The organism is Pandoraea soli (genome assembly GCF_902459595.1).
Lineage (GTDB): Bacteria > Pseudomonadota > Gammaproteobacteria > Burkholderiales > Burkholderiaceae > Pandoraea > Pandoraea cepalis.
Genome location: NZ_CABPSG010000012.1, coordinates 1 through 115,343 on the forward strand (window position 1 = coordinate 1; position 115,343 = coordinate 115,343).

A 115,343-nucleotide genomic window follows, 5' to 3' on the forward strand; every position below is an offset into this window, starting at 1 on the left:
GCCGCTCACCGCGGCGGCGATGGCCGCGCCGGTGCCGGACTTGGCGTCGGCCGGGGTGGCCGGGGCAGGGGTTTGGGGCGGCAGCGGCGCGTTGTTCATGGCGGCAAGGGCGACGGCAAGGGCGGCCGCCGGATCGCCGGGCGCCGCCGTGGCCGCCGCTTCGTCGGCGGTAGTGTCGTGCTTGTCGCTGTCGGCCGTCGTCGATTTCGAGGAATTTGTCGAAGCGTTCGTTTGACCCGTTTGGCCCGCCTGCCCGGTCTGGTTCGCCTGATCGGCTCGCGAGCCGTTGTCGGCGGTGTTCTGCGTCGGCGTTGCGCTGCCGCCCGAGGCGTTCCCGGACGACGCATTCGTCTGACTCGCTTGCGCGGCCGTATTGTTCGCGCTGCTCGCGGCGGGCTGAACCGTCTGGCGGGTCTGCTGCGAGAGCACGGCGGAGAAGGGCAGCGCGTTGCTGTCGTCGGTGTTCGACGACCCGGCGCGGTGGCCCGTCACGGCTTGCAGGGCGGCGCCTGCGGAATCGGTCAGGAAGCTAAGAATCGACATAGTGGGCGCCTTGGGTCCTTCAAATCGGGGAGTCGGCACGACGGCGCAGGCTGCGCGCGGCGTACTCGTCGTTTTCCTTCTGCTCGCGCCGCGCGACACGCAGCGCTGTGCGGGTTTGCTCACGCGAGGCGAGCGTGCCGAAGGAGTTCAGGCGGCGCTGCTGCGCTTGCCATTCGCGGCGCGCGGCCGCGAGGCGCTCGTCGGCTTGCTCGAGCAGCATGGCTTGCTGTCCGATGGCCGTGTCGAGCGTATCGATGAATTGCTGGAAGTTGCGCCAGTCGCATCCGGCCATGCCCTGGATCGTCGCCGTCTGCATGCGCGTGCGGTATTCGTGACGATACTGGCGCAGCGCTTCGAGCTGGCGCTCGACCTCGGCGCGCTGCGTCTGGCGTTCGCCAAGCAGGCGCGCGGCTTCGTCCACGTCCTTCTGGGCGAGTTCGATGAGCAGCTTGAGGGGCAGGGTGGAGTTCATGGCCGCCGCCGGTTAGTGGAACAGACCGTGCATCTGGTGCACGGCGTCCGGATAACTGGCCCGCTCGCGCATTCCCTGTTGCAGGAAGTTTTCGAGTCGGGGATACAGCTCGATCGCCTGATCGAGCATCGGGTCGCTGCCCGGCGCGTACGCGCCCACATTGATGAGGTCGCGGTTGCGCTGATAGCGCGAGAGCATCTGCTTGAAGCGCCGGACCTTGTCGAACTGCCCATCGTCGATGAGCGAAGCCATGGCACGGCTGATCGACTGTTCGATGTCGATCGCCGGGTAGTGCCCCGACTCCGCCAATTGACGCGAGAGCACGATGTGGCCGTCGAGAATGGCGCGGGCCGAATCGGCGATCGGATCCTGCTGATCGTCGCCCTCGGTGAGCACGGTGTAGAACGCAGTGATCGAGCCGCCACCGTCCGGACCGTTGCCGGCACGCTCGACCAGCGCCGGGAGCTTGGCGAACACGGAAGGCGGATAGCCCTTCGTGGCCGGCGGCTCGCCGATCGCCAGTGCGATTTCGCGCTGGGCCATGGCGTAACGGGTGAGCGAGTCCATGATCAGCAACACGTCCTTGCCCTGGTCGCGGAAGTACTCGGCCAGCGTGGTGGCGTACGCCGCACCTTGCAGGCGCAGCAACGGCGAGACGTCGGCGGGCGCCGCCACGACGACGGAGCGCGCCAGGCCGTCCGGCCCGAGAATGTTTTCGATGAAGTCCTTCACTTCGCGGCCGCGCTCGCCGATCAGGCCCACGACGATGACTTCGGCCTGCGTGAAGCGGGCCATCATCCCCAGCAGCACGCTCTTGCCGACGCCCGAGCCGGCGAACAGGCCCATGCGTTGGCCGCGCCCGACGGTGAGCAACGCATTGATGGCGCGCACCCCCACGTCGAGCACCGACTCGATGGGCGCGCGACCCAGCGGATTGACCGGCACCGACGCCAGCGAGGCGCTGTCGGTCATGCCCAGCGGGCCGAAATCGTCGAGCGGACGGCCGGCGGCGTCGACCACCCGGCCGAGCAGCGCTTCGCCCACGGGCAGACGCTTGCCGTTGTGACGTTGATTCGGCAGCGGACCGTCGGCGGCGGGCTCCATCGGGTACACGCGAGCACCCGGCAGCAGGCCGGCGACCTCCGTCTGCGGCATGAGGAACAGACGGTCGCCACCGAAGCCGACGACTTCCGCCTCGGCCGTGGCCGGTTCGCGCGAGGCGTCGTGCACCGGCAACTCGATCAGGCAGCCCGCGCCGACCGGCAGGCGCAGACCGACGGCTTCGAGCACGAGACCGGCGGCGCGGGTGAGGCGGCCGCAGCGGCGCGTCGGTTCGACGGCGTGAACGTGCGCGATGCGCTCGCGCAACGTGTTCTGCCAGCGGCGAAGATGCGAGTCGCGGGCGATCTCGCGGGCGTCCAGGACGTGCGTGGCGGCTTTCGGCGCGGCGGATTCGGTGGCAACGGTCGGCGCGGGACTGCCCGGTTCGGTGTCCGCGTTGGGCCATTGAGCCGGACGGTCGCTGTGATCGACGTGGTCGGCGTGATCGTTTGGGTCGTCGGGTTGCAGCGCGTCGGTCTGCGCGGTCGGTGTGGCCGTATCGAAGCCCGTGCCGACGCCAGTATCGATTTCATCCCACAGGCGCACCGAGGGCTTCGTGCCGTCATTCGCCGGGGCGGGCGTGGAGGGCGTGGCGGCATCGTGCGTGTTCTCGGTGCTGGGCAGCACCGGCGCATGCGCGGTAAGTGGGGTGAGGTCGGCGTTCACCACGGCAGATCCTTGCCCAGTGCGGCCATCACGCGCTGCCAGCGCGTGGCGACGGTGGCATCGACTTCGCCGCTCGCGGCTTCGGCCTTGCAGCCGCCGCGTTCGACGGTGGGATCGGCGCGCACGGTCCAGCCCGCCGCGCGCAGTTCCGCGCCCACATGCGCGTCGACGAGCGCGACGTCTTCCGGATGCAGACGCAGACGCGGCGAGCCGGTCAGCGGATCGTTGGAGAGCAGGTCACGCACCAGCGGCAGCAGCGTTTCCGGATGAATCGCGAGGGTCTGGCCCAGTGCCTGGCGTGCGATGTCGAGCGCGAGTCCGAGCAGCGGCTCGGCCACTTCGCGATCGATGGCGTTCACGGCGTTGCCGAACCCGTGCGCGATATCCGCGAGTTGTGCGGCGCGCGTGTCGACTTCCTGTTGTCCAGCGGCCTGCCCGGCGGCGTAACCCTCGGCGTGACCGGTGGCGTAGCCTTGCGCATGGCCTTCGGCGCGCGCGGCCTCACGCCACGCGGCGATCTGTTCCGCGAGCGCGGGATCGTCGAGCGGGTTGGGCGGCAACGGTTGCGGCGGGGACGGGGGCGGCGGCGGGTCGAACGACGCCATCTCCCAGCGCTGCCAGGCGGAGAGGCGTTCTTTCGGAATGATGGTCGACATGCGCGCGCGGTCCCTGGTCGGTTACACGTAAGCGTCTTCGCCGCGGCCGCCCACCATGATGGCGCCCTGATCGGCGAGGCGCCGCACCACTTGCAGCACCTTCTTCTGTTCGGCTTCGACTTCCGAGACGCGCACCGGACCGCGAGATTCGAGATCTTCGCGCAGCAGCTCGGCCGCGCGCGCCGACATGTTCTTGAAGAACTTCTCGCGCAGCTCGACCGGCGCGCCCTTGAGCGCGATGATGAGCGACTCCGACTCGATCTCCTTGAGCAGCACCTGGATGCTGCGGTCTTCCACGTCGAGCAGGTTCTCGAACACGAACATCTCTTCGACGATCTTCGCCGCGAGGTCCGAGTCGTAGTTGCGCACGGCTTCGATGACCGACTCTTCGTGCACGCCGCCCAGGTAGTTGAGAATTTCCGCTGCGGTGCGCACACCGCCCATCGGGCTGCGCTTGATGTTCTCGCTGCCCGAAAGCAGCTTCGTCAGCACGTCGTTAAGCTCGCGTAGCGCGGCAGGCTGAATGCCGTCGAGCGTGGCAATGCGCAGAACGACGTCGTTGCGCAGACGCTCCGTGAACAGCGCGAGCACTTCCGAGGCTTGATCGCGGTCGAGGTGTACGAGGATCGTGGCGATGATCTGCGGATGCTCGTGGCGAATCAGCTCGGCGACCGCCGTGGAGTCCATCCACTTCAGGCCTTCGATGCCGCTGGTGTCGCCGCCTTGCAGAATGCGCTCGATCAGGCCCGCGGCCTTGTCGTTGCCCAGCGCCTTGTTGAGCACCGAGCGGATGTATTCGGACGAATCGAGCGAGAGCGCCGAGTGCTGTTCGGCTTCGAGCACGAAGTCCTGCAACACGTCGGCGATCTGGTCGCGCGTGACCTGCCGCAGCGAGGCCATGGCCGCACCGAGCTTTTGCACTTCGCGCGGCGCGAGGTACTTGAAGACCTCCGCCGCTTCGTCTTCACCCAGCGACATCAGGAGGATGGCGCTGCGTTCGAGTCCCTCAGCCGCGCTCATCGCCACCACCCACCCATGATTTGACTACCGTTGCCACGATCTTCGGATCCTGTCGCGCGACTTGGCGCGCGTACTGCAAATTGCGCTCGTAGGCGCTGACTTCGGCCCGCTTGCCGGCGTCGCCGTCGGCATTCTCGCCCTCGGCGCCGTCTCCCCCCGCGGCGCCGGTCGCACCGGCCAGCGTGGGCTCGGCCGGCGGCGGCGGGGTCAGATGCTTGCGAATGGCCGGGCGAATGACGCCGAACCACAGATAGAGGCCGACCAGTCCGATCAACACCCACTTGCCGACCTGCTTGGCCAGTTCGATGTTCTGGCGCTGACGCCACCACGGCAGGTTGGCTTCCGGATCGGTCTCGACCGTGAACGGGCTGTTGACGATGTTGAGCGTGTCGCCGCGCTGCGTCGAGTAGCCGATGGCTTCCTTCGCCAGGTTTTGTATCTGGTCGAGCTGCGCTTGCGTGAGCGCCACCATCGCGGTCTTGCCCTTCGCGTCGGTGCCCGGGTGATAGTTCACCACCACGGCGGCCGACAGACGTTTCAAGCCGCCCGTCGCTTGCTGAACATGGCGAATCGTACGGTCGACTTCGTAATTGACCGTGGCGTCCTTGCGGTCGCTGCGCGGGCCCTGCGGCGCGCTGGCGGCGCTCGCCGCGTTTGCGGCGTTTTGCTGGGCGAACTGCTGCTGCGTTTGCGTGATCGGGGCAGTGGCTTGACCCGGCGGCTGGTTCGACAACGCGCCGGGCACCCCGCCCGCGGGCGTGTTACCGATTTGCGAGGCTTCGCTGTTCTGCTGACTGCGCACCGCCTGCTCGCCCGAATTCGGCTTGTAGTTCTCGGACGTCTGCTCGACCTGGTTGAAGTCGACGTCCGCCGTCACCTGAGCGTGCACGTTGCCCGGCCCGACGATCGGGTTCAGGATGGCTTCGATGCGACGCGCATACGATTGTTCGAGTTCGCGCACGTACTTGAGCTGGCTGGCGTCCAGACCCAGCGCATTGGCGCTCTGCGCGGAGAGCAGATTGCCGTTCTGATCGAGTACCGTCACGTTCTTGACCGGCAGCTCCGGCACACCCGACGCGATCATGTGCACGATGGCGCTGACCTGGCCGTCGTCGAGCACGCGGCCCGGATACAGCGTGACGAGCACCGACGCGCTGGGCTTTTGCTGCTCACGCACGAAGACCGACGGTTTGGGGATCGCGAGATGCACGCGCGCCGCCTGCACGGCCGACAGCGATTCGATCGAGCGAGCGAGTTCGCCTTCGAGGGCGCGCTGGTAATTGACCTGTTCGGCAAACTGGCTGATACCGAACTTCTGGTTATCCATCAATTCGAAGCCGACCAGTCCGCCCTTGGGCAGACCTTGCGACGCCAGACGCAGTCGCACCTCGTGCACCTGTTCGGACGGCACCAGAATGGCACCGCCGCCTTCGGCAAACTTGTACGGCACGTTCATCTGCTGCAGCGAGGTGATGATGGCCCCGCCGTCGCGATCGCCCAGGTTGCTGTACAGCACCTTGTAGTCGGGGGCACGGCTCCACAGGAAAACGGCGATCAGCAAGGCGATGAGGGCCGCGCCACCGATGAGCAGCGGCAGGCGCTCGCGCGAGCGCAACTGCGCCAGCAGGGGCGGCTTGGCGGCGACGTCCGCCGGCTGGGTGGCGGCGTTCATGCGCGGCTCCACGCCAGTGGCGTTAATACGACGTTCTTCGCGGTGGAAGTACTCACTAACATGCGACAGAATTCTCCGGGGGTACGCTTGGCATCATGCTCATATGCGACGTGCGTTAAGGATTGGAAAGATCCGTTACCCGGTGCGCACGATGCCGATGGTCCTGATTATTCGTTGCCGAATATGGAATCGTTTGAAGGATTAGGCGGGTGTTTTGCCGCCAATTAGGGTCTTGGGGGCTTGCCAGGCGGTGGTAAGCTCCGACGTAACTGATAAAAGGCGGACAGGTGAGCGCGGCGCGGTGACGCGGCGGCGCCGGTGCCCATCGAAGACAAGCGAGGACGAGCATCATGGCCATTCCGGGGATCGAGTCGGTATTGCAGAAGCTGGGCAGCGTGGCGTCGCAGGCGGCGGGCTCGATCCTGGGCACGTCGACCGCTGGCACCGGGGCGGCCTCGGCGACGGGCGGTTTCGCGTCCGAGCTGGAAAACTCGCTCAAGCGCGTCTCGTCCGCGCAGAACGGCGCGGAGGCACAGGCCCGCGCTTTCGAAACGGGCGAACCGGGGGTGGCGCTCAACGACGTCATGGTCGATCTGCAGAAAGCCAACATCGGCTTCCAGATGAGCCTGCAAGTGCGCAACAAACTCGTGTCGGCCTATACGACCGTGATGAACATGCAGGTGTAATGCCGATGTAGGGCATGGGAGGGCGCGCCGGGGCGCGTCGTCCGCACCGAAAAGGCCTCGTCGACCATGGACGAGGCTTTTTTATTGTCGGCGAGCGCACGCAACCCTCGAACGACGGTGTCCTTCGCCGACTGTGTTCGACTCATGCGCAATAACGCGACACGCAACGCCGGGGCGATCGAGGCCGGCAGCGGTGTGCCGCTCGTCAGCGGTTGAGGGGCAGGGCAGGAATTCGGACACTTCATCGCATTCTCGCCCGATGTGCGAACGGCGTGACTTAGCGCGTGCGGTGGTCGGCGGACGGATTGTCGAATGCGTTGGACGGTGACGTGGGCGCGGCGGCCGGCACGTCGACCGCGGACTCGGGGGCAACGACGCCCGGCGGCAGCGGCGGTGGGGTGCCGCCGCGTCCTGCTTCGAGCTTGTAGAGCCACGCCAGCAACTCCGCGACCGCCTGATAGAGCTGCGCCGGAATCCGCTGATCGAGGTCGACCTGCATGAGCAGGCTCACCAGCTCAGGCGACTCATGCACATACAGGCCATGCTCGTGCGCGGTGCGCACGATCGTTTCGGCGAGCAGGCCGTAGCCCTTCGCCACCACGCGAGGTGCCGTGTCGTTCGCCCCGTAGGCGAGCGCGATCGCCGTGCGACGTTCCGGTGGCAGCGTCATGCCTCACCCCCGGCCACTGCGTCTGGCGGCACATCGCCCGCCGATGGCCCCGGCCGCCCCGTGGCGTTGGTTGGCGCGGCAGCGTGGACTGGGTGCGCGGGGTTGGCCGGGTTCGCAACTGCCGATGACCCGCCGACGCTTGCCCCCGCGTCCGTCAGCGCGCCGAACGACAATTGGCTCGCGATGAGTCCGACGGCCGAGAGCCGCTGGCGCAAGGCCTCGCCCTCTTGAGACAGCACGTCGGCCGACACGGACGAATCGGTCAGCAGGCGCGCCTGTAACTGCTGCCCGGACAACCCGAGCGTGACGTCGACCGTGCCCAGCAACGGCAGCGTGAGACGCAGATGGGTATGCCATGTCGAGGGCGTGGCCGCGTCGCCGGGCATCGGTTGCCCGGCGCGTTCTTCGACCTGCCATGCCATCGGCGCTCCCGGCCAGGCCATGCCGTTCCACTGGAATTGCGGATTCACCAGCATGTCGAGCTGCTGACGCACCAGCGTGACACTTTCCGCGGGCGCATTCGCCACGGCGGCCATCGCCCCGGCCGGGCCGTGCGGCGCGCCATTGGGCGGTGAGCCGTTGCCCAGCGCAGCGAGGGTGGCGTCGCCCCCCTGCGCGCCAGGCAATACGCTGCTCGTTGTGTGCGCCACACTTGCGGCATGCGCCAGCGCATTGGCCGTGTTGGGGAGGTTGGCGCTCGCATGCAGACCGCTATCGGCCGCCTCGCCCATTGTCGGCGGCGCAACGACGCCGGGCGACGTGGCACCGTACGCGGCCGCCACGGGCAGGGTCGACGGACTGAGCGTCGGCCAACCGGTCGCCAGCGCGGCGTCGGCGCCCGCCGGGCCGAGCAGCCGGGTGAGGGGGCCGGGACCGGGCAGCGTGGCGTCGGCACCGGCCGCGCGCAACTGTGCGGCCAGATTCGCCGACGCCGGCCAGCGCAACTGCGGCTCGGCCTGTAGCTGCTCGAACGAGCGGCTGCCCGACGCCCACTGCGACAGATGCGATTCGTAAAAGAGTCCGCTCGCGGACAACGCCTCCTTCAACGCCGCCGCGAGCAGCGGCGCGAGCGCGGGCGCGCCGGTGCCGGGGGCGGCAGGCCACACGGGCGTGCTCGCTTGCACGGGGCCGGGCGAGTCGGGCGCCAGCCGCAGAATCGTGTCGATGGTGCGCGCGGCGGCCGAAAGCGTCGCCTGTTGAACCGGGGAGGGAGGCCGGGCACCGGTTTGCGGCGGCGCGTTACCGAGTCCGACGGCCGTCGTCGACGTGCGGGTGGCGAGGTCGCCGAGGGCGGACGTGGCGTCGCCGGTGGGCTGCAGGCCCGATACGGCACCTGGTGCAGTCGTCGAGGCCGCTCCTTGTCCGACGCCGAGCAATGTGTCGAGCCGTCGTGCGAGCGTTGTGGCCAGCACCGAATCGAGACCGGCCATACCTGACTGACTCCGAAGAATGGGCGACGCGACGCGCTGGCGCGTCAGGCGCCCAGGTTCAGGCCGTAGACTTCGTGCAGGGCACGTTGACGGCGTGTGCTGTTGATCATGGCATCCAGATGCGCCAGACGCGGTACCACGAGATCGCGAATTGCAGCGTCGTCGGCCAGAATGCGACGGATGACGGCGTGTTTTCGCGCCCGCTCGTCCTCGCTGAGCGGCAGTGACGCGTCGAGCTGCTTGATCGAATCGACCTGTGCACGATACTGCATCTCGAGGTCGATGAGGGCATCCCAATCGCCATCGCGCGCCACGCCGAGCATGCGCTCCGTGAGGCCGGCAATGCTCTCGTAACAGTTCAGCAACGTCTTCGCTTCATTCATAGCGCACTCCGGTGCCCGCCTGTGCGGCGGGGGCCCCCGTGCCGGCCGCCGGCGTGATGGCTCGCCAGGCCGATGCAATCGTATCGAGCAGGGTGTCGACTTCCTGTACCTTGACCACGTCGTTCTCGAGATTCGCTTCGAGCAGGCGTTGGCCCATGTAGTCGTAAAGATCGCGCAGGTTGCGAGACAGTTCTCCGCCGGCGTCCATGTCCAGGCCGTCGCGCAGACCGCCAATGATGCCGATGGCTTTCGAGAGCGCGAGTCCGCGATCGGCGATGCGGCCGTCTTCGAAATGGACGCGGGCCTTCATGAGGGCTGCCTTGGCACCGTCGAACAGCATCATGATGAGCTGGTGCGGACTCGCGGCGATGACGCCCGTCTCGAGTCCGACTTTGCGATAAGCGTTGGCGGCGTTTTGACCGTACATGACTTTCTCCGAAGCGCGCGGCGTGAGTGCGTCGCGGGCTTACTTCGAGGACGACGACGAAGACGACGAACCGCCAAGCACCTGCTTGAGGTAGTCGCTCGTGTTCTGCAACTTGGCCATCGTCGCGTCCAGCGCCGTGAACTGGGCGAGGTAGCGGTTCTGCATCTGCGTCATCTGGTCCTGCCAGTCGCTTTCCTGCTGCTGCACCTGCTTGATCGTTGCGTTCAGACTATCCGTGGCGGAATTGATGGCGCCCTTCGTACTCAGGAAGTCCGTGACCTGGTTGGACAGCAATGAGGCATAGCCCTGCGAAAAGTTGATGGATCCGCGGTCGCCGAGGTTAGTGCCGGTGATCAGGATCTTCAGGCCTTCGACAGGCGTGCCGGTGGCACCGATCAACGCTTGCCCACTGCCAGTAGCGCTGTAGCCGTCAATTGTACCAGCGACATCCACGCCATCCACACTGGTTGCCGTGCCCATGAGCGCGAACAACGCGCTGCCGCCAGTTACCAGGACGTTCGAGGCCGAACCGTAGCGGTTCGACGTAATTGTCAGGATACCGCCTTTCTGCGATGCGCTAACCGATGAACCATTGGCCACAAATACGCCGTTGCCATTGATCGCCGCCTGTACGGCGATGGCGAGCTTGTCCGGGGTATACGTCCCCTTCGGAATCGTGATGCTGGTGCTTTTGCCGTCAACCTGGATTGTCAAGGAGTTGTTGGTGTCATCGATGACGGTGCTGGCGCCCATCGTGCTGCTGCCTACCGCGCTCCCTTGCGTGGAGGCACGAGTAATGTTGATATCGTACTGGCCCGGCTGGGTGATTGAGGTCGAACTGACGTACTTGACGAGACTGTCTGTCGTCGTGCCATTGGTCGCGAGCAGCGAGGCCAACTGGGCGAAGCCGCCCGAACTTATCGCCTTGTTGAGCTTGGTAGAGTCGACGGCCAACGTGCCGTCGATCTGGGATGACACGCCGATGTCGGCCAGCGACGACAGTGCGGTGGTCGAAACGCCAGGCAAGCGGGCATTGAGTATGGACTGGATACGCGTTTGTACAAGCTGCACCGTCGAATCGCCGATCAGCGGCCCGTTGTTCGCGCCGCCCCCGGCTTTGTCGAAGGCGGTCAACTGGGTGAATGTGCTTTGGAGGGTGTTATAGGCCGAGGTGAAGTTTGTGACAGCGGAAGTCACCGCAGAGCTGTTGTTGCTCGCCGAGACGCTTGTTGCGCCCGTCTTCATCAGTGTGAACGAGAGCCCTTGCACCGCGTTCGAAATACTATTGGATGCGCTGGTCACGGCAAGACCGTTCACGGTCAGGTTTGCATTCTGCGCCGCTACCGTCTGCGTGAGATTCTGCGTTCCGGTGGGATCGTTGGCCAGCAGGCTCTGCACGGCAGCATCGCCGGTGGCGGCGACGTCGATCTTCATGCTCATCGCCTGGCCTGTTGTGCTGGAAGTCAGCACGAGGCGGTTTGGCGAACTGCTGCCGTCGTTTACGATCGAGGCGCTAACCCCACCGTTGGCGGCGTTGATGGCGTCTCGAATCCCTTGCAGGGAGTTGTTCTTGTTGTCGATCGTGATCGAGAACGACGACTGGCCGGCGTTGGGGTCGAAGCTGGCGCCTGAATATTTTCCGCTTGTCAGCGTGCCGCCGGAGACCGTACCGAAGCTGAACGTCACCTGCGTCGACGCGCCGCTGCCGATCGCGGCTGTTTGGTCAGCAACGCCCCCTGTCGTCAGGCTTTGTGCCTGCGCCAGTTGAGAAACGTTGATCGCATAGCTGCCGGCCCTGGCATCGCTCGCGGCACTTGCCGACAGGATCGTGGGGTCGACGACGGCGGCAGACATCTGCAAATAAGACGACGCCGACGATAAATCGGTCAGTGCCGACTGGAAGCTGCTCAGCGCGGACTTGAGATTGCCGATCGCCGACAATTTGGTTTGATAGCTGGATTCTTGCGACTTGAGCAGATTAAGCTTGGTCGTGGCCGGCTGCATCAGACTGGTGACCAGAGCGTTGACGTCCAGCCCTGAACCGATACCGGGGGACGAAATGCTGCCTGTGGAACTGGTACTGGTAGCCATAAATCGCTCGCACTCTCAAAAAATTTGCTCAACTCGCAAGACGGCGGCATGCAAAACCTTTTGCCGCTGTAATGCTGACGGCGGCACCCCCTCGCGTGGAGGTGGCGCCGCCGGTGGCCCGGCGGTACGGCTGCCGGGCAAACTCACTGCCAATACGGCGCTTACTGGAGCAGCTTCAGCACTTGTTGCGGCAGTTGGTTGGCCTGGGCCAGCATCGAGATGCCGGCTTGTTGCAGAATCTGCGACTTGGTCAGGTTGGCCGTTTCAGCTGCGTAGTCGGTATCTTGCACGCCCGAACGCGCCGTGGTCAGATTTTGCGACGTCGTCGACAGGCTTGAAATCGTCGATTGGAAGCGGTTTTGCACGGCGCCCAAGGTCGATTGCAGCGAGTCGACGGTGTTGATCGCCGAGTCGATTTGCTGAATCATCTTGGTTGCCGAATCGACCGTCAGCACGTCGGCGTTTTGTAGGCTGCCGCCCACGGCCGACACGCCGGCGTTGGCGGCGTTGGCGCCGAGCTTGGTGGCGGTGCCGGTGATCGAGAACTGCTTCTGCGAATTCAGGGCAACGTTTCCGCCCTTGTCGACCACTGCCGTCAGGCCAGAGATGTTCTTGGCGTTGATGGCGTCAGCCAGATCCTGCGTGGTCGAGAAATAGCCGGTGATGTCGGTCGAGGTCGAACCGCTGTTGATGGTGAGGTCGCCAGCAGAGAGGTTCAGGCCGACGTTGCTGCCCACGCCAGTGGAGTCGGCTGCGGGACCGGTCGCGGAGACATTGGCCAGCGCGAGTGCTGCACCGTCAGTGGCACCGCCGAAGGTGACGTTGGCGTATGCGGCGGTGGTCAGTTCACCCGTGGTCTTGTTGACGCTGACCACGTTCGAGCCTGCTGCGGCGTTGATTGCCGTGGCCAGATTGCTGGCGGTATTGTACGTGCCCGGCGCCACAGCGATTGCCGCGCCAGCACCCACCTTTACGGTCAAGTCGGTAACGTTGTAGCTCTTGAAGCCACCGGCGGCGGCAGTGGTCGTCAGCGTCTTCGAGGCGATGGCGCCCAGCGAAGACGTTTGAACGCCTTGCGTCAGGCCGACCGAAATCGTTTGGCCTGAGTTTGCGCCCACCTGGAACGTGGCGGTGCCGAACGAACCGTCTAGAATGTTCTGGCCGTTGTACTGAGTTTGGGCCGACAGGCGGTTGATTTCAGCCAGACGTTGCTGAACTTCTTGATCGAGCGCTGCACGATCCGACGTCGAGTTCGTCGAGTTCGTCGATTGCACGGCCAACGTGCGAATGCGGTTCAGATTGTCAGTCACCGCCGACAGGGCACCTGCGGCGGTTTGCACCAGCGAGATGCCGTCGTTGGCGTTGCGCTGCGCTTGCTGCGTGCCGTTGATCTGGGCCGTCATGCGGTCCGTGATCGCCAGGCCAGCGGCGTCGTCGGCGGCGCTGTTGATGCGCAGACCCGAGGACAGGCGCGTGATCGAGGTTTGCAGGCCCGACTGCGACGTGCTCAGGTTACGTTGTGCAACCAGCGAGAAGATATTGGTATTGATGACAGATGACATTTAGCCACTCCTTTCCCAAAATTTTTGGCTCCGGCTTAAGCGCCGTAACTTCGGCTCTACAGCCATTCGCCGAAAGCCGCCGTTGTAGGGGATATCGGACAGCCATTGGGAAAATTTAGGGTGATTTCACAAAATGATGTGTCACCCCCCATCGACGGGCCCTGTCGATGTAGGAAAAACGCTAGAGGATCAGTCTACAAAATTCCTCCCCAATTGATCCCGCAAGGAAAGGGGCAATCTGCCGCCTATTCAATCCCTGTAAGGCTTGGAGAGGTGGCCACGAGGGGCTGGGTCACCGTGGTGTGGCGACCGATTCCCACCCCGCGGCAACGCTTGGGTGACATCCAAGAAAATTTCTTGGTTTGGGGGGGAAGGCGATGCGTGGCGCAACGCTGCCGACGGCAAAGACCGGATCGGCGGTCCGAAATGCACGTGGCCCGCGCAAGCGGGCCACGTAGTGATTACTTACTTCTTGATGCGTGATTCCGGAACACTCAGGCGCAGAGCGGCCCCATCTCGGCGCTGACCAGGCCGTGCTGCATCACGTAATAGGTGAGTTCGGCGTTGTTGTTCAGGCGCATCTTTTCCAGGAGGCGCGTGCGATACACGCTCACCGTCTTGACCGAGAGCGAAAGCGCGTTGGCGATGTCCGTCAGCCGCTTGCCCGAACCGATCATGCAAAGCGTCTGATATTCCCGGTCGGACAGGCGCTCGTGCGGCGGCTGGTCGGCGTCGGGGCCGAGGAAGTCGGCAAGCGTCTCGGCAACCATCGGGCTAACGTACTTGCGCCCCGCGGCGACCTGTCGCACGGCCGAGACCAGTTGCTGCGCGTTCGAGCGTTTGCTCAGATACCCGGCCGCGCCGGCCTTGAGGGCCCGAAGCGCGAACTGGCCTTCACCGTACATGCTGAAGATCATGATCGGCAGACGCGGATGTTTGCGTCGCAGGGTCTTGAGAATCTCGAGTCCGTTCGTGTCGGGTAGCGAAATATCGAGCAGGACGATGTCCCACTGGGCGGCGTCGGTCATCTCCAGCGCTTCCGCGCCGCAGTCGGCTTCGCCGATGACCGAGATGCTCCCGCTGTCGGAGAGCAACTGTCGCACGCCCTGACGCACGATGGCGTGGTCGTCGACGATGAGCACTCTGAGCGTCATGATGCGTATCCGTGAAGAGCAAGCGATTCCGGGGCATGATGGCCGGTCGCGAGTGCCGCGGCCGGGGACGACAGAATCTGGTGCCAGGGAAGACGCGCGCTCACGAGCGTCCCCGATCCTTGCGCACTGCCAATACGTATCGTGCCGCCAAGCGCCGTGCAGCGCTCGCGCATCCCTACCAATCCGAAATGTCCCTGCTTGCGACGCGCGCCGCGGACCAAGCCGCGACCGTCGTCGGAAATCGTGAGTTTGAGTGAACGTTGACCGCCGTCGAGCGCCACCACTACGCGAGAGGCGTGTGCGTGTCGGGCGACGTTGGTCAAGGCTTCCTGCGCAATTCGATATAAGGCCAGCACCGCGTCGGGCGTGAGCTTGGCGACGCGCTCGCGCGTCACGTCGTCGCAGCGCCAAATGCAGGTGAGACCGCTTTGTTCGCCAAAGCGACGCAGCCAGGCGCGCAACGACGCGACGAGGCCGGCGTCGAGCGCGGGGGGGCGTTGGCGGTAGACGAGGTCGTCCGCCGCGTCTTGAGCCGCGTTTGCTGCCTGCTGAATCTGGGTGCAAAGGGACTGCCACTCGGCGGCGTCGGCCGGGGCGCGCGTGGCAAGACGCGCCACCACCAACTGCAATGCGGTGAGGTGCGCCCCAAGTCCGTCGTGTATCTCCCTGGCCAGGCGCGTGCGCTCGGCTTCGCGAGCGGCGTCTATTCCGTGAGCCTCGGACTGTGCCTGCGGGCGCGCGGCGGGCTCGGCCGGCAACGCCGTGTCGCACGCGGCCGCCGGGTCCGAGGTCGGCGTCACGGCGCGCGCGTGCAACGCGTCGTCATGTGACACGCGACGTCTCGCAACCTGTGCGGCACGATCGACGAGATACGGCATGGAGGCAAATCCCTGAGAGAAAAAGTCCCGTGCCGCAACTTGCGCCCGAGACCCCACCGAATTTAACAAACTTTACATTTCGTCACAATTACACGTGGCAAACAAGCACGTGACGGACGTCGAAGCATAACTCTTTGATTTGGATCAAAAAGTATCGGCTTACTTAAGGGAAATTCTGCGAAGACCCCAAAATATATCAGGGTTTGTCCTAGCCCATGGAGTCGAGCTAGTGTTTCAAACGGTTTTTTCAATCTAACCAACGGTAATGGCTGAGTTTTTCTTGCGACTTCATACGGCTGCGATTTTCTATCACGCGGTGGTGCAGGCCTGCGGTGTGCGGTATCGGAGACGTGACGCCGGCAACGTCTTCTAAAGAGCGTTGCGTTCAGCCTCTACCGCTAGCGGTAGCGTCACGGTCACAATCAGGCCGCGACCGTCGTCGCCTGACGCCAGCGTCACGCTGCCGTGACTGGCCGCCACGATTTCCTTGACGATGGCCAGCCCCAGCCCGGTGCCGGGCTGACCCGGCGGCGCATTGCGATAGAAGCGCTCGAACACACGCTGCCGCGCCTCGGCCTGGATGCCTGGCCCGTCGTCGATCACGCGCAGGCGGGCCATGTCCTGAGGACTGTCGATCGCGACGGTCACGCGCCCCCCCTCGTGGATATAGCGGATCGCATTGTCGACAAGATTCATGACCATTGCGTGAAACAGCTCGCCATTGCCCTCGACCCACACGTGCGCGTCGGCCGTCTCCAATCCCAGATCGATACGGCGTCTTTGCGCAAGGGCGACGAGTTCCTCGAGCACGGCGGCGGCCACGGCCACCAAATCGACGCGCGAGCGCGAGAACGCCGGCGTGTCGGCCGCCTCCGCCTGCGAGAGCAGCAACAGCTTGTTGGTGAGATCGGCCAGCCCCCGACTGCTCGTCTGCATGGCGGCGAGCACGTCGGCGAGCGCCGCGCGGTCGTCGAGCTGCGCGGCGAACTGCAACTGGGTATCGAGCAGCGTGAGCGGGGTGCGCAACTGGTGCGCTGCGTCGGCCACGAAGCGCCGCTGTTGCTGCGCCTGTGCCGAGAGCCGCTGGATGCACAGGTTGATGGCGTCAACGATCGGTCGCAGCTCGGTTTGCAGTTGTCCGGCGCGAATGGGCACCAGTTCCTGTGGCGCGCGCCCGGCGACCTCGTCCTTGAGGCGAATGAGCGGATGCAGCTCGACCGTCAGCCCGATGAGCACCAGCAAGGCGGCCAGCGCGGCCATGGCGATCTGGCGGTGCAGCGACGGTTCCCACAACTGCGAGAGCATCGCGTCGTGCGCGTGCATCGTTTCTGCCACTACGACCGCGACCCGATGCGGCGTGCCGGCGTTGTACATCGTGCGCACATAGTTGACGGCCCGAAGCGGCTCGCCGTTGACGGTGACGCTGAAGTACGCCGGCGTTGTGGCGGAAAAGATTGGCGGGTGCGGGAAATCCGGCGGCCCGGCGAGCAGTTGCCCGTCTTGGGTGACGACCTGATAGAACACCCGGTCCCGCGCCGGCGAGGCAAATAGTTCGAGCGCGGAGGGTGGCACGCTCGCGCGCAGGGCGCCATCGACCCAGTCGAGTTCGCCGGCGATCACCTGCGCCGACGTGAGCAAGGCCCGGTCCTGCACGAGCGCGGCGGTGTCGCGGGCACTGCGATAAGCCTGCCATCCACTCGCGCCGATGTAGAGCGAGAGCGGCAGCATCAACCACAGCAACAGCCGTACGCGCAGGCTAAGCATCTTTTTCGCGCAGCAGATAACCCAGGCCACGCAGTGTCATGATGGCCGCATGACTCGCCTCGAGTTTCTTGCGCAGGCGATGGATATAGATTTCGATGGCATCGGCGCTCGGTTCGTCGTCGAGACCGAAGACGCCGTCGACGAGGGCACTCTTGGCGACGGTCTTGCCCTGCTTGCGCATGAGGATTTCGAGCACGGCGTGTTCGCGCGACGGCAGCGAGAGCGGCGCGCCCGCGATCGTGAACTGCCGCGTGCCCGCGTGGTAGGCCAGATCGGCGCACACCAGGTCGGCGCTCTGCTCGGGCGCATGGCGGCGGGCGAGCGCCTTGACACGGGCGATCAGCTCGCGCACTTCGAACGGCTTGACCAGGTAGTCGTCGGCCCCCGCGCCGAGACAGTCGACCTTCTCGTCGACCGATCCGCTGGCGGTGAGAATGATCACCGGCACATTATTGCGACGCTCACGCAGCCGTCGCAGCACATGCTTTCCGCCGAGCTTGGGCAGCATGAGATCGAGCAGCACCACGTCGTACGTCTCGGTTTGCAGCAGACGGTCGGCGGCGTCGCCGTCGCGCGCGGCGTCGACCGTGAAGTTATCGTCGCGCAGCATGCGGGCGAGCCAGTGGGCGAGGGTGTCGTTGTCTTCGATCAGCAGCAGTTTCATGACGGCAAAGGCGTAGGGCGACGCGGGCAGCGACGCAGACAGCGACGGCGAGTGTGCCCGCCGAACCGGCGCAAGCCAACAGCGGGTAAACACCCATCGGTTGCGCAAGAAAACCTGCATGGGACGAAAGCTCGATGAAAGCTTCGGTTTTCTACAATTCGCATCAAGGCAAAGGAAACGATTCAGAGGACCGCTGCCTGGGCCCTGTGGCAAACCACAGCGGTCGGCCGGCGCCGCAACGCGACGCTTGAGCCATTATCCCTAAAAACGATGGAGACACCATAATGCGAGCAAGCCATGGCGTGCGTACGCCGAAAGCCTTCGTGAAACCCGTTCTGGCCGCCGTGTTCGGCGCATCGCTGGCGCTGGCCGCCGTGCCGAGTTTCGCCGCCGACAGCGGCAAGATCACGATCATGGTGGGCGGCATCACCAAGATGATCTACCTGCCGGCCAAACTCGCCGAGCAACTCGGATACTTCAAGGACGAAGGGCTGAACGTCGAGCTGCTCTCGCAGCCGGCCGGTGTCGACGCCGAAAACGAATTGCTCGCCGGTGCCGTGCAGGCCGTGGTTGGCTTCTACGATCACTCCATCGACCTGCAAAGCAAGGGCAAGGAAATCGAGGCCATCACGGTCTTCGGTCAGGTGCCCGGCGAAGTCGAACTGGTCAATGCCAAGAGCCGCGACACCATCAAGAGCATGGCCGACGTCAAGGGCAAGACCCTGGGTGTGACCGGCCTGGGTGCGTCGACCAACTTCCTCACGCAGTACCTCGCGGCCAAGCACGGCATCACGTCGTCGCAATTCTCGGTGCTGCCCGTCGGCGCGGACAACACGTTCATCGCCGCCATCAAGCAGAACCGGATCGACGCCGGCATGACGACCGAGCCGACCGCCTCGCGTCTGATCAACACGGGCGACGCGGCAGTGCTCGTCGACATGCGCACGATGAAGGGCACGGTCGACGCGTTGGGCGGCGCTTACCCGGCGTCGAGCCTGTACGTGCAGCGCGCGTGGGCCGACACGCACAAGGAAGAGGCGACCAAGCTGGCCCGCGCGTTCGTGAAGACGCTCAAGTACATCAACACCCACTCGGCCGCAGAGATCACCGAGAAGATGCCGAAGGACTACTACGCCAACAACAAGGCGCTGTACCTGCAGGCGCTGCAGAACTCGCTGCCGATGTACTCGCCGGACGGCCGCATGCCGAAGGATGGTCCGGAGACCGTGCTCAAGGTGCTCGCCGCGTTCAACCCGAACGTCAAGGGCAAGCACATCGACCTCTCGAAGACCTACACCAACGCGTTTGTCGACGCCGCGAACGTGCCGAAGTAAGCGTTCGATCTCGCGTCACCCTTTGATCCTGTAGTTCCGGCGCGCGCGTCGTTCGACGCGCCGCCACCCGAGCCGCCCGCACCCGACGACCGTCCGGTGTGTGGGCAGACTCACCCCTGAAAAACCGCAACGACACCGTTTGACCTTCGACGTCACTGAGGAACCGGGCATGACCCAGACCATCACCCCCACTGCGCCGGCGCGCGCTGCGAGCCCTGTCTCGCGCGATACCCCGGCCATCGAATTCGACAACGTGTCGTGCCGCTTCATCTCGGCGGACGGCCACGCCACCATCGCGCTGCGCAACTTCAGCATGTCGGTCGCCCGCGGCGAATTCGTCGCCATTGTCGGGCCGACCGGTTGCGGCAAGTCGACCACGCTGTCGATGATCACTGGCCTGCTGCGCCCGACCGCCGGCAGCGTGCGCGTGATGGGGCAGCCGGTCAACGGCATCGACCCGCGCATCGGCTTCGTGTTCCAGAACGACGCGGTGTTCCCGTGGCGCAGCGTGCGCGAGAACGTGGCCGCCGGCCCGCTCTTTCGCGGTCAATCCAAAGACGCCGCTTACGCACTGGCCGACCAATGGATCAAGCGCGTGGGGCTGGACAAGTTCGGCGACCACTACCCGCACCAGCTCTCGGGCGGCATGCGCAAACGCGTGGCGCTGGCACAGACGTTCATCAACAACCCCGAAATCCTGTTGATGGACGAGCCGTTCTCCGCACTGGACATGCAAACGCGCACGCTCATGCAGGACGAGCTGCTGCAACTGTGGTCGTCAACGTCCGGCTCGGTGGTGTTCGTCACCCACGATCTGGAAGAGGCGATTGCACTGGCGGATCGCGTGTTCGTGCTCACGGCGCGTCCGGCCACGTTGAAGAATGTGTACACGATCGATCTGCCGCGTCCGCGCGTGATGTCGGAAGTTCGCTACGAGCAGCGCTTCATCGACATTTCGCGCGAGATCTGGGCGGATCTGCGTGAAGAAGTGAAGATCGGTTGAAGGCGACGCCCCCGCGGGGCATCGACAATGATTTAGCGGGCCGCGCATCGACGCGCGTGCCCACGCCGTCTGGAGGAGGGCATGAACATGAGTGAACAGGCCATGGTGGCAGGATTCAGTGACGCCGATCTCGCGCGCGAGGAAGCCAGCGCGCAGCGTCGCATCAAACAACGTCGCGCGCTGGTGATTTTCCTGCGCGTGGCCATTCTGGTGATCGGGTTGGGCGGCTGGGAAGTGGGCGCGCGCGTGGGGTGGATCGACCCGTTCTTCTTCTCGCAACCGACTCAAATCGTTGCGCAGATCTATGAATGGTGTGTGGAAGGCACCTCGCAGGGCCCGCTCTGGACGCAGGTGTTCGTCACGCTCGAAGAGACCGTGCTGGGCTTTCTGATCGGCGGCGTGGCGGGTGTGATCTGCGGCATTGTGCTCGGCCGCAACAAGCTGCTCTCGGATGTCTTCAGTCTCTACATTCAGATCGCCAACTCGATTCCGCGCGTGGTGCTCGGGTCGATCTTCGTGATCTCGCTGGGTCTGGGCATGGCCTCGAAGGTGGCGCTTGCCGTGGTGATGGTGTTCTTCGTCGTGTTCGCCAACGCCTTCCAGGGCGTGCGCGAGGCGGATCGCTACATGATCGCGAATGCGCAGATCCTGGGGGCGTCGCGCCGTCAGGTGACGATGTCGGTGGTGATTCCGTCGGCACTGTCGTGGATTCTCGCCAGCTTGCACGTCAGCTTCGGCTTTGCCCTGGTGGGTGCGGTGGTCGGTGAGTTCCTCGGCTCGAAGCAAGGCATTGGCCTGCTGATCTCGACCGCACAGGGTGCGTTCAATGCCAGTGGCGTGTTTGCCGCGATGATCGTGCTTGCCGTGGTGGCGCTGGCGGCGGATTACCTGCTGACGTCGCTCGAGAAGCGTTTGCTGAAGTGGCGTCCGGCGGCGTTCAGCAACGAGTGATACCGACGGTCATCGTCTGCGCACAAAACAACGGCGCCATCCATTGCGGATGGCGCCGTTGTCGTTTGGCGCTGGACGTGGGACGCGAGGCGGCCACATTCTCGATTGCCTCGCGGTGTTCGGGCGTCGTCAGATGTTGAGCTTGCTGACCTTCGTGCCTTCGACGTTCAGGTTGGCCATGAGACCGGCGTTGGTCATCACGATCACTTCGACCGGCGAGGTCGCAGTGTTCAGATCCACCGCGCCGTTCGCGCCGATCTTGACCAGGGCAACGGAGGCGTCGGCCCCCGCCGTCCAGCCGTCGGTGCGCTGGAATTTGTCGAGGGCGTCCTGCGTCATGAACAGGAAGATAATGGCCTTCGACTGCGCACCGATCTGCAGACCGAACGACGCCGTCACGGTGTTGTAGTAACCCTTCGTGGCACCGCCCACGCGCAGCGCGCCTTCGCCGTATTGGCCACCCACGACGAAACCGGCTTGCAGCACCGACGGGAACACGAGCATGCCGCGCGACTTGTTCACCAGTTCGCGCGAGCCCGGTACGGACGCATACATCTTGTCGAGCGCGCCATTCACGGAAGCATCGATCTCACGACGCTTGTTCGCGTTGGCGCCGGGTGAGCTGTCGCTCTTGCTGGCCTGCGACGGGGTGGTCGTGGTGCAGCCCGACAGCGCGAATGCAGCGGCGGCAACAGCGACGGAAGTCTTCATCAGGAATTCGCGTTTTTGCATTTTCTCCCTCCAGGTAGCGTGTGCCGCGTGCTGAGCACGGCGGCATGGATCCGGATAAAACGTCGGGCCGATGACGCATTCCACGGGGCACGCGTCGTGTCGGCCATGAAGCGGATGATGAGAACGATAATTCGGCATCCGACGGATGTGTCTGTATGAAATCGTGGCGGACAACCCGTCGGCGTGACGACGATTATGCGGTCTCTGACGTTATTGTCAAGAAAATAGGGCAACAAGTTCCGCCAACTTACCGACATCTTTCGTCAAATTGTAGGTGTCGGCCTACGTGCACTTGCGCATGTATTCTTCCTTGAGTGCTTTGCGCGGGCGGGTGCGTGTAGGAATGTCGACGCGATCGCCGGCGGGCGACTCGACCCGACGTCCGCGCTGGTAGACCGGCTTGTCCGGCGTGTTGGCGATCTTGTCGGCGAGCGCGCGACACTCGTCGCGCAGTGAGGGCGATCTCGCGCCGGAAGCGGTGGCCTGCGACGCGGCCTGATCGCGTGCGGCTTGCGAGCATTGCTCTGGCGGCAGGGCGTGGCCGACGCTATCGAAACACACGGGCGTTTGTGCCAACACGCCGCCGCTCACACCGAGCATTGCGACGACCGTGGCGGCTTGCAGCAAACGTTTGATCGGCGAGTAAGACCGCGCAAGCTCGGCAATGCCAAGCATCGACGTTGCAGCGCCGTTGGGCGTGAAGGCGGTGGATGGGGCGGATGAGGGGAAGGCTGCGAGGGCAGTGGACATTGGGGACAGCGTAGCGGCGCGGCGTGGCATCGTCGATCTCCTCAAGGGAACCGCGCTGCGGCGCGGGTACGCCTATTCTGGCATCGCCCTGGCGGGATTGTCGATAGCCGCGACGCCATGCCGCGCGGCGCCCATGCCGGGGCGGTCCGTGCGCAATTCCAGCCGATAGCCGACGCCATAGATCGAGCGCACGATTTCCTCGTCGGGCCGGATCGCCTGCAACTTGCGCCGCAGGTTCTTGATATGGCTATCGACCGTGCGGTCGGCGACCACGCGGTGATCGTCGTACATGCGATCGAGCAGGTGGGCACGAGGGAAGGTCTTGTCGGGATGGCTGGCCAGCGTCGCCAGCAACCGCAATTCCACAGGCGTGAGCGGCAGTTCGTGTCCGTCGAGGCGTGCGTGATGACGCATGGCGTCGATGACGAGCGCGCGCGGCGGCGTCGCGCTGGCAAGGCTGGCAGATCCCGCGGGGGGGGAGGCGCTACCGGGGCCTCGTACCCGGCGCAGGATCGCTTTGACGCGTGCCACGACCTCGCGCGGACTGAAGGGCTTGCAGATGTAGTCGTCGGCGCCGAGTTCGAGGCCCAGCAACCGGTCCGTCTCCGCCGCGCGCGCCGTCAGCATGACGACCGGCACCTCGGAGAATTCGCGCACGGCGCGGCAGACTTCGAGGCCGTCCATGCCCGGGAGCATGAGATCGAGCAGCACCAGGCGCGGTTGGGTCGCGCGCACGGCCGGGACTACGTCGCGACCGTCCGAGAGAATCCGACAAGGCATGCCCGCCACCCGCAGGTATTCCGCGAGCAACGCGGCGAGCTTGGGCTCGTCTTCGACGATCAGAATCGGGGCAGTGTCGGAGAGGGTCATCGCGTCGGTCAGTGAACTTGGGGCGGAAAGCGGCGTCGGGGTCGATGCGTGCGAAGTGCCCGGCGACGGGTTCGGCGAGGTCGAAGGCATGGGCGAAGGGTTCATCACGAGCTCGCAAGGGCTGGGTCATCGAGCCGCGCGGGCCCGAGTCGGCGCGTCCCGCCGGGTGACCTGTCGCATCCGCCGCCGCACGCCCCCCCCGCGGCCGCAGGCGCAGGGCGGTGACGCGGCAGAGTGATCGTGAGTGCGAGACCGCCCAGCGGGGAGTGTCGCGCGGTGATCTGTCCGCCATGCGCTTCGACGATATGTTTGCACAGCGTCAGCCCCAGACCGGCGCCACCGCTTCGCCGGCTGCGCGACGCTTCCACGCGGAACAGGCGCTCGAACAGGCGCGGCAGCGCGCCGTCCGGCACGCCTGGCGCCGAATCTTCGATCTCCAGACGCAATTGTGTGGCCGTGGCCGACAGGTACACGCGCACGGCGCCGCCGCCGTCGGTGTATCGCAGCGAGTTCTCGAGCAGATTGCCCAGCAGTTGCGTTACGCGGTGGAGATCGCCGTTGATCACGAGCGTGTCGTCGGGCAGGTGCAGGCTCAGCGCAATGCCCTTGGCGTCGAACCAGTCGCCGAACGCGGCCACGGACGTGGCGACGCGCTCGGTCATATCGACGGGGGCGAACGCATAGGTCAGCGCCCCGACGTCCGAGAGCGACAGTTCGTACAGATCGTCGATCAGTTTGGAGAGCTGCGAGATTTCAACGCGCAGCGAGGCGATGGCGTCTTGCGTGAGCGGGCGTACGCCGTCTTCCATCGCTTCGATTTCCCCGCGCAGGATCGACAGCGGCGTGCGCAGCTCGTGGGAAATGTCCGCGAGCAGGTCGCGGCGCGAGCGGTCGTTGCGGGCGAGCGTGTCGGCCAGGCGGTTCAGATCGACGGCGAGACGGGCGAGTTCGTCGGCACCGGCCGTCGGCGCGCGCGCGCTGTAGTCGCCCATCGCCATGCGGTGGGTGGCCTCGAGCAGCGGGGTGACGGGCACGAGCAAACGCCGGGCGAGGTGCAGCGCCACGGCACCGAGCAGGGCTACGCCGAGGACTGTCAGATACATCAGGTTGTTGCCGCACAGCCAGCGATGCCCGCCGAGGGCGGCGCGCACGGCGAGCGCCGTGGCCGTCATGGTGGTCAGGCCCGTCGTGAAGAGCGCGAGGAAAAGCTTGCGGGTGATGCCGGAGTTCATGCGCTGTGGGGCTGGCTGACGATGATGGCGGGAAATGGCGCCTGACGGGGTGAACCGAGGTGGCTGTGCCTGCGTTGGCGCGCCATTTTCTCAGCATCGGTGTGCCACGCGGCGGGCCTCCACAAATTTTCCTCTATTTTTGCTTAGTGGCTGCACCGGCGCTCCTTACTATCCCTCTCGACGCTGGCCGCCGTGTCGACGGCGTCATCGATCAAACGTTCACACATTTCCAAGACGACCGGATGGGGCATCCGGGACCGGCGCGGGGGCGCCTCACCATGTCGAATCTGTCGATGCTACCGGGCGTTGCGGCGCGCGGTGTTCCCCGGACGCTCGCGCTGCTGGCGGCCACGGGGGCCATGTTGGGGGCGTGTTCCAGCTCGGCGCCGGCGCCCACGCCGATGAGCATGATGCCCATGCCGCGCGTGGCGAACGTGCAGACGGGCGGATCCATCTACCAGTCGACCACCGCCACAAACTGGTTCGAGACACCGGTCGCCCATCGCATCGGTGATCTGCTTACGATTGCGGTGTCCGAAAACTCGTCGAGCGGAAACAAGTCGCAGAGCGACATCTCGCGCAACGCGAGCGTGACGGCCAAGAGCGCCAAGGCCAATGGGGCCGATTCTGTGCTGGAGCGCTGGTTCAACATCGGTCAATCGGCGAGTGCCTTCAAGGGAAACGGCAACAACAGTTCGAGCACGGCGCTGGCCGGCACGATCGCGGTGGCGATCGTGGACGTGTTGCCCAACGGTGCTTATGTCGTGGGCGGCGAAAAGCAGGTCCTGCAAGGGCGCAATATGGAGACGTTCCGCTTTACCGGCGTGGTCAACAAGTTCGACATCTCGCCGGGCAACGTGGTGGCGTCGAGCAAGGTGGGGCAGGCCAAGGTGGCACGTGTGGAAGAGGGGCAGGTTGCCGATGGGAGCAGCGGTGGCTGGCTGCAGGGCATTCTGCTCGGCGTGTCGCCGTTCTGATGAAACGACTGGCGATCGTGCTGATGCTGGCGGCGGCCGCCAGCGCCACCCTGGGCGGGTGCCTCTTTACGACACCGGTACCGGTGCTCGCCGCGCAAGTGGCCTCCAGCATGGTGTCGACAGGGGTGATGTTGTCGGATCAAATGCCGTCCATCGTGCCGCCGACGACGCCCGCCGCGCCGGAGCTGCTCTCGCACAATGTGTGTATCGAGCTGGCGCCCGACGGCATTTCCGATCTGCTGCCGGCGATACAGGGACGCCTGCGCGCCTATGGCATCGTGAGCACGATTTACAGCCCGGGCACCTGGCCGACGGGCTGCGTGGTGCTCAATTACTCGGTGCGCCGCGCCTGGCGCGATGCTTTGTGGGGCAACACGCCGAGGGAATATCTCGCCTATGCAACGCTGACGCTAAGCCGCAACGGGTCAGTGATCAATACGGTGTATTTCGACGGCCGATCGCGCACGGTCGAATCGTGGTCGGCGTCAAACTCGCGCATCGCGCAACTGGTCGACCGGCTGGTGGTGTTTTGAGCGAAGAAGGGGCGGCGGCAAGCGTAGCGCAAGCGCCGCCCGCGAAAGGCCGTTCAGAACCGGTAACTCACCTTCACACGCCCCGCCTGAGACGATGCGCGTGCCGTATTGACGAGCGCATCGTAAGCGAGCGAGATATCCAGGTGCTTGGCCAGTGTCACGCCGACGCTGGCGCCGAGCGTCAGGAAGCCACGCGGCAAATCTGCACCCGATGCGACGAAGGCCGTACCGTCCTGCGAGGCCACGGTGATCACTCGGCCGACATCGAGCAGTTCGTGCGCGTACACCACGCGGAACTGGACGTTCACGGGGCGCATCGCATCGCCGAACGCCTTGTCGAGCGTCACACCGACAAACGGTTGCAGGCTCCGTGCGTTGTCCGTGCCAATGCGCAGATTCTGCCCGCCCGCACCGCTTTCTTCGAAGCCGTTCGCGTGAAAGTAGGCGTAGCGCAGACCGGCTCGAGGCGTCACGACCATTCCCGCGATCGCCATCGGCGCACTCGCCTGCGCCGCCGCCGTCAATTCCTGCCCGATATGATCGCCCTCGGCCGTGCCGATGCCCGCGAATGGGCGCTTCTGCGACAGGAAGTGAAGGCCGTAACCGACAGTGGCGGCAACATCGACCGCGCCCATCTCACGGCTTGCATACGCGGCAACACGCAGCGTGTCCCGTGTGCCCGAGCTCGCTGTGCCCTGTTCCGAAAGATCGGCATGGGAATAGCCGCCCGCCAGCCCAAACATGACGCGTTCTTCTTGCCTTTGCGCGCCGGCAAGGAAGCCGTATTGATTTTCCTGGAAGCCTGACTGAGCGCCCGAGCCAGTCACACGTGCGTGCAATCCGGTGGCCATCGCCCAGACGGGCGAGGTGCGCGGCGCCGCGTCGCCGGTGGCAAGCCCTGTATCGACGGCGCGGCGCGTGGCTTGATCGAGAAGCGCCGCGGCCGTCGACTGGGCATTCGCCAGCGCCGCCGTGCCCAGTGCCGTGTAGACGCTCGTGCTCTTCGGGGCAATCACGACTGGCCCCCAGTTCCCCGGATCGCTGACGGACGGATCGACCAGCGACAGGATTACATCGTTTGCGCCATAAGCGACGGACGATTGCAGGCTGCCAAGATTGGCGCCCGCCGCCTGCGCGCCGGTGACCGAAGAGAAGCGACCGTTGACGCCATTCGCGGCGGTAAGCACCGTATAGCGTGTTGCCTGGTACGTGCCGGGATCGTACGTAATCGCCAGCACCCCGTTCAGTGTCGCGCTTCCCGATACCTTGAGCTGCGACGCCGCCGTCGGACTCACCTCGATCGCCAACGTTGCATTGGACGCCTGTGTGTAGTTTCCGCTGATGCGCAACGTGCCGATAGAGCCTCCCGGCGCCACGATGCCGCCGTTGGTCACGCTGCCGATAATCGTGCCGTGCCCGCGCAACGTCCCTTGTGTACCGACGGCCACGTCGCCACCCAGTGATGCGGTGTCGTGGTTGGCGTCGCCGACTTCGAGCGTGCCCGCCGCAACGCTCGTCGTCCCCGTGAAGGCCGTGCTCGCGCCATTGAGAACGAGCATGCCGCTGCCGAGCTTGGTAAAGGTCCCGCTGCCAGCAAGGTCGCCGGCATAAGTACTGTTGCCTGAGGCGTCGACGCTCAGCGAACTTGCCCCCATGAGCAGATGTGTGCCCGCCGCGCCGCTTAATCCGGAGACCGCTTGCGCGCCCGCAGCGGACATGTCGAACGTTGCACCACTGCCCAGCATGGCAAGGCTCGTCGCCGACGACAATTGACCGGCTCCCGTCAATGCCAGCGTGCCTCCATTGATCGTGGTCGCGCCGGTGTAGACGTTTGCGGCCGAGAGCGTCTGTGTGCCGCCATTCAATGTCAGGCCCCCGGAGCCGCCGATGACGCCGGAGAAGAGGCCCGAGGCGTTCGTGAGCGTCAGGGTGCGTGCCCCAAGGGCGACGGACCCACTGCCGGCGATACTCGTCAGGGACGCGCCATTTGTCGTTGCCGAAATGTCGAGCGCGCCGTTATTGGTCACGCCACTCGATGCTGCGACACTGCCGCCGCCGCTGAGCTTGAGCGTCGCACCGCTGTCGACTACGGTCGCGCCCGTGTAGGTGCTGGTGCCTGTCAGCGTTTGGGTGCCGGCGGCCAGGCGGACGCCGCCCGTGCCGTCGATGACGCCGTCGAACGTGCCGGCCGCGTTGGTGAGCGAAAGTGACTGTGCGCCAAGCCGCACCGTACCCGCGCCAGAAAGCGCCTTGATCGACGTCCCCGATGTGACGGCGGATATATCGAGCACGGAATTCAGCACGACGCCGGACGACACGGCGATGCTGCCGCTTCCCGTCAGGGCGAGCGTGCCATTGCTGATCGTCGTCGCCCCCGCATACGTGTTGGCGCCTGAAATCGTTAACGTGTTGCCACCCACGAGACTGAGCGAGCCAGCCCCGGAAATCACGCCCGACATCGTCAAGCCGGTCGACGCCGTGGAGACGGTCACGCGCGACGCCGCATCGCTCAGAATGACATCGTTGTTCAGCGTCAGTCCTGTGTTGCTTGCGGCAATAGTGGCCGTCGCCCCCGCGTCGAAGAGCAGCGTTCCGAGGATCGAGGAGCCCGTCAGCAGACGCAGCGAATTGTCCGTGCCGCCAAACTCGATGGCGGCCGCTCGGGTCCCACCTGCGCCGGTCGGCGCACCCATGATGAGACCTGCGTTCGTGATCGAATCCATGCCACGCGTCACCACGCCGACACCGCCCCCGATGCCCATACCGCCCGAGATCGTTCCGAAATTGGCGAGGGAATTGCGGGTTTGGGCAAGATCGACACCAGTGCCCCCGGCGCCGCCTGCGGCGGACCCCGAGGCCCCCACGCCCGCGGCCCCGCCTGCACCGCCCGTGATCGTGCCGGTATTTACGATGAACGCGCTGCCGCCGAGCGAGAGCAGGCCGTCGCCGCCAGCGCCGCCGCCGCCGCTGAACCCACCGGAACCCCCGATGCCGCCGACGCCGCCGGTAATCGTCCCGTTGTTGGTGATCGTCGCTGCGACCCCGGCCGAGGTGAGTCCGCTACCACCGCCGCCACCGCCGCCGCCGTTGCCGCTCACGCTGTTGGTGGTATTTCCCCCGTTGCCCCCGGCCCCGCCCGTGACCGCTGCCGCGCCTACGACGGTGATGTCGCTGCCAAGGTAATAAAGGCCGGTGTTGCCGCCGTTCCCACCGCTTCCGAAGTTGGTTCCGTCCGGTCCCGTGTTGCCGGCGTCGCCCGTCACGGGGGCGTTGATAACGATGTTGCTGGAGGCGATCACTTGCGCGGGACCGTTGGCTGTCGCGGCAGCGGCGTCTCCGGTTGCGCCAGCGCCGCCGGTACCGAGGGCCCCCCAGCTTCCCGGGTCCTGTACGGTCACGGTGCTGGCGTCGAGGTGGCTGGAGCCGCCGCCCTGGCCATTTCCGGCACCGCCCGCGCCGCTTCGACCCGGGAAACCGTCGCCGCCCGGTGCACCGCAGCCGCTGGTGTCGCTGGGGGTGCAGGCCGCGGCCCAGGCCGGGGCCGCGGCCCCCGCGAGGGCCAGCGCAATGGCTGTGCTCCCGACCGTTCGAATGAACCCCTTACCCGTCGGTCCTCGGGCTGGACCTCGCGCCGGCACAAAGCCGAAATCGGGAGCGGAGGATGTCACCGACGTCGTAGTGGCGAGCCGCGCCTGACGCGCTGCGAGCCCGAGTTTGCCTTGGACCACGAATATTCTCTCGTATCGCGCCGTGCATGGCGACCGGTGACCGAGAAGAGTCGGCCTTTCCCCCGCACTACGGCAGTCATGGGACGCCAATGCTCGGGGAGACCGCGCATATTTCGATTGATGAGCGTTGGCGCGTGCGCTATTTGAATGCGCATAGGACACCGAATGTAATACAAAGTAAGGGAACTCGCCATAAGGGTGACGTTTCCCTGCGACGGTGTCCCGTGGTGAAGTGGGCGGTGAGGCTTCAGGCGGCCAGGTGGCGATTAGCGCCTTTTGGGCCATCATTGTTTGGACACGAAGCCCCCAATGCGTCTCATTCTGGTGCCGGACGGCATTTCTGATCTGTTGCCGGCGATACAGGGACGCTTGAGCGCCTATGGCATCGCGAGCCTGGTCTACCGCCCAGGCACTTGGCCGAGGGGCTGCATGGTGCTCAATCACTCGGTGCCACGCGCCTGGCGCAACGGGTAGACCGGCTGATGGTGATTTGAACGGGTGGGGAGTCGGCTGACAGTGCCTAGCAGAAACCCTGATCAGCAAGTGACTTGACAGCGAAAATTTGTTCATTGATGGTATACAGAATACTGAAACGGCTTTTCCATCATGACGAATCCAACAGTCGAGTGCCCGGACGACCAGACCGCATCACGACACTCGCCCGGCGCTCCCCAATGGCATTTGGTAACGGCGACAGCGGTGCAGGAGGCATTGCGGCGTCACGAGGTTACGTCGGAGGCGCTCGTTGCCGCATGTGAAGCGGCCGTGCGCCGTTCGAATCCGACGCTCAACGCGGTGGTGGTCAGCGACTTCGAGCGAGCGTATGCGGTCGCAAGTCAGCGGGATGAGGAGTTGAGCGCTGGTCTGGTCCGGGGGCCTTTGCACGGCGTCCCGTTCACGATCAAGGAGTCGTTTGACGTCAAGGGGTGGCCGACCACTGTCGGCGATCCGGCATTCACGAATAATATTGCGGCGCAACACGCGAGCGTCGTGCAAAGGCTGACGGATGCCGGTGCGATCTTGCTAGGCAAGACCAATGTGCCGATCTTCCTGCGCGACTGGCAGAGCTACAACGACGTCTACGGTACCACGCGCAATCCCCACGATTTACGACGCACGCCGGGCGGTTCGTCGGGCGGCAGCGCCGCCGCGGTTTCCACAGGCATGTCATTTTTCGATGTCGGCTCCGACATCGGCTCGTCGATTCGTAACCCTGCACATTACTGCGGAATCTTCTCGCACAAAAGCACGCACGGTCTCGTGCCCCTCGACGGTCATGGCTTGCCGGGTGGTGTGGCGTTCCCAGACATTAACGTGGCAGGCCCGCTGGCACGTAGCGCGGACGATCTTGAAGTGGTGTTGTCAGCCATTGCCGGGCCGCCGGCGGAGGCGGCCTGCGCCGTACGCTTCGAACTGCCGCGCTGTCACGCGACCGACCTGCGTCAGATTCGCTTTGGTGTTCTGTCGAATCACCCGATTGCCGACGTCGACGCGGAGGTCGAGCAGAGCATTGTGCGCCTCGGAAAAGATCTTGAGCGCCGTGGCGCGCAGGTGCTGTGGAATGCCCGCCCATCGCTGGACGCCGACGAACTGATGCGCGTCTACACGCTGATGCTGCGCGCGTCGACGTGCGGCTATCTTGACGGCGACGCGTTCGACGCTGCTGTGACGGCGGCCGGCCAGGCATCTGCCGACGACACGTGTTATGCGTCGCTTCAGTACGTGGGGTCGGCCATGCGTCATCGCGACTGGCTCAGATTGCAGCCGTTACGAGAGCGTTTCGCAGCCGCGTGGCGCGCGTTGTTCGAGCGCGTGGACGTGCTGCTGTGCCCCGTAGCGGCCACGCCGGCGTTTGTGCTGAATGAGGAGGGCGCACCTTGGCAACGCACTCTGGAGGTCAACGGGCGGGCGCAGCCGTTAACGACGCAACTTTTCTGGGCCGGGCATTCCGGCTTGTGCGGCTTGCCCTCGACCGTTGTCCCCGCGGGACGCACGGTACAAGGGTTGCCTGTGGGCGTGCAGATCGTGGCGCCGTTGTATCACGACCTGCGCTCGATCCATGTAGCCAGATTGCTTGAGGCCGCCGGCTACGCCTTTGCACCACCTGCCTGACCTTCCCTACAAAACCCACGACCCTCCAAGGAGGACACCTTCATGTCCTGGCTGAGTTCACTATCAAAAAACGAGAAGCGCGCCTTTGCGGGCACGTTCATCGGCCATACGGTCGATGTCTACGACTTCATGATCTATTCGTTCCTCATCCCGGTGCTGCTCACGACGTGGAGCATGAGCAAAGCCACGGCAGGTAGCATCGTCACCTTTACGCTAATCGCCTCGCTCGTGGGCGCCATCGGTGCGGGCCTGCTGGCGGATCGCTATGGCCGGGTGCGCATCCTGCGCTGGACCATCGCGATCTTCGCGCTGGCGTGTTTTGGCTGCGGCCTGACCAATTCGCCAACGCAGCTCGCCATTATGCGCATTGTCCAGGGCTTGGGCTTTGGAGGCGAATCGTCGCTGTGCATGGTGTTGGTCATGGAGACGATCCGCAATCCGGCCCACCGCGGTAAGTTCTCGGGCTTCACCGCAAGTAGCTATTCGTTCGGTTGGGCATTGGCGGCACTTGCCTACAGCGCGATATTCAACTGGCTCCCGCCAGAAATGGCCTGGCGCGTGTGCCTGTTCATCGGCGTGGCGCCGGCCCTGATGGTGTTTTGGCTGCGCCGGAATCTGGAGGAGCCGGAGGCCTTTACCCGCACCATGTCGGAGCGCCGTCAGACCAGCCCACTCAAGACGTTCCGCGGCGTGTTCAGCGGTAGCCTTGCTGCACGCACACTCTGGTGCAGTCTGCTCTCGGGTGGCATGCTCGGCTCGTACTATGCGATTGCCACCTGGATGCCGACGTGGCTCAAGTCCGAACGCGGACTGTCGGTGACAGGCACGGGCTTGTGGCTGGCCATCACCATCAGCGGCTCCATCGTGGGCTATGTCGTGGGCGCCTGGTCGACCGACAGGCTTGGCCGTCGCCCGACATACATCCTGTTCGCCATCGGCGCGTTCGTGATGAGCATCGCTTACATGCTGATTCCGGCACCCGTGCCCGTGATGATGGTGCTGGGCTTCCTGATGGGTGTGTTGATGCAGGGAACGTTTGCGGGCGTAGCGGCAACGATCTCGGAGACGTATCCCCACGAGATTCGTGCGACCGGCTATGGCGTGGCCTACAACGCAGGGCGCGTTATCGGCTCAGTATTCCCGTTCATCGCCGGTTGGCTCGCCAGCGGTCACACAACACTCACGCTTGCCATCCCCATCGTGGCTGCTGTCGGCTACGGACTCGTCATCATCGCGGCCGTCATGCTGCCCGAGACCAACGGCATCAAGCTCGACGCCATCGAACCAGTGAACACAAGCAACGAAGATTCCCGCACCCTTCACGCCACTGTATCGGGGGCCACCGGCCGCGCGGCCGACTGACCTTTTTCCCTTTTTGCGGGACATCCCGCGCATGCGATTTGTTGTATTGGCATTTTTGCTAAAACTGTATACAGTGTACAAAAATGACGAATAACCCTCTCTTCGTCCAATCACGAAACGGCGGGGCTGGGGAACCACCCGAAACCAAGGAGCAAGACATGGCTGAACTGATGGACCGCGAAACCTTCCGTGCGGCACTCGAGGAAGCAATCAAGGGCAAGAGCGCGAACAAGGCGCCGTTTAGCGTCGCGTGGGCAAGCGGCAAACTATCGCGAGCGCACCTCGCTCGCTGGGCGGAGAACCACTATCACTACGTTGGGCCGTTCGCCGATTACCTCGGCTATCTTTACGCCCGTACGCCGGACCACATGACCGAGGCCAAAGATTTCCTGCTGGCGAACATGTACGAAGAGGAGATTGGCGGCGATCGTCATACAGACCTGCTGATTCGATTCGCAGAAGCGTGCGGAACGACGCGCGAGCGCGTCGTCGACCCGGACAACATGTCGCCGACAACGCGTGGACTGCAAAGCTGGTGTTACGCGGTTGCAATGCGTGAAGACCCGGTGGTGGCGGTGGCCGGGTTGGTCGTCGGACTGGAATCGCAAGTCCCGTCGATTTATCGCAAGCAGACGCCCACGTTGCGCGAAACGTACCAGTTCACCGACGAGGAAGTCGAGTTCTTTGATTTGCACATTGTCTCGGACGAAATTCACGGCGAGCGCGGATATCAGATCGTGTTGGAGAACGCGAACACACCGGAATTGCAGCAGCGTTGCCTGAAGATCTGCGAGATCGGCGCGCAGATGCGACTGTTGTATACGACCGCGTTGTACTACGACTACGTCAAGAACGAAGTTCCGCTGCCCGAGCTGGGATTGGCCGCCTGAACGATGTTCTGCCGCGCCGCCGCCCTCGATGGCAAGTCGCCAAATGTATCTCGCGGCGGCGCGGATATTGAAGACTCCTTGCAGGACACCGCTTTCATGACGACCGTTCCTACATTTCTGAACTATATCGAGGGCGAATGGTGCGCTAGCCGCTCGGGCGCCACCTTCGAGAACCTGAACCCAGCCGACACGCGCGACGTCGTCGGCCATTTTCAGGCGTCGGGCGAAGTCGATGCGCGCGCCGCCGTGCGTGCGGCCGCTTCGGCATTTGCCGCCTGGAAGCGCCTGTCGGTGGGCACGCGCGCGAAGGTATTGATCGACGCGGCCGCCTATCTCGAGCGCCACGCCGAGCGCTTTGGTGAAGAACTCACGCGCGAGGAAGGCAAGCAGAAGGCGCTTGCCAAGGACGAGTTCCTGCGCGCAGCGCAGACGCTGCGCTACTACGCCATTGAAGCCCAATCGTACGGCGGCGAAACATTTCCGAACGACGACAATGACATGACGGTATACACCTTGCGCGAACCGCTGGGTGTCGTTACCGTGATCTCGCCCTGGAATTTCCCTGTCTCGATCCCCGCACGAAAGATCGCCCCGGCGCTGGTTTGCGGTAACACGGTGGTGTTCAAGCCGGCATCTGATGCGCCGCTAAGTGGATTGCGCCTGGTCGAAGCGTTTGTGGAAGCCGGTATCCCTAGGGGCGTGTTGAACTTCGTGACGGGCAGCGCTTCGGCCGTCGGCCCAACGCTGGTCGGCGCGCGCGAAGTACGGGCCATCTCCTTCACTGGCTCGACGTCGGCCGGTGAGCAGATTCACCGAGCGGCGTCGTTGTCTACCCGCACACAGATGGAGCTTGGCGGCAAGAACCCGCTGATCGTGCTCGACATGATCGACATCGATCGCGCCGTCGATCTGACCATCAAGGGAGGCTTCTCCCTCACGGGGCAGGCGTGTACTGGCACCAGTCGTGTGCTCGTCGCCCGCGAGATTCGCGCAACGTTCGTCGAGCGACTCGCCGCCCGGACGGCGACACTCAAGATCGGCAACGGCATGCGGCCGGGCATCGATATCGGACCGCTTGCGACAATGGGGCAATTGCGCTCGGTGCTCGACTACATCGCGATCGGAAAACAGGAGGCCACGCTGGTGTGCGGCGGCGAGCCACTCACGCATGACGTCTATGCCCACGGATATTTCGTCGCTCCCGCGATCTTTGCAGACGTGCCACGCACCGCACGTATTGCGCGAGAGGAGATTTTCGGTCCGGTCATCGCGGTGATCGATGTCGATGGCTACGAAGACGCCATCGCTGTGGCCAACGATAGCGAGTACGGATTAGCTGCATCGCTTGTCACGCAGGACGCCCGATTGATGCATCGGTTCGCAAGCGATATCGAAGCCGGCACCGTCAAGATCAACCGCACTACCACGGGCAATCTCGTCAACGCACCTTTCGGCGGCCTCAAGCATTCGAGCACCGCGACGTTCCGGGAGTCCGGGCGCGATGGCCTCGAGTTCTATCTCCAGATCAAGACGGTGTATCGCGGTATTTAACACAAGCCGCGCACATCTCTCCGTCAATCTATTTCCTCTGCCATGAAACCTTTCTTCAAACTTGAACTTGCCGAAGCCCGCCACATGATCGCTGCGGCCATCGGGCGCTCGCAGGAAATCGGTGTCCTCGAATCTATCTGCGTGGTCGACGAGGGCGGCTTCCCGCTCGCGCTTGAGCGCATGGACGGTGGGCGCATCACCGGACCGCAGATTGCCTGGAACAAGGCATTTACGGCCGCTGGACACAAGCGCTCGACGCACCTTTTCACCACACCGCCGAACGGACCGGCACTGCCCGGCAATGAAGCTTTCGGTATTCAGTGGAGCTTCGAGGGGCGCTTTGCCGCGTTTGTTGGGGGCTTCCCCATCGTGGTCGACAAGCAAGTGGTTGGCGGCATCGGCTTGTCAGGCGGCAACGGTGAACAGGATACACAGGCTGGGCTGGCCGGGCTTGCGGCACTGCAAATGCTGCTGCGCAAGAGCGGCCGCGAAGTGCTCGTGCAACCCGACATCAAGCTTTGACGGGGACTTGCGCCGTGAGCTATCGAATCACATGGATCGAGGCCCACCGCAGCTTCGAGGCGACCTCTGACGAAACCATCCTCGAGGCGGCCCGACGCGCGGGTGTCGTGCTGCCATCCGAGTGTGAGTTCGGTGGTTGCGGGACGTGTCGCGTCAAGCTTGCGCAGGGGCAGGTGCGCTACGAGGACACGCCGGACGCGCTTTCGCAAGACGAGGCAGAGGCGGGCTACGCACTGCTGTGCCAGGCCCATGCGTGTGCCGATCTGACGATCAGCACCGAGCGATTGCTTGATGCGCCTGCACCGACGCAGCGGCGTCGGGTGAGCATCGTGCGCAAGGAGCCGCTCGGGCCGGACGTCACACGATTGGTGCTTGCATCCAGCGAGAGGGAGCCTTGGGTGTTCCGTCCCGGTCAGTATCTGAACGTGTTGCTCGGCGAGACAGGATCGCGCAGCTTCTCCATGGCATGTTCGCCCGAAGCGAGTGACGGGACAGGCGAAGTGGAGCTCCACATCCGCCACATCGAGGGCGGATATTTCACCCAGACGCGTTTGAGCAAACTACGTTCCGGCGACACACTCGACGTGGAGGCACCGCTGGGCGGGTTTGGCTATCACGAAGATGACTATCGGCCCATCGTGATGGTCGCCACCGGAACGGGCATCGCGCCGCTGCGCAGCATGCTGACACAGATGCTGGCAAGTGGTGCGCCCCCCATCGCCCTATATTGGGGCGGGCGCACGCAAGCGTCGCTCTACCTCCATGATGAGCTGACCGCGCTCGCGAATCAGCGCGAAGACTTCCGCTACGTCCCGGTGTTGTCGCGTCCGGATGAGTGCTGGGCGGGGGCAAGAGGTTATGTGCAGGATGCCGTGCTCGCCGATCATCCCGATCTTTCCGAGCATGCGGTGTATCTGTGCGGCTCCCCCGTGATGATTGCCGAAGCGAGAGGGGCGTTCGTCGCTAACGGCGCCAGCATGCGTTACCTCTATGCAGACAGCTTCACGTTCCAGCTTCCCGCGCCCGAAGGGGTGGCCACCTGAGTCCATTGAAGGGTACGGAAGGGGCGCGACGGGGCGGCGGATCCGGCCGCCCCTTTGTCGTCGGACCCGTCATACGCCGCGCTCGACGAAAACACCTTCGCCTTTCATCCCGTTGGAACGCCCCCATTTCCCATCGAATCACAACGTCGAAAGCGATCTTATTTTGATAACGGTATACAGTATTCAACGTTGCGGTACACTCAGATAAATGCCGCCGTCGCGAGGGACGCGGCAGGTGATTCTCGTGAAAGGAGGGCGCATGCCAGTTGTCGTATTCCGCAGGAACGGGCAGACGTATCGTGAAGAGGTAAAAGCCAATACCAATCTGGTTGTCCGCGCGGGCATCAAGCAGTTCCCATTCCCCCATTTGCGCTATGAGTGTGGCATGGGCAAGTGCGCGCGCTGCGCATGCCGGGTGCTGTCGGGCGGCGAACATTTGTCGGCACCGAACTGGAAAGAGAAGAAGCAACTGGGCGATCGGCTCGACGCGGGATTCCGTCTTGCCTGCCAGTTGTGGATCGAGCAGGACATTGAGCTGGCGCAGGACGACGAGCTTCCGGCGGCGTTCTGATCGCCGAGCATTGCCAAGCAACGTGCAACGAGGAAAGCGAATGTACATTGTACTTACCAGCCGTCTGGGCCAATACCGCAGCGAGCCGACGCCCGGCATCACGCCGGTCGAGACTCACGATTATTTCTATGGTGCGCGACACGTCGCAGCATTTGTCATCGCGAGACTGGACGGGCAATCGCGCGTGAAGATCGTTGATGAAACGGACCCGAGCGGCGCAAATCTGGTACCTACGAAGTTCTTCCAGCAATACGCGAGCGTGCCTGAGGCTGTGACTTCGCTCGAATCGCTCATCGGGCACGATCACGGACAAGCGCGGCTCAGCCGCCGCAATCCGGAGACACCTACAAGCCATATGGTTCAGATCACGTTCATCTCGAATGGCGGGAAGACAGTCGAGGCGCTTCCCAACAGCAATTTGCTGCGCGTGTCACTTCGGGAAAAGGGCGGGATTCCGTTCAAATGCGGCGGTGGCCTGTGCGGCACGTGCCGTTGTCGTGTGGAGGCGGGGCGTGAGCATACTGACGACGTCAAGCAAAAGGAGCGGCGGCATCTGAGCGCCGAGGACCTTGCCAACGGTTACCGCATGGCGTGTCAGACGTTCATCAACGGCAACGTGAGCGTCTCATGGTAATCGCGACGGACCACTCCGATGCCATGGCCGAGCCGTTCTCCGCCTTGCCGCCGAAGCAGCGGCAGTTAATGCTTGATCTCGGCCCACGCTGGAACGACGACATCATTGCGCATCGACAGGCGGTGATCGATTGCTACACGCCGATTCTGGCCACGGCGCCCAAGAGTCCGCACGTCGAGCGGAATGTGGCATACGGCGGGCATTCGCGTCAGGTGATGGACATTTTTGAGCCGGTGGCGGCGTCCGGCGCGAGCAGAACGGCACTGCGTGAGGCGGTCCTGTTTATTCATGGTGGCGCCTTCGTGCGGGGCAACAAAAGCGTGAATGGCGAGGTGTACGACAACGTGTGCCATTGGTTCGCCGGGCAGGGAAAGGTTGCGATCAACGTCGAGTACCGGCTGGCCGACGAGGCGCCGTGGCCGGGCGGCGCGCAGGATGTCGCGCAAGCCGTCGCCTGGGCGCATGCCAACGCGGCGCAGTTGCGAATCGACCCGTCGCGCCTCTTCCTGATCGGCCACTCGGCGGGCGGCACGCATGCCGCCGGCTGCCTTTTCGATCCGGCATTGACCGGATCGTCCCCTGGGCTGAGCGCAAAAGTGGCGGGGCTGGTGTTGGTCAGCGCGCGTCTGTTCGCCGATGTCAACCCGTGCAATCCGAATGCGAGTCCTGTGCGGGTGTACTTCGGCGCCGATGAAAGCCGATATGCGGAACGGTCGCCGCTGACTCACGGCGCGCGCAATTCCGTACCGACGATGATTGCCATCGCCGAATACGAAAACCGGTTTCTTGACGACTACGGCGCCGCATTTTTCCAGACACTGCTGCGCGCGCGAGGCGTGGCGCCGCGATTCGTTCAGGCGCGCTGCCACAATCACACATCGATCGTCGCGCATTTCAACTCGGGCGAGGAATGGCTCGGGCGAGAGATGCTCGCTTTCATGGCATCTGTGCCTAATGCGCCGCGCAGCCCTTGAATGAGGCAGGCCGTTGAACTTGCGCAACGATAACGTCTTCCAGATCGTGTACAGTCTACAAAAAGCCGTCGCTGCTATAAAATGTGGCGGTCATTGAGGTGTCGTGGATCTGCGGGATGCAGTCCACTGGCGCAGAACGGTCGGTTTGTGGAGATTGGAATCATGGTGCGGGGAGCCACAGGGGCAAACGGTCGCGAGCCGATCATGCACCAGCAGTTGTCAGATCTCGTGATTGCGCGCTTGCGGGAGTCGATCACTTCAGGCGCTTACATGCCCGGCGACCGCCTCGTCGAGGGCCGGATCGCAAAGGAGCTCGATGTGTCGCGGGTGCCGGTGCGCGAAGCGCTGCGGGCGCTGGCGGTTGAAGGGCTGGTGGAAGTTCGCCCCCGGCACGGTGCTGTCGTTGCATCGTTCGATCCAGCTTCGGCGCGCGAGCTGGTACAAATTCGAGCCACGCTCGAAGGGCTGAATGCGCGTCTTGCAGCAGAGCACTGCACGCCCGAGCTAGTCAAGCGCATCGAGAAAGTGCTTCAGGCGGGCAACGCTAAGGTTGTCGCAGGTGAGACCTCTGGGCTACTCGAGCTGAACGCGCAATTCCATGACTTGCTTTACTCCGCGGGCGCCAACGCCATGCTCGCCGAGTTGATGCGCTCGATGCGCGACCGCTCGCGCATGCTGTTCGTGAATGCCGCCGACGAAGAGGTGCGCATCACGTGGGAAGAGCACGCCGCCATCCTGCGCGCTGTGCAGTCCGGCGATGCTGCATTTGCCGCGTTGCTCGCCGAGCGTCACGTCACGCGCGCGGCCCAGTATTACCTCGATAACATCGCTCGCTGATCAGCGAGCGCGCGCCTGCAAGGGCGAAGCTAAGGTGTCTAGAGCCGCCCCATCTCGATGGCGAGACGTCAACACGCGAGCCCAGGTGAGGCTGGATGGGGTCGATTGAATACCGTACACCTTGAGACCGCGCGGCTATGCAATAGATGGCGTGTACTGCGGCACGTGGAAACGAAGCATGGTCACGGAGTTCAGTGCCGTGTGTTCGCGAAATTCACGTAAGTGCGTGTGTTTATTGGTGCGCCCGACTGGAATCGAACCAGTGACCCTCGGCTTCGGAGGCCGATACTCTATCCCCTGAGCTACGGGCGCTATGCTGACCACCGGAGAAGAAGGCGCGAACGCGCGGCCGGTAGGCAAAGAGGTAGAAGCATAGCGGTTTTGCCGCGCGCCGTCCATGCCCCGTGCATCGTCTCGCCACACAATGCGGCAATTCGTTGCCAAGCGCCGCGTGCGCGCGGATTTACTGTGCATGCAATGCCTCCGCACTTCGCGCACGAAGCACGCGGAACACCGCTTTGGCTTTCGCGTAAGTTAGGGAAAACACGGGACTTTTGCGGCGTCTGCGCACCGCCTTGGCATGTCATCGGCCAAGGGTTTGTTGCTACAATGGCTCGATATTTTGACCGGATGGCGCCAGCCGCCCGGGGTGATGCACTCGGTTTCCACAAAAATACTATTGAGAGATCCCGCATGAGTGAAGCACATAACGAGCATGAGTCTCTGATCAAAACACCCAAGCAGCTCATCGCCGCCGTCGTTGCGGGTTTCCTGGTTCCGATCGTCATCATCGTCCTGCTGGTCAATTACGTAGGCAACAACACCCTGACCGGCGCCGGCAGTTCCGCCATGACCGAACAGGCCATCGCCGAGCGCATCGCACCCGTCGCCAAGGTCGATATCAAGGACGCCAACGCACCACGCGTCTATCAGACGGGCGAACAACTCTACAAGGCCGTCTGTGCCGCCTGCCACGCCTCGGGCGCCGCCGGCGCGCCGAAAGTCGGCACGGCCGACTGGGCGCCGCGCATTGCGCAGGGCTACGACGGCATGCTCAAGATCGCCCTCGCCGGCAAAGGCGCCATGCCCGCGCGCGGCGGCACCAGCCCCGACGACGTGACGGACTACGAAATCGGACGGGCCATCGTCTATATGGCGAACGCCTCGGGCGGCAAGCTGCAAGAGCCGGCCGCCCCGGCACAGCCCGCCTCGGGCGCCGCTGCGGCCACCCCGGCATCGGCGGCACCCGACGCAGCCTCCGGCGCCGACGCCAGCACGGCCGCCGCCGCCGCCGCCGCGATGGCCTCGCTCAAGACCGCTGCCCCCGCCGCCGCCGGCGCAGGCAGCAATCTCGAAGCGGGCAAGAAGCTCTACAACACCGTTTGTATGGCGTGCCACGCGAGCGGCGTGATGAACGCGCCGAAGTTCGGCGACAAGGCCGCATGGGCGCCGCGCATCGCCACCGGCATCGACACGCTGCACAACGCCGCCCTCCATGGTCTGAACGCCATGCCGCCGAAGGGCGGGGCCGCCAGCGCGTCCGACGACGACGTCAAGGCCGCCGTCGACTACATGGTGAGCGCGGCCAAGTAAGCCGCCAAGCGCTTAAGCGCCGCGTCTGGCGCGAATCGCTCGTCGCCAAAAAGAATCCCCGCTTCGGCGGGGATTCTTGTTTCCAGCGTCCAGCATCCACCGGCGCGCGAGGTCGTATTACACCCGCACCGTCAACGTCGGATCGAACGCCGCGTTCTCGACGCGTCCCTCGAAGCAATAGCCACGCGGATTGCACAGCACCCGCGTCGGGCCGACGCGGTAATCAAACGAATCGTGCGTATGGCCGTGAATCCACAAGGCGGCCTCCGACGCGTCGACGAATGAGGTCAAATCCGAAATGAAGGCCGGGTTGACGAGCGACTCTGCGAAACGGGGATGGATGCTCTGCGGCGTTGGCGCATGATGCGTGACCACGACGGTCGGGCCGTCGTGCGGCGCGGCGAGCACGCGCCCAAGCCAGGCGACGTTTTCGCGGCACAGTGCCGCGCAGTCGTCCGGAGAGAAGAACGGCAGTTCCGCCCACGGCACCGCCGGATCGCCCACGCGAATCCGTGTGAAGTCGCGTACGAATTTGCGTGACTCCTCCACGGCCTCGTCGTGCTTGCCGTCGGCATCGTACAACGCGAAGTCCGTCCATAACGTCGTGCCGACGAAGCGCACGCCGCCAATCACCACCGACCCGCGCTCGAGCAGATGCACGTTCGTGCCCACGCAGAGGCGTCGCAATTCTGCCAGCGTGCCCGCGAGCGTGGCGCCGTAGAACTCGTGATTTCCGGGAACGTAGATGACGGGGCGCCCCAGCGCCTTCGCCCAGTCGATGGCTTGCGCCGGCCGACCGATGTCGCCGGCGAGAATCGTGACGTCGGCGCCCACCTCGGGAATGGCCAACGGCGCCACGGACAAATGCAGGTCGGACAGGATATGCAGTCTCACGCACCAGCTCCACAAAGGCTTGGGATCGGTGCCGCACACGCGCCGCCGCCGTGCGCGCCGAGCGCATCACGTGAGCGCAGGCGGTGTGGGCATTGGGTTGAAATCGACGCAATTCACGTCTTGCTTCGCCCGTTTTTTACCGACTATCGCCCGCGTCGCGCCGATGGTCAAGATGTCTTTGTCATCCGAGGAATGGGCTTCTATAGTGAAACCTCACCTGACGAGTGGAGGCGAGCCTATGCGGAAACTGTTGGTTGCTGTTCTGCTTTGTTTGACCAGTCTGGTTGGGATGGTCGTGGCGTCGAGCCCGGCAGCCGCTTGCGATCAGACGTCTTCGGGTAGTAGCAAATAGCAGCAAGCATTGACTTGACGGTACGCCGTGCCGCCGCCGACAGCCCCGGTACGATGTCGCCGTTCCTCAAGCCAGCCCCCGCTCGCGGGGGCTATTCGTTTGCGGCGCACTGCGCAAGCGTGTCGACTCAGGCGCCCGGCGACGGTGTCTTGTTCGCACCGCCCGCGAGCATGGCCTTGAGGCTGGCGAGCCGGTCCTTCGGCGACATGGGCGCATCTTCCGGCGGTGGGGGCGGCGCTTCGTCGAGCTGCATCTCGGGCACGAAGCGCGACACCTCGCATGAGTAGGTCTCGCGCGCCCGCTTGCGCTTCTTGCACCAAGACAGTTGCAGCGAGCGCTGCGCCCGCGTAATGCCGACATACATCAGCCGGCGCTCTTCCTCGATCTTCTCGGCGGTGACTTCCTCGTCTTCGCGAAGGTGCGGCAAGATGCCTTCCTCCACGCCGACCAGAAACACGTGCGGGTATTCAAGCCCCTTCGAGGCGTGCAGTGTCGACAGGCGCACGGCGTCCGGATCGTCACCATCGCGACCTTCGAGCATCGACATCAGCGCAATGGTCTGCGTAAGTTCCATCAGGCTCTTGCCGTCGTCGTCGAGGCCGTCGGCCGTGTCGAGGCCGGTGGGCTGCGCCGCGTCGCCGCGCGTGCCCTTGCGCTTCATCCATTCGAGGAATTCGAGCACCGTCGTCCAGCGCGATTGCGCCTGACGCTCGTCGAACGTGTCGTACAGATACGCCTCGTAGTGAATCCCTTCCATCAGATCGTCGATGACTTCATTGGCCGGGTCGCGCGCCGCGCGCGCTGCAATGCGCTGGATGAAGTCGCAAAACGCGCGCAGCGGTTCGAGCTGGCGCGGTGGCAGCCGCGCTTCGACTGCGCCCATGTAGACGGCCTCGAACAGCGACACCTTGGCCTGCCCCGCGAAGCTGCCGAGCACTTCGAGCGTGGTGCTGCCCACTCCCCGGCGCGGCGTGGTCACGGCGCGGATGAAGGCGGGATCGTCGTCGGGATTCGCCAACAGGCGCAGGTATGCGCACAGATCCTTGATTTCCGCCTTGTCGAAGAACGACTGGCCGCCGGAGAGCACGTACGGAATGCGTTCGCGCCGCAGCACTTGCTCGAAGATGCGCGCCTGATGGTTGCCGCGATAGAGAATGGCGTAGTCGCGAAACTCGGCGCGCCGCTCGAACTTGTGTGCCGACAGGCGAAACACGACCGACTCGGCTTCATGCTCTTCGTCGTTCATTGCAGTGACCGTGATCGGGTCGCCCAGGCCGTGCTCGCTCCACAGCTTCTTCTCGAAGAGTTTCGGATTCTTCGCGATGACGTTGTTCGCTGCCGTCAGAATGCGCGACGTCGACCGGTAGTTCTGTTCCAGCTTGACGACCTTGAGCGTCGGGAAGTCGACCTGCAATTGCTTGAGGTTCTCCAGCGTGGCGCCGCGCCAGCCGTAGATCGCCTGATCGTCGTCGCCCACGGCGGTGAACGCGGCGCGTGGACCCGCGAGCAGCTTGAGCAGCAGGTATTGGCAGGTATTGGTGTCCTGGTACTCGTCGATGAGCAGGTAGCGCAGCTTGTTCTGCCAGCGCTCGCGCACGTCCTCGTCGCGTTCGAAGAGTTGGGCGGGTAAGCGGATCAGGTCGTCGAAGTCGACGGCCTGATAAGCCTGCAACGTCGCCATGTAATTGCGATAGACGAGGGCGGCCTGATGTTCGTCGGCGGTTTCGGCAGCGGCCAGCGCCGTCTCGGGGGTGACCAGTCCGTTCTTCCAGAGCGAGATGGCGGTCTGCACGCCGCGAATCATCGCTTTGTCGGTCGTGCCCAACTGCTCCTGAATCAGCCCGAAGCAGTCGTCGGCGTCGAGAATCGAAAACTGCGGCTTCAACCCGACGTTCGCCGCCTCGCGCCGCAGGATCTGCACGCCCAGCGAGTGAAACGTACAAATGGTGAGCTGGTTGACGGGCACCTTGCGCCCTTCCTTGCCCGGCGTGGTCAGCAACTTGCCTTCGAGCTGCTTGGCCACGCGTTCGCGCATTTCGGCGGCGGCCTTGTTCGTGAAGGTCACGGCCGCAATGTGCTTCGGCTCGAACCCCTTCGTCTCGATCAGCCACGCGATCTTTTGCGTGATGACGCGCGTCTTGCCGCTGCCCGCCCCGGCCAGCACGAGGCATGGGCCGTCGAAATAGCGTGTGGCTTCGTTCTGAGCGGGATTGAGCGGGAAGGAGGACATGGTGTGACGCGAAGGGGGTGAAGACGGTGGCCGGCGAGGGCGGCGGTGGCGATGCGTGGCCGCCCGCCGGAGCGATGCACTGGCAGGCGGCGGGCGGTGGACAAGTCTATCACGCGAGCGCCACGCGGCCGTGCACGCCCGGCAGGCGTTGTTCGGACGCCAACTGTGGGGCCGGCGCGACGCCGAAGGCTGGCGTCGACGCAGACCGGATGCCTATAATGAAAAACGTTGCCATCGTGGTGAGGTCGCCGTGCAATGTCCAACTTGTGGGACGAACAATGCGCCGCGCACGCTGCACTGTGAGCAGTGTGGCGCGAGATTTGCGGACGCCGAATCTTCCGGCTGGGTCACCGGCGCGCTCGTGGTTGGCACGGCGATTTTCGCCGCCGTCGCGCTGCTTGGCATCTGGTGGAATCTGCGCGCCCCCTATGTCGACCCGGCGCCCAAGTCATCCGACGCAATGACCGTCACCCCTTTCAATGCCGGTAACGATGCACCGCCAGCCGTCGCGTCGGCCGCTTTGACGGCGGCGGGTTCCGACGCTGCTTCAGGCGAGGCATCTGCCGCGCTGGCCCGGGCGCAGGCGTTGGCGGCGGTCGATGCGGCCGCGTCCGGTGCCGCGGCCGACGTCGCTTCGGCCAGCCAGCCCGCGCCGCTCACCGCCTCGGCGGCCACCGCCGCGTTGACTGCCGCTGTCACGGCGCCCACACCGCCGGCGACCCGCAACAACGCGCCGGACGACATGATGCAACTGCTCAGCCGCCGCGCAGGCGGCAGTGCGGCTGGGAATACGGCACGTCCGGCGGCCAATGCCGATCTTCCCGCGCATTTCGACAATAGCGATATTGGCCCGATCGCCGCCGAAGCCCAGCCGCACGCGGCACCGGTGGCATCGGCGGCCGTGGCGCCGTCGACGGCGAGTGCCGTGGCGGCGGCGCTTGCGCAGTGCGACCGCTATCGCTGGTATGAGGTGATACCGAAGCAGCGCTGCGTGTGGGCCGTGTGTAACGGACGCTGGGGCAAGAACGGCTGTCCGGCGGGCACGAATCCTGGCGAGTCGCGCTGACCGGCGCACGCGCTCGGTGCGATCAAAAATGCGCGCGTTTCCCGCGCGCGACGGGGCACGGGGGATGCCCGTCCGGCGGTGTTCAACGCGGATCGGCACGCCGGTCATCGGCATCAAATTGACAGTCTTCGCCTTTCGCCGTAAAGTGCGCGAGCGTGGTCGGGAGAGCGCACCGGGAAGCACATGCCGGGGCCGCCGAAGGGGTAACACCCACAAACTCTCAGGCATCAAGGACCGTCCGCGCCGAAGGCATCGCCTTCGATCTCTGGAGAGCGGTTGCGGCGTGCGTGGCACGCGGGCGACCCACCGAAGGGGCCGGCACGAGCGGCATGGCGCACAGCGCGCCGCACGCACCGGGCAATCTCTCAGGTACCAAGGACAGAGGGGTCATCTCGCCAACTGGCATTGCGCCGGGCACGTGCACATGCACGCGCCGGACGCGGAAAGTGCCGGTCGTCGAGATGACCCCTTTTTGCATTGTCGGACGCCGTATTCCGACATGCCTGACCCTTGATGCCTTGACGCCCCGATGACCGAACTCAAACGCACTCCGCTCAACGATACGCACCGCGCCGCGGGCGCCCGCATGGTCGATTTCGGCGGCTGGGACATGCCCGTGAACTACGGCTCCCAGATCGAAGAGCACAACGCCGTGCGCACCGACGCCGGCATGTTCGACGTGTCGCACATGTGCGTGGTCGATTTGCACGGCCCGAGCTGCCGCGAATTCCTGCGCTACGCTGTCGCCAACAACGTCGACAAGCTGCAAACGCCGGGCAAGGCGCTCTACACCTGCATGCTCAACCCGAGCGGCGGCGTGATCGACGACCTCATCATCTATTTCATCGCCGAAGACTGGTTCCGCGTGGTGGTCAACGCCGGCACGGCCGACAAGGATCTCGCCTGGATTGGCCAGCTCAATGCGCACGGCGACTACAGCCTGACGATCATTCCGCGCCGCGACCTGTCGATCGTGGCGGTCCAGGGGCCGAACGCCCGCGCCAAGGTGTGGCAGGCGGTGCCCGGCAGCCAGGCCGCGAGTGAAGCGCTCAAGCCGTTCAATGCCGCTTTCGCCAAGGACACGGCGTTCGGCGAGTTGATGATCGCCCGCACCGGCTATACCGGCGAAGACGGTTTCGAAGTGATCGTGAACGCCGATCACGTGGCCGCGCTGTGGAACGCGCTGGTCGCGGCGGGCGTGCGTCCGGCCGGGCTGGGCGCGCGTGACACGCTGCGTCTGGAAGCCGGCATGAACCTGTACGGCCAGGACATGGACGACGACGTGTCGCCGCTGGACGCCGGCCTGGGCTGGACCGTCGAGAAGGAAAGCGACCGCACGTTCGTGGGCAAGGATTCGCTGCTCTCGCGTGGCCAGACGTGGCGCTTCGCGGGCCTCGTGCTCGACGGCAAGGGCGGCGTGCTGCGCGCGCACCAGGTCGTGGTGACCGAGGCGGGCGACGGCGAAATCACCAGCGGCACGTTCAGTCCGAGCCTGCAGCAATCGATCGCGTTTGCCCGTCTGCCGAAGGGCGTGCCGGACGGCGCGACCGTCCAAGTGCAAATTCGTGACAAGCAATTGCCCGCACGTGTGGTCAAATTACCGTTCGTGCGTCACGGCAAGGCCGTGGTGGCCTGAGCAACATCGGCGCCACGGTGCGGCGACACGAATTACCGATAACCGAATACCCCAAACACTGAATCCCGGAGCGTCAACATGGCGAATATCCCCGACAACCTGAAGTACACCGAGTCCGACGAATGGGCCCGCCTCGAAGCCGACGGCACCGTGACCGTGGGCATTACCGATTTCGCGCAGGAATCCCTGGGCGACATCGTGTTCGTCGAACTGCCGGACACTGGCCGCACCGTGGCGGCGGACGAAGCCTCGGCCGTGATCGAATCGGTCAAGGCGGCGGCCGACGTGCACTCGCCGGTCAGCGGCGAGATCCTCGAGACCAACACCGAAGTGTCCGGCTCGCCCGATCTGGTCAACACCGACGCTTACGGCAACTGGCTGTTCCGCGTGAAGCCGTCGAACACGGCCGAGCTGGACAAGCTGCTGGGCGCTGAACAATACGCCAAGAAAATCGGCGGCTGATGCCCCCGGGGGCGGCGCCGCGAGACCTTCGGTTCGCGCGGCACCGTCCCGGCTGCCACCCCCGCCGTCACTTGCCGTGATCGAACGAGAGATCTGACCCATGAATGCTTTGACTGACCTGCAAGCGCCGCGCCGCTCGCTCTCCGAGCTGGAGCAGCGCGACAACTTCTCCGCGCGCCACATCGGCCCGGACACCCCCGAACAACAAGCGATGCTCGCCGAGCTGGGCTACGCGTCGCGTGCCGCATTGATCGACGCCGTGGTGCCCGCGTCGATCCGTCGCGACGGCGCGCGCTTCGCCCAGTCGCTCGGCCCGTTCGCCGCCGCGCAAACCGAATCGCAGGCGCTGGCGCAACTGCGCGCGCTGGCCAGCCAGAACCAGGTGTTCAAGTCGTTCATCGGTCAGGGCTATGCCAATACGTTTACGCCGGGCGTGATCCTGCGCAACGTGCTGGAAAATCCGGCCTGGTACACGGCCTATACACCGTATCAGCCGGAAATCTCGCAAGGCCGTCTCGAAGCGCTGCTCAACTATCAGCAGATGATCATCGACATGACGGGGCTGGCGATCGCCAACGCGTCGATGCTCGACGAGGCGACCGCCGCCGCCGAAGCGATGACGCTGGTCAAGCGCACCGGCAAGTCGAAGTCGAACACGTTCTTCGTGGCCGATGACGTGCTGCCGCAAACCATTGAAGTCGTGCAAACGCGCGCCAAGCCGCTGGGCTTCGAAGTGCAGGTCGGCCCGGTGGCCGCCGCGGCCGACGTCGATGCGTTCGGCGTGCTCGTGCAATACCCGGGCGTGGGCGGCGACGTGCGCGACTACCGCGCGCTGGCCGACGCGATCCACGCCAAGGGCGGCATGCTGATCGCCGCCGCCGATCTGCTCTCGCTCACGCTGCTCACGCCGCCGGGCGAGTGGGGTGCTGACGTCGCCGTTGGCAACAGCCAGCGCTTTGGCGTGCCGATGGGCTTTGGTGGCCCGCACGCCGCGTACCTGGCGACGCGCGACGAACTCAAGCGCTCGATGCCGGGTCGCCTGGTCGGCGTGTCGGTCGATTCGCAAGGCAAGCCGGCGCTGCGTCTGGCGCTGCAAACGCGCGAACAGCACATCCGCCGCGAGAAGGCGACGTCGAACATCTGTACCGCGCAGGCGCTGCTCGCCATCATGGCCAGCATGTACGCCGCGTACCACGGCCCGCAGGGGCTGCGCACCATCGCCGAGCGCACGCATCGCCTGACGGCCGTGCTGGCCGCCGGTCTCACCGCACTGGGCGCCGCGCCGCGCAACGCCACGTTCTTCGACACGCTGACGGTGCCCGTGGCCGGTCGCGCCGATGCCGTGCATACGGTGGCCGCCGCGCGCCGCTTCAACCTGCGTCGCGAAGACGCGGACATCGTCGGCATCTCGCTCGACGAGACGAGCACGCGCGACGACGTGATCGCCCTGTGGGAAGTGGTGGCCGAGGCCCTTGGCAAGAGCGCCGTCTCGCTGGATTTCGACGCCATCGAGGCCACCGTCTCGAACGGCTACCCGGTGGCACTGGCGCGCCAAAGCGCGTATCTCACGCACCCGGTGTTCAACCGCTACCACTCCGAACACGAAATGCTGCGCTATCTGCGCAGCCTGTCCGACAAGGATCTGGCGCTCGACCGCACGATGATCCCGCTCGGTTCGTGCACGATGAAGCTCAACGCCACCTCGGAAATGCTGCCGGTGACGTGGCCCGAGTTCGGTCAAATTCACCCGTTCGCGCCGACGGAACAGACCGTCGGCTACCGTACGATGATCGATCAGCTCGAGCAGATGCTCGTGGCCGCGACCGGCTACGCCGCCGTCTCGCTGCAACCGAACGCCGGCTCGCAAGGCGAGTACGCGGGTCTGCTTATCATTCAGGCGTATCACGCGTCGCGCGGCGAAGCCCATCGAGACATCTGCCTGATTCCGGCGTCGGCGCACGGCACGAACCCGGCGTCGGCCCAGATGGCCGGCATGCAGGTCGTGGTGGTCGCCTGCGACGCCAACGGCAACGTCGATCTGGCCGATCTGCAGGCGAAGGCCGAGCAACATCGCGATCGTCTGGCCGCGATCATGATGACGTACCCGTCCACGCACGGCGTGTTCGAAGCCGGTGCGCGTCAGATCTGCGAGATCGTGCACGCGAACGGCGGTCAGGTGTATGTCGACGGTGCGAACATGAACGCCATGGTCGGCCTGTGTGCCCCGGGCGAATTCGGCGGCGACGTCTCGCACTTGAATCTGCACAAGACGTTCTGCATTCCGCACGGCGGCGGCGGCCCGGGCGTGGGTCCGGTGGCGGTGGGCGCGCATCTGGCGCAGTTCCTGCCGAACCAGCACTCGACGGGCTACTCGCGCGACGCCAACGGCATCGGTGCCGTGTCGGCCGCGCCGTACGGCTCGGCGTCGATTCTGCCGATCTCGTGGATGTACGTTGCCATGATGGGCGCGCAGGGCCTGACGGCCGCGACCGAGATGGCCATCCTCAACGCGAACTACGTTGCGAAGAAACTAGCGCCGCACTATCCGGTGCTGTACACCGGCCCGGGCGGGTTGATCGCGCATGAGTGCATTCTGGATCTGCGTCCGCTCAAGGACACCAGCGGCATCACGGTCGATGACGTGGCAAAGCGCCTGATGGACTTCGGCTTCCACGCCCCGACGATGAGCTTCCCGGTGCCGGGCACGCTGATGGTCGAGCCGACGGAATCGGAATCGAAGCATGAACTCGACCGCTTCATCGAGGCGATGGTCGCGATTCGCGAGGAAATCCGGGCCGTGGAAGAAGGTCGCGCCGATCGCGAGGACAACCCGCTCAAGCACGCACCGCACACGGCGGACGTGGTGACGGCGGACGAATGGCCGCACGCCTACGCGCGCAGTCAGGCGGGGTACCCGGTGAAGGCGCTGCGCGAGCGCAAGTACTGGCCGCCGGTGGGACGTGCCGATAACGTCTACGGCGACCGGAATCTGTTCTGCGCCTGCGTGCCGATGAGCGACTACGAATAAGCGTCGCAAAAGCTTGGCAGACAGGGGCTGGCAGACACATTGCCGGCCCCTTTTTGTCACTATGGATGTCACGCGAATGCGCCGGGCCGGTGGCATTCGTCGCGTCCCCCTACGTTTCAGCACTTCAGGACAGCCCCATGGCCGTTTCAGTTTTCGACTTATTCAAGATTGGTATCGGACCGTCGAGTTCGCATACCGTGGGGCCGATGCGCGCGGCGCTGATGTTCGTGCAAGGTCTGCAGCGCGACGGCCTGCTGCCGCAGGTCGCAGCGCTGCGCGCCGAGCTGTACGGCTCGCTCGGCGCCACGGGCAAGGGCCACGGCACCGACAAGGGGGTGCTGCTCGGTTTCATGGGCGAGGCGCCCGACACGGTCGATCCGGCGACGATTGCGGGGCGTTTGGCCACGCTGCGTCAGGCGAAGGTGATGTCGATTCTTGGCAAGCACGAGGTGCCGTTCGTCGAGAAGGAACACATGGTGTTCTACCGTCGCGAGGCGATGGCCGAGCATCCGAACGGCATGAAATTCCACGCGTTCGACGCCGAGGGCAACAAGCTGCGCGAAGGGCGCTATCTGTCGGTCGGCGGCGGGTTCGTCGTGACGGCCGGCGCGTCGAACGCACAGGTGCTCGCCGCGCACGATCAATTGCCGTATCCGTTCCGCACGGGCAAGGAGCTGCTCGAAATGTGCCGCGCGAGCGGCAAGACCATCGCGCAACTGATGTGGGAGAACGAGAAGGTCTGGCACCACGGCGACGCGGCAACGGCGGAAGCGGATATTCGTCGCGGGTTGCTCAACATCTGGAATGTGATGCAGTCGTGCGTGACGCGCGGTTGCGGCATCGGCAACGACGATGCCGACGGCGAACTGCCAGGGCCGCTGCATGTGCGACGCCGTGCGCCGGAGTTGTATCGTCAGCTCACGCAACGCGCCGAGCGCACGCTGTCCGATCCGCTGTCGGTGATGGACTGGGTGAACCTCTACGCGATTGCCGTCAACGAGGAGAACGCCGCGGGCGGCCGCGTGGTGACGGCGCCGACGAACGGCGCGGCCGGCATCATTCCGTCGGTGTTGCATTACTACGATCGCTTCGTGCACGGGGCGAACGAGCAGGGCGTGATCGACTTCCTGCTGACCGCCGGGGCCATCGGCATTCTGTACAAGCTCAACGCGTCGATTTCCGGCGCGGAAGTGGGGTGCCAGGGTGAAGTCGGCGTGGCGTGTTCGATGGCGGCCGGGGCGCTCGCTGCGGTGCAGGGCGGCACCGTCGAGCAAGTCGAGAATGCGGCCGAGATCGGCATGGAGCACAACCTCGGACTGACGTGCGATCCGGTTGGCGGGCTGGTGCAGATTCCGTGCATCGAGCGCAATGCGATGGCGTCGGTCAAGGCGGTGAACGCGGCGCGCATGGCGTTGCGCGGCGACGGTGCGCACTATGTCTCGCTCGACTCCGTCATCAAGACGATGCGCGAGACCGGCGCCGACATGAAGACGAAGTACAAGGAGACGGCGCGCGGCGGCCTTGCGGTGAATATCGTGGAGTGCTGATTTTTCGAAATACGATAGGTAAGCTGCGTGACGAAAGTCTCGCAGCTTTTTCTTTTCGCGGCTTGGCTTCCGTATCCGGGACTGGCGACCTTGCTTATCGGCTAATTCCCAACCCCTAAAAAAGTGGCACCACTCAGAATGTCACCTTTTAACGCTGTTGCAACCGCCGATGCACGATTCGACGCGTTTGCCAGCCGTTTCGAGGGGCACGTCAATGCGAAGAAAGCAGTCCGGCATATTTCTGATCTCAGCAGCCATCGCCGTGGCGGTGGCCGGCATGCTGATTACATTCTGGGGCGTCAATTACACGCGGCAGTTGCGCGTCGAGCGTGCGGAGCGCGTCGGCGAGTCGTTGAAGATCATCGGCGACGCGACGCAGAGCTTCGCCGTGAAGTACCACGACCGGCTGAGTAAGCTGTTCGAGAAGAACGAGCCCTTCATCATTGACGACGTTCAGTTCACGACGGAGGGCACAGCGCCGCGAGTGGTGGGCAATCTGACGGCGGAGAACCTGATCAAGGTCATGAATATTCGCGGCGCGGCAAGCAAACCGCCGAATGGCATGGGGGACTATGCGATTCGCGTGTATGAGGACTGCGTCGACAACAAGTGCGATATCAAGACGCTGGTGTACCTGACTCAGCCCATCAAGCGCGCCTATTCGGACGCCCCCGATTACGATGCGGCGACCACCGCGATGCGAAAAATCGGTGCGTTAGGCGGCATATCGCTCCACGATGCGCCCGACCAGTTTCGCTTTATCGATAACGATGGGTCGGAACGCATGGTGACGAATCCGGCTGCCCAGCCGGGCCTGATCGCCGTGCGCGGCGGGCACCAGACGAGCGCGATGGATACCCTGCTCAGTCTCGATGGACGCAAGTCGATGACGGGGAATCTTAATCTGGAAGATAAAAACGGCGCTGGGAAAGACGGGGCAACCCGTCACAACATTGTCGGCGCGGGGGATATCGAGGGGCGTGGGAATTTGCGTATGGCGAGCCTTGAAGTGTCGTCCGCGCGTATCGCCGGTACGTTGGATCTCAGCAACGGCTCGCGGGACAACGACCAGAAAAATGGCAGCAATATCATCGGTGCGCGTGACATTACCGGAAGTGGAACGCTGAGCATGGGGGGCGTCGAGGCGGATAGCGTGAGAGTTGGATCAACGCTGAGCCTGAATGCGAACGACATTACGGGGGCGCGAACCGTAGGGGCGAAGACCGTCGATGCGACGAATGTGGATGCGACCAATGTGGACGCAACCCACGTCAATGCCAAAAGAGTGGAATCGGGCGCACTGAAGTCGACCGAAGGTGTGGTCGAGCTGGGCACCAGCATTTCGGGTGGCTCGTGCACTGGGATGGGGATCGGTGTTGATGCCCAGGGCCGGGTGATGTCGTGTCAGTCGGAGGACCCCGACCGAAACGGCCGGGGAGGGCGCGTCTGGAAGCTGTCGAGCCCGACGATTACCCGGGAGAATGTTCCTGACGACGTTGTGAACCAGATCACATCCGAGGCGCAGCGTAACGCGTCGTGGTGGATGTCGAAGTTCGACCTGCGTTGGGGCAAGAGCAAACTGCTTAACCGCAGCGCCGCAAGTGTTCTCTATGAAGTCGGCTTTGCGAGCGCATGTGTGCTTGACGCCGAGGCGAAGAATGCTGGCGGCATTCTCGAATACAACCACCGCCTCAGCCGGTTCGTCGTGCGCGGCATGGCGCGTCCCGGAGGCGCCTTGTATTGCTTCTCGTACGGCGGGAGATCAGGGGACATGCGCACGACCTTCTGGGATTGGGGGAAGAACAATGTTGGGCACGGCATTATGGAAAGCCCGACCTGGTATCGTGGTGACACGCCGGAGTTTCGTAACCTTTTCAGAGCAACGATGACGCAGAACGTCGGCGCCCTCAACGAGGGCGGACCTTGGCACCACTGATGTTTGTCGCACAACGATATCGATGCGGCGACCGTTCCGCGTGACCGTCGCATGACCGCCGCATACGCCCGGTCATCTACCTCTCGATGTCGCGTTGCCTTGCCTTGTCTTTGCGCCGTGCGGCATTTGCCACGGAAGTTCTGTCGATAATCGAAATATGAAGAAGCCGCGTGACGAAAGTCTCGCGGCTTTTTATTTCGGGTTTTCGCTTCGGAATTTGCTGTCACCGATCGGGCGTTAACGGGCATTTCCCAAGCCTCTCGCGAGTGACCTCACTGACAATGCCCTATTTCAACGATCTGACGATCACCGGCGGCTGTTGTCGCGTGTTTGCCAGACGATTCAAGTGAGGGCGCGTCAATGCGAAGAAACCAGTCGGGGATCTTTCTCGTCTCCGCCGCCATTGCAATCGCTGTGGTCGGCATGTTGATTACGTTCTGGGGCGTGAATCAGATGCGGCAAATGCGCGTCGAGCGCGCAGAGCGCGTCGGGCACGGGCTGAAGATCGTTGGCAGCGCGGCGGATGCGTTCGTCGCGAAGTATTACAAGCAGATATCGGAACTGCTGTCGGCGCCCGGCAAGACGTTCCCGATCAAAGGGCATACGTTCGCCCACGTGCCCGCCTCGTCGTCGTTCGGCTACGCGTATATGGGCAATCTGGACGCGGCAGCGCTTATCAAGGTGCTCGATATTTCCGGTGTCGGTAGCAAGCCGCCGCACGGCTTGGGCGACTACGAGATTCGGATCTATCGGAAATGCGATCGGGAGAACCCGCCCAATTGCCAGATCAATTCGCTGACGTATCTCACCGAACCAGCGAAGCGCGCCTATTCGTCGGCACCCGACTATGCCTTTGCCGCCATCGTCGCGAAGACGGTCGGCGTTTTCGGCGGGACCTCCACGCTCGATAAGCCGGACGAATTTCGTTTTGTCGACGAGAACAGTCAGCCGATTCCGGAGGCTGTTCCCAATCCGCTGGGCAAACCGGGATTGGTCGCCATGCGAGGCGGCTATCTGACGCACAGTCTGGACGTCAATGTTCGGCGCGACGGATCGCGCAACATCACGGGCGATCTGGACTTCGAGAGCGGTAATTCGAATCAAAGCATCAAAGGCATCAAGAATATCGTCGGCGTGGGTAAGCTCACCATGAGCGAACTTGAAATCAAGGGCAAAGCCACCGTGAAAGGCCCGCTTCATCTGAGTGACGACAAGGGCACGAATCGGCAAGACATCGTTGGGGCGCGCAATATCGAGGGCGACGGCACCCTGAAAATGTGGAGCATCGATGTGCAAGGTGCGACCGTGGCAGGTGACGCGACCATTCGCGGCGGCCTGCATGCGCAACGCGGAGCAACCGTCGGAGGCGCCCTGAGAATGGAGCGCAACAATATCGAGCGCGCGGGGCAGGTGACGGCGGACAGACTGCAATCCGATTCTGGTGTCATTCGGCTGGATCGATCCAACGAGCGAAATGCGTCGTGCCAACCCGGCGAGATCGGTCGCGACGCTAGCGGCAAGATGCTTTCCTGCCAGGACTCCGACGGCGGTTGGACGTGGCAACTTGCGCGCACCACCGAGTACGTCACCCAAGTCGTGCATAAGGAGGTGGAGAAGATCGTCGAGAGGGACAAGCCGATTGTCATGGCGACTTGGGACTACTACTACAACCGATGCAACGATTATCGAACGTCCCGTGGATGGAAGACGGGGTACTACGGCAAGATAAACGGCGCGCTTTTTTGCGGGATTGTCTCGAAGGGATGGTGTAACAAGAGCTCGTTCGGTTCAAACGAAAGGGCGAGTGTTCATAACGTACTCGACAATGGGCGGCTAGCGTCAATCGGTGGCACGCCCTACGTCGAGTTTGGTAACACGTACGGCGTTCTGATTTGCGGGTTTCCCTCGGAAAGCGCCGCCAGGGCAGCTGGGTTCAGTGTCTGCGATAGCAAAAGCAATAATTGCAGTATGGCGAAGGATCTGTGAAGGCAGAAAGTCCGCGCTTCGCATTTCAGAACCGTCCCGCCGCATTGGCTGCGCCGGACGATGCCATCTGCCGAGCGGTCATATCGCATTGGGTGCAACGCAGGGGGCGACCAACGCGCCCGCGCCGGTCCTGCGGCATCCCGCTGACTGACACATCGCCGACACATGCCTCGGCTAACCTGCTGGCCGATGTCTCCTTGCCTTGTCTTTGAGCCGCGCGGCGTTTGCCGGGCGGCTTTTTTCTTGTCACGCACTTGCGTATGGGAATCGACGGAAAGTCCTGGCGGCCGCTATCGCGCCGGGTCAAATCTTGAGATTCTTCGTCGCTTGCCTCTGGCGTTACGGGGCCGACAAGTGGTTGCGACAGGAGAGATGTGACATGGAGCGTTGGCTCAAGCCGTTGGTCGATACCGTCGGCGGGGTGCTGTCGGGATACCCCCTCGTGATCGCCTTGTTGGGGGCGGGTCTCTACTTCACCGTCCGGTTCGGCGGCATTCAGGTTCGGGCGCTCTGGCACAGCATCTGTCTGCTGCGCACGTCCGGGAGCGTCTCGGGTATCTCGCCGTTCCAGGCGTTTGCCACGGGATTGGCGAGCCGCGTCGGCACGGGCAATATCGCCGGGGTGGCCGTGGCGCTGACCATCGGCGGGCCGGGCGCCATTTTCTGGATGTGGATGACCGCGCTGCTCGGCATGGCGTCCGCGTTCGTCGAATCGACACTGGCACAACTCTTCAAAGTGCCGCGCCACGACAACACCTTCCGCGGCGGTCCGGCGTATTACATCCAGATCGGTCTCGGCTCGCGCAAATTCGGCATCCTGTTTGCGCTGGCGCTGCTCTTCACCTTCGGGTTCGCGCTCAACTCCGTGCAGTCGCACTCGATTGCCGAGGCGCTGGAAGCGTCGTTTGGCTGGGAACGGATCTGGATTGGCGTTGCGTTGGTGCTGATGACGGCACCGATCATCTACGGTGGCGTGCGACGCGTTGCCCGCATTGCGCAATGGATCGTGCCGGTGATGGCGCTCGCATACGTGGGGCTCGCCGTGTACGTGTGCCTCGTGAATCTCGATCAGATCCCCGGCATGATCTCGATGATCTTGCGCCATGCGCTCGGACTTGAGCCAGCCGCCGGCGGTATCGCCGGGTATGCCGTGAGTCAGGCGGTGCTGATGGGCGTGAAGCGTGGCCTCTTCTCCAACGAGGCGGGCATGGGCAGCGCGCCCAATGCCGCCGCCGTGGCCACGACCAAACACCCGGTACAGCAAGGCCTGATGCAGATGCTCGGCGTGTTCTTCGACACCGTCGTCGTGTGTTCGGCCACGGCGTTCATGATTTTGCTTTCGGGCGAGTACATGCCCGGTGCCGCGCCCGAAGGGGCCGTGCTCACTCAACGTGCCCTGGCCGCTCACGTGGGCAACTGGGCGGTGATCTTCACCGGCGTCACGGTGTTCTTCCTCGCTTACTCGAGCGTGCTCGGCAACTACGCCTATGCCGAGGTGAACATGGACTACCTGACGCAGCGTCCGTGGCTGCTCAATATCTTCCGCGCATTGGTGCTGCTGGCCGTCATGCTCGGATCGGTCGCCAGCCTGCCGTTGGTGTGGAGTTTCGCGGATGTCGGTACCGCGTTGATGGCGTTCATCAATCTGGTCGCGATCGGCTTGTTGATGAAGTATGCGTTGTTTGCGTGGCGCGACTATCAGACTCAACGCCGCGCGGGCGTCGCCGAGCCGGTTTTCACGCGCGACGCATTGCCGCCGGAGATGCGTGAGCGTTTGCCCAAGGATGTCTGGTGACGGCGGCACGCATCAAACACAAGGGCCGGTGAGTCATCCTCACCGGCCCTTGTCGTTGACCGCTATCGGCTCTTCGTCAGGCGCTTACTTGCCGCCGACAGTTTCCAGCACGGTCCACTTGCCATCGACCACCTTGTAGAGCGTGATCGAACCGTACTTCAGATCGCCCACCTTGTCGTACGCCAGCTCGCGCGTGGTCACGCCGGGCATGCTCGTCTTCGCAAGCACCGGCAGGTACTTCGCCGGGTCGGTCGAGTTCGCCTTCTTCATGGCCGACATCATGGCCATGGCGCCGTCATAGGCATACGGCGAGTACGTTTCCGGGCCGGCGCCGAACTTGGCCTTGTAGCGCGACTCGTAAGCGGCGCCGCCAGGCATCTTGTCGAGCGGCAGGCCGGCGAGCGAGACGACCGAGCCGTTGCCGGCCGTGCCCGCGATCTTCAGGAACGCATCGGACTTGACCATCTCGCCCGCCATCAGCGTGCTCTTCATGCCCAGCTCACGCATCTGTTTGGCGAGCGGGCCGGCTTGCGCGTCGGCGCCACCGTAGAACACCATGTCAGGATTGGCGCGCTTGAGGTTGGTCAGAACGGCGCGGAAGTCCACGGCCTTGTCGCTGGCGAACTCGCGGCGAACGATCTTGCCACCCGCGGCCTTCGCCGCCTTCTCGAACTCGTCGGCCAGACCCTGACCGTAGGCGGTGCGGTCGTCAACGATGGCGATGTTCTTGAAACCCAGCTTCTTGACGGCGAACGTACCGACGACCGACCCTTGCTGAATGTCCGAGGTCATCATGCGGAACGTCGTCTTGAAGCCCTGCTTCGTGTATTCCGGGGCCGTCGCCATGGCGATTTCCGGAATCCCGGCCTGCGCATAAATGCGCGAAGCGGGAATCGTCGTGCCGGAGTTGAAGTGGCCGAGCATGCCCTTGATGCCCGAGTCGACCAGCTTCTGCGCAACCAGCGAACCCTGACGCGGGTCAGCCTGATCGTCTTCCGACTGCAACACGAACTTCACCGGCTTGCCGTCGATGGTCGGCTTCGTGGCGTTGTACTCGTCGATGGCGAGCTGGATGCCGTTCTGCATGTCTTTGCCGTAGTGCGCCTGGGCGCCCGTGAGCGGTGCGGCAAAACCCAGCTTCACTTCCTGCGCCTGTTGCGCGTTGGCCGTGCCGAACGCGAGCAGTCCCGCGATGGCGACCGCGCTGAGCGTAAGCTTCGATTGCATCAACCCTCTCCTTGCATGTGTATGTCGTTGAGTGGCATGCCTGCGGGATCACCGCGGCATGCCTTTCTTGGATCGCCGTCTGCACAAGGCCGGTCGGCCCAGGACGGCTTCAATCGCAATCAAACGCAATATGCGTCCGACGCGGCAGTATTGGATGGCTGCGCGCGCCGGTCAAGAGGGAGAAGTTCCGATGGAAGGTGCTACCGGATTATGGGGAGGGTTGCGCCGTCGGAGCGCCGGTGCTACCGGATTCGCCCGTCGCGCCTTGCTGGATCGCACGCAGCGTCGCTTCGGCGCTGGCGTAGCGGGCCAGCACGTCTGCGCTCGGGGCCTTGTCGAAGCGACTCACCACGATGAGCGCCAAACCGCCCAGCACAAAGCCCGGCAGGATTTCGTACAGGTCGAACCAGCCGAACTGCTTCCAGATCAGGACCGTGGCCGCACCGACGACAATACCCGCGAGCGCCCCGTTACGGGTAACGCGCGGCCACAGCAGCGTGGCCAGCACCAGCGGACCGAAGGCCGCCCCGAAACCTGCCCAGGCGTAACTCACCATGCCGAGCACGCGGCTCTGCGGATCGAGGGCCAACACCACGGCGATCACCGCCACCGTCAACACCATCGCCCGACCGATCCACACGAGGCGTCCCTGGCTAACCGGCCCGCGCGCAAACGTCTTGTAGAGGTCTTCCGTCAGTGCACTGGCACACACGAGCAGCTGGCACGACAACGTGCTCATCACGGCCGCCAGAATCGCCGCCAGCAGCACACCCGTGAGCCATGGGGTGAAGAGCTGGGTCGTGAGCGCCATGAAGATGGTTTCCGGGTTCGCCGCCACGCCGGCGCCGAGATCGGGCCGCGCGCTGTAGAACGCCAGGCCGAAGAAGCCCACGGCGACCGCACCGGTCAGGCACAGCACCATCCAGGTCATGCAGATGCGACGTGCCTGCGGAATCGCCGCCGCCGAGCGCGTGGCCATGAACCGCACGAGAATGTGCGGCTGGCCGAAATAGCCCAGCCCCCAGGCGAGCATCGAGATGACGCCGATGGGTGCGAGATCGCCGAACCAATCGGTGTGGGCGGGGTGCACGGCGGTTACCGCGTCCACGGCCGCCGCAGGGCTGCCGTCGAGCGCAATCACGGCGATCGGGGTGACGACCAGCGCGGCGAACATCAGCGAGGCCTGCACCGTATCGGTCCAGCTCACCGCAAGAAATCCGCCGATGAAGACGTAGGCAATGGTCGCCACGGCGCCGATCCACAGGGCCGTACGGTATTCCATGCCGAACATCGTTTCGAACAGCCGGGCACCCGCGACGACCCCCGACGCGCAATAAATCGTGAAGAAGATGAGGATCACGAGCGCCGTGACGATGCGCAGCACATGGCTGCGGTCACCGAAGCGCTGTGTGAGGTACTCGGGCAGGGTCAGCGCGTTGCCGCACACCTCCGTGTGCACGCGCAGGCGCGCGGCCACGAGATGCCAGTTGGCCCACGCGCCGATCGCCAGGCCGATGGCGATCCAGACGCCCGACAGGCCGCCCATGTAGATCGCCCCAGGCAGGCCGAGCAAGAGCCAGCCGCTCATGTCGGAGGCCCCGGCGGAGAGCGCGGTGACGAAGCTGCCGAGGCGACGTCCGCCGAGAATGTAGTCGGAAAGGTTGTGGGTGGCGCGATAGCCGAGCCATCCGATCACCAGCATCAATAGCAAATAGACGGTGAATGACACCGCAGTGGGATTCCAAAGGGACATGTAGCCTCCTTGAGCGTCGGTGTCACGCGCGTCGAGCGCCTCTGCCGGCATGACGAAAGAGGGGGCGACGCGGGACGACGACCGCTATGGCCAGCGATACGTGTCGCTGGCACGGGTTGACCGCGCAATGGCGGTGAGACGCGTGATATGTCGGGGGCGGGCGCGAAGATACCGCGATTGCGCGCGGTGTGCGTGACTACGGGATGTGCGGCGGGGCGCTAATTGCGGCTTGTCGGGCCGGGCGGGGAGGCGTGGAGATGGCCGGCGGTTAACGCATCGCGGCCGCCAGCGTCCCGAAATGCAGGACGTTGGCGACCGCTGGGGCCCCCCAATTGGGACGACGGCGCGTTCGGGGCATCGTAGCCGGCCGCCAGATTTCGGACGAATCCGACAGGATTCGTCGCGAGACCTGACGGTCTGCCGCGATCAGCCGATGGTCATGAGGTTGGCGTTACCGCCTGCGGCGGCCGTGTTGACCGATACCGAGCGTTCGCACAGCAGGCGCTCCAGGGCGTAGTCGTCACCGGCGGCCAGCGCCTCGGGCGCGAGGCCCTGCATCGACAGGATCGGACCGTTGCGGGTGGCGATGCGGCGGTTCAGGGCGCGCAGCTCGTCGCTGTCGCCTTCGAACAGCACCGCGGCGAGCGACGGCTCGGCGGCGGCGTCTGCCCCTGTCGCCAACACCGACGCGCGGCCCTTGAGGGCGGCCGGCAAGGCGCTCACCAGTCCGCGGGCGGCAACGCTCTCGGTGAAGACGGCGTTGTTGCCCGTCGCCAGCGCGGCAGCCAGTTGCGTGCGCGCACCGAGCGGCGTGGCGGCCACGCACAGGACCGGGCCGCGTGGCTCCAGACCATAGGTGTTGCGCTCACCAGTCGGTCCCGGCAGCACGGCGGTGGCGTCGAGTGCCGACGTGGCCAGATAACGGTCGACGCGATGGATCGCGGCAGCGCTATCGGCCGAGTTGCCCTGCGCATGCAGCCAGTCGCGGTAGTTCACCAATGGCGAGAGCGCCGCTTCGTTGCGGTTCAGCTCGGCGGGCAGCGAAGCCGGACGCGTTGCCAGCAGACGCGGCAGATACATCGGACCGCCGGCTTTCGGACCCGTCCCAGACAAGCCTTCGCCGCCGAACGGCTGCACGCCGACCACGGCGCCAATCACGTTCCGGTTCACGTAGACGTTGCCGACATGGGCGCGCTCGGTCACGTAGGCGATGGTTTCGTCGATACGCGTATGCACGCCGAACGTCAGGCCGTAGCCGGTGCCGTTGATCTCGTCGAGCAGCTTGTCGAGTTGCGCGCGCTTGAAGCGGATCACGTGCAGCACCGGGCCGAACACTTCGCGTTGCAGCGCCTTCAGATCGGTCAGCTCGATGAGCGTCGGCGGCACGAACGTGCCGTGGCGAGCGGCGTCGGGCAGCGGCAGTTGTTCGACCGGGAAGCCCTTGTCGCGCATCTGCTCGATGTGGCGGTTGATGCTGTTTTGCGCTTCGGCGTCGATCACCGGGCCGACGTCGATGGACAGACGATCCGGGTTGCCGATGGCCAGTTCCTGCATCGCGCCCTTGAGCATGTGCAGTGTCTTGTCGGCGATGTCGTCCTGCAGGCACAGCACGCGCAGCGCCGAGCAGCGCTGACCGGCCGAATCGAAGGCCGACGCGAGTACGTCGTACACGACCTGTTCGGGCAGCGCCGACGAATCGACGATCATTGCGTTTTGGCCGCCGGTCTCGGCGATCAGCGGGATCGGACGGCCATTGGCGTCGAGGCGCTCGGCCAGCGTGCGCGCGATGATGCGCGCCACTTCGGTCGAGCCGGTGAACATGACGGCCTTGGTGCGGGCGTCGGCCACGAGCGCGGCCCCGACCGTTTCCCCTGTGCCGGGCACCAACTGCAGCGCGCCGGCCGGCACGCCGGCGGCGTGCATCAGACGCACCGCTTCGGCGGCGATGAGCGGCGTCTGTTCGGCCGGCTTGGCGATGACCGGGTTACCGGCGGCCAGCGCGGCGGCGACCTGACCGACGAAGATCGCGAGCGGGAAATTCCACGGGCTGATACACAGCACAGGGCCCAGCGGGCGGTGCGTGTCGTTGGAGAAGCCCTGACGGATCTGCGCGGCGTAGTAGCGCAGGAAGTCGACGGCCTCACGCACTTCGGCCACGGCGTTGGGCAGCGACTTGCCGGCTTCGCGCACGCACAGGCCCATGAGCGTGGGCATGTGGGCTTCGAGCAGATCGGCCGAGCGCATCAGGCTGTCGGCGCGTTCCTCGACCGGCGTGGCTTGCCAGATCGGGGCGGCGGCCACGGCGTGCGCGAGTGCGGCGTCCACGTCGGCGGAGGTCGCCTCGATGACCTGACCCACGGTATCGCGCAGATCGGCCGGGTTGCGCACGGCGCGGGCCGTGCCCGTGGTGCGCTCACCGTCGGCCAGCATCGGGGCGGCGCGCCACGGCGTGCCCGCGCTGGCAAGCAGGGCCGACGACAGCGACGCGAGACGGTGCTCGTTCGACAGGTCGAAGCCCGACGAATTGGCGCGCGCTGCACCGAACAGTTCGCGCGGCAGCGGAATCTTGGCGTGCGGTGCGCCGAGCGGTTGCACCTTCTCGGATTCCGAGATCGGATCGGCGATCAGTTCGTCGACGCTGACGGTTTCGTCCGCAATCCGGTTCACGAACGAGGTGTTCGCGCCATTCTCGAGCAGACGGCGCACGAGATAGGCGAGCAGCGTTTCGTGCGTGCCGACCGGGGCGTACACGCGGCAGGGGCGCGCGAGCTTGCCCGCCGCGATGGGGCCGACGACTTCTTCGTAGAGCGGCTCGCCCATGCCGTGCAGGCACTGGAATTCGTACTGGCCCGGGTAGTAGTTGTTGCCCGCGAGGTGATAGATCGCCGAGAGCGTGTAGGCGTTGTGCGTGGCGAACTGCGGGTAGATGGCGTCCGGCACGGCGAGCAGCTTCTTCGCGCAGGCGAGGTACGACACGTCCGTGTAGATCTTGCGGGTATAGACGGGATAGCCTTCGAGCCCGTCGACCTGCGCGCGCTTGATTTCCGTGTCCCAGTAAGCGCCCTTGACCAGACGCACCATGATGCGGTGACGGCTGCGACGCGCCAGATCGATGATGAAATCGATCACGAACGGGCAACGCTTCTGATAGGCCTGTACCACGAAACCGATGCCGTTCCAGCCGGCCAGCTCGGGATCGAAGCACAGCGCTTCGAGCAGGTCGAGCGAGATTTCGAGGCGATCGGCTTCTTCGGCGTCGATATTCAGGCCAATGTCATACGAGCGCGCCAGCTTGGCGAGCGCCTGCACGCGCGGGAGTAGTTCCGCGACCGTACGCTCGTGCTGGCTGCGCGAGTAGCGCGGATGCAGGGCCGAGAGCTTGATCGAGATGCCAGGGCCTTCATAGATGCCTCGGCCAGCCGAGGCCTTGCCGATCGCCTGAATGGCTTGCTCGTAGCTCGCGTAGTAGCGCTGGGCGTCCTCTTCGGTCGTCGCGGCTTCGCCGAGCATGTCGTACGAATAGCGGAAGCCCTGGGCTTCGTATTTGCGGCTGTTGGCGAGGGCTTCGGAGATGGTTTCCCCGGTCACGAACTGCTCGCCCATCAGGCGCATGGCCATGTCCACGCCCTTGCGGATGAGCGGCTCGCCGCCGCGGCCGATCAGGCGCGTGAGGGCCTTGGTCAGACCGGCTTCGCTGGTGGTGGTGACGAGCTTGCCGGTGATCATCAGGCCCCAGGTGGCGGCGTTGACGAACATCGACGGCGAATTGCCCATGTGGGCGTGCCAGTCGCCCTTGCTGATCTTGTCGCGGATGAGCGCGTCGCGCGTGGCCTTGTCGGGAATGCGCAGCAGGGCTTCGGCCAGGCACATCAGCGCCACGCCTTCCTGGCTGGACAACGAGAATTCGTGGATCAGGCCTTCCACGCCGCCGCCAGTGCTTTTGCCGCGCAGGGCGACGACGAGCTTGCGGGCGAGGTCGGAGGCCGACGTCGCGGTCGCCGGGGCCAGCTTGGCCTGACCGACGAGCACGGGCACGCATTCCGGCTCGGGACGGCGGTAGGCCGCCGTGATCGCCGCCCGCAGCACCGATTGCGGTTGCACGTTCTGGGCGAATTCGAGGAACGGATGCGGCACGGTATCGTCGCCCGCGTGGCCGTCGATCACCTCGGTGCCCGACTGGGTCGCGCCACTCAATTCGGGCGGCAGCGCGCCGCTCTCAATGCGCTCCAGGTAAGCGAAGATGGCCTGTTTGATGAGCCAGTGCGGGGTGCGCTCGATTTGCTGGGCGGCGCTTTTGAGCCGGGTACGCAGTACGTCGTCGACCTTGACGCCGAGGGTGGTGTTAGCCATGGAAGGGTTACCTGATGACGCGAAAACGTGACACCCATAGCGGGTGAATTTCGGCATCGTAACCGGGTTTCAAAAGAGGTGCAACCTGAGTCGATATTAGGGTTGCACCTAGGTGTGAGGTCGACACACGAAACGTCGTGTGGCGCCCCGGCCCGCGGGCCGGGGGAGAGGCGTTACTTCTGGTCGGTACCGTACGTTTTTCCCAAATACTCGGAAATCAGCTTGACCTGATCTTCCGGGATGGGCGCGCCATACACTTTCACCATCTTCGTGACTTCCGCGCTCCAGAAGGCGGCCGACATAGGCGGTTGGGTGTTGACGTAGTCGAGCGAGTGGCACATGACGCACCACGAGTTGGCCGATTGATAACCGGCGAGCGTCGAGGCCTTCAACTGCGACGTTTCCTGCGGTAGCTTGATCTCGAGGGCATGGACGGGGGTGGCGAAGGCGCCGAACAGACTCAACAGGCCGGACAGCAGGGCCGCGCGGCGCGCAATCTTCGAAAGGTTCATGATCGTTCCCCGTCTCAAGCCGCGATCACACGCACGGTTTCCACCCCGTTGCGCAGATAGCCGGCCGGATTCCACAGCGATTGCAGCGGTTGCGACACTCCTGCACGATTCGTCGCCCGCACTTGGAGCGCGTACTCGCCGGGCTTGGGGGGCGTGAACGACGCCGTCCATTCGCGGAACGAATACTTCGACAGTTCGTGGCCGAGCTGGGCCGCCTGCCAGGTCTGGCCGCCGTCGGCCGAGAACTGCACGTCGCGAATGCCTTCGCCGCCGTCGAACGCAATGCCGCGCACGCGCACCGCCTTGCCCGCCGCCACGTGCTCGCCGTCGGCCAGACTCGTGACGAACGAGCGCACGGTGAAGCGTTCGATCGGCTTTGTTTTCTCGGGCGCCTTGCCGGGCGTGACGCAATTGCAGTCGTTATCGGGAATGCGATACGCCGTGGCCATCCAGAAGCCGTCGAACACCTTGTCGATGACGTTGATGTCCGCCAGATGCTTCACCCAGTACGTGCCGTAGTAGCCGGGCACGACCAGCCGCACCGGAAAGCCGTTGAGCATCGGCAGATCCTTGCCGTTCATGGCGAACGCGATCATCACTTCGCCATCCATCGCGTGATCGAGATCGAGTGCCTTCACGAACTCGGGGGTCGTGGGGACGATCGGCCGGTCGAGCCCCTCGAACGTGACTTGCTTCGCGCTGGCCGACACGCCCGCGCGTTCGAGAATCCGCTTGAGCGGAATGCCGCGCCAGCGCGCGTTGCCCATGGCGCCATTGGCAATCTGTCCGCCGGCGACGCGCGGTTCGAAAAAGCCACGGCTATTGCCCGAGCATTGGTGGACGGCCACGATCTCGACCGGCGTGCCGTAATCCTTCTTGAGCGACGCGAGCGAGATATCGAGCGGTTTGGCGACGCTTCCGCGCACATGAATCCGATGCTTCGCCGGATCGATGTCGGTCGGAATGCCCGCGAGGTGGTAGCGCACGAAGAACGCATCGTTCGGCGTGATCAGCCCGTCGTTGAAGATCGCGAACGGCGTTTCCAGTTGCGGGGGGCGCGCCGTCAAGCGGATCAGCGGGCGCTTCTGCGGATACGCGACGAGTTCGCGTTCGCCATTCGCGAACGGCAGCGTCACCATTTGCGGCGCGGTGGTGGCGGCGAGCACATCGAGCGCTCGCCCCGCCAGGCTGGCCCCGACGCCCAGTGCACCCGCGCGTCGCAAGAAGCGGCGCCGGGAGGCCTCGGCCAAGGGGGATTCGGTGGGCGGGAGGGACGGTGTAGCGAGGTGTGGCGCCGTAGGGGCGGCGCGCCGGTCGTGCGACTTCATCGGGATGTCTCCTGTAGGACTTCTTATCGTGCAGATGACGTGAACCGTTCGACGTGCGGTGATCGACTGCTATCTGCATCGTCGGAGATTCGGGCGATGTTGTCAAATTTCCGGAACGCTATATGCCGATTTATATTTCGAGAGGGTCGACTTCGAGATGCCAGCGCACGGGCGCCTTGAGTGCGCGCAGCTCGCTCATCCAGTGTGTGAGGAAGCGTTGGAGCGCACCGCGATGCGGACTCTCGACCACGAGCTGGGCGCGCTCTGTGCCCGCGATCCGGACCATCGTCATCGGCACCGGATCCCACAGGGAGATGCGCGCGTCGTGCAGCGCGGGCGCGGCGGCGATCTCGCGGGCCTGCTTGAGGAATGTCATGGCGTCGTCCAGGCGCCGGGCTTCGGCGCGCAGGAGCGCCTGATGCGTGAACGGCGGCAGCAGGGCGACACGTCGCTCCTCCAGTTGTTGCGCCGCGAAGCCCGCGTAGTCGTGACGCATGAGCGACGTGAACAATGGGTGCGCCGCGTAGCGCGTCTGGATCAGCACGTCGCCGGGGCCGTCGGCGCGGGCGGCCCGCCCAGCGCGCCCGGCCACCTGCATCAGTTGTGCAAACAGACGCTCGGCCGCTCGGAAGTCGTGCGAGAAGAGGGCGCTGTCGGCGTTGACCACACCCACGAGCGTGACGTTGCGAAAGTCGTGGCCCTTGGCGACCATCTGCGTGCCGATCAGGATGTCGACTTTGCCCGCATGGACCTGCGCGAACAGCGCCTGCGCGCTGCCTTTGCGGCGGGTGCTATCGGCGTCGATGCGCGCGAGCCGGGCCTCCGGGAACTGTTCGGCCAGCGCCTCCTCGATGCGCTGCGTGCCGCGCCCCAGCGGCGCGAGATCGAGATTGCCGCAGTCGGGGCAGGCATGCGGTATGCGAGACTCGGCGCCGCAGTGATGGCAGCGCAGCCGCCGTTCGGGCTTGTGCAGCACCATGTGGGCGCTACACCGGCGGCAGTCGCTGATCCAGCCGCAGGCATCGCAGTTGAGCACCGGGGCGTAACCGCGACGGTTCAGGAACAGCAGACTTTGCTCGCCCGCTTCGAGCCGGGCGCGAATCGCGGCGAGCAGCGATTGCGACAACCCTTCGTGAACCGTGCGCTGACGCTTGCGCTCGATGTCCATGTCGATGAGCGAGACGCGCGGCAGCACGGCATCGGGCGTGGCGCGCTCGGGCATCGCGAGGCGCACGTAGCGGCCCTGTTCGGCGCGCCGCCAGCTATCGAGCGACGGCGTGGCCGAGCCGAGGACGACGGGGATGCGCAACCGATTCGCGCGCCAGATGGCGAGGTCGCGGGCCGAGTAGCGCAACCCTTCCTGTTGCTTATACGACGGGTCATGTTCTTCGTCGACGACGATGAGCCGCAGATGCGGCAGCGACGCCATCACCGCGAGCCGGGTGCCGAGCACGATGCGCGCTTCGCCGCGATGGGCCGCCAGCCAGTGCCGGGCACGCTCGCCTTCGGCCAGTCCGCTATGCAGCGTGACAAGCGCCTCGTCGGGAAATCGCGCACGGAAGACGCCTTCGAGTTGGGGCGTCAGGTTGATTTCCGGCACAAGCACGAGGACCTGGGCGTCGCGCTCGCGCAGGGCCTCGGCCACCGCGCGCAGATAGACCTCCGTTTTGCCGCTGCCGGTCACGCCATAGAGCAGGAAGGGGGGGCAGGGGGGGAGATCGCCCGCGTCACTCGCGCTGCCGGCGTCGAGCTTGCCCGACGGTGCTGTGGCGTCAAGGCATTGGGCGCCGGCGGCTTCGAGCGCGTCGTGAATGGCCGCGACGGCGTTGGCCTGCCCGACAGTCAACGTCCTGGCGGCGCGCGGGGCGTTCTGCGTGCCGAGGTCGATATTGGCCGAAGCATCGGCGAGCGTGAAATCGGTGGGATCGCTGGCGTCAGTGGCGCTCGATTCGCCATCCATATCGCCGGATTCATCAGCTTCATCAGCATGGCGAACCGCTTCGTGGAACGGCACGGTGTCGACGACGATCCACCCGGCAGCCGCCCACTGTTTGAGCACATCGGCGGCCTTCGAGCACAGGGCTCGCGCCTCATCGGCGTCGAGCGTGCCGGCTTGCGCCAGGCCCTCGGCCAGACGGCGCTGCGCGCGCAGCCGGCTGGGCACGTTCTCCAGTAGCGTGGCAAGGGCGTCGTCGGCCAGCCGGTAGCGTTGCACGCCACGCTGCGCGAGGAGCCGCGACCAGCGCATCGGGGTGCGCAGATGCGCCGGGACAGCGGGCAGGGCCACTTCCCCGACGCCGCGCTGGTAGTACCGCGACGCGAACTGCATCAGGTCACGCCAGTCGTCGCGAAGCGGTGGCAATTCATGCCAGACGGCTGTGACGTCACGCAGCTTGCCCGGGGCGATTTCGCTGCGGTGCGTCAATTCCCAGACAACGCCCACGACCTGTCGTCGTCCGAACGGCACCTGCACCAGTTGCCCGGGGCTCGCGGCTTGATCGAGCCGATAGTCGAACAGGGTGAGCAGTGGCGTATCGAGCGCCACGCGGGCGATGGCGGGCACACCGATACGCGGCTTGGCGACCGGGAAGAGAGCATCCTCAGGGGATGCCAGAGACGGTTCGGGCAGGTCGTCGGCGTGGGTCAAACTTAAAGTGAATCCTGAGAAGTGTCGGTAAACCCCGGATTTAAGTCGGGTTTCCGGTGGGCTCGAAGCGCTTGTGGATAACTATGTTGAGAACTGTGGGGATTATCGCTCGTCAGCCTCGCCAGGCGGCCCTCACGTGGTGCCGTGCTTCGACTTTGCCCGAATCAAAAATGCTTTTTGATCAATAGCTTATGCGCAGCGTCCACGCGTGCTCCCTGTTGCCTCTCACTTGCGGCGGCGCAGCGAGAATTTGTGCATAAGTCTTCGGGACAACTCCGTAAATTGGAGGGGTTACTCGACAGATTTACGCTTGACATTCGGTGCTTGAAACGGCGGTTGGGTCTGCAAGGCAAATGGCCCCGCGAGCCGCACCGCCGCTGGTGTGTATCGTCAACTACGCCGTCTGGCGCAGCTTTCGGCTGTAGCGGTGGACTTCGTCAACGAGCGCCGCAACGTGGTCCGGTTGGGTGAACTGCGAAATACCATGCCCCAGGTTGAACACGTGGCCTGGTGCGTTGCCATAAGCGTCGAGCAGGCGGCGAACCTCGGCGCGAATGGCCTCGGGCGCTGCGAAGAGGGCGGTAGGGTCGAAGTTGCCTTGCAGCGCACAACGATCGCCGACGCGACGGCGCGCGGCCGCCAGATCCACGGTCCAATCGAGCCCGATGGCGTCGGGCCCGGTGTCGGCGATGGCTTCGAGCCACTGACCGCCGCCCTTGGTGAAGACGATATGCGGAATGCGTGCGCCATTCCATTCGCGGTGCACGCCTTCGAGCGCCTTTTGCATGTAGGCGAGCGAGAACCGTTGGTAGAGACCGTCGGCCAGCGCCCCACCCCAGGTGTCGAACACCATGACAGCCTGCGCGCCCGCTTCGATCTGGGCGTTCAGGTAGGCGGAAACGGCGCGCGCATTGGTCTCCAGAATATGCGTCATCAAGTCGGGACGCTCATACATCATCGTCTTGACCGTGCGGAAGTCGGCCGACCCGGCGCCTTCAACCATGTAGCACGCGAGCGTCCACGGGCTGCCGGAGAAGCCGATGAGCGGTACGCGTCCGTTCAAGGCGCGGCGGATCTCGGCGACGGCGTCGAAGACGTAGCGCAGACTGTCGAGGTCCGGCGCCCGCAGGCGGCGCACGTCGTCCTCGGTGCGCAGCGGGTGAGCGAAACGCGGGCCTTCGCCGGCTTCGAACGACAGGCCGAGGCCCATGGCGTCGGGAATGGTGAGGATGTCCGAGAACAGGATGGCGGCATCGAGCGGGAAGCGCTCGAGCGGCTGCAACGTGACCTCGGTGGCGTAGGCGGGGTTCTTGGCGAGCGCCAGGAAGCTACCGGCTTTGGCGCGTGTGGCGTTGTATTCGGGCAGGTACCGGCCCGCCTGGCGCATCAGCCAGATCGGCGTGTACTCGGTCGGCTGGCGCAGCAGGGCGCGCAGGAAAGTATCGTTTTGCAGAGCTTGGGACACGTCGCGGCGGTGGGTAGGAGGGTTGGGGCAAGCGGTCATTTTACTCGCGTATCCCCGGCCCGGACGCATGGCGGGCTGTTATGCCGCACATCAGCCATCGGCGACGCGTCGACGTGGCGCGCGCGGAACACTGGCGTCATTCCGATTGGCGTGGGCCGGGAGTGTCTTTAGTATTGAGCCCCACGCGCTGCGTCAGACAGTTCGGGAGCGCAGTGCGCCATCACGTCAAACCTCAGGAGACAAGCATGAAAGTCATGTTGACGGCCGCCAGCGCGGCCTTCGTGGCCGGGGCGGTGCTCGCCGGCGCCGCGGCCCACGCGCAATCGGCCGCTGTCGTGAGCCCTTCCGCGACCCCCGCCATCCACTCCCGGCTGGACGACATCGTCAAATCGGGCACGCTGCGCGCCTGCGCGACGGGTGACTACAAGCCTTACTCGTATCGACGCCCGGATGGTCAGGTCGAGGGCATCGACGTGGATCTGGTCGCCTCGCTGGCGAAGTCGCTCGGCGTGAAGCCGGTGATCGTTCCGACGACCTGGAAGGGGCTGATGGACGACTTCACGGCGGGCAAGTGCGATATTGCCGTCGGCGGTGTGTCGGTCACGCTGGATCGCGCGGCGCGCGCTTATTACAGCAACGTGGTCATGGTCGACGGCAAATCGCCGATCGTGCGCTGCGCCGACGTGGCGAAGTACCAGACGCTCGCCGACCTGAACAAACCGAGCACGCGCGTCATCGCCAACCCGGGCGGCACGAACGAACGTTTCGCCCGTCAGTACCTGCCGAACGCCACGCTCACGATCTATCCCGACAATGTCACGATCTTCAAGCAGATCGTCGACGGCAAGGCCGACGTGATGGTGACCGACGCCTCGGAAACGATGTTGCAGCACAAGCTGAATCCGTCGCTCTGCCCGGTCAACCCGGACAAGCCGCTGCAGTTCGGTGAGAAGGCCTACCTGCTGCCGCGGGGTGACGACATCTTCAAGCAGTACGTCGACCAGTGGCTCAATCTTGCGCAGAAGACCGGGGAGTATCAGAAGGTGGTCGACAAGTGGCTGAAGTGATGGCGTTGGCCGTAGCCTGATTGATCATCCCAGCCAGTCTCGCAGGCGTTGTGCCGCGTCGTGCATGACCAGCCTCGCCTGCGGAACGAACGGTTGCAGCCTCGCAAAACTATGTGTCAGGCCGGGCGCCTCGATGATCTCCGCCCGGCCGCCCGAACTCGCCACGAACTGGGCGTATGACACCGCTTCGTCATGCAATGGATCGTATTCCGCAGCGATCACCAAGGCGTGCGGCAAGGCGTGACGCGGCGCTTGAGCGGTCAGATTGACCCGCACGTCGTCTGCCGACGGTGCCACGTCGCCCAGAAATTCCTTCCAGTACCAGCGCATTTCGTCGCGTGTCAGCCCCACGCCGTTCGCCAGACGCTCGTAACTCGGTGTATCGAACCGGTACTGCACCACCGGATAGATCAGCAACTGCGCCCCCACAATCCCCGGATGCCGGTCGTTGAACCACGCCGCCGCCTGCGCCGCCAAGTGGCCGCCCGCGCTGTCGCCCGCCACGGCCAGACGGTCGACGCGCACGCCCAGCCGCGCGCGCTGCTCCGCCGCCCACGCCAGGGCATCGCGCGCGTCGTCGATCGGCGCGGGGAACGGATGCTCGGGCGCCAACCGGTAATCGACGCTCAACACCGCCACGTCGCCGTCCTGCGCCAAGAAGGCGGCCAACGTCCCATGGGTGTCGACATCTCCCACGACCCAGCCGCCGCCGTGGAAGAACACCACCAGCGGCACTTCGCGTTCGACCGGGCGATAGAGCCTTGCGCGCAGGGTGCGGCCCGGCAGCGCAATGTCGAAGGTCTCGCTGCGCAATCCCGCCGGCAACGGGCGCAAGGCCTCGTTGGCGACGGTGGCGAACCGAGCGCGCACGTCTTGCGCGCTTGGCGCGCCGTTGTCGGCAATGGCGGGGTACTTGCGCGCCATTTGGTCGTAATAGGCGAGTAGATCGGCGTCGATGGTCATATCAGCGGGTCATTGGCGGCGTTGGAGGTCGGCGGTTCAGCGTTTCGGAAGCGGCTGTCTCGGCGGGCGGGCGTCCGCGCTGGTGCGGGGGTGGCCCGCTTGCATCTGCCAGCGCTGGTGTTCGATCTTGACGCATCGGTCCATCACGACGTCCAGCCCTGCCGCCAGCGCGACGGCTGCGGCGTCGTCGTTTTCGATGCCCAACTGCATCCATAGGCTGGTCGCGCCAATGGCGACGGCCTCATCCGCGATGGGCGGAATGTCGCCGCTGCGACGGAAACAGTCGACCATCTGGATCCGCAGGCCCTCGGCGCGCAAGGCGTTGGCCGCCTCGGTCAGGCTCGCATAAACGGGCTCGCCCAGGATCGTCGCGCCGGCACCGGCCGCTTGCGGGTTGATGGGTACGATCAGGTATCCGTGCTGTTGCATGTAGCGCGATGTGGTGTGGCTCGGCCGGTCCGGCCGCGGCGACAGTCCCACCACGCCGATCACGCGGTCGCGCGCCAGTATCTGCCCCAAACGTTCCATGGTTTCCATGCGAGTGCGGCCCGTCGGGGCCGGTGCTGTCGTTGACGGAATCACTGCTTTCGGTGCGCTGCCGACCCGCGGCGTTGACATGGCTTCGGATGACGGACGCCCACTTTGTTGCCACGCACGAGGAATGAACTTAGCACATTGACGACACGGACGTGAAACGGAGGCGCGCGCCCCGATGCCGCCATCGATGGGAGGCGCCGGCGCGCGCCGGCATCGTCCGTGTCGATGCCTCGCCGAAAGAGTTACTCAGGATCACGAACCAAATGAGGCTTCGGTCAATGTGCCGGAAACCCATGCCGGAGAAGGCGAGGCGGCAACGTGGACGGCGCGCGAAGGTCTCAGGTGTTACAACCTGAAACACTTTGTTACCCCTCCCCCCATACGTTTCCACCAAAATGCTTCTCAACGCTGATGTGCTTATCCCCCGGTAACACAGCAGCGCGACTGTATCGGCGGAACGCGTCCCCCGGCGCGATCTGCAAGGTCGTTCGATGCAGTGCTCTGAATCTGGTCTCCTCGCGCTAACCCCGTAGCGTGTGGTTTTGGCGGGCCTATGTGTCCCGCCATTTTTTTTGCCTGCGCAGACCTACATCTTTCCTACGACTTTCGTCGTCATCCAAAAGATTATTTCGCCCTCCGATTCACTTTTCGGAAATCGGTTTATCCCTGCGTAAATAGATAAGCGACATGCCGATCGGTGGTCGGCATTGTCAGCACGGCGATTCGATAACTTATCGGGTGGCCCTGAGCCACGGTTTGAGCCAGCCCAGTCCGGCCCGCGTTGCACCCTGCGGGCGATATTCGCACCCGACCCATCCCGCGTAGCCGAGTTCGTCGAGCAGACGGAACAGGAACGGATAGTTGACTTCCCCGGTGTCGGGTTCGTGACGCGCAGGCACGCCTGCCACCTGCACATGGCCGATATTGGCGATGTGCTGGCGCAGCTTGACCGCCAGATCACCCTCGACGATCTGGCAGTGGTACACGTCGAACTGCACCTTGAGATGGCTCGCGCCGACCTCCTGACGAATGGCCTGGGCCTGATCCTGTCGTGTCAGGAAATAGCGCGGAAAGTCGCGCGGATTGATCGGTTCGATGAGAATCGTGACGCCATGCGCGGCAGCCTGTCCGGTCGCGTAGGCGAGATTGTCGAGATAAACGTCCCGGCAGCGTTCGAGCGACGCGCAGGGGTCGGGGCATCCGGCCATCACGTGCAGTTGGCGGCAGCCCAGCGTATCGGCATAGTCGAGCGCGCGTTCGAGGCCGTCCCGAAACTCCGCCTCGCGCCCTGGCAGCGCAGCCAGCCCGCGCTCGCCGTTCGCCCAGTCGCCGGCCGGGGTGTTGAACAGCACCTGCGTGAGCCCCGCGTCGTCCAGACGCGCCCGCACCTCTTGTGCGGGATGATCGTAAGGGAACAGACATTCCACGCCCCGGAAGCCGTCGCTCGCGGCCTCGCGAAAACGCTCCAGAAACGGCACTTCCTGATAAAGCAGGGTCAGGTTCGCGGCAAATCGCGGCATGAGCATCTCCGTCGCCCGGCGCCGGCCGGGCAGGGTGGATCGATGCCTGTCACGATATCACTGCCCGTCGATCTGAGGCGCTGCCACGCTGCGCAACTGAAAGCGCCCGTCGTCGTTGAAGAGCCACGTTTCAACGGCGCGCACGCGTCCGCTGCTGTCGACCAGCGCCCGGCTCGGCATCGGCAACGGGCTGGCCCGTCGCAGGCTCGTCACGGCGATGCGCTCCGCTTCCTGGTCGCCATTGCTGCGATACAGCGCCACGCTCGTGATGTTCCCGTTGCGGTCCACCCAGTACTCGAGCGACACCACCGAGCGCAGCATCGGCTGGGGATTGCCCGGGGTGATCTGGCGGGCGTTGACCGCCGTCACGCGTTGCGCCGCGGCGATCTTGTACTGATCGAGCGCCGTGTACGGGACCCGGGCGGGCGTCAGGTTGAGGACGAGCGGCTGTTTGGGCTCGAAATCCGGATTGGCGCAGCCCGACACCGCCAGAACACAGGCGATGACGGTGAAGCCTCCGGCGGCATGCGGTGCCCGCCGGCGTTGAGAAGGTTGCGCATACATACGTCGTCTCCCGCAACATTCGCGACACTTGTCTTCTTGTTCGTCTACCGGGCGGGGAGCGGTCTCGCGGATCGCGAATTTGTCCGCGCGAAGCGACTCTCAACGCAACGCGAAGCCCTCATTGCCTATCTTAGGTGGCCCACGCGTGCCGCGCAGCGCGGTTAACACGTAGGTGTCGATGCGCACCCGGATGTCGGCAAGTGGCGGTATCCGGCGATACCATGCATACTCGCCGTCGCCCGTGTCAGGCGCGCACGGCGACGTCGCGCCCGACGCCTTTTGAACGCATTGGAGGGACCATGATTACCGTGTATCACAACCCGCGCTGCTCGAAGTCGCGCGAGGCGCTGGCCCTGGTGGAAGGTTCGCCGGCGGTGGGCGGGAGCGATCTGCAGATCATCGAGTATCTGAAGACGCCGCCGACGCTCGCCGATCTCAAGCGTTTGCACAATCTGCTGGGTGTGCCGGTGCGCGAAATGATTCGCAGCAACGAAACCGAGTACGCAGAGCTGGGATTGGCCGACACGGCAATGACCGACGACGCCTTGCTCGCCGCCGTGGCGGCGCATCCGAAGTTGTTGCAGCGGCCCATCGTGGTCAACGGCGACAAGGCTGTGATTGCGCGTCCGCCCGAGTTGGCGAGCCAGGTGCTGTAATCGGGCGATGGCGGAAGCTGGCCCGACGCGATTCGCGTCGAGCCCCTCACGCATGGCACCGCGCGACCCTGGTTCAGCCGTGGGCCGCGCTGTCCTTGCCGGGGCCGGCGTCTGGCGATTCGGCGTCCGCAACCGCCTCGGCCGCCGCTTGTGCCGCGGCCGACCTGAACACCGGCGCGTCGGCATTCGCCGTGAGTCCGGCGCCGCGCCAGCCGGGGAGTTCGGTCAACGTCTTCTGCTGCTCGCGCAGCTCGGCGAGCATGTTGCAAAAGAGAGCGCCTTGTTCGAGCGCGTCGTCGAGCGCCACGTGCGTGTGCGGCAGCGGGTCGAGCCAGACGGGCGGCAGCCGGGGCTTGATGCACTTGCGGTAGGGCATGCCGGTCATGGCGAACGCGAGCGTCTTGATGTCGAGCGCCGACCATGAAAACGGACAACGGCCGACGAAACGCATCATGTACCAGAACATGAACGTGAAATCGAACCCTGCCGGATAGGCGACGAACACTGGCTTGCCCGGCAGCTTCTCTACCCACTTCACATACGCCTTGAGCGCCTTGGTCGGGTCTTCCTGATCGACGCGGCAGGCCGCCCACGCGTCCGGCTCGGTCTTCCACCACTTCATCGTCAGCGGATGCCCCTTCGCTTCCGGCAGACATTCGAGGTTGGCGCTGAACGTGCCGATCAACTCCTTGTCGGCCGTGTACGCCGCCGACGCGAAACTCAGCATCGAATGCGGGCCGGGGATCGGGCCGTCGGCCTCGACATCCGTGCTGACGAAGATCTCCTCGTCGGCGGGAATGATGCGCGAGGGGGTATGCGACACGGCCTCGCTCATGCGGCACTCCCGGCAAGCACGGCATCGGCCACGTACGGATTGGTCTGACGTTCCTGACCGAACGTGGAGACAGGGCCGTGCCCGGGAATGAAGGTCACGTCGTTGCCGAGCGGCCAGAGTTTGTTGCGGATCGACGCGATCAGGTCGGCGTGGTTGCCGCGCGGAAAGTCGGTGCGGCCAATGGAGCCGGCGAAGAGAACGTCGCCCACACTGGCCAGGCGCTCGTCCGCCGAGAAGAACACGACATGACCCGGCGTATGCCCCGGGCAATGCAGCACGTCAAGGGTGACCTCGCCGAATGTGACCGTGTCGCCGTCACCCAGCCAGCGGTCGGGCGTAAACGGCTGTGGTTCGGGAAAGCCGAAGCGCGCGCTTTGCGTCTGAAGCTGGTCGATCCAGAACGCGTCGTCGGGATGCGGGCCTTCGATCGGCACATCGTACTTCTCGGCAAGTGCGCCCGCGCCGCCACAATGGTCAAGGTGGCCGTGCGTCAGGAAGATTTTCTCGAGCGTCACGCCCTGGCGTTCGATCTCGCCGACGATCCGATCGATGTCGCCACCGGGGTCGACCACGGCGGCGCGCTTCGTCGCATCGCAGACGAGCAGGGTGCAGTTTTGCTGGAAAGGCGTGACAGGAATCAGAGTGACGTTCATGGGATATCGGGGACGCAGTTTTCGCCTATTGTAATTCGGGCGCGAGGGGACCCGCCGGGCGCGTCGCAATCGACGACACGCCTGAGCGCTGCTCGCCAAGCGGGTCGGAGCGCCTGAGCGAGCCTTGTTCGATGAGACCGATCAAGCCTGTGCGATGCCGATTCAGCGAGTCTCGGCGCGTAAGTGAACGCTCGCTGATAGGTTGCATTTTGCGTCGTGTTAAACTTGCGCGCTATGCGAACACGCGAGATCCTCACACGGTTCGCGGTCGGCTGCGCCCTCGCCCTGACGTTGACAGCCTGCACAACGCCGCTCGAACCCCTCAGCCCCACGGCTGCCGCCGCTTCGGCGACAGGCGCGCGCGCCCGTGCGCGCGAGGCCAACGCGCCGGTCGGGTCGAACTTCGATCTGCAGTGGCCCGGCAAGTCGTATCGTACCGAAGGTCTCAGTCCGGGCGATCCCGAAGCGCCGGATCGCGACGGCGAAGCGCATCTGCGCGCCGACGCCGGCACGTTTTACCAGACTGGCATGGCGTCCTGGTATGGCAAGAAGTTTCATGGACGTCGCACGGCCACCGGCGAAACGTTCGACATGAACGAGCCGACCGCCGCGCATCCGACGTTGCCGCTGGGCAGCTTTGCGCTCGTGCGCAATATCGCCAACAACAAGACTGTCGTCGTCAAAATCAACGATCGCGGCCCCTACGCGCGCAATCGCATCATCGACCTTTCCTACGGGGCGGCCAAGCAGCTCGGCTTTATTCGCGCCGGCCACGCCAAGGTCGAAATCCGCCGCCTCTCCCGCACCGAAGTCGCCGCCCTCGGCCTGGACGACAGCAAGAACGCGCCCTGACGCGACCCGGCGTACGCGCGTCGTCGCGGCGCCTCGTTTCCCTACGGCCGATTCTGAAATCGCGTTGATGGCTTCCCAAGCCGCGGGATGCTCGCCGCACATTTGTTGTGCAAAATCCATCTATTCCGTGTAAAAAATCGCGCATTATTCCGATTTTCGCCGCATCTGATAGAGCGAATGCCACGCATGAATGTGCGCGCATCGGAAATTTGACGACCAAATCGACTAATTTTTTTCCGATTGCCGCATCAATCTGCCAGCGATTCGGCGCAACCTGATATTCCACGGGCCTTCCAGGCGGTTGCGTTGGCAACCGTTGTTCGCTCAGGGGGATGTGGGTAGACTGTGCCCCACGCGCCGGTGCACGTTTTGTGTGCATCCGAATGAGACCCGGCGAGACACGGGCTCAGCGCACCTATCAAAGAGCATTCCTGGAGGAGTTTTGATGTCGACGATGGGCAAATTCGCCAAGCGCACCCTGCTGTGCGCCGTGGCCGCAACGTTGTTGGGCACGACCGGCGCGGCCTTCGCGCAGGGGACAAAATCGGTGGCCGTATTGGCGATCGTGGAGCACCCGGCGCTGGACGCCATCCGCGATGGCGCACGCGACGAACTCAAGGCGGAAGGTTATGAGGTCGGCAAGAACCTCAAGTGGGAATACCAGAGCGCACAGGGTAACGTCGGTACGGCCGCGCAGATCGCCCGCAAGTTCGTGGGCGACCAGCCGGACGTGATCATCGGCATTGCCACGCCCACGGCGCAGGCCGTGGCGGCCGCGACCAAGTCCGTGCCGCTGGTCTACTCGGCCGTGACCGATCCGGTCGCGGCGCAACTGGTCAAGAATTGGGCGCCGTCGGGCACCAATGTGACCGGTGTGTCCGACAAGCTGCCGCTGGACAAGCAGGTCGCGCTGATCAAGCGTGTCGTGCCGAACGCCAAGCGTGTCGGCATGGTGTACAACCCGGGTGAAGCGAACTCGGTCGTGGTCGTCAACGAGTTGAAGAAGTTGCTGCCCGCTGCCGGACTGACGCTGGTCGAAGCGGCCGCGCCGCGCACCGTCGACATCAGCTCGGCGGCCAACAGCCTGGTCGGCAAGGTCGATGTGATCTACACGAACACGGACAACAACGTCGTGTCGGCGTATGAATCGCTGGTGAAGGTGGCCAACGACCGCAAGATCCCGCTGGTCGCGTCGGATACCGATAGCGTGAAGCGCGGCGCCATTGCGGCACTGGGCGTGAACTACTACGACCTGGGCCGTCAGACCGGGAAGGTGGTCGGGCGCATCCTGAAGGGAGAGAAGCCGGGGGCGATTGCCTCGCAGACCAGCTCGAATCTGGAACTGTTCGTCAACACGGCGGCGGCCGCCAAGCAAGGCGTGACGCTGTCGGACGATCTGGTGAAGGAAGCCAAGACGGTCATCAAGCAGTAAAGCATGCGTGAGCGCGGTAAGGCGGGGTGATACCTCCCCGGCTCACCGCAGCGCGACAGGGCGGCGCCCGGACACCCTCTGTCCCCGCCGCTCTTTTCCTATCGAATGGGTGGGACGGCTTCCCCCGACAGCGGTCGCACAACGACCGGCGATGTCCCGAACTGGCCGACGTCGGCCGTGTGAGCGCTGATGCCGAGACCCGGCATGGGCCGTCTTGCGCAGTGGAATTACGACAATGTCTCTTTTTTCTATGATGGGCGCCCTGGAGATCGGTCTGATCTTCAGTCTCGTGGCGCTCGGGGTGCTGATTTCCTTCCGCATCCTCAATTTCCCTGATTTGACCGTCGACGGCAGTTTCGCCCTGGGCGGCGCGGTCGCGGCTACGCTGATCGCCGGCGGCACCAATCCGTTCGCCGCCACCGTGGCGGCGATGGCGGCGGGCGCGCTGGCGGGCTTCATCACCGGGTGGCTCAATGTGCGCCTGAAGATCATGGATCTGCTCGCCAGTATCTTGATGATGATCGCGCTCTATTCCGTGAACCTGCGGGTGATGGGGGCGCCGAACGTGCCGCTGATTACGTCGCCGACCGTTTTCACGATGCTCCTGCCGGATAACGTGTCCTGGTTGCCGGACTATGTGACGCGCCCGCTGTTGCTGCTGGCCGTGGTCATCGTGGTGAAGCTTGGACTGGATTACTTCTTTCTGTCGCAACAAGGCCTGGCGATGCGCTCGACAGGCGCGAATTCGCGCATGGCGCGGGCGCAAGGCGTGAATACGGGTCACGAGATTCTGGCGGGCATGGCGCTCTCGAATGCGCTGGTGGCGCTTGCGGGCGCATTGTTCGCGCAATCGCAGGGCGGCGCGGACATCTCGATGGGGATCGGTACCATCGTGATCGGCTTGGCGGCGGTCATCATTGGCGAGACGATTCTGCCGGCTCGACGCCTCATTCTCACAACGTTGGCGGTGGTGGTCGGTGCGGTGCTTTACCGCTTCTTCATCGCGCTCGCACTCAACAGCGATTTCATCGGTCTGAAGGCGCAGGATCTGAATTTGGTAACGGCATTGCTCGTGGCGGTGGCGTTGGTGCTGCCGGCAACGCGCCGCAAGCTGTTCCCCCGCAAGAACGGAGGTGCCTGATCATGCTGAGCGCAAAAGACCTCAAGATCACTTTCAATCCGGGCACGCCCATCGAGAACCGTGCGCTGCGCGGCATGTCGCTGGACATCCCGACGGGCCAATTCGTCACCGTGATCGGTTCGAACGGTGCAGGCAAGTCCACGTTCCTGAATGCCATCAGCGGCGACTTGCGGGTCGATTCGGGCACGATTTCCATCGACGGTAACGACGTCACGAAGAAGACGGCGTGGCAGCGGGCGAGTCAGGTGGCGCGCGTGTTCCAGGATCCGATGGCCGGCACCTGCGAGGCGCTGACCATCGAGGAAAATATGGCGTTGGCGGTCAAGCGGGGCGAACGCCGGAGCTTCGGGTTCGCGCTGAATCGGGAGCTGCGTGAGCGGTTCCGCGAGAAGCTGAGCCTGCTCAACCTTGGGCTGGAGAACCGGCTCTCGGACCGTATCGGGCTGCTCTCCGGCGGTCAGCGTCAGGCGGTGAGCCTGTTGATGGCGTCGTTGCAGCCGTCGCGGATCTTGCTGCTCGACGAGCATACGGCCGCGCTGGACCCCAAGACGGCGGCGTTTGTGCTGGAACTGACGGCGCGCATCGTGCAAGAGAGCAAGCTGACGGCGATGATGGTCACGCACAGCATGCGTCAGGCACTGGATTACGGCGACCGCACGGTGATGCTGCACCAGGGCAAGGTCGTGCTGGACGTGTCGGGCGAGGAACGCAAGGGTCTGGACGTTCCCGATTTGCTGCAGATGTTCGAGCGCACCCGCGGCGAACAACTCGACGATGACGCGCTGCTGCTGAGCTGACGCGCTGGCCTGCCAGAAAACAAACCCGCTTCGGCGGGTTTGTTTCATTATCGGCGGCGTCACTGAACGCGTTTTCGGGCCGTGCGATAAGTCGCAAGGTGCTCTCGTTTGCCGACGGCGACCACCAACACGGTGAGACGGCTTTGTCGTCGACTCGGTAGACGAGCCGGTATCCCACCGATGCGAGTTTGATCTTGTAGCAGTCCGGCATCGACCTCAGCCGACTGCCGGGAACTTGGGGTCTTTGCAGCCGTTGCTGCAACTTCGCTTTGAACTGGCGCTGGATCGTGGGATCGAGCGCCTGCCACTCCTTGAGGGCAGAGGGTAGGAATTGCAGGTCATAGGTCGTCAAGCTGGGTACTCACCGGCGTTTCGCCGGCGCGTGAACGGATAAGGTCGGCGAGTTCAGCGTCATCGAGCCGCTCGCAGATCGCTTCCCAATCCGCTGCGGGGACGAGATAGGCGACCGGCGTGTTCCGGTTCAGGATGGCGACGGGGCCATCGGCTCGATGGATGGCGGCACTGGGGTTCGATTTCAATTCGCTGATTCCGATCGATGCGCGGGCAAGGATGTTTTTCATGTGACATCTCATCAGGCCCGGGGGGAGGCGGCCGATTCGCTGACGCGTACCAGCCGAGACCCTGAGATCGAGCCAATCATAGAGGGAATATCGAAGGGAGAGTTTGGGGAGTCGCTGAGAATTTCTCCAGAAACGTCCGAATCTTTAGGCCTCAAAAAACGTATCCCCCGCGGGGCGATCAACCATTTTTGAGCGCCAGCGCTCGCTCGTAAAGCGCGTTCTTGGGTGCGCCGGTGATCGCGGCGGCGAGCTTCGCGGCACTTTTCGTCGGCAGTTCAGCCACCAGCAACGCGAGCACGCGCTGCGCTTCGGCGTCGACACCATCTTCGCTAGCGCTCGCTGCCGCGCCCGATACCGCCAGCACGAATTCGCCGCGCTGACGGTTCGCGTCCGCCTTCAGCCAGGCCACGCCTTCGCTCAGCGCACATTCGTGAATCTCCTCGAAGCGCTTGGTCAATTCACGTCCGATCAACAGTCGGCGCGCGCCGCCCAATCCATCGGCGAGTGCCGCGACCGTCTCCACGATCCGATGCGGCGCTTCGTAGAAGACCTGCGCCGAGGTCGCCCCTGCAAGCGCAGCAATCGCGTGGGCACGTTGCTGCGCCTTCGACGGCAGGAAACCCACGAACATGAACGTCTCCACCCAGGCGCCGGCCGCCGAGAGCAGCGTAATCACCGCGCTCGCGCCTGGTACCGGCACCACGCCGAGCCCCGCCGCACGCACCGCATCGACCAGTCGCGCGCCGGGATCCGAGATGCCCGGGGTGCCTGCGTCTGAAATATAGGCGATGCGCTCGCCACCCCGCAGACGCTCGACCAACCGCGTCGCCACTTCGTTTTCGTTGTGCTGATGGGCCGCAATCAACGGCTTGTCGATGCCGTACCGCTGGAGCAACTGCGCGCTATTGCGCGTATCTTCACAGGCGATAGCGTCAACCATCCCGAGGATGTACAGCGCTCGCACCGTGATGTCGGCGGTATTGCCCAACGGCGTGGCGACGACATACAGCGTGCCCACCGGGTAATGCTGGCCCTCGGCCAGGGACATCAGGCGTTCATCCATGGCGTCGCACTACCGCAAACGGCGTCGTTGCCGTGCGGGGCACACAGGCGTTGGTAGCACCGGCAGCGCCGGCAACGGAAAACATCGGAACAACCATGTCGAATCAGTTAGGAGAATCGTTCGAGGGCCACGCTCAGGCGTTGCTGGAGCGACGCGGCTGGCGGCTCGTCGCGCGCAATTATCGGTGTCGCGGCGGCGAAATCGACCTCATTATGCGGGATTGCGTGGGTGTACTGGTATTCGTCGAGGTGCGTGCCCGCGCGCGCAGCGACTTCGGCGGGGCCGCCGAGAGCATTACGCGCGCCAAACGCCGCCGTCTGGCCTTGGCCGCGCGTCACTATCTGCTGCGGCGTCCCGCGGGGCGTTGTCGTTTCGACGTGGTGACGTTCGACGGGCGTCCGCCCGTGGTGCGCTGGCTGCCCGACGCTTTCCGAGCCGACGATCTCTGACGAAACCCGTGTCCGCCGGCCTGTTACACTTGCGAACGCGCCGTTTTCAAGATTTTCAAGACTGATACGGCCTTTGAACGCCGGCCGATGCAGGCGAGTGCCTTCGGGCACCCATGCAAGGCCGGCCGCTTTTGCGACACCCTGGCAAACGACCATGTCGATCGAACGAATTCAGCAACACTTCACGGATAGCGTCGAGACCAAGCTGGCGGCGCGCGACGCACTGCCCGAATATATCGCCGCCGCCGCGGACGTCATGTTCGAAGCGCTGTCCAACGGCAACAAGATTCTCGCTTGCGGTAACGGCGGCTCGGCCGCCGACTGCCAGCACTTCGCGGCCGAACTCGTCGGCCGCTTCGAGCGCGAGCGCCCCGAATTGCCGGCCATCGCGCTGACCACGGACTCGTCGATCCTGACGGCCATCGGCAACGACTACAACTTCGACGCCATCTTCTCGAAGCAGGTGCGCGCGCTCGGGCATGAGGGCGATGTGCTACTCGCCATCACCACGTCGGGTAATTCCGGCAACGTGCTCGCCGCCATTGAAGCGGCGCACGAACGTGGCATGCACGTGATCGCGCTGACCGGCAAGGGCGGGGGCAAGGTCAATGCGGCGCTGGGTGAGCTGGACGTGCACATCTGCGTGCCGGCCGATCGTACCGCGCGCATTCAGGAAGTTCACCTGCTCACGATTCACTGCCTGTGCGACCTGGTCGACGCGATGCTGTTCGGCGAAGCGTGAACCTATTGCCGTCATTCGGCGTCAAGAGCATGACAGGTACTGCGCCGCGGGGGCGGGCGGTGCCGGCTGGGCGCGGCGGGGGCCGTCCCGTTCGATCATCCAACAAGGAGAATGCCCGATGAATTTCCAACGCGTGGTCAAGCCGCTCGCCGCGGCGGCGTTGATTGCTGCAACCCTGGCCGGTTGTGCCCCCATCATTCTCGGCGGTGCCGCGACCGGCGCACTCGTCGCCACCGACCGCCGTTCCGTCGGCGCGCAGACGGAAGACCGTGAAATTCAGATCAAGGCCGAAGCCAATACCGCGAATAACCTGCCAGACGCCGCCCACGTCAACGTAACGGTCTTCAACCGTCGCGTGTTGCTCACCGGCGAAGTTCCGAACGACGCCAGCAAGCAGCGCGCCGTCGAAATCGTCAAGCAGATCAGCAACGTGCGCGGTATTGTCGACGAACTTGCCATCGGACCGGCCAGCTCCTTTGGTTCGCGCTCGAACGACGCGTGGATCACCAGCAAGGTCAAGGCCAACCTGATCAACACGAAGGAAATCTCGGCCAACGTCTTCAAGGTGGTCACCGAGCGTGGCGACGTGTATCTGCTGGGCCTCGTCTCGGAAGAGGAAGGCCGCATTGCCGCCAACGTGACCAGCCGTATCGACGGGGTGCAGAAGGTCATCAAGCTGTACGAATACATCAAGCCGGAAGAGGCGCAGCGCCTGTCGACCGAGGCCTCGAAGAACCCGGCCCCGGTGACTGACGATTCGAGCGCCGCGGCGGTCACGACCACGCCGATCGACACCGAAACGGTCACGGCCAAGCCGTTGGCCTCGCCCGCGCCGATCAGCGACGCACCGATCAAGCCCGGTCCGTCGAACAAGACCGGTGACTGATTGCGGGATCATCGCACTGAGCACCCCGCCCGACGATGCTGGGGATAACCGACCGGTTTTCCCCGCGCAAGCGGCAACGTGATCTGTGCGAAGGGCGCTGGACGCTCTGGGGCTTGTCGCCCGCGATTCCGAACGCGAGAATCAATTTCCTGTTGGCTGTGATGCTCGGGCTTTCAGGCAATTGCGCCCGCACGGGTGATCGCGAGAAGGCCTGCTCCAGCGCACTGCGGCATTGCGGTGGATTATAGTTGGCAACATGTTGCTCGAATTCGCCCGTCATTCGGGCCCGTGCGGGTAAGCGCGGCTATCATAGAGCCCTTCAACATTGAAGTCCTGCAAACGAATTGAAAGGGTTTCGACACGATTCCGACCATTCGTCGTAGCGACTGATGCGTAAATCCGAACAATTAACGAATGATGGTTAGCATTCTGGTGACCGGTGCGAGTGGCATGGTGGGCGCCGCGGTAGTGGAGCGCTTGCAGCGGGACGTGGGCATTCATGTGGCAGGCGCCGTCCGTCGAGAGGTCGCTGGCGGTCATCTGTCAAACTTCCGAATTACTGGCGATATTGGACCTGAGACGGACTGGACAGCGTCGTTATCCGGCGTGGATGTTGTTATCCATTGTGCTGCGCGCGTGCACGTCATGGGTGAGCACAACGGCGACGAAGCGTTGCGCAAGTTCCGTGAAGTGAACGTTGCTGGCACAGAGCGCCTTGCACAAGCGTGTGCACGTGCGGGCGTTCGACGACTTGTGTTTGTGAGTTCAGTCAAAGTGAACGGCGAAAGCACAAGCCAGCGAGCGCCTTTCAGGCACGACGATCCGCCTGCGCCCCAGGATGCTTACGGCATCTCCAAGTGGGAGGCCGAGGCCTCGCTGTGGGGGGTGTCGAAGAAGACGGGCCTCGAAGTTGTCGTCGTACGTCCCCCATTGGTTTATGGGCCGGGTGTGAAGGCCAACTTCCTGCGCTTGATGCAAGCCGTTGCGCGTGGCGTGCCGCTGCCATTTGGGGCCGTCCGGAACCTGCGGAGTATGGTTTACGTTGCGAATCTTTCCGACCTATTGGCGGTCGCCGCCACGCACCCGGGTGCGGCGGGACATACATTCATGGTGTCTGATGGGGACGATCTAAGCACTCGGCGCTTGATCGAAGGCCTTGCCAAAGCTATGGGCGTGCGGCCTCGATTGCTGCCTGTGCCCTGCGGTTGGATGCGTGCGTCGGCCAGAATTCTCGGAAAAGCAGCAACCAGCGATCGCGTGCTGGGATCATTACAGGTCGACATCGAGCATACCCGTCGCCAACTTGGATGGAATCCGCCTTGCACGGTCCACGATGGCTTGCAGGAAACGGTTGCTGCCTGGCGTAATTCGCAATGTTGAGATGAATCGATGGCCGGTCGCCCGGCGATCGGCCAGACAATATTGTTTCAGAACTTCACCCTGTATCGTCCCCCGAACGTAATCGAGGATAAGCAACAGTCTTTGAGCTCTATGAAACGCGTATTCGATTTTTTCGTGGCACTTTTCGCCGGACTGCTACTTCTGGTGCCGATCGCAATCGTCGCCGTAATTGTGCGTGTAACATCACGCGGGCCGGCGCTATACTGGTCAGACCGCGTTGGGCGAAACAACCAGATTTTTCGCATGCCAAAATTCAGATCGATGCGCGTCGATACGCCCGCGGTTGCAACCCATCTTTTGGCGAATCCGGCGTCGTGTCTTACGCCTATTGGTGGCATGCTGCGCCGCACGAGCCTTGATGAGTTGCCGCAGATCTGGAGCATTCTACGTGGCGACATGAGCTTGGTTGGGCCTCGCCCCGCCTTGTTCAATCAAGACGATCTCATCGAATTGCGCACGCGATACGGCGTTCATGCGTTGCGCCCGGGATTAACGGGTTGGGCACAGATCAACGGACGAGACGAGCTTCCTATTCCAGTTAAGGTCGAGTTCGATGTGCAGTATCTGAAGCGTCGTAGCTTTCTGTTTGACATCAAAATTCTGGTAGCGACTTTCTTCAAAGTACTGCGCCGGGATGGCGTGTCTCATTAATTGGCGGTGGAGGTGTCGAAAAGTGCTTAAGTTCATCACTAATTTGCCGCGAACCGTTAAAAGTTCGGTAATGGTGTGTATGGACGCGCTGCTGCTGCCGTTCGCGCTTTGGGCTGCAATCGGATTGCGTCTGGATGTCTGGCATTTTCCACAGATTTATTCGTGGTGGGTCTATCCGATTGTATCGATTGTCGCGATCCCGATCTTCGTCCGCCTAGGTCTTTATCGGGCGGTCATTCGCTATATCGAAGCGCGGGCGATGATGATGGTGATGGTGGCAGTTACGGTCGCGGTCTGCCTTTTCGCTGCGGTCCTCGTGTTTCTCACGCTGCCTCCGGTGCCGCGTGGCGCCATGCTGATCTATTGGATGATGGCAACGCTTTTCATCGGCGGTAGTCGTTTCCTTGCACGTGCCATTTTGCAGAAGACTACCTCTTCGAATCTGCGGCATGACCGTCAGTCCGTCGTCATTTACGGCGCCGGAAGTTCAGGGCGCCAGTTGGCTGTTGCGTTGCGCGCAGGGCGCGATTTTCAGCCCATCGCTTTTGTTGACGATTCGACGGCTCTGCAGGGGATGCAAATTCTGGGCTTGAAGACATACCCGGCAGACGAATTACCCCAGTTGGTTGGACGTTTCGGAATCCGACAGGTATTGCTTGCGATTCCGTCGGCCGGCCGTTCACGCCGTTTGCAGATCATCAACCAGCTCGAACCGCTGAAGGTTGAGGTGCGTGTGATACCTGGAATGTCGGATCTAGTCGACGGCGTTGTGAAGGCTGAAGATATCCGGGAAGTTGAGATCGACGACTTGCTCGGACGTGAGATCGTTCCTCCCCAGCAGGATTTGCTAAAGGCCAACATCTTCGGAAAACACGTAATGGTGACGGGCGGCGGCGGTTCTATCGGTTCCGAGTTATGCCGTCAAATTGTGTTAGGCCGCCCCGCCTCGCTGGTGCTCTATGAGCAATCCGAGTTCGCGCTGTATTCGATCGAACAGGAACTGGAGGCGATTATTACCAATAAGCGCCTGGGCGTGCGCCTTATATCTGTGCTGGGATCAGTTCGTGACGAAGCGCGTCTGCGTGACGTTATGGCGTCGTGTGGAATTCAGACGGTATATCACGCAGCCGCCTACAAACACGTGCCCATCGTCGAGTTCAACATTACCGAAGGCATTCTGAACAATGTCTTCGGCACGCTGGCCACGGCGCGTGCTGCTATTGCGACTGATGTTGAAATCATGGTGCTCATTTCGACGGACAAGGCTGTCCGGCCGACGAATATCATGGGGGCAAGCAAGCGTTTCGCTGAGTTGATACTCCAAGCTTACGCGAACGACCCGTCCGTACCCACCCGTTTTTGCATGGTGCGATTCGGGAATGTGCTCGGATCGTCGGGTTCTGTCGTGCCGCTGTTCCGCAAGCAGATCCTGAGCGGAGGGCCTGTAACAGTGACCCATCCCGACATCACTCGATATTTCATGACCATCCCCGAGGCTTCACAACTCGTTATCCAGGCGGGCGCGATGAGTCAGGGTGGGGAAGTGTTTGTGCTCAATATGGGGGAGCCCGTAAAGATTTCCGATCTCGCTCGGCGCATGATTCACCTCAGCGGTTTTTCGGTTAAAGAAGACGCGTCGCCTGACGGCGACATTGAAATCCGGTTCTCGGGGCTTCGTCCTGGCGAAAAACTTTACGAAGAGCTGCTGATTGGGGAGGACGTTTCCGGAACGCGCCATCCGAAGATCATGATGGCGACGGAGGACTTCTTTCCGCGCGACAAGCTTTCGACAATCATTACTCGTCTGTTCGAGGCTTGCGAGAAGAACAACCATGACGAGATTGTGCGTATCCTTCGCGAGTGTGTTTCAGGGTTTCGCATGGTCAACGAAATACAGGATCACCTTTATGGCTTGAATGCGCCGCAACTCCCAAATGCGGGCGGAACTGCAACTATTCACTAATCTATCAGCGCACGGCGCTGATGTCTCGGTCGCATCGCGCCTCGCCGATATCCTCTGTAGGGAATGAGTACCCGATGATGCGTCGCCGCGACCTTCTACTTGGTACCTTGGCCGCGACGTTCTGCCGTAGCGTGGGGGCGGCGAATGCCGGTAATGCCTTGTCGCGGAAAGCGCACGTCGTTGTCGTTGGCGGAGGATTCGGCGGGGCGACGGCAGCCAAGTATCTGCGATTGCTCTCGAGGAATACGCTACGCGTTACGCTTATCGAACCGCGCGAGTCATTCGTCAGCTTGCCGCTTTCGAATCTCGTGGTGGGGGGCAATCGGCGAGTCGCCGATCTGACGATCGCGTATGAGGCTTTGACACGTAGGCATGGCGTGGAATGGCGTCGCAGTCGCGTGCAATCGTTCGATGTCTTGCGTCGCGCTGTGCACTTGGACGACGGCGCGACACTTACATATGACCGGCTGGTATTGTCGCCAGGGATCTCGCTTGACCGTGGGGCGATCGCTGGCCTGGATGCAAAGGATTTGGGCGGCAGCTTGCCGGTCGGATGGACTGATGCGACTGAGGCAGCAAAGATTCACGCCGCGCTGGCCGCAATGCCGGACGGCGGCGTATTCGCCATGACGATTCCAGAGGCACCGCTACGATGTCCGCCGGCGCCATACGAACGGGCCACGCAGGCGGCCCATTGGCTCCGCGTTCACAATCCTCGCGCCAAAGTGCTTGTCTTTGACGCAAACGCCGACATTCTCTCTGAGGCGAATCAATTCCGAAGCCTTTGGGCGTCGCACTTTGGCGATTCGCTTGAATACCACCCGCAATTCAATTGCACGGAAGTCGTCCGCAACGCAGGAAAGTATGAGGCCCGCTTCGAGTTAGGCGAGAAGGTGGCAGTTGATGCACTCAATGTCATTCCCCCGATGTCCGCGGCTGATATAGTGGTGCAGGGAGGGCTCGCCACGGCGAATGGCCGGTGGTGCGATGTCGATTTCCTGACTTTCGCCTCGAAAGTCGCGCCGCGCGTTCACGTGTTGGGCGACGCCATTCAGATCGCGCCACAGATGCCGAAGTCGGGGCAAATGGCAAATCAGCACGCCAAAGTTTGCGCAGCGGCGATTGTCGCGGAATTGGCTGACCGCCCGGTCAATCCAGCGCCGGTGTGTTTCAATCTGTGCTTCAGCTTCGTCTCGAATGACGAGGCAATGCATATCGCTGGTGAGCATCGCTACGACCCGGTGCAACGAACCATGCTCCCAGTGCCGGCGAAGTCGGATGTCTCGATTCGGCCGACTCGAGACGATTTCGTGCGCGGAATGGCATGGGCGCAAGGCATCTGGGCCGACATGCTGGCGTGACGCGGATGCCGGCGGCATTCGCGGTCGTCGAGGCGCGTTTGGAGGTGAGTCTCTAAGCGGCGCAACGACCGTGCCACCGGAGTGCGTGATCGCGTTGTTGTGTGGGCGCCGCATCTCGGCAAATTCCTTCGTTGACGGGGCCTCACGCCTCTCGGTTACACTGGCCGCACGAAAAAATAAGCATATAAGGGGCACAGGGATGGCGCATTGCCAGGGAGAGTCCCGTCTTGCGCCACGCGTCGCGCGTGGGGATTCGGTCAAGTCGGTCCGTAGCCGCAGAGTCGTTCAAGTCGTCACCTTATCGTTTTGCACCGTCGGTCTGCTAAGCATGCAGACCGCCCGGGCCGACGGCAGCCCGGTGCGTGGCGATCCATTGCAAAGCATTCCGAAGATCGAGGTGCCCAAGGCACCGGCCGCCACCTTTCGCATTCAACCGCCGACGCAGGAAGACGCCCTCAAGTCGCTGCTCGCGCGCAAGATCACCCCGCAGCGTTTCGGCATCGAAGGCGTCAAGTCGCTGCCGTTCGCCGACGTGGCCGGGGTTTTCGCGCCGCTGGCCGGCAAGGAAGTGACCATTGGCGATCTGGTCGAAAAGGCCAATCAGGTCACGAAAATGTATCAGGACGCGGGCTATCTGCTGTCCTTCGCCTTCGTGCCCGCGCAAGACTTCAACGACGGCTTCGTGCGCGTGACGGTCGTCGAAGGCTATATCTCGAGCACGAAAATCACCGGCAAGCCGGGGCCGTCGGAACCGCGGTTGCGCGACATCGCCGCGCACATCGAGGCGGAGCGTCCGCTCAAGCGCGCCACGTTCGAGCGTTACCTGAACCTGCTCACGCTCGTGCCCGGCATGAAGATCAAGGCCGACGTGCAGCCGCCCACGCAGACCGACGGCGCGACCGAACTCTCGCTCGACGTCACGCGCCAGCCCGTGGCGCTGGGCACGTCGCTCACCTATAACAACCCCGGTATTCGCGGCGTGTTCACGGTGACGAGCAACGCGCTCACCCCCCTCGGCGAACAGATCCAGCTCACCGCCATCGCCCCGAAGGGGCATAACGACGAAGAGTTCTATGCGGCGTCGTACGTCCAGCCGCTCGGGTCGAACGGCTTGCAGGCGCGCGTGGATGCATCGCACTATCGCGGGCAGCCGGACGATCAGGCGCTCGCCGGTTTGACGCGACACCTCGATACCAAGCGTGTCGCCGTGAACGTGTCATACCCGATCCTGCTGAACAACCAGCGCAACCTGACGGTCAGCGGCGGCATGTACGGCGTGAATTCGCGCGATCGCTACGAAGTGCCGAATTCGCCGAACAACATCAATTCACAGACGAACGTGCGCGCCGCGCAGGTGCAGCTCTCGTACAACGAGGTCACCGAGAAGCAGACCCGCAGTGCCACGTTGGGGGTGTTCAAGGGCTTTACCGGGATGGGCGCGAGCCAGTCGTACACGACGCAGCCGGCCGGCGTCGCGCAAGTGCTCGGTCCCTACGATCTCGGCTTCTGGCGCTTCACGCTCGACGGCAAGCAGGGACTCGTGCTGCCATGGGAGTTCGGTGTCGTCGTCTCCGCGGGCGCGCAGTACAGCAGCAACACGCTGCCGACGTCCGAACAGGCGACGTTCGGCGGTCAGCGCTTCGGCCTCGGTTATCCGGCAGGCGAAATCGCCGGGGACAAGGGCTGGGGGGCGTCGATCGAACTCAATCGGATGTTCCGCACCGACTTCCGCTTCCTCAAGACGATCCAGCCGTACCTGATGCTCGATACGGCGCGCGTCTATCTGAGTTCGGGGCAGTTGTTCCACAACCAGCTCGCGTCCGTGGGCCTGGGTGTGCGGCTCTCCGACAGCAAGTACTACTCGCTCGACCTGTCGGTCGCCAAGCCGATGGCCGACGCGCCGACCAACTCGCCGAGCCGTCCGCTGCGGTTCAATGCGAACTGGTCATATCAATTCGAGTGAGACGGGCGGGCGATTCGTCGCCCCACCGTCACGCCCAAGGGGCGCAATCCGCAAAATGGGGTTCTCTCGCGCGCCGTCCCTGGGCACTTTCTTATCGGGTTTTTCCCTGATGCTTCCACCCGCCGGGTCGTCATGCGTGCTGTCGCGCCTGATGGCACGCGCGTCGTTGCACGTCGCGCAATCGACTGCTGGGTGGTGCGCTATATCTTTGGGTATACATGGCAACGCGCCTGACCAGTGCGAAATTTGCGACATCCACCGCGACCCATCGGCCGCCGGCTTGCTGCAGTGCAGCTTGCTTCCTTCGCCCGTTATTTTGATTATCTGTATATGCGTCTTTAGGCATATACGAAATTCCCTGTGCCAGCATACGAACTCAAAGACTGACCGTCATGGAAGAACTCGATCGCGTATTCGAAAAGGTGTCGCACTATTTCAGCCTGCTGTCCGAGCCGACCCGGTTGCGGATTCTGCATGCGCTGTGCGGTGGCGAGCGCTCGGTGAACGAGGTGGTGACGCAGGTGGGGTCGTCGCAGACGAACGTATCGCGGCATCTGGGGGCGATGTATCAGGCGGGCGTGTTGGCGCGCCGTCGCGACGGGAACCAGGTGTATTACGCGATCGCGGATACCGGGGTGGTCGAGATCTGCCGTGCGGTGTGCGTGCAGGTCGCCGGCCGACTCGAGGAGGAGGCGCTGCCGGAGCGTGCCGTCGATGGCTTCATGCCACGCGCGAACTGACACACGCCGCAGGTCGTGGCAACACCGTAGCACCGCAGCGCGGCAATACCCGTAGGTCAGTGCGGCAACCAGACCGCACCTATCGATTCGAACGCAAGCGGTAAGCCGTCTGTGTCCTCGCGACGCTGGCGGACGCCACAAAACGCGAGGAGACAGGGTGAGCAAGACCAGCGATAGCGCATCGCGAGCCGGCCGTTTGCGCCGGGCTCCGGAGAACTTCGTCGACAGCACGCTCGCCGACGACATCGCCCGTGACGGGTTGAGTCCCACCCGACGTAGCTTCCTGCAGCGCAGCTTCCTGGCCGCCGGTGCCGCGCTCACGGGCGGTGCGGCCTTCGCCGCCGACGCGCCCAAGGCCGCCGGGGATCCGATGATTCTCGAGCCGCGTCCGTGGGCCACGTCGCTCGGCCAGCCGGTCGCGGCGCGTCCGTACGGCATGCCGTCGAAATTCGAGGCGAACCTGCAACGCCGTCAGTCGCCGGGGCTCACGCAGACGGCGCAGGCATCGGTGGCGTTCACCCCGTTGCAGGGCCTGTTCGGCATCATCACACCCAGCGGCCTGCACTTCGAGCGCCATCACCAGGGCTGGCAGGAGATCGATCCGACGCAGCATCGCCTGATGGTGCACGGCCTCGTGCGCGAAGCGAAGGTGTACACGATGGACGACATCATGCGCCTGCCGTCCGTGTCGCGCATGCACTTCATCGAATGCGGCGCGAACACCGGCATGGAGTGGGGCAATGCCGCCGTGCCGACCGTCCAGTACACGCACGGCATGCTGTCGTGCTGCGAGTTCACGGGCGTGCCGCTGTCGGTGCTGCTCGACGACGTGGGCGCCGACACCCGGCGCGGCCAATACCTGCTCGCCGAAGGCGGCGACGGCTCCGGCATGACCCGCACGATCTCGATGGAGGCGGCGCTCTCCGATGTGCTCGTCGCCTGGGGCATGAACGGCGAAATGCTGCGTCCCGAGAACGGTTATCCGCTGCGGCTGGTCGTGCCCGGTGTGCAGGGCGTGTCGTGGGTAAAGTGGCTGCGTCGCATCAAGGTCGGCGACACACCGTGGAATACCAAGGATGAAACGAGCCATTACGTCGACCTGATGCCCAACGGCCAGCATCGCCAGTACACATCCATCCAGGAGTGCAAGTCGGTCATCACGTCACCCTCCGGCGGACAGGCGTTGCTCGATCGCGGCTATTTCAACGTGACGGGTCTTGCGTGGTCGGGCCGGGGCCGCATCAAACGGGTCGACGTGTCGACCGATGGCGGCAAAACGTGGCGCGCGGCGCGGCTCGAATCGCCCGTGCTGCCGAAGTGCCTCACGCGCTTCAACTTCGACTGGCAATGGGATGGCTCACCGGCGCTGCTGCAAAGCCGCGCCGTGGACGAGACGGGCTTCGTGCAGCCGCGTTATCGGCAGTTGCGTGAAGTTCGCGGCACGAAGTCGATCTATCACAACAACGCGATCCAGACGTGGCAAGTGGCGGCGAACGGGGAGGTGACCAATGTCCACGTCGATTGAACGCAAGTGGCAGCCCCTCATGCGCCGACGCGTGCAGTCGGTGGTGCTTGCCGGACTGTGGGCCGCCGCCTTGGCGCTCGCGGGTCTGACCGTCGCGGCCTGGTTTTCGGCCCCGGCGCAGGCGGCGCCGAGCCAGACGCCCATCAAGACGCCGGCCGGGATCGGACGCGACGCCACGCCGGCCGAATTGAGCGCGTGGAACATCGATGTGCGCCCCGACTTCAAGGGATTGCCCAAAGGGCAGGGGTCCGTCGCCGACGGCCAGAAGGTGTACGACGCCCGCTGTGCGTCGTGTCACGGCACGTTCGGCGAGAGCAACGAGGTGTTCAACTCGCTGGTGGGCGGCACCACAGCCGACGACATCAAGACCGGGCACGTGGCGTCGCTGCTCGCGAACAATCAGCCGGTGCGTACCACCTTCATGAAGGTCGATACGATCTCGACGATCTGGGATTACATCCGCCGCGCCATGCCGTGGAACGCGCCGCGTTCGCTGAAGCCCGACGAGGTATACGCGGTCACCGCCTACCTGCTGAATCTCGCGGAGATCGTGCCGTCGGACTTCGTCCTGTCGGACAAGACCATCGGCGACGTGCAAAAACTGATGCCCAATCGCAACGGGATGACCCGCGCGCACGGCATGTGGCGCGTGGGCGACAAACCGGATACTCATAACAAGGCGTGTATGCAGGATTGTCCTGAGGCTGGTATCGTGACGTCCGCACTCCCTGCGTACGCCCGCGACGCACATGGAGATCTGGCCGCGCAGAACCGGATCATCGGTCCGGTGCGCGGTGTCGATACGAAGCTGCCGCCGCTGTCGGGCACTGCCGCGCAAAATGCGTCGGTGCGCAAGACGGCGGCCCTCGCCACGCTAGGCATGGCGAGTCTGGACGCGCCGGCCCAACCCGCCGCTGCGACGTCATCGGCAGCAACGCTTGCGGACAAGAACGGTTGCCTGGCCTGTCACGGCGTGACCGACAAGAAGATCGGACCCGCCTTCTCGGAGGTCGCCACCAAGTACCATGGGCAGTCGGATGCGGCTGAAAAACTGGTGGCGAAGATACGTGCCGGGGGCGCCGGCAACTGGGGCAGCATGCCGATGCCGCCGCAGTCGCAGGTCGCCGAGACCGATGTCCGTACGATGGTCGACTGGATTCTCCGTGGTGCACATTGAGCGGGCAGGGGGTTCGACGGACGCGCCGAGGTTTTCGGGCCGCCGCGGGACCCCTGTCCCCTACACAAATCGAAGGAGATACGATGAAGAAGATGCTGATCGCCGCGGCCATGCTGGCCGGCACCTCGCTGGCGCATGCCGGTGTCGATGTCGCAGCGGCGACCAAGCTCGCGGGTGCCAATGCCTGTATGGGTTGCCACGCCGTCGACAAGAAGTTGGTGGGCCCGGCCTATCAAGAAGTCGCTGCCAAGTACAAGGGTGACAAGGGCGCGGTGGACAAGCTGGTCAAGAAAGTGAAGGGCGGCGGTTCGGGCGTCTGGGGTCCGATCCCGATGCCGGCGCACCCGAACCTGTCGGATGCCGACGCCAAGATCCTCGTCGAGTGGGTCCTGGCCGGCGCCCCGGCGAAGTAAGACCGGGGCAGGGGGCTCGCCGGCACGCCGCCAGTCATGACAGGCGGCGGGTCAGGCGAGCGAACGGCGGCCGGTGTGTTGCGTGCCTCTCGCACACGTCATACCGGCGGCCCTCAGAGAAGGAAACACACAGAGATGAACCAACAGCGACGCGACATGCTGCGGTTTTCCGCGGTAATGGGACTGGCGGTAGCCGCCGGGCTGATCAAGCCCGAAGAGGCGCGCGCGGCAGAGGCGCATTGGAACAAGGCGGCGTTCTCGACCCGGAGCGTGGCCGACACGGTCAGGGCCCTGGGCGGCACGGGCACCAGCCCGAGCGATCTGGTCGTGCTGACCGCGCCTGACATCGCCGAGAACGGTGCGGTCGTGCCGGTGGCGGTGGCGAGCAAGGCGCCGAATACGCAGATGATCGCGATTCTGATCGAGAAGAATCCGAATACGCTTGCGGCGTCGTTCCAGATTCCCGACGGCACCGAACCGGCGGTGACCACGCGCGTGAAGATGGGCCAGACCTCGAAGGTCTACGCGCTCGTCAAGGCGGACAACAAGTACCTCGTGGCCGAGAAGGAAATCAAGGTCACGCTGGGCGGCTGCGGCGGTTAAGCGACGCATCGTAGAACAGAGGAGCCACAACATGGGTAATCCGATGCGCATTCGCGCAACCGAGGCCGGCGGTGTCGTCGAGGTCAAGGTGCTGATGAGCCACATCATGGAAACCGGCCAGCGCAAGGACGCTTCCGGTAATATCGTCCCGGCACACTTCATCCAAAACGTCACGGTGACTTGCAACGGGAAGACGGTGCTATCGGCCGAATGGGGCCCGGCGGTCTCGAAAGATCCGTTCATGTCGTTCAAGTTCAAGGGCGCCAAGAAGGGCGACAAGGTCACGGTGATGTGGGTCGACAACAAGGGCGATTCGCGTACCGACGAGACGACCATCGCCTGACGGGCGGATGTCGGCCGGCGTGCGGCGGCGAGTCACAGGCGCTGCCATGCGCGTTCGGCCGGGTGGGACGGCGTGATGAAACATCCGCGCCGCGCGGTGTGCAAGCACGAGCGCTCCCGGGGAGATTCCCTGTTGCGCGGACCAACCCCACGAAGAGGAGATCGAGATGAACGAGGCGCAACATAGCGCACGGGCGAGCCAACGAATGAGCACGGCAGGACGCGCAGCGTGGCTGCGGCGGACCGTGCTCGGCGGCATGCTCGTCATCGCGGGCGTCAGTGCCCCCGCATTCGCTGCCGAAAGCTCGACGGCGGACGCCATCGCGCAATACCGCGAAATGCTCGCCGACGGCAATCCGGCAGAACTCGTCGAGATGCGCGGCGAGGAACTCTGGAAGACGCCGCGGGGACCGAACAACGTGTCGCTCGCGCAGTGCGACCTGGGGCTTGGCGCGGGCGTCGTCAAGGACGCCTACGCGCAACTGCCGCGCTACTTCCCCGATACGAAGCGCGTGCTCGATGCCGAGTCGCGCATCGTCGAGTGCATGGTGCATCTGCAGGGCTTCAAGCGCGCGGACGTCATCAAGCAACCGTTTTCCAAGGAAGGGCAGGATCCGACCGATCTCGAAGCGCTCACCGCCTATGTGGCGGGTCAGTCGCGCGGCGCCATCATTCACGTGTCGCAGGCGCGCAAGGAAGAGAAGGATGCTTACGCGCGCGGTCAGAAGATCTTCTATTACCGTTCCGGTCCGTACGATTTCTCGTGCGCGTCGTGCCATGGGGCGGACGACAAGCGCATCCGTCTTCAGGATCTGCCGAACCTGACCAAGCCCGCTGCGGCGAGACAGGCGTTTGCGACGTGGCCGGGTTATCGCGTCTCGCAGGGTGCGCTGCGCACGATGCAGTGGCGGATGAACGACTGCTTCCGCCAGCAGCGCATGCCTGTGTTGAATTACGGCTCGCAGGCGTCCATCGACCTGATTACCTTCCTCGGCGTGATGGCCAATGGCGGCAAGATGGACGCCCCTGGCCTGAAGCGCTGACCGATTGCGAGGCACACCCATGAAATCATTCGCATTGCGCGCGACGGGCGTCGCGCTGGCAGCGGCCGGGGCACTCGTCGTCGGCATGGCCTTCGCGCAGGACGGGAGTCCGAAGCTGGTGAGCGGCACGACCGACGCGGCCGTCGTGCAGGAGTTGCGCGATTCGTTCACCGCCTCGGGCATTGCGCAGCTTGACCGCATCGATCAGAGCGAGCTGCAGAAGCTGTGCACGCAGTACGCGACCAAGCCGATGCCGGCGAAGGTGGCTGAGCGTCTGCAAAAATCCGAGATGGCGAAGGTCAAGGCACCGGCCGACGGCCAATATCTTGGCGACTGGAAGGAAGGCGAGAAAGTGGCCCAGAACGGTCGTGGCCTGCAGTTCACCGACAAGGCCGATACCGTCAACGGCGGCAACTGCTACGCGTGCCACCAGTTGACCAAGAGCGAGATCTCGTTCGGCAACATCGGTCCGTCGCTGTATCACTACGGCAAGCTGCGGGGCGATTCGGCCGAGGTGGTCAAGTACACGTGGGCGAAGGTCTACGACTCGCACAGCTACATGGCTTGCTCGAACATGCCGCGTTTTGGCGCAGCGGGCATCCTGACGGAAAAGCAGTTGAAGGACGTCATGGCGTTGCTGCTCGACCCCGCGTCTCCCGTCAACCAGTAAGCCACCGCCGTTCCGGCGGGCGACCCGAGATCATTGCGATCGACGGTCGCCGCCGGCTTCCGGAGCGCTGCATGACATCCCTGAAATTTCCGATTCGAGCCGCTGATCGTCGCCGACCGTTGCGGTGCTCGCGCTCGCGTGCGGGGTGGCGAGGTGGGCGTGTGCTCGCGTTTGTCGCAGACTCGCCTGTTGCGCGAATGACCTTTTGGCAAATGGGTGCACACGTGATGCGGCGTTTGGTGTGGGTTGTTTTTGAGGCCTGCGGAGTGTGTCGAACGCGCCATGTTGCACGACGAAGCGGCATTGACCGGCTCGGGCGTTTGAGAGCGGTCATGGGCACGGCGTTAGCCGTGGGGGCAGTGGCTCTCGGCACTCCGGCGCACGCGCTTGAGGTCGGCGACACGGTCACGCTGCCGTCGCTCACGCTGCTCGATGGCAAGACGCTGCCGGCGAGCGCGTTCAAGGACCGCACGGTCATCGTCGAGTACTGGGCATCGTGGTGCCCGTTCTGTGCGCAGCAGAATCCGCATGTGCAGAAGCTTTACGAGGCCACCCGCGGCAAGCCGATCCAGATCGTCACGCTATCGATCGACAAGAAACCGCAGGAAGCCATCGATTACCTCAAGACGCATGGCTATACGTTTCCGGCGGGTATGGAAACGGACGCTTGGCGGGCGGTGCTGGGCAAGCGTCGCGGGTTGCCGGAGTTGTATGTGATCGGCCGCAACGGCAAAGTGCTGCGCAAGGAAGTCGGCGAGATGTTCGGCGAGGACGTGGCGGCGCTGGCGGATTACGCGGGAAAGTGACGTAGCGATCTCGCACCCGCGAAGCAGAGATCATGCTGTGCGCGGGTCGCGCCGACTCGACGGGAGGCGTGAGCGGGGGCGCGCTAGTCACGACGGACGCAAGACCGGTGTCGCGCGACGGCATCGATGCGCAATGGATAACGACAAAGGCGGTGCGTCGCAAGATGCGTGCGCCACGGAGACGAAATGAATCGACGCGAGTTCATGCAGGTGTTGGCGGTGGCGGCAGCCGGCGGAATGGCGCTGTCGCATCACGAGACGGCAGCGGCCACGGCGGCGACGTCGTTCTACGAACTGCCGAAGTTTGGCAATGTGCATCTGCTGCACTTCACCGACTGCCACGCGCAGTTGTTGCCGATGTACTTCCGCGAGCCGAGCGTCAATCTGGGGATTGGCGACCAGGCCAACAAGGCGCCCCATCTGGTGGGCGAGTCGTTTTTGAAGGCATATGGCCTGCGTCCCGGCACGCCTGACGCGTATGCGTTCACGTATCTCGACTTTGCCGCGGCGGCGCGTACTTACGGCAAGGTGGGCGGGTTCGCGCACCTTGCGACGCTGGTCAAGCGCATGAAGGCGTCGCGTCCCGGCGCGCTGTTGCTGGACGGCGGCGACACGTGGCAAGGGTCCGGCACGTCGATGTGGACGAAGGGCCAGGACATGGTCGACGCCACGCTGGCGCTTGGCGTCGACGTGATGACGGCGCACTGGGAATTCACGTATGGGGCGGATCGCGTGAAGTCCGTCGTCGAGGAGCAGCTCAAGGGCAAGATCGACTTCGTCGCGCAGAACGTGCAGACGAACGATTTCGGCGACCCGGTCTTCGCCCCATACACGATCAAGACGATGAACGGGGTGCCGGTGGCGATCATCGGCCAGGCGTTCCCCTACACGCCGATTGCGAACCCGCGCTATTTTGTGCCGGACTGGACGTTCGGCATTCAGGAGGAGCGTCTGCAGACGATGGTCGACGAGGTGCGCGGCAAGGGGGCGCAGGTCGTGGTCGTGTTGTCGCACAACGGGATGGACGTCGATCTGAAGCTGGCGTCGCGGGTGCGGGGTATCGATGCGATTCTGGGCGGTCATACGCACGACGGGGTGCCCAAGCCTGTCATCGTGGAAAATGCTGGCGGCAAGACGCTTGTGACGAATGCCGGGTCGAACGGCAAGTTCCTGGCGGTGCTGGACTTCGACGTGAAGGGCGGCAAGCCGGTGGACTTCCGCTACAAGTTGCTGCCGGTGTTCTCCAATTTGCTCCCGGCCGACGCGCCGATGCAGGCGCTCATCGAGCGCGTGCGTGCACCGTTTGGGGCGAAGCTTGCGGAACCGCTGGCGGTGACGGAGGGTGTGTTGTATCGGCGGGGCAACTTCAACGGGACGTTCGATCAGTTGCTGCTCGATGCGGTGATGGCGGAGAAGGATGCCGAGATTGGGTTCTCGCCGGGATTCCGTTGGGGAACGTCGCTGCTGCCGGGGCAGACGATCACGATGGAGCAACTGCTTGATCAGACGGCGATCACTTACCCGTACACGACGCTCACGCCGATGACCGGCGAGACGATCAAGACGGTGCTCGAGGACGTGGCCGATAACCTGTTCAACCCCGATCCGTATTACCAGCAGGGCGGAGACATGGTGCGCGTGGGCGGGATGGATTACACGATTGATCCGATGGCGCCGATGGGGCAGCGCATCACGGAGATGCGTCTGAACGGCAAACTGATCGAAGCGGGCAAGACCTACAAGGTGGCCGGCTGGGCGCCGGTGGCCGAAGGGGTCCAGGGCGAGCCGGTATGGGATGTGGTGGCGCGCTATCTGCGCGCGCAGAAGACGGTGGTGGCGAAAGCGCCGAAAGTCCCGTCCATCAAGGGGATGAAGGGGAATTTGGGGGCGGTTTGAAGGCAGAATTTCCGAAAATCCAACAAATCCCGAGCGTTTTTGTCGGCTGCTCGCCGGAAATCCAAAAAACGCTATAATTGTTGCCTCGTGTGGGGCGGTAGCTCAGCTGGGAGAGCGTCGCGTTCGCAATGCGAAGGTCGGGAGTTCGATCCTCCTCCGCTCCACCACTTCTTTCTGGATCGGCGGTTGCGTTTGCCGGAGACGCGGCGCCGAGCCGATACCTCCTTTTTCCTCCTCCGATAGCTTAGAAGGCTATCGCGATGAGCGTCGCTGTACGATCCCAAATCGATTTCTTGGACCCTTCCACGCCATGACGAAAGATGAACTTGTCCGCTTGATCACCGGGAAATTGACTATAGAAAGGGGCAATGTCGAAGCCCAATGGCTGAGCCCTCAAGGTACGCCCACGCGTCACTTCGTCATCGACGATTTCCTTCCTGAAGACATCGCGCGTGCCGTCTACGATGCCTTCCCCAAGAGTGCGGATGGGTTCTACAGCCGGGAGTCTTTCCGGGAAAAGAAGCGCACGTCGGCCAAAATTGATCAATATGATCCGATTTTGGGGGCCATCACGTTCGCCTTTCAGGATCCGGAAACGGTCAAGCTCGTTGCCGATATCGTTCAATTCGATCGTATCGAACCCGACCCGAGTCTGTACGCCGGGGGATTGTCGATGATGTTCGAGGGCGATTTTCTGAATCCGCATATCGATAATAGTCACGACGCCCGTCGTGATCGCTATCGCCGCCTAAACCTGCTTTACTATGTCACCCCTGATTGGGGGCTGCCAAACGGTGGCAATTTCGAGCTTTGGGATGCGGACTGCAAGGTCGCAAAGACGCTCGTGTCTAAGTTCAACCGTCTCGTTGTCATGGAGACGAACAAAGAATCGTGGCACTCGGTAAGCCCCGTGACGGTTCCGGGGCCGCGTTGCTGCGTGTCGAACTACTTCTTCTCAGAAGCCTCTCCCGACAATTCCGACTACTTCCACGTCACCTCGTTTACTGGCCGCCCGGAAGAGCATGCAAAGCGAGCCATTGGTGCCGTAGACAATGTTCTGCGAAACTCCGTATCCAAGTTGCTTGGCATGGGCCGCGGAAAAGACGAGGCACGCAAATAAGCAGGACACATCCGGCGCAATTGCCGGGTATGCCGACGGTGTATCTGCCCGGCTGTGTGCCGTGAAGTACCTTTATGGCATGTCGTGCTGTTCAACGTAAACGGAAGAAATCGCTATGCAGGAAGAATCAGGTTTGGAGAATCGTTCGGATGGGGACATTTCTCTAATCGATATATTGAAATTCCTCGGCCGGCATGTAGGCCTTATTTCTGCCATCACCGTTATTGGCGGGGGGGCGGGGGTTGGCGTGGGGCGTATTGTCCCTCAGGTGTGGGAAGCAACTTCGATTGTCGTGATCGGGCGAGTCGGTAACGAACTGATCGAGCCGCTGCAAAACGCGGCGGAGCGTGTTGGTACGTCGGGCTTTGCGCAGCGGGTGATTCATGCTGTCGGTGCGCCTGTGCGCGAGGACATGGTGAGTGCCTCCCTTAAAGGCGCGCCGCGTGGCACCGATCTCGTCGCGATCACGGTTAGAGGCCCCACATCGGAGGACGCGACGCGTTATGCCGCTGCGGCGCGCGACGTGATGATTTTGACGCAAGGCGTCAAAATGACCAAGGCTGAGGACGTTTTGCAAAGTGAAGCGTCGTTTGCCGACAAAGCACTGGAGCGTGCCGTAAAGCGGCGGGATTCGTGGGCCGGCTACGCGAAAGGCATGGCCGACGGCTCCACGAAACCCCGGTTGGCCGAGGTTCTATTACTAAAGGAAATGATTGACCGTAATGATGCTCAGGCCGACGAGGCTCGCAAACAGTCAGAGAAATTTCAACGGAGTTTGCGGCCATCCGAGACATTTCCAAGCCGGGCGCTCGACGACGGCATGCCCGTCGTCAAGAAGGTATTCCCAAGCCGCACCAAATTCGTGGGTGGCGGGGTGATTTTTGGTGTGTTGCTGGGTGGTCTTTGCGCGTTGGTGCTTGAGCTTCGGTCGCGCGGACGACTTAAAGCCGCCGCCCGCTGACCGTCGATTTGTCCATCGGGCGTTGTGATTACGCGACGCCCATTTTGTGCCAGACCGTCCGATTGATGTAATCGATGTAGCTCAAGACGATGCGCAGGACCTGCGTCGAGACGTTCGGATTTTCGTAGTCGGCCACGGGCAATGTCAGGCGCTTGTCGGGGGAGAACCCTTCAGTCACGACGCGTACCGCATTCAACACGCCGTCCGCGCGCAAGCCGCTCATGATCAAGACGCCCACATCCATGCCTTCCGGACGCTCATGTGCGTTTCTGATCATAACGGCCGGCAGATTCAGCAGCGAAGCTTCCTCCGTAATCGTCCCGCTATCCGAGAGCACGCAGAACGCTTCGCGTTGCAGCTTGATGTAGTCGATGAATCCGAACGGCTTGGCGAAGGTAATGCCGTTCGTGGGTAACTCACGCCCCAACTGTTCGAGTCGAATGCGCGTGCGAGGGTGTGTCGATACTAGCACTGGATATCCGTACTGCGCATGCAGGGCGATCAAGGTGTCGAGCAGATCGTTGAGCGCTTCGGGTGAATCGACGTTCTCTTCGCGGTGCGCGCTGACAACGAAGTACTGTCGCGACGGCAATGCCTGGCGTGCCAGAACATCGGACTTATCGATGGCATTCGCGTAATGCTCGAGCACCTCTCGCATGTGTGAGCCCGTGCGGAAGATGGTCTCGGGACTAATGCCCTCATCGAGCAGGTAGCCGCGCGCGCGCTCGGTGAGAACCATGTTGATGTCTGACAGATGGTCCAGCACTTTGCGATTGAGTTCTTCGGGCACGCGCTGATCGAAGCAGCGATTACCAGCTTCCATATGAAATACCGGGATCTTGCGGCGTTTCGCGGGAATCACCGCGAGGCCCGAGTTGGTATCACCATACAGCAGGATCGCGTCGGGTCGTTCGAGTTCGATGACCTTGTCCGCTGACTCAATGACGCGCGCGATCGTCTCCGCCGGTGTTGTGCCGGCAGCATTCAGGAAATGGTCCGGCTTTCGGATGCCTAGATCGTCGAAGAAGATCTGGTTGAGCTCATAGTCGAAGTTCTGACCCGTATGCACAAGAACGTGCGTCGTATGGCGCTCGAATTGTGCAATGACGCGACTCATCTTGATGAGTTCCGGGCGAGTGCCCAGAATGGTCATGATCTTAGGCACGGAGCTGCTCCTGAATGAACTCCAGGCTCAGCAGAAGCTTTTTGACTTCTTCGACGTTTAGGCGCGTAGTGTTGTGCGACGTGTAGTCTTCAGACAGTGAAATCTTGGTTTCACCCTGCACGAAATACTTGGCGTAGTTCAGGTCGCGATTATCCGCTGGCACACGATAGTAGCGACCCATGTCTTCGGTGCGCGCCATTTCTTCGCGCGAGACCAGCGATTCGTAGAGCTTTTCGCCGTGGCGGGTTCCGATCACACGCATCTGGCTCTTGCTCTGAAAGAGCTCAATGAGGGCCTGTGCGAGCACTTCCACGGTCGATGCTGGTGCCTTCTGAATGAAGATGTCGCCCTGACGGCCGTGCTCGAATGCATGCAGCACGAGATCAACGGAGTCTTCCAGCGACATCAGGAAGCGGGTCATCGACGGGTCGGTGATGGTCAGATCCTTGCCGTCCTTGATCTGGCCTGCGAAGAGCGGAATCACCGAACCGCGCGAGGCCATGACGTTGCCGTATCGCGTGGCGCAGAACACGGTGTCGCCTGGCTGCTGAATCCGTGCCTTGGCGACCGTGAGCTTTTCCATCATGGCCTTGGACAGGCCCATGGCGTTGATCGGGTAGACCGCCTTGTCGGTGCTCAGCATGACGACGCGAGAGGCCTTGTTCGCCGAGGCCGCATTCATGACGTTCTCTGCCCCAAGGACATTGGTGCGAACCGCTTCCATCGGATAGAACTCGCACGACGGGACTTGCTTTAGTGCGGCAGCGTGAAAGACGTAATCGACACCCTTCATGGCATCGTGCAGGCTTGCGTATTCACGAATATCGCCGATGTAGAACTTGAGCTTGGGGTGGCTCAAGGCAATGCGCATGTCTTCCTGCTTCTTCTCATCGCGACTGAAGATGCGGATTTCGGCAACATCCGTGCTGAGAAAGCGCTTCAGAACCGCGTTACCGAATGAGCCGGTACCGCCCGTGATCATCAATACTTTATCGTTAAACATAGAGAAGCTCAGGATTATCCGAACAGATGCATTCTTTCGACGAGGGCGCGCCATGGCTTGGGACTGAACCCTGTGGCGGCACGGAATCGATCGCTGTTGAGAGAGCGATCGATGACTAGTTCATCGCTGGGGGTGATCGCGATATCTTTGCTGTAGACATCGGCAACTAGCGATAGGAGGTCGAACTTGTTGATCGGCTCCACGGAGACGTGATAAAGCCCGGTCAGGCTCGGGTTCGGTAGCACATAGTCGCGGATGACTTCGGCAAGCTCGACGGTCGGGAGGCCGGAAAACACCGCGCGGCGGAATCCCTTGACGGATCCAGATTGTGCGAGGAACCAATCGATCAATGCAAAGTGACTGTTGAGTTCATGGCCGATGATCGACGTGCGGAGGGTAACGGCATGCGGTCCGTCGACTTCACCGAGCAACTTGGTGCGCCCATAGACGTCCGCAGCATTGGGCGTATCGGATTCCAGATACTGTCCCTTGTCACCGGCGAATACGCAGTCGGTACTGACGTGAATAAGCCGTGCCTTGACCAGCTCGCACAAGAGCGAGAGGCGGTGCGGCAGCATGGCGTTGATAGGAATCGCAGCAATCGGATCCTTTGCGTTGCCCAATTGCTTGATGAGTCCAACACAATTGACGACAACGTCGGGCTTCACTTCCGTGAAGATGCGAACAAGGGCATCCTCACGTTCGACGTCCACACCGCTCACCAGAGATGTCTGTAGATCGGGGGTAAAATGATGGCGCGCGCCGTCACTGCGTAAGGTGCCAACGACGGTGAGACCGCTCGTTGCGGACAGCGTGCGAAAGACCGCATTCCCGAGCATCCCGGATGCGCCCAGAACGAGAATTTTCATTTTTTCTCCCAAGAAATATGCATTTTTTATCTTATGCCTGCCTTGCACCCCTCGTAGCGGAATGCAAGTGGCTCACGAGGTCGCGGACCAGTCGATTTGCCTCGAAACGGTCGGCATAATACCTCCTTCCTCGCTCGCCCATCATTTGCCGTTGCGCAACACTCGATTGGGCCAGCTTCAGCACCGCTTGCGCCAGGGCTTCAGGATCTTCCGCAGGGCAGGCAATCCCAGCCTGGGCATCACTCACCACCCGCGCGCCGGCGCCATCCATCGCGGCGATCACTGGCTTGCCGGTTGCCAGATACACCGGCACCTTGCTCGGGACGGTCAAGCTCATGATCGGATCGCGTCGCAACGTCGCAAGCAGCGCCGAAGCGCAGGCAAAGACGCCCGGCATGCGATCGGGGGCGAAGCGTCCCGTCAGCACGACATTGCTCAGTTTCTCGTTGGCGACACGGGCAGCGACGTGCGCGGACTCTGAGCCGGAGCCGATAAGGACAAAGCGGATATCGTCGCGGGCTTTAAGCAGGGCCGCGGCATCCAGAATAGTATCGAGCGCCTGTGCCTTGCCGAAGTTGCCAGCGAAGACAACGTTAAATCGATCGGTGGCCATGACTTCCGCGGGGGGCGGCTCGGTCGTTCCGTGCGTCGAAATCATCTGCGGTGCGACGGAATTGTAGTGGACGCGGATGTCCTTGCCGGGTGCGTGGCCCGCCACACTGTTCACGAATTCGTCAGATTGTACGAGAATCACGTCCGTGTGCCGATAGATGTACCGAACCACATATGCCACCATGCGCAACAGGAAGGGCTGTTTGATGAACCCGGTTGCCGACAGGCTTTCAGGCCAGAGATCCTGTACCCACAGGACCATCGGCGCCTTCTTGATGCGCTTGAGTAAAATGGCCGGCAATGCCTGAAGCAAGGGCGAGGGAGCATAAACGAAAATGACGTCGGCGCGCTGTCCCCAAAGACGCAGCGGGCCTAGGACGGTCGCTGCGGCAATGAACGACAGGTAGTTCGCCGCCAGCCGCAATGCGCCGCCAGGCCCGCGCGGGAACACGGGGACGCGGACGACGTTCACGCTTTCGCCCAGGCACTCCCGTCCAAATCCCCACGCACGATACCCCTTGAATATCCGTCCTTCCGGGTAGTTCGGCTGGCCCGTGAGCACGGTCACCGACTCGACTTGAGCGGCGAGCAGTTCGCAGATGTGGTTGATCGGAAATCCTTCCGGGTAAAAGTGTTGCGATACAACGAGAACTCGCATGGTGAGAATGACGTGTCGCCGGTTAGTTTTTTGGCGCAGTCGTAACGGCTTGCGAAAATACGGCGATCTGACGTTGCGTCAGACTCTCGTCTGCGAGCAAGTACGATTTCGTATAGGCCTCGACACGCGAACAGGCCTCGTCGTAGACGTCCTGGGACATGTCACGAAGTGCCAGGATCTGCGTTACAAATGCGTCGGGGCGCGCGAGGTCGATGGCTTCGCCCGCTCCGCCTTCGCGCAAATCGCGCCAGGGCGTCTCCGTGCTGATCAGCACCGGACGGCACGCCAGAAGTGCTTCCAGAATCACGTACCCGTAGTTTTCGCCGAGTGTTGGGAACAGAAATGCGTGGTAGTTGGACAACAGGTCGACGACTTTGCCGCGCTCCGCGATACCCTTATAGCGGACCCGGCAGGGATCGTCGAGTCGTGAAATGGCGGCTTGGCACTCCTCCCAATAGGCCGGATCATCGATAGGGCCAAAGACGTCAAGCGTCACGTTCTTGTCCTTGATGCTGTCCACCAATTGGATTGCGTAAAGAAGATTCTTATTTTTCGCCAAACGCGATACGAACGCTAAGCGCAGGCTTCCCGCGTCCTTGGCTATCCGGCGGCGCGTGACGCCGACGTCGGGTGGCAGCAGTTCATTGCATCTGGTGACATGCGCGTTCGGGAACTTGCGCTTGACTTCCTGCTCCTCGAATTGGCTCGTGACCTGCCAGATGACGCCTCGATGCAGGCGTAGCATCCGCATCAGACGAATCGCGATGCGCTTTTTCTGCGCACCGAGGGCCAGTGCGCTTTCGAAGAGTTCGCCGCGAGGCGCCAGGACGATGCCGCCGCGATAGCCGAGCATGCGGGCGACGATCAGTGGAAGAATCGTGTACGAAAGGGAAAAGAGGCTGTTGAAAAACAGCAGATCGGGCGATTTCCGATGAATGGCGTTGGGAAGCAGGCGCAGCAACGCGGAGGTGCGGCTACAATAGCGAATCAACGCTTTGCCATACGGCTGCCAAGTATCGGCATGTACGTCGAGCGTCGTCCCGTCGGGTTCCGTCGATCGTGTGATGACCTCAATGGACATTCTCGAATCGAGCCGGCGAACGATGTAATCGAGCGCGGTTGCGGATCCACCAGCCTGTCGGCTTGGGCAAAAAAAATCGCTGAAAATAAGGGCCTTCATTCGCGAGTTCGGTGCATCCTGCGGAGAATCTTCTACTCGTGGTCGACCAAAGCGATCGGGTATCAACGCATCCGGACCGAGTTCCAGACATCCGGGCGAGAATCCCCGATTGCCACCGGCATCACCAAGTAAGTATATTCGTGGGATGGCTGCAATAAACAACTTTTTACCAGCCGTTGCAAAGTCCATCAACCATCAAATTCGGTAGAAGTCAGTTCGTAAAAGTATACCTCATTCGAGGCTCAAGTCGGCTTGAATCGCGCGATAGCGAATGCGTCATGGCACAGTATTTTATGGCTGTGGCGTGATGTAAGCGCGTATTTGCTCAGAAGTTTGCGTTGGCAGGTGCGGGCGCCATTTTTGCTACTTTCGCAAGGGGCGTGGTGTAAAATGCCGATTTTTCCGTCAGCTTTCGCTAAGCGCACTCAAGCATTGAGCCGGGAGCGCCGAGGTAGGTCGAGGTATCGGGATGAGCTTTTGTGCTGATTAGAAACACTCTCTACAATCTGTTTGGACTCGGTGCTCCGCTGATCGTCGCGGTCGTTTCCATTCCTTCTCTTATTTCCCATCTTGGCACCGAGCGATTCGGTTTGCTGACTTTGATTTGGGCAGTCGTCAGCTATTTTGGTCTTTTCGACCTCGGGCTCGGACGAGCGTTGACGCAGCAGCTTGCGATGGAGCTCGCACATGACGACCATAGCCGCGTCGGGCCGCTGGTTGCGACGGCAACGTGGCTTATGTCAGGTCTCGGTATCATGGCTGGCTTGGTGCTGCTCGCGGCAGCTCCCTGGGGCATCGGGCTGGTCGAGCATCCACAGTTTCGAGATGAGGTTTACTCCGCGGTTTGTGCCATGGCCGTCGGCATGCCCGCCATTGTGCTGACTTCCGGCTTTCGCGGCATTTTGGAGGCGCGTCAGGCGTTCGGAATCGTCAATCTAATCCGTTTGCCCATGGGGTTGTTCACGTTCTTGGGGCCGCTTGCAGTTGTCTTGTATTTCGAGCCGCGGCTCGATTGGGTGGCTTGGGTGCTGGTCGTCGGGCGCATTCTGGCGTGTTTGGTGCATGGCTACTACGCATGGCGTGCATTGCCGGAGCACGCAGGTTCTCTGAGGTTCTCCCGTCATCTGGTCAAGCCGCTCGCTGCATCGGGCGGTTGGATGACTGTGAGCAACATAATTGGACCGCTCATGGGATATCTGGATCGGTTTGCCGTCGGCGCGGTCGTCTCCGCCGGTGCGGTGGCTTACTACGCCACGCCGCAGGAAATGATCATGAAGCTGTCGATCCTTCCTACAGCGCTCATGGCAGTAATGTTTCCGACGTTCGCGAAATCCACGCGTGACGGCGCAATAGATAAGGCGAGCCTGTTCGGGAAATCGGCCTTTTTATTGTTTTTGATGATCGCGCCCGCGTGCGCGATCATCGCCATGTTTTCGGACCTCATTTTGAGTCACTGGATCAGTCCGGTTTTTTCGGAGCATGCTGCGGGCGTTCTGATTCTGCTGGCTTGTGGCATGCTGATAAACTGCGTTTCCTCCGCCCCGCTGACTTGGCTGCAAGCCACCAACAAGGCACGAGTTGTCGCGATAATCCACACCGTCGAACTGCCGCTTTTTTTTGGTTCGCTCTGGATCGGCCTGCGTAATTTTGGTATTCAGGGGGCAGCATTCGCCTGGGTGGGACGTATCGCGCTTGATTCTGTGTTCCTGTGGACCGCTGTTGTGTTGTGCGATCGCCGTTTGGCGGGCGTCGCCCTGCGTTCCACTGTGCTCGTCGGGACGACGGCGCTCGCGACGTATTTACTTAGTGTCAGTGAATTTTCCTTGATCGCGAGGGGCGTTGTTCTAGTGGGGGTGTTGTCCTGCTGGGCCGCGGTTGTGGCGGGCACGTTAATGCGTTTGAAAAAGGGGGCCTTGGCGCACTGACGCTGACAACGCTTTACGTGAATGCGGGAGATGAATGTTGCGACGAGTAATATCGATGCCGAGTTTTGTGGTGGTGCGGCTGTGGATGCGGCGTGAGGACTGTGAGCAGGAGGCGAAGGATGCATTGGCGCACCGGTATTACAGAAATCGGGGCTCTGATTCTCGTTTTGTTAAGCTCGTTCACGTCTTGGCTCAGTTGTCGACGTTCGACCAAACGCATTCAACTGGCACTGCGAACGATGCTGTGTTGAAGCGTTTCGTGTTTCCGCGATACCTCTGATCGGCAGGGAAGAGTTGCTACCACTGGCATTGGTGGTATCGAGCGGTGCATTTTGTCTGAGGCCAAAGGATGCCGGATACCGCATGTTGATTTTAGGCTCCTCAAAGGATGGAAGATGATCATGCCGTTTGGGGCTGGGGCTGGGTCTGAGTTGTTGAGGCTACGAATGGGGCGATGGTTCTTCCCGTTCGTACTGCTGGCCACGCTACTGCAAAACTACTATGATCTCGCTGCCCTTATGACGCAGGGCAGTCTGGCGCTGTACACCTATACCGGTCCGATCGCGTATAAGTTAGGCAAAGACATCGCCTATCTGATTTTGCTTGTTTCGATCGTGTGGGTGGCCAGGAAATCGGGGCGAACCCCTTTGGTCGACTACGCGCTCGGCCTTGTCGTCCTTGTACTTCTGCAATGGGCAATTTCGGTGCTCGTCAATGGCCCGTTGGTTGCAACCATCGGCCTTCGGTGGGTGACGCCGTTCATTCTATTCCTGCTGATGCGAGACTGGGTCAATGGAATAGATAAACGTGCTGCTGCGAGATGGGTTCTGTGGGGTATGTATGTGTGCCTGGCAGTACAAGCGGTGCAACTATTCACCATGCCGCCAGTATTCGGTGAAGTGCTGCCTGGGGTTCCGGCGCGAACCCCAGGGATTTTCATTGTGCCCAATTCGACATCGTTGTTCGGATGCGCGAGTGCCGCGCTTTTGATTGTGCTTCGAGGCGACTCGCGCGCGAAGTGCTGGTATTTCGTATTTCTGGCGGGAATGATTAGTGCATTGTCGCAGTCGGGGGCGGGCATCGTGACTGTCGCACTGCTGGCGCTTTGTGTTTTCTGCAAGCGTCGTATCAATCTCTTCGCGCTCTTGATGCTGCTGAGCGTTTTACTGCTGGTCCCTAGCCTGAACATTTTGACGCAGCGTGCGGACTTCGTTCAACTCTCCGGAGGTGGCCGTCTGAAGGTGCTTTGGGACATGTTGTCCGGCGCGTCTTTCGGGATCTCGAATTTCGGCGTCTACACCAACGCGGCAAATCTGGTGAGCGAGAATCCTGCGGCGCAGGTGGCGCCCGATTCGTTGGTGGCTTCATGGATCGGCAACTTCGGGGCTTTCTGGATTTTTGGTGCCCTGCTGACCGCCCTGTTCGTCAAATTCCGGATGACGCAAGTGGATTGGATTCGTGCGATGCCTGCCGTGATTGTGCTCGCGTGCTTTTCCATGACCACGATCGTCTTCGAAGCTTTTCCGATGAATCTGTATTTGGCCGTTGCGCTCTGGTCAGCGCTGAAAATGAAGCCCGTTGCCGCGCAGCCCGAACAACTTGCTGGAATCTGAGTCATGCAACCGCTGCTTTCTGTTGTCATTCCGACCCATAATCGCGGGCAATACGCCATTCATGCGATTCGCTCGCTTTTGGCCATTGACGATTCCCGGCTTGAGGTCGTGGTGACCGATACTAGCACCGACGGTCGCCTCGAGGCGGCACTCGCTGACAATCCGTCGCTGGCAAGTTCGCCGCGGCTTCGCTACATCCGTCCGACGGAGCGCCTGGATATGACCGGCAACCACAATGCCGCCATCGGTGCGGCGACCGGGCGCTACGTCTGCCTAATCGGCGACGACGACACGATTGCCGCAGAGGCGCTCGATGCCGCGCAGTGGGCGCTGGAGAACGATATCGAAGTCTTGGCGCCCGAGGTGGTCGCGAATTACGCGTGGCCGGATTTCCGATCCCGCCATTTCGGCATGGGGCACGCCTCACGCCTGTACATTGCAAGGAAGTTCGGCAGCGTCTCGTGCGTCGAATCTTCGGATGCGTTGCGCGTTGCGTTGCGTGGCGCGGCACAGGGCACGGGCGGTCTGCCAAAGATCTACCACGGAATTGTTGCGAAGCTGGTGCTCGACAAGATCAAGGCCGTCTCGGGCGCTTACTTTCACGGATCGAGTCCAGATGTGTCGGGTGCCATTGGTTTGGCGATGAGTACGAGGCGATTCGTTAAGCTGGCGTACCCGTTGACGATTCCCGGT

At 63.5% G+C, this 115,343-nt stretch carries 98 protein-coding genes, 2 tRNA genes, 2 pseudogenes and 2 riboswitches (1 of these 104 running past the window's edge); of the genes and pseudogenes, 57 read left to right on the forward strand and 45 right to left on the reverse strand.

All coding sequences use genetic code 11. From position 1 onward, the window contains the following. The 6 genes and pseudogenes from PSO31014_RS18095 to fliF all read right to left on the reverse strand — a co-directional run. A pseudogene (locus PSO31014_RS18095) lies at window positions 1–543 on the reverse strand (hypothetical protein); the annotation flags it as partial. Window positions 544–562: 19 nt separating this feature from the next. Then, window positions 563–1,015: a flagellar export protein FliJ gene (gene fliJ / locus PSO31014_RS18100; RefSeq protein WP_150552886.1), complete on the reverse strand. Its 453-nt coding sequence runs from the start codon at window positions 1,013–1,015 to the stop codon at window positions 563–565. 12 nt (window positions 1,016–1,027) lie between these two features. Further along, window positions 1,028–2,437 (reverse strand): flagellar protein export ATPase FliI, encoded by a 1,410-nt coding sequence (fliI, locus tag PSO31014_RS18105; protein WP_150552982.1) that lies wholly within the window; start codon window positions 2,435–2,437, stop codon window positions 1,028–1,030. 341 nt (window positions 2,438–2,778) lie between these two features. Further along, on the reverse strand, window positions 2,779–3,438 hold the full coding sequence (gene fliH, locus PSO31014_RS18110) for a flagellar assembly protein FliH (protein WP_150552887.1): 660 nt from the start codon (window positions 3,436–3,438) through the stop codon (window positions 2,779–2,781). Window positions 3,439–3,459: 21 nt separating this feature from the next. Continuing rightward, window positions 3,460–4,458, reverse strand: a complete 999-nt coding sequence (fliG, locus tag PSO31014_RS18115; RefSeq protein ID WP_130027558.1) for a flagellar motor switch protein FliG — start codon at window positions 4,456–4,458, stop codon at window positions 3,460–3,462. Continuing rightward, entirely contained in the window at window positions 4,445–6,130 is a 1,686-nt protein-coding gene (gene fliF / locus PSO31014_RS18120; protein ID WP_150552888.1) for a flagellar basal-body MS-ring/collar protein FliF, read from the reverse strand. The genes fliG and fliF overlap by 14 nt, the downstream gene beginning before the upstream one ends. A gap of 350 nt (window positions 6,131–6,480) precedes the next feature. Here fliF and fliE point away from each other — a divergent pair, with 350 nt between their 5' ends. Both fliE and PSO31014_RS22455 read left to right on the forward strand, forming a co-directional pair. Continuing rightward, complete coding sequence (gene fliE, locus PSO31014_RS18125; RefSeq protein ID WP_150552889.1) at window positions 6,481–6,816, forward strand: flagellar hook-basal body complex protein FliE; 336 nt, start codon at window positions 6,481–6,483, stop codon at window positions 6,814–6,816. Between the two features lie 66 nt (window positions 6,817–6,882). Next, a complete protein-coding gene (locus PSO31014_RS22455) occupies window positions 6,883–7,032 on the forward strand; it encodes a hypothetical protein (RefSeq protein ID WP_174976574.1) in 150 nt (49 codons plus the stop codon). A 61-nt stretch (window positions 7,033–7,093) separates the two neighbouring features. Here PSO31014_RS22455 and PSO31014_RS18135 read toward each other — a convergent pair whose 3' ends face one another. From PSO31014_RS18135 to PSO31014_RS18180, 10 genes are all read right to left on the reverse strand, one after another. Further along, on the reverse strand, window positions 7,094–7,486 hold the full coding sequence (locus tag PSO31014_RS18135; RefSeq protein ID WP_150552891.1) for an EscU/YscU/HrcU family type III secretion system export apparatus switch protein: 393 nt from the start codon (window positions 7,484–7,486) through the stop codon (window positions 7,094–7,096). Continuing rightward, window positions 7,483–8,916, reverse strand: coding sequence for a flagellar hook-length control protein FliK (gene fliK / locus PSO31014_RS18140; RefSeq protein ID WP_150552892.1), 1,434 nt, complete (start codon window positions 8,914–8,916; stop codon window positions 7,483–7,485). Before fliK ends, PSO31014_RS18135 begins: the two co-directional genes overlap by 4 nt. Window positions 8,917–8,960: 44 nt before the next feature. Beyond that, the gene (locus PSO31014_RS18145) at window positions 8,961–9,299 is read right to left on the reverse strand and encodes a flagellar protein FliT (protein WP_150552893.1); all 339 of its coding nucleotides are present in this window, start codon (window positions 9,297–9,299) and stop codon (window positions 8,961–8,963) included. Continuing rightward, the gene (gene fliS, locus PSO31014_RS18150; protein WP_150552894.1) at window positions 9,292–9,726 is read right to left on the reverse strand and encodes a flagellar export chaperone FliS; all 435 of its coding nucleotides are present in this window, start codon (window positions 9,724–9,726) and stop codon (window positions 9,292–9,294) included. The genes PSO31014_RS18145 and fliS overlap by 8 nt, the downstream gene beginning before the upstream one ends. Before the next feature lie 39 nt (window positions 9,727–9,765). After that, on the reverse strand, window positions 9,766–11,817 hold the full coding sequence (gene fliD / locus PSO31014_RS18155) for a flagellar filament capping protein FliD (RefSeq protein ID WP_150552895.1): 2,052 nt from the start codon (window positions 11,815–11,817) through the stop codon (window positions 9,766–9,768). A 161-nt stretch (window positions 11,818–11,978) separates the two neighbouring features. Next, a complete protein-coding gene (locus PSO31014_RS22850) occupies window positions 11,979–13,379 on the reverse strand; it encodes a flagellin N-terminal helical domain-containing protein (protein WP_150552896.1) in 1,401 nt (466 codons plus the stop codon). A 494-nt stretch (window positions 13,380–13,873) separates the two neighbouring features. After that, window positions 13,874–14,533 (reverse strand): response regulator, encoded by a 660-nt coding sequence (locus tag PSO31014_RS18165; RefSeq protein ID WP_150552897.1) that lies wholly within the window; start codon window positions 14,531–14,533, stop codon window positions 13,874–13,876. After that, window positions 14,530–15,366, reverse strand: a complete 837-nt coding sequence (locus tag PSO31014_RS18170; protein ID WP_174976575.1) for a sensor histidine kinase — start codon at window positions 15,364–15,366, stop codon at window positions 14,530–14,532. Before PSO31014_RS18170 ends, PSO31014_RS18165 begins: the two co-directional genes overlap by 4 nt. A 414-nt stretch (window positions 15,367–15,780) precedes the next feature. Continuing rightward, window positions 15,781–17,175: a sensor histidine kinase gene (locus PSO31014_RS18175; RefSeq protein ID WP_174976576.1), complete on the reverse strand. Its 1,395-nt coding sequence runs from the start codon at window positions 17,173–17,175 to the stop codon at window positions 15,781–15,783. Beyond that, entirely contained in the window at window positions 17,168–17,839 is a 672-nt protein-coding gene (locus tag PSO31014_RS18180) for a response regulator transcription factor (RefSeq protein ID WP_150552983.1), read from the reverse strand. The genes PSO31014_RS18175 and PSO31014_RS18180 overlap by 8 nt, the downstream gene beginning before the upstream one ends. Window positions 17,840–18,123: 284 nt before the next feature. Here PSO31014_RS18180 and PSO31014_RS18185 point away from each other — a divergent pair, with 284 nt between their 5' ends. The 3 genes from PSO31014_RS18185 (at window position 18,124) to PSO31014_RS18195 (ending at window position 21,127) form a co-directional block, all read left to right on the forward strand. Continuing rightward, window positions 18,124–19,173, forward strand: coding sequence for an ABC transporter substrate-binding protein (locus PSO31014_RS18185; RefSeq protein WP_017231587.1), 1,050 nt, complete (start codon window positions 18,124–18,126; stop codon window positions 19,171–19,173). A gap of 169 nt (window positions 19,174–19,342) precedes the next feature. Further along, complete coding sequence (locus tag PSO31014_RS18190; RefSeq protein WP_017231588.1) at window positions 19,343–20,176, forward strand: ABC transporter ATP-binding protein; 834 nt, start codon at window positions 19,343–19,345, stop codon at window positions 20,174–20,176. A gap of 81 nt (window positions 20,177–20,257) precedes the next feature. Continuing rightward, window positions 20,258–21,127 (forward strand): ABC transporter permease, encoded by an 870-nt coding sequence (locus PSO31014_RS18195; RefSeq protein WP_174976577.1) that lies wholly within the window; start codon window positions 20,258–20,260, stop codon window positions 21,125–21,127. A gap of 129 nt (window positions 21,128–21,256) precedes the next feature. Here the strand turns inward: PSO31014_RS18195 and PSO31014_RS18200 are convergent, their stop codons facing one another. The 4 genes from PSO31014_RS18200 to PSO31014_RS18215 form a co-directional block, all read right to left on the reverse strand. Then, window positions 21,257–21,859: a BPSL1445 family SYLF domain-containing lipoprotein gene (locus tag PSO31014_RS18200; protein ID WP_017231590.1), complete on the reverse strand. Its 603-nt coding sequence runs from the start codon at window positions 21,857–21,859 to the stop codon at window positions 21,257–21,259. Window positions 21,860–22,141: 282 nt separating this feature from the next. Further along, a complete protein-coding gene (locus tag PSO31014_RS18205) occupies window positions 22,142–22,609 on the reverse strand; it encodes a hypothetical protein (protein WP_150552899.1) in 468 nt (155 codons plus the stop codon). Between the two features lie 72 nt (window positions 22,610–22,681). Continuing rightward, the gene (locus tag PSO31014_RS18210; RefSeq protein ID WP_246176816.1) at window positions 22,682–23,479 is read right to left on the reverse strand and encodes a response regulator; all 798 of its coding nucleotides are present in this window, start codon (window positions 23,477–23,479) and stop codon (window positions 22,682–22,684) included. Between the two features lie 104 nt (window positions 23,480–23,583). Continuing rightward, on the reverse strand, window positions 23,584–24,711 hold the full coding sequence (locus tag PSO31014_RS18215; protein ID WP_150552901.1) for an ATP-binding protein: 1,128 nt from the start codon (window positions 24,709–24,711) through the stop codon (window positions 23,584–23,586). 278 nt (window positions 24,712–24,989) lie between these two features. Between PSO31014_RS18215 and PSO31014_RS18220 the strand changes: the two genes are divergently transcribed. Both PSO31014_RS18220 and PSO31014_RS18225 read left to right on the forward strand, forming a co-directional pair. Beyond that, on the forward strand, window positions 24,990–25,688 hold the full coding sequence (locus PSO31014_RS18220; RefSeq protein ID WP_150552902.1) for a flagellar basal body L-ring protein FlgH: 699 nt from the start codon (window positions 24,990–24,992) through the stop codon (window positions 25,686–25,688). Beyond that, window positions 25,688–26,221: a hypothetical protein gene (locus tag PSO31014_RS18225; protein WP_150552903.1), complete on the forward strand. Its 534-nt coding sequence runs from the start codon at window positions 25,688–25,690 to the stop codon at window positions 26,219–26,221. Before PSO31014_RS18220 ends, PSO31014_RS18225 begins: the two co-directional genes overlap by 1 nt. A gap of 53 nt (window positions 26,222–26,274) precedes the next feature. Here PSO31014_RS18225 and PSO31014_RS22750 read toward each other — a convergent pair whose 3' ends face one another. After that, window positions 26,275–29,949, reverse strand: coding sequence for an autotransporter outer membrane beta-barrel domain-containing protein (locus PSO31014_RS22750; RefSeq protein WP_281349132.1), 3,675 nt, complete (start codon window positions 29,947–29,949; stop codon window positions 26,275–26,277). A gap of 309 nt (window positions 29,950–30,258) precedes the next feature. Here PSO31014_RS22750 and PSO31014_RS22460 point away from each other — a divergent pair, with 309 nt between their 5' ends. The 11 genes from PSO31014_RS22460 to PSO31014_RS18280 all read left to right on the forward strand — a co-directional run bounded on the left by PSO31014_RS22460 (window position 30,259) and on the right by PSO31014_RS18280 (window position 40,445). Continuing rightward, window positions 30,259–30,423, forward strand: coding sequence for a hypothetical protein (locus PSO31014_RS22460; protein WP_174976578.1), 165 nt, complete (start codon window positions 30,259–30,261; stop codon window positions 30,421–30,423). Between the two features lie 132 nt (window positions 30,424–30,555). After that, window positions 30,556–32,061, forward strand: a complete 1,506-nt coding sequence (locus tag PSO31014_RS18235; RefSeq protein ID WP_150552904.1) for an amidase — start codon at window positions 30,556–30,558, stop codon at window positions 32,059–32,061. A 42-nt stretch (window positions 32,062–32,103) separates the two neighbouring features. Beyond that, entirely contained in the window at window positions 32,104–33,423 is a 1,320-nt protein-coding gene (locus tag PSO31014_RS18240; RefSeq protein WP_150552905.1) for an MFS transporter, read from the forward strand. Between the two features lie 158 nt (window positions 33,424–33,581). After that, window positions 33,582–34,313 carry an iron-containing redox enzyme family protein gene (locus tag PSO31014_RS18245; protein WP_150552906.1) on the forward strand — a complete coding sequence of 244 codons (732 nt, stop codon included), beginning with the start codon at window positions 33,582–33,584 and terminating at the stop codon, window positions 34,311–34,313. Between the two features lie 96 nt (window positions 34,314–34,409). Beyond that, window positions 34,410–35,864 carry an aldehyde dehydrogenase family protein gene (locus PSO31014_RS18250; protein WP_150552907.1) on the forward strand — a complete coding sequence of 485 codons (1,455 nt, stop codon included), beginning with the start codon at window positions 34,410–34,412 and terminating at the stop codon, window positions 35,862–35,864. A gap of 42 nt (window positions 35,865–35,906) precedes the next feature. Beyond that, window positions 35,907–36,386, forward strand: a complete 480-nt coding sequence (locus PSO31014_RS18255; protein WP_150552908.1) for a GlcG/HbpS family heme-binding protein — start codon at window positions 35,907–35,909, stop codon at window positions 36,384–36,386. Window positions 36,387–36,400: 14 nt separating this feature from the next. Beyond that, window positions 36,401–37,429 carry a 2Fe-2S iron-sulfur cluster-binding protein gene (locus tag PSO31014_RS18260; protein WP_150552909.1) on the forward strand — a complete coding sequence of 343 codons (1,029 nt, stop codon included), beginning with the start codon at window positions 36,401–36,403 and terminating at the stop codon, window positions 37,427–37,429. Between the two features lie 259 nt (window positions 37,430–37,688). Beyond that, window positions 37,689–38,000, forward strand: a complete 312-nt coding sequence (locus PSO31014_RS18265; protein WP_150552910.1) for a 2Fe-2S iron-sulfur cluster-binding protein — start codon at window positions 37,689–37,691, stop codon at window positions 37,998–38,000. 355 nt (window positions 38,001–38,355) lie between these two features. Continuing rightward, on the forward strand, window positions 38,356–38,634 hold the full coding sequence (locus tag PSO31014_RS18270; protein ID WP_150552987.1) for a 2Fe-2S iron-sulfur cluster-binding protein: 279 nt from the start codon (window positions 38,356–38,358) through the stop codon (window positions 38,632–38,634). Further along, window positions 38,628–39,608 (forward strand): alpha/beta hydrolase, encoded by a 981-nt coding sequence (locus PSO31014_RS18275; protein ID WP_246176777.1) that lies wholly within the window; start codon window positions 38,628–38,630, stop codon window positions 39,606–39,608. Before PSO31014_RS18270 ends, PSO31014_RS18275 begins: the two co-directional genes overlap by 7 nt. Window positions 39,609–39,770: 162 nt before the next feature. Beyond that, window positions 39,771–40,445 carry a GntR family transcriptional regulator gene (locus PSO31014_RS18280; protein WP_150552911.1) on the forward strand — a complete coding sequence of 225 codons (675 nt, stop codon included), beginning with the start codon at window positions 39,771–39,773 and terminating at the stop codon, window positions 40,443–40,445. A 236-nt stretch (window positions 40,446–40,681) separates the two neighbouring features. On the opposite strand, the gene PSO31014_RS18285 is transcribed toward PSO31014_RS18280, so the two are convergent. Then, a tRNA-Arg gene (locus PSO31014_RS18285) sits at window positions 40,682–40,757 on the reverse strand. A gap of 381 nt (window positions 40,758–41,138) precedes the next feature. On the opposite strand from PSO31014_RS18285, the gene PSO31014_RS18290 reads away from it, so the two are divergent. Continuing rightward, the gene (locus tag PSO31014_RS18290; protein WP_174976579.1) at window positions 41,139–42,038 is read left to right on the forward strand and encodes a c-type cytochrome; all 900 of its coding nucleotides are present in this window, start codon (window positions 41,139–41,141) and stop codon (window positions 42,036–42,038) included. 117 nt (window positions 42,039–42,155) lie between these two features. Here PSO31014_RS18290 and PSO31014_RS18295 read toward each other — a convergent pair whose 3' ends face one another. Both PSO31014_RS18295 and PSO31014_RS18300 read right to left on the reverse strand, forming a co-directional pair. After that, complete coding sequence (locus tag PSO31014_RS18295) at window positions 42,156–42,932, reverse strand: metallophosphoesterase (RefSeq protein WP_150552913.1); 777 nt, start codon at window positions 42,930–42,932, stop codon at window positions 42,156–42,158. 479 nt (window positions 42,933–43,411) lie between these two features. Next, on the reverse strand, window positions 43,412–45,514 hold the full coding sequence (locus PSO31014_RS18300) for a UvrD-helicase domain-containing protein (RefSeq protein WP_150552914.1): 2,103 nt from the start codon (window positions 45,512–45,514) through the stop codon (window positions 43,412–43,414). Window positions 45,515–45,764: 250 nt separating this feature from the next. Between PSO31014_RS18300 and PSO31014_RS18305 the strand changes: the two genes are divergently transcribed. The 8 genes from PSO31014_RS18305 to PSO31014_RS18340 all read left to right on the forward strand — a co-directional run bounded on the left by PSO31014_RS18305 (window position 45,765) and on the right by PSO31014_RS18340 (window position 58,970). Next, entirely contained in the window at window positions 45,765–46,580 is an 816-nt protein-coding gene (locus PSO31014_RS18305) for a zinc finger Ran-binding domain-containing protein (protein ID WP_150552915.1), read from the forward strand. A 150-nt stretch (window positions 46,581–46,730) separates the two neighbouring features. Continuing rightward, a riboswitch (glycine riboswitch) is annotated at window positions 46,731–46,827 on the forward strand. Between the two features lie 8 nt (window positions 46,828–46,835). Further along, a riboswitch (glycine riboswitch) is annotated at window positions 46,836–46,972 on the forward strand. A gap of 137 nt (window positions 46,973–47,109) precedes the next feature. Then, on the forward strand, window positions 47,110–48,216 hold the full coding sequence (gcvT, locus tag PSO31014_RS18310; RefSeq protein WP_017233614.1) for a glycine cleavage system aminomethyltransferase GcvT: 1,107 nt from the start codon (window positions 47,110–47,112) through the stop codon (window positions 48,214–48,216). 78 nt (window positions 48,217–48,294) lie between these two features. After that, window positions 48,295–48,678, forward strand: coding sequence for a glycine cleavage system protein GcvH (gene gcvH / locus PSO31014_RS18315; RefSeq protein WP_130027536.1), 384 nt, complete (start codon window positions 48,295–48,297; stop codon window positions 48,676–48,678). A 100-nt stretch (window positions 48,679–48,778) separates the two neighbouring features. Next, window positions 48,779–51,706 carry an aminomethyl-transferring glycine dehydrogenase gene (gene gcvP, locus PSO31014_RS18320; protein WP_150552916.1) on the forward strand — a complete coding sequence of 976 codons (2,928 nt, stop codon included), beginning with the start codon at window positions 48,779–48,781 and terminating at the stop codon, window positions 51,704–51,706. 137 nt (window positions 51,707–51,843) lie between these two features. Next, the gene (locus PSO31014_RS18325) at window positions 51,844–53,253 is read left to right on the forward strand and encodes an L-serine ammonia-lyase (RefSeq protein ID WP_150552917.1); all 1,410 of its coding nucleotides are present in this window, start codon (window positions 51,844–51,846) and stop codon (window positions 53,251–53,253) included. Between the two features lie 214 nt (window positions 53,254–53,467). Beyond that, complete coding sequence (locus tag PSO31014_RS18330) at window positions 53,468–55,189, forward strand: hypothetical protein (protein ID WP_150552918.1); 1,722 nt, start codon at window positions 53,468–53,470, stop codon at window positions 55,187–55,189. A gap of 423 nt (window positions 55,190–55,612) precedes the next feature. Next, on the forward strand, window positions 55,613–57,175 hold the full coding sequence (locus tag PSO31014_RS18335; RefSeq protein ID WP_150552919.1) for a hypothetical protein: 1,563 nt from the start codon (window positions 55,613–55,615) through the stop codon (window positions 57,173–57,175). Window positions 57,176–57,554: 379 nt separating this feature from the next. Further along, window positions 57,555–58,970, forward strand: a complete 1,416-nt coding sequence (locus PSO31014_RS18340; protein WP_150552920.1) for an alanine/glycine:cation symporter family protein — start codon at window positions 57,555–57,557, stop codon at window positions 58,968–58,970. 84 nt (window positions 58,971–59,054) lie between these two features. Here the strand turns inward: PSO31014_RS18340 and PSO31014_RS18345 are convergent, their stop codons facing one another. From PSO31014_RS18345 to hemE, 7 genes are all read right to left on the reverse strand, one after another. Continuing rightward, window positions 59,055–60,197: a branched-chain amino acid ABC transporter substrate-binding protein gene (locus tag PSO31014_RS18345; RefSeq protein ID WP_150552921.1), complete on the reverse strand. Its 1,143-nt coding sequence runs from the start codon at window positions 60,195–60,197 to the stop codon at window positions 59,055–59,057. A 208-nt stretch (window positions 60,198–60,405) separates the two neighbouring features. Beyond that, window positions 60,406–61,950, reverse strand: coding sequence for a sodium/proline symporter PutP (gene putP, locus PSO31014_RS18350; protein WP_150552922.1), 1,545 nt, complete (start codon window positions 61,948–61,950; stop codon window positions 60,406–60,408). A gap of 426 nt (window positions 61,951–62,376) precedes the next feature. Then, window positions 62,377–66,300 carry a trifunctional transcriptional regulator/proline dehydrogenase/L-glutamate gamma-semialdehyde dehydrogenase gene (gene putA / locus PSO31014_RS18355; RefSeq protein WP_150552923.1) on the reverse strand — a complete coding sequence of 1,308 codons (3,924 nt, stop codon included), beginning with the start codon at window positions 66,298–66,300 and terminating at the stop codon, window positions 62,377–62,379. Window positions 66,301–66,473: 173 nt separating this feature from the next. Then, entirely contained in the window at window positions 66,474–66,812 is a 339-nt protein-coding gene (gene sorB, locus PSO31014_RS18360; protein ID WP_150552924.1) for a SorB family sulfite dehydrogenase c-type cytochrome subunit, read from the reverse strand. Window positions 66,813–66,826: 14 nt separating this feature from the next. Beyond that, a complete protein-coding gene (gene sorA / locus PSO31014_RS18365; RefSeq protein WP_246176784.1) occupies window positions 66,827–68,140 on the reverse strand; it encodes a SorA family sulfite dehydrogenase catalytic subunit in 1,314 nt (437 codons plus the stop codon). Window positions 68,141–68,270: 130 nt separating this feature from the next. Beyond that, window positions 68,271–70,787 carry a primosomal protein N' gene (locus PSO31014_RS18370; RefSeq protein ID WP_150552926.1) on the reverse strand — a complete coding sequence of 839 codons (2,517 nt, stop codon included), beginning with the start codon at window positions 70,785–70,787 and terminating at the stop codon, window positions 68,271–68,273. Window positions 70,788–71,181: 394 nt separating this feature from the next. Next, window positions 71,182–72,252 (reverse strand): uroporphyrinogen decarboxylase, encoded by a 1,071-nt coding sequence (gene hemE / locus PSO31014_RS18375; protein ID WP_281349133.1) that lies wholly within the window; start codon window positions 72,250–72,252, stop codon window positions 71,182–71,184. Between the two features lie 245 nt (window positions 72,253–72,497). On the opposite strand from hemE, the gene PSO31014_RS18380 reads away from it, so the two are divergent. Then, window positions 72,498–73,319 (forward strand): transporter substrate-binding domain-containing protein, encoded by an 822-nt coding sequence (locus PSO31014_RS18380; protein ID WP_425494889.1) that lies wholly within the window; start codon window positions 72,498–72,500, stop codon window positions 73,317–73,319. Window positions 73,320–73,343: 24 nt separating this feature from the next. On the opposite strand, the gene PSO31014_RS18385 is transcribed toward PSO31014_RS18380, so the two are convergent. The 4 genes from PSO31014_RS18385 to PSO31014_RS18400 form a co-directional block, all read right to left on the reverse strand. Then, the gene (locus PSO31014_RS18385; RefSeq protein ID WP_150552928.1) at window positions 73,344–74,282 is read right to left on the reverse strand and encodes an alpha/beta hydrolase; all 939 of its coding nucleotides are present in this window, start codon (window positions 74,280–74,282) and stop codon (window positions 73,344–73,346) included. 36 nt (window positions 74,283–74,318) lie between these two features. Continuing rightward, window positions 74,319–74,819, reverse strand: coding sequence for a CoA-binding protein (locus PSO31014_RS18390; RefSeq protein WP_150552929.1), 501 nt, complete (start codon window positions 74,817–74,819; stop codon window positions 74,319–74,321). A 731-nt stretch (window positions 74,820–75,550) separates the two neighbouring features. Beyond that, a complete protein-coding gene (otnI, locus tag PSO31014_RS18395) occupies window positions 75,551–76,339 on the reverse strand; it encodes a 2-oxo-tetronate isomerase (RefSeq protein WP_150552930.1) in 789 nt (262 codons plus the stop codon). 57 nt (window positions 76,340–76,396) lie between these two features. Beyond that, complete coding sequence (locus PSO31014_RS18400; protein ID WP_150552931.1) at window positions 76,397–76,903, reverse strand: energy transducer TonB family protein; 507 nt, start codon at window positions 76,901–76,903, stop codon at window positions 76,397–76,399. A gap of 299 nt (window positions 76,904–77,202) precedes the next feature. Between PSO31014_RS18400 and arsC the strand changes: the two genes are divergently transcribed. After that, a complete protein-coding gene (gene arsC, locus PSO31014_RS18405) occupies window positions 77,203–77,559 on the forward strand; it encodes an arsenate reductase (glutaredoxin) (protein WP_150552932.1) in 357 nt (118 codons plus the stop codon). A 73-nt stretch (window positions 77,560–77,632) separates the two neighbouring features. Here the strand turns inward: arsC and PSO31014_RS18410 are convergent, their stop codons facing one another. Beyond that, window positions 77,633–78,394: a 3'-5' exonuclease family protein gene (locus PSO31014_RS18410; protein WP_150552933.1), complete on the reverse strand. Its 762-nt coding sequence runs from the start codon at window positions 78,392–78,394 to the stop codon at window positions 77,633–77,635. After that, on the reverse strand, window positions 78,391–79,047 hold the full coding sequence (locus PSO31014_RS18415) for an MBL fold metallo-hydrolase (RefSeq protein WP_150552934.1): 657 nt from the start codon (window positions 79,045–79,047) through the stop codon (window positions 78,391–78,393). Before PSO31014_RS18415 ends, PSO31014_RS18410 begins: the two co-directional genes overlap by 4 nt. Before the next feature lie 234 nt (window positions 79,048–79,281). Between PSO31014_RS18415 and PSO31014_RS18420 the strand changes: the two genes are divergently transcribed. From PSO31014_RS18420 to PSO31014_RS18435, 4 genes are all read left to right on the forward strand, one after another. Beyond that, window positions 79,282–79,899 carry a septal ring lytic transglycosylase RlpA family protein gene (locus PSO31014_RS18420; RefSeq protein ID WP_150552935.1) on the forward strand — a complete coding sequence of 206 codons (618 nt, stop codon included), beginning with the start codon at window positions 79,282–79,284 and terminating at the stop codon, window positions 79,897–79,899. A 445-nt stretch (window positions 79,900–80,344) separates the two neighbouring features. Then, entirely contained in the window at window positions 80,345–81,331 is a 987-nt protein-coding gene (locus tag PSO31014_RS18425; protein ID WP_130027523.1) for an ABC transporter substrate-binding protein, read from the forward strand. Between the two features lie 235 nt (window positions 81,332–81,566). Continuing rightward, complete coding sequence (locus PSO31014_RS18430) at window positions 81,567–82,472, forward strand: ABC transporter permease (RefSeq protein WP_026131877.1); 906 nt, start codon at window positions 81,567–81,569, stop codon at window positions 82,470–82,472. A gap of 2 nt (window positions 82,473–82,474) precedes the next feature. After that, window positions 82,475–83,269: an ABC transporter ATP-binding protein gene (locus PSO31014_RS18435; RefSeq protein WP_017233591.1), complete on the forward strand. Its 795-nt coding sequence runs from the start codon at window positions 82,475–82,477 to the stop codon at window positions 83,267–83,269. A 202-nt stretch (window positions 83,270–83,471) separates the two neighbouring features. On the opposite strand, the pseudogene PSO31014_RS22975 reads toward PSO31014_RS18435, so the two are convergent. From PSO31014_RS22975 to rsmI, 3 genes and pseudogenes are all read right to left on the reverse strand, one after another. Beyond that, a pseudogene (locus tag PSO31014_RS22975) lies at window positions 83,472–83,621 on the reverse strand (type II toxin-antitoxin system RelE family toxin); the annotation flags it as partial. Next, window positions 83,608–83,850 (reverse strand): type II toxin-antitoxin system Phd/YefM family antitoxin, encoded by a 243-nt coding sequence (locus PSO31014_RS18445; protein WP_017233589.1) that lies wholly within the window; start codon window positions 83,848–83,850, stop codon window positions 83,608–83,610. The pseudogene PSO31014_RS22975 and the gene PSO31014_RS18445, both read right to left, overlap by 14 nt. 178 nt (window positions 83,851–84,028) lie before the next feature. Next, window positions 84,029–84,913 carry a 16S rRNA (cytidine(1402)-2'-O)-methyltransferase gene (gene rsmI / locus PSO31014_RS18450; protein WP_150552936.1) on the reverse strand — a complete coding sequence of 295 codons (885 nt, stop codon included), beginning with the start codon at window positions 84,911–84,913 and terminating at the stop codon, window positions 84,029–84,031. Window positions 84,914–85,008: 95 nt separating this feature from the next. Here rsmI and PSO31014_RS18455 point away from each other — a divergent pair, with 95 nt between their 5' ends. From PSO31014_RS18455 to PSO31014_RS18555, 21 genes are all read left to right on the forward strand, one after another. Continuing rightward, a complete protein-coding gene (locus tag PSO31014_RS18455) occupies window positions 85,009–85,362 on the forward strand; it encodes a YraN family protein (protein WP_150552937.1) in 354 nt (117 codons plus the stop codon). A gap of 154 nt (window positions 85,363–85,516) precedes the next feature. Beyond that, window positions 85,517–86,104, forward strand: a complete 588-nt coding sequence (locus tag PSO31014_RS18460; RefSeq protein WP_017233586.1) for a phosphoheptose isomerase — start codon at window positions 85,517–85,519, stop codon at window positions 86,102–86,104. Window positions 86,105–86,222: 118 nt separating this feature from the next. Beyond that, the gene (locus PSO31014_RS18465; protein WP_150552938.1) at window positions 86,223–86,990 is read left to right on the forward strand and encodes a BON domain-containing protein; all 768 of its coding nucleotides are present in this window, start codon (window positions 86,223–86,225) and stop codon (window positions 86,988–86,990) included. Window positions 86,991–87,404: 414 nt separating this feature from the next. Then, entirely contained in the window at window positions 87,405–88,370 is a 966-nt protein-coding gene (locus PSO31014_RS18470) for an NAD-dependent epimerase/dehydratase family protein (protein ID WP_150552939.1), read from the forward strand. A gap of 111 nt (window positions 88,371–88,481) precedes the next feature. Next, complete coding sequence (locus tag PSO31014_RS18475) at window positions 88,482–89,042, forward strand: sugar transferase (protein WP_150552990.1); 561 nt, start codon at window positions 88,482–88,484, stop codon at window positions 89,040–89,042. A gap of 79 nt (window positions 89,043–89,121) precedes the next feature. Next, on the forward strand, window positions 89,122–91,005 hold the full coding sequence (locus PSO31014_RS18480) for a polysaccharide biosynthesis protein (RefSeq protein ID WP_246176786.1): 1,884 nt from the start codon (window positions 89,122–89,124) through the stop codon (window positions 91,003–91,005). Between the two features lie 77 nt (window positions 91,006–91,082). Further along, window positions 91,083–92,366 carry an FCSD flavin-binding domain-containing protein gene (locus PSO31014_RS18485; RefSeq protein ID WP_150552991.1) on the forward strand — a complete coding sequence of 428 codons (1,284 nt, stop codon included), beginning with the start codon at window positions 91,083–91,085 and terminating at the stop codon, window positions 92,364–92,366. 328 nt (window positions 92,367–92,694) lie between these two features. Then, window positions 92,695–94,329 (forward strand): ShlB/FhaC/HecB family hemolysin secretion/activation protein, encoded by a 1,635-nt coding sequence (locus PSO31014_RS18490; protein WP_246176793.1) that lies wholly within the window; start codon window positions 92,695–92,697, stop codon window positions 94,327–94,329. Between the two features lie 392 nt (window positions 94,330–94,721). Next, window positions 94,722–95,069, forward strand: a complete 348-nt coding sequence (locus tag PSO31014_RS18495; protein WP_150552942.1) for an ArsR/SmtB family transcription factor — start codon at window positions 94,722–94,724, stop codon at window positions 95,067–95,069. Between the two features lie 157 nt (window positions 95,070–95,226). Next, a complete protein-coding gene (gene soxC, locus PSO31014_RS18500; protein WP_150552943.1) occupies window positions 95,227–96,594 on the forward strand; it encodes a sulfite dehydrogenase in 1,368 nt (455 codons plus the stop codon). Beyond that, the gene (locus PSO31014_RS18505; RefSeq protein ID WP_150552944.1) at window positions 96,578–97,771 is read left to right on the forward strand and encodes a c-type cytochrome; all 1,194 of its coding nucleotides are present in this window, start codon (window positions 96,578–96,580) and stop codon (window positions 97,769–97,771) included. Before soxC ends, PSO31014_RS18505 begins: the two co-directional genes overlap by 17 nt. 83 nt (window positions 97,772–97,854) lie before the next feature. Next, a complete protein-coding gene (locus PSO31014_RS18510; RefSeq protein WP_150552945.1) occupies window positions 97,855–98,184 on the forward strand; it encodes a c-type cytochrome in 330 nt (109 codons plus the stop codon). Window positions 98,185–98,319: 135 nt separating this feature from the next. Continuing rightward, window positions 98,320–98,787, forward strand: coding sequence for a thiosulfate oxidation carrier protein SoxY (gene soxY / locus PSO31014_RS18515; protein WP_150552946.1), 468 nt, complete (start codon window positions 98,320–98,322; stop codon window positions 98,785–98,787). A 31-nt stretch (window positions 98,788–98,818) separates the two neighbouring features. Then, the gene (gene soxZ / locus PSO31014_RS18520; protein WP_150552947.1) at window positions 98,819–99,130 is read left to right on the forward strand and encodes a thiosulfate oxidation carrier complex protein SoxZ; all 312 of its coding nucleotides are present in this window, start codon (window positions 98,819–98,821) and stop codon (window positions 99,128–99,130) included. Between the two features lie 256 nt (window positions 99,131–99,386). After that, window positions 99,387–100,172, forward strand: a complete 786-nt coding sequence (soxA, locus tag PSO31014_RS18525) for a sulfur oxidation c-type cytochrome SoxA (RefSeq protein ID WP_425494890.1) — start codon at window positions 99,387–99,389, stop codon at window positions 100,170–100,172. A gap of 19 nt (window positions 100,173–100,191) precedes the next feature. Then, window positions 100,192–100,842: a sulfur oxidation c-type cytochrome SoxX gene (gene soxX, locus PSO31014_RS18530; protein ID WP_150552948.1), complete on the forward strand. Its 651-nt coding sequence runs from the start codon at window positions 100,192–100,194 to the stop codon at window positions 100,840–100,842. A 332-nt stretch (window positions 100,843–101,174) separates the two neighbouring features. Then, window positions 101,175–101,648: a TlpA family protein disulfide reductase gene (locus PSO31014_RS18535; RefSeq protein ID WP_246176797.1), complete on the forward strand. Its 474-nt coding sequence runs from the start codon at window positions 101,175–101,177 to the stop codon at window positions 101,646–101,648. Window positions 101,649–101,834: 186 nt separating this feature from the next. Continuing rightward, the gene (soxB, locus tag PSO31014_RS18540) at window positions 101,835–103,544 is read left to right on the forward strand and encodes a thiosulfohydrolase SoxB (protein WP_150552949.1); all 1,710 of its coding nucleotides are present in this window, start codon (window positions 101,835–101,837) and stop codon (window positions 103,542–103,544) included. 91 nt (window positions 103,545–103,635) lie between these two features. Next, window positions 103,636–103,711: transfer RNA gene (locus PSO31014_RS18545), tRNA-Ala, on the forward strand. A gap of 143 nt (window positions 103,712–103,854) precedes the next feature. Then, window positions 103,855–104,664, forward strand: coding sequence for a 2OG-Fe(II) oxygenase (locus PSO31014_RS18550; RefSeq protein WP_150552950.1), 810 nt, complete (start codon window positions 103,855–103,857; stop codon window positions 104,662–104,664). Between the two features lie 115 nt (window positions 104,665–104,779). Beyond that, on the forward strand, window positions 104,780–105,625 hold the full coding sequence (locus PSO31014_RS18555) for a Wzz/FepE/Etk N-terminal domain-containing protein (RefSeq protein WP_150552951.1): 846 nt from the start codon (window positions 104,780–104,782) through the stop codon (window positions 105,623–105,625). A gap of 28 nt (window positions 105,626–105,653) precedes the next feature. Here the strand turns inward: PSO31014_RS18555 and wecB are convergent, their stop codons facing one another. From wecB to PSO31014_RS18580, 5 genes are read right to left on the reverse strand one after another with little or no spacing between them, the layout of a single operon-like run. Continuing rightward, window positions 105,654–106,790 (reverse strand): non-hydrolyzing UDP-N-acetylglucosamine 2-epimerase, encoded by a 1,137-nt coding sequence (wecB, locus tag PSO31014_RS18560; protein WP_150552952.1) that lies wholly within the window; start codon window positions 106,788–106,790, stop codon window positions 105,654–105,656. Continuing rightward, window positions 106,783–107,793 carry a polysaccharide biosynthesis protein gene (locus PSO31014_RS18565; protein ID WP_150552953.1) on the reverse strand — a complete coding sequence of 337 codons (1,011 nt, stop codon included), beginning with the start codon at window positions 107,791–107,793 and terminating at the stop codon, window positions 106,783–106,785. The genes wecB and PSO31014_RS18565 overlap by 8 nt, the downstream gene beginning before the upstream one ends. Before the next feature lie 14 nt (window positions 107,794–107,807). Beyond that, window positions 107,808–108,662 (reverse strand): dTDP-4-dehydrorhamnose reductase family protein, encoded by an 855-nt coding sequence (locus tag PSO31014_RS18570; protein ID WP_150552954.1) that lies wholly within the window; start codon window positions 108,660–108,662, stop codon window positions 107,808–107,810. A gap of 31 nt (window positions 108,663–108,693) precedes the next feature. After that, window positions 108,694–109,932 carry a glycosyltransferase family 4 protein gene (locus PSO31014_RS18575; protein ID WP_150552955.1) on the reverse strand — a complete coding sequence of 413 codons (1,239 nt, stop codon included), beginning with the start codon at window positions 109,930–109,932 and terminating at the stop codon, window positions 108,694–108,696. Window positions 109,933–109,954: 22 nt separating this feature from the next. Further along, entirely contained in the window at window positions 109,955–111,301 is a 1,347-nt protein-coding gene (locus tag PSO31014_RS18580) for a glycosyltransferase family 4 protein (protein ID WP_150552956.1), read from the reverse strand. A 290-nt stretch (window positions 111,302–111,591) separates the two neighbouring features. Between PSO31014_RS18580 and PSO31014_RS18585 the strand changes: the two genes are divergently transcribed. The 3 genes from PSO31014_RS18585 to PSO31014_RS18595 all read left to right on the forward strand — a co-directional run. Then, window positions 111,592–113,037 carry a flippase gene (locus PSO31014_RS18585; protein ID WP_150552957.1) on the forward strand — a complete coding sequence of 482 codons (1,446 nt, stop codon included), beginning with the start codon at window positions 111,592–111,594 and terminating at the stop codon, window positions 113,035–113,037. Between the two features lie 395 nt (window positions 113,038–113,432). Beyond that, window positions 113,433–114,650, forward strand: a complete 1,218-nt coding sequence (locus PSO31014_RS18590) for a hypothetical protein (protein ID WP_150552958.1) — start codon at window positions 113,433–113,435, stop codon at window positions 114,648–114,650. A gap of 3 nt (window positions 114,651–114,653) precedes the next feature. Further along, window positions 114,654–115,343, forward strand: partial view of a glycosyltransferase family 2 protein gene (locus tag PSO31014_RS18595; protein WP_150552959.1) — the 5' portion only. It continues 549 nt past the right edge of the window; only the first 690 of its 1,239 coding nucleotides appear in the window; its start codon is at window positions 114,654–114,656; its stop codon lies beyond the right edge, outside the window.

Coding starts and splice junctions, on each gene's coding strand:
- fliJ (WP_150552886.1), bottom strand. CDS start 1,015: ATGAACTCCACCCTGCCCCTCAAGCTGCTCATCGAACTCGCCCAGAAG.
- fliH (WP_150552887.1), bottom strand. CDS start 3,438: ATGTCGACCATCATTCCGAAAGAACGCCTCTCCGCCTGGCAGCGCTGG.
- fliG (WP_130027558.1), bottom strand. CDS start 4,458: ATGAGCGCGGCTGAGGGACTCGAACGCAGCGCCATCCTCCTGATGTCG.
- fliF (WP_150552888.1), bottom strand. CDS start 6,130: ATGAACGCCGCCACCCAGCCGGCGGACGTCGCCGCCAAGCCGCCCCTG.
- fliE (WP_150552889.1), top strand. CDS start 6,481: ATGGCCATTCCGGGGATCGAGTCGGTATTGCAGAAGCTGGGCAGCGTG.
- PSO31014_RS22455 (WP_174976574.1), top strand. CDS start 6,883: ATGGACGAGGCTTTTTTATTGTCGGCGAGCGCACGCAACCCTCGAACG.
- PSO31014_RS18135 (WP_150552891.1), bottom strand. CDS start 7,486: ATGACGCTGCCACCGGAACGTCGCACGGCGATCGCGCTCGCCTACGGG.
- fliK (WP_150552892.1), bottom strand. CDS start 8,916: ATGGCCGGTCTCGATTCGGTGCTGGCCACAACGCTCGCACGACGGCTC.
- PSO31014_RS18145 (WP_150552893.1), bottom strand. CDS start 9,299: ATGAATGAAGCGAAGACGTTGCTGAACTGTTACGAGAGCATTGCCGGC.
- fliS (WP_150552894.1), bottom strand. CDS start 9,726: ATGTACGGTCAAAACGCCGCCAACGCTTATCGCAAAGTCGGACTCGAG.
- fliD (WP_150552895.1), bottom strand. CDS start 11,817: ATGGCTACCAGTACCAGTTCCACAGGCAGCATTTCGTCCCCCGGTATC.
- PSO31014_RS22850 (WP_150552896.1), bottom strand. CDS start 13,379: ATGTCATCTGTCATCAATACCAATATCTTCTCGCTGGTTGCACAACGT.
- PSO31014_RS18165 (WP_150552897.1), bottom strand. CDS start 14,533: ATGACGCTCAGAGTGCTCATCGTCGACGACCACGCCATCGTGCGTCAG.
- PSO31014_RS18175 (WP_174976576.1), bottom strand. CDS start 17,175: ATGCTTAGCCTGCGCGTACGGCTGTTGCTGTGGTTGATGCTGCCGCTC.
- PSO31014_RS18180 (WP_150552983.1), bottom strand. CDS start 17,839: ATGAAACTGCTGCTGATCGAAGACAACGACACCCTCGCCCACTGGCTC.
- PSO31014_RS18185 (WP_017231587.1), top strand. CDS start 18,124: ATGCGAGCAAGCCATGGCGTGCGTACGCCGAAAGCCTTCGTGAAACCC.
- PSO31014_RS18190 (WP_017231588.1), top strand. CDS start 19,343: ATGACCCAGACCATCACCCCCACTGCGCCGGCGCGCGCTGCGAGCCCT.
- PSO31014_RS18195 (WP_174976577.1), top strand. CDS start 20,258: ATGAACATGAGTGAACAGGCCATGGTGGCAGGATTCAGTGACGCCGAT.
- PSO31014_RS18200 (WP_017231590.1), bottom strand. CDS start 21,859: ATGCAAAAACGCGAATTCCTGATGAAGACTTCCGTCGCTGTTGCCGCC.
- PSO31014_RS18205 (WP_150552899.1), bottom strand. CDS start 22,609: ATGTCCACTGCCCTCGCAGCCTTCCCCTCATCCGCCCCATCCACCGCC.
- PSO31014_RS18210 (WP_246176816.1), bottom strand. CDS start 23,479: ATGACCCTCTCCGACACTGCCCCGATTCTGATCGTCGAAGACGAGCCC.
- PSO31014_RS18215 (WP_150552901.1), bottom strand. CDS start 24,711: ATGAACTCCGGCATCACCCGCAAGCTTTTCCTCGCGCTCTTCACGACG.
- PSO31014_RS18220 (WP_150552902.1), top strand. CDS start 24,990: ATGTCGAATCTGTCGATGCTACCGGGCGTTGCGGCGCGCGGTGTTCCC.
- PSO31014_RS18225 (WP_150552903.1), top strand. CDS start 25,688: ATGAAACGACTGGCGATCGTGCTGATGCTGGCGGCGGCCGCCAGCGCC.
- PSO31014_RS22460 (WP_174976578.1), top strand. CDS start 30,259: ATGCGTCTCATTCTGGTGCCGGACGGCATTTCTGATCTGTTGCCGGCG.
- PSO31014_RS18235 (WP_150552904.1), top strand. CDS start 30,556: ATGACGAATCCAACAGTCGAGTGCCCGGACGACCAGACCGCATCACGA.
- PSO31014_RS18240 (WP_150552905.1), top strand. CDS start 32,104: ATGTCCTGGCTGAGTTCACTATCAAAAAACGAGAAGCGCGCCTTTGCG.
- PSO31014_RS18245 (WP_150552906.1), top strand. CDS start 33,582: ATGGCTGAACTGATGGACCGCGAAACCTTCCGTGCGGCACTCGAGGAA.
- PSO31014_RS18250 (WP_150552907.1), top strand. CDS start 34,410: ATGACGACCGTTCCTACATTTCTGAACTATATCGAGGGCGAATGGTGC.
- PSO31014_RS18255 (WP_150552908.1), top strand. CDS start 35,907: ATGAAACCTTTCTTCAAACTTGAACTTGCCGAAGCCCGCCACATGATC.
- PSO31014_RS18265 (WP_150552910.1), top strand. CDS start 37,689: ATGCCAGTTGTCGTATTCCGCAGGAACGGGCAGACGTATCGTGAAGAG.
- PSO31014_RS18270 (WP_150552987.1), top strand. CDS start 38,356: ATGGTTCAGATCACGTTCATCTCGAATGGCGGGAAGACAGTCGAGGCG.
- PSO31014_RS18275 (WP_246176777.1), top strand. CDS start 38,628: ATGGTAATCGCGACGGACCACTCCGATGCCATGGCCGAGCCGTTCTCC.
- PSO31014_RS18280 (WP_150552911.1), top strand. CDS start 39,771: ATGGTGCGGGGAGCCACAGGGGCAAACGGTCGCGAGCCGATCATGCAC.
- PSO31014_RS18290 (WP_174976579.1), top strand. CDS start 41,139: ATGAGTGAAGCACATAACGAGCATGAGTCTCTGATCAAAACACCCAAG.
- PSO31014_RS18300 (WP_150552914.1), bottom strand. CDS start 45,514: ATGTCCTCCTTCCCGCTCAATCCCGCTCAGAACGAAGCCACACGCTAT.
- gcvT (WP_017233614.1), top strand. CDS start 47,110: ATGACCGAACTCAAACGCACTCCGCTCAACGATACGCACCGCGCCGCG.
- gcvH (WP_130027536.1), top strand. CDS start 48,295: ATGGCGAATATCCCCGACAACCTGAAGTACACCGAGTCCGACGAATGG.
- gcvP (WP_150552916.1), top strand. CDS start 48,779: ATGAATGCTTTGACTGACCTGCAAGCGCCGCGCCGCTCGCTCTCCGAG.
- PSO31014_RS18325 (WP_150552917.1), top strand. CDS start 51,844: ATGGCCGTTTCAGTTTTCGACTTATTCAAGATTGGTATCGGACCGTCG.
- PSO31014_RS18330 (WP_150552918.1), top strand. CDS start 53,468: ATGCGAAGAAAGCAGTCCGGCATATTTCTGATCTCAGCAGCCATCGCC.
- PSO31014_RS18335 (WP_150552919.1), top strand. CDS start 55,613: ATGTTGATTACGTTCTGGGGCGTGAATCAGATGCGGCAAATGCGCGTC.
- PSO31014_RS18340 (WP_150552920.1), top strand. CDS start 57,555: ATGGAGCGTTGGCTCAAGCCGTTGGTCGATACCGTCGGCGGGGTGCTG.
- PSO31014_RS18345 (WP_150552921.1), bottom strand. CDS start 60,197: ATGCAATCGAAGCTTACGCTCAGCGCGGTCGCCATCGCGGGACTGCTC.
- putP (WP_150552922.1), bottom strand. CDS start 61,950: ATGTCCCTTTGGAATCCCACTGCGGTGTCATTCACCGTCTATTTGCTA.
- putA (WP_150552923.1), bottom strand. CDS start 66,300: ATGGCTAACACCACCCTCGGCGTCAAGGTCGACGACGTACTGCGTACC.
- sorB (WP_150552924.1), bottom strand. CDS start 66,812: ATGAACCTTTCGAAGATTGCGCGCCGCGCGGCCCTGCTGTCCGGCCTG.
- sorA (WP_246176784.1), bottom strand. CDS start 68,140: ATGAAGTCGCACGACCGGCGCGCCGCCCCTACGGCGCCACACCTCGCT.
- PSO31014_RS18380 (WP_425494889.1), top strand. CDS start 72,498: ATGAAAGTCATGTTGACGGCCGCCAGCGCGGCCTTCGTGGCCGGGGCG.
- PSO31014_RS18385 (WP_150552928.1), bottom strand. CDS start 74,282: ATGACCATCGACGCCGATCTACTCGCCTATTACGACCAAATGGCGCGC.
- PSO31014_RS18390 (WP_150552929.1), bottom strand. CDS start 74,819: ATGGAAACCATGGAACGTTTGGGGCAGATACTGGCGCGCGACCGCGTG.
- otnI (WP_150552930.1), bottom strand. CDS start 76,339: ATGCCGCGATTTGCCGCGAACCTGACCCTGCTTTATCAGGAAGTGCCG.
- PSO31014_RS18400 (WP_150552931.1), bottom strand. CDS start 76,903: ATGTATGCGCAACCTTCTCAACGCCGGCGGGCACCGCATGCCGCCGGA.
- arsC (WP_150552932.1), top strand. CDS start 77,203: ATGATTACCGTGTATCACAACCCGCGCTGCTCGAAGTCGCGCGAGGCG.
- PSO31014_RS18410 (WP_150552933.1), bottom strand. CDS start 78,394: ATGAGCGAGGCCGTGTCGCATACCCCCTCGCGCATCATTCCCGCCGAC.
- PSO31014_RS18415 (WP_150552934.1), bottom strand. CDS start 79,047: ATGAACGTCACTCTGATTCCTGTCACGCCTTTCCAGCAAAACTGCACC.
- PSO31014_RS18420 (WP_150552935.1), top strand. CDS start 79,282: ATGCGAACACGCGAGATCCTCACACGGTTCGCGGTCGGCTGCGCCCTC.
- PSO31014_RS18425 (WP_130027523.1), top strand. CDS start 80,345: ATGTCGACGATGGGCAAATTCGCCAAGCGCACCCTGCTGTGCGCCGTG.
- PSO31014_RS18430 (WP_026131877.1), top strand. CDS start 81,567: ATGTCTCTTTTTTCTATGATGGGCGCCCTGGAGATCGGTCTGATCTTC.
- PSO31014_RS18435 (WP_017233591.1), top strand. CDS start 82,475: ATGCTGAGCGCAAAAGACCTCAAGATCACTTTCAATCCGGGCACGCCC.
- PSO31014_RS18445 (WP_017233589.1), bottom strand. CDS start 83,850: ATGAAAAACATCCTTGCCCGCGCATCGATCGGAATCAGCGAATTGAAA.
- rsmI (WP_150552936.1), bottom strand. CDS start 84,913: ATGGATGAACGCCTGATGTCCCTGGCCGAGGGCCAGCATTACCCGGTG.
- PSO31014_RS18455 (WP_150552937.1), top strand. CDS start 85,009: ATGTCGAATCAGTTAGGAGAATCGTTCGAGGGCCACGCTCAGGCGTTG.
- PSO31014_RS18460 (WP_017233586.1), top strand. CDS start 85,517: ATGTCGATCGAACGAATTCAGCAACACTTCACGGATAGCGTCGAGACC.
- PSO31014_RS18465 (WP_150552938.1), top strand. CDS start 86,223: ATGAATTTCCAACGCGTGGTCAAGCCGCTCGCCGCGGCGGCGTTGATT.
- PSO31014_RS18470 (WP_150552939.1), top strand. CDS start 87,405: ATGATGGTTAGCATTCTGGTGACCGGTGCGAGTGGCATGGTGGGCGCC.
- PSO31014_RS18475 (WP_150552990.1), top strand. CDS start 88,482: ATGAAACGCGTATTCGATTTTTTCGTGGCACTTTTCGCCGGACTGCTA.
- PSO31014_RS18480 (WP_246176786.1), top strand. CDS start 89,122: ATGGACGCGCTGCTGCTGCCGTTCGCGCTTTGGGCTGCAATCGGATTG.
- PSO31014_RS18485 (WP_150552991.1), top strand. CDS start 91,083: ATGCGTCGCCGCGACCTTCTACTTGGTACCTTGGCCGCGACGTTCTGC.
- PSO31014_RS18490 (WP_246176793.1), top strand. CDS start 92,695: ATGCAGACCGCCCGGGCCGACGGCAGCCCGGTGCGTGGCGATCCATTG.
- PSO31014_RS18495 (WP_150552942.1), top strand. CDS start 94,722: ATGGAAGAACTCGATCGCGTATTCGAAAAGGTGTCGCACTATTTCAGC.
- PSO31014_RS18505 (WP_150552944.1), top strand. CDS start 96,578: ATGTCCACGTCGATTGAACGCAAGTGGCAGCCCCTCATGCGCCGACGC.
- PSO31014_RS18510 (WP_150552945.1), top strand. CDS start 97,855: ATGAAGAAGATGCTGATCGCCGCGGCCATGCTGGCCGGCACCTCGCTG.
- soxY (WP_150552946.1), top strand. CDS start 98,320: ATGAACCAACAGCGACGCGACATGCTGCGGTTTTCCGCGGTAATGGGA.
- soxZ (WP_150552947.1), top strand. CDS start 98,819: ATGGGTAATCCGATGCGCATTCGCGCAACCGAGGCCGGCGGTGTCGTC.
- soxA (WP_425494890.1), top strand. CDS start 99,387: ATGCTCGTCATCGCGGGCGTCAGTGCCCCCGCATTCGCTGCCGAAAGC.
- soxX (WP_150552948.1), top strand. CDS start 100,192: ATGAAATCATTCGCATTGCGCGCGACGGGCGTCGCGCTGGCAGCGGCC.
- PSO31014_RS18535 (WP_246176797.1), top strand. CDS start 101,175: ATGGGCACGGCGTTAGCCGTGGGGGCAGTGGCTCTCGGCACTCCGGCG.
- soxB (WP_150552949.1), top strand. CDS start 101,835: ATGAATCGACGCGAGTTCATGCAGGTGTTGGCGGTGGCGGCAGCCGGC.
- PSO31014_RS18550 (WP_150552950.1), top strand. CDS start 103,855: ATGACGAAAGATGAACTTGTCCGCTTGATCACCGGGAAATTGACTATA.
- PSO31014_RS18555 (WP_150552951.1), top strand. CDS start 104,780: ATGCAGGAAGAATCAGGTTTGGAGAATCGTTCGGATGGGGACATTTCT.
- PSO31014_RS18565 (WP_150552953.1), bottom strand. CDS start 107,793: ATGTTTAACGATAAAGTATTGATGATCACGGGCGGTACCGGCTCATTC.
- PSO31014_RS18570 (WP_150552954.1), bottom strand. CDS start 108,662: ATGAAAATTCTCGTTCTGGGCGCATCCGGGATGCTCGGGAATGCGGTC.
- PSO31014_RS18575 (WP_150552955.1), bottom strand. CDS start 109,932: ATGCGAGTTCTCGTTGTATCGCAACACTTTTACCCGGAAGGATTTCCG.
- PSO31014_RS18580 (WP_150552956.1), bottom strand. CDS start 111,301: ATGGACTTTGCAACGGCTGGTAAAAAGTTGTTTATTGCAGCCATCCCA.
- PSO31014_RS18590 (WP_150552958.1), top strand. CDS start 113,433: ATGATCATGCCGTTTGGGGCTGGGGCTGGGTCTGAGTTGTTGAGGCTA.